Annotated in this window: 101 protein-coding genes, 3 tRNA genes and 5 pseudogenes (1 of these 109 cut by a window edge); 50 read left to right on the forward strand and 59 right to left on the reverse strand. The window is 65.0% G+C overall.

All coding sequences use genetic code 11. From position 1 onward, the window contains the following. The first annotated feature begins 407 nt into the window (after positions 1-407). The 4 genes and pseudogenes from ASG92_RS01070 to ASG92_RS01090 all read left to right on the forward strand — a co-directional run bounded on the left by ASG92_RS01070 (position 408) and on the right by ASG92_RS01090 (position 3287). Positions 408-734 carry a metalloregulator ArsR/SmtB family transcription factor gene (locus ASG92_RS01070; RefSeq protein ID WP_056623160.1) on the forward strand — a complete coding sequence of 109 codons (327 nt, stop codon included), beginning with the start codon at positions 408-410 and terminating at the stop codon, positions 732-734. Continuing rightward, on the forward strand, positions 731-1414 hold the full coding sequence (locus tag ASG92_RS01075; protein ID WP_056623164.1) for a cation transporter: 684 nt from the start codon (positions 731-733) through the stop codon (positions 1412-1414). Before ASG92_RS01070 ends, ASG92_RS01075 begins: the two co-directional genes overlap by 4 nt. Positions 1415-1536: 122 nt before the next feature. Beyond that, positions 1537-2444, forward strand: a pseudogene (locus tag ASG92_RS26995) (zinc ABC transporter substrate-binding protein). A 345-nt stretch (positions 2445-2789) separates the two neighbouring features. Further along, positions 2790-3287, forward strand: coding sequence for a DinB family protein (locus tag ASG92_RS01090; RefSeq protein WP_056623174.1), 498 nt, complete (start codon positions 2790-2792; stop codon positions 3285-3287). A gap of 100 nt (positions 3288-3387) precedes the next feature. On the opposite strand, the gene ASG92_RS01095 is transcribed toward ASG92_RS01090, so the two are convergent. The 3 genes from ASG92_RS01095 to ASG92_RS01105 all read right to left on the reverse strand — a co-directional run bounded on the left by ASG92_RS01095 (position 3388) and on the right by ASG92_RS01105 (position 5854). Beyond that, a complete protein-coding gene (locus ASG92_RS01095) occupies positions 3388-4182 on the reverse strand; it encodes a hypothetical protein (protein ID WP_056623177.1) in 795 nt (264 codons plus the stop codon). A gap of 366 nt (positions 4183-4548) precedes the next feature. Then, entirely contained in the window at positions 4549-5115 is a 567-nt protein-coding gene (locus ASG92_RS01100; RefSeq protein WP_056623179.1) for a dihydrofolate reductase family protein, read from the reverse strand. A gap of 184 nt (positions 5116-5299) precedes the next feature. After that, positions 5300-5854 carry a CGNR zinc finger domain-containing protein gene (locus ASG92_RS01105; protein WP_056623182.1) on the reverse strand — a complete coding sequence of 185 codons (555 nt, stop codon included), beginning with the start codon at positions 5852-5854 and terminating at the stop codon, positions 5300-5302. Between the two features lie 97 nt (positions 5855-5951). On the opposite strand from ASG92_RS01105, the gene ASG92_RS01110 reads away from it, so the two are divergent. The 3 genes from ASG92_RS01110 (at position 5952) to ASG92_RS01120 (ending at position 8049) form a co-directional block, all read left to right on the forward strand. Next, a complete protein-coding gene (locus ASG92_RS01110; protein WP_240986946.1) occupies positions 5952-6623 on the forward strand; it encodes a LysE family translocator in 672 nt (223 codons plus the stop codon). A 257-nt stretch (positions 6624-6880) separates the two neighbouring features. Further along, positions 6881-7495, forward strand: coding sequence for an RNA polymerase sigma factor (locus tag ASG92_RS01115; protein ID WP_056623184.1), 615 nt, complete (start codon positions 6881-6883; stop codon positions 7493-7495). Next, entirely contained in the window at positions 7492-8049 is a 558-nt protein-coding gene (locus ASG92_RS01120) for a hypothetical protein (RefSeq protein ID WP_056623186.1), read from the forward strand. The genes ASG92_RS01115 and ASG92_RS01120 overlap by 4 nt, the downstream gene beginning before the upstream one ends. A gap of 3650 nt (positions 8050-11699) precedes the next feature. On the opposite strand, the gene ASG92_RS01135 is transcribed toward ASG92_RS01120, so the two are convergent. Then, positions 11700-12263 carry a dihydrofolate reductase family protein gene (locus tag ASG92_RS01135; RefSeq protein ID WP_056623193.1) on the reverse strand — a complete coding sequence of 188 codons (564 nt, stop codon included), beginning with the start codon at positions 12261-12263 and terminating at the stop codon, positions 11700-11702. A 501-nt stretch (positions 12264-12764) separates the two neighbouring features. Between ASG92_RS01135 and ASG92_RS01140 the strand changes: the two are divergent. Continuing rightward, positions 12765-13030 (forward strand): annotated as a pseudogene (locus ASG92_RS01140) (S24 family peptidase); the annotation flags it as partial. A 38-nt stretch (positions 13031-13068) separates the two neighbouring features. Here ASG92_RS01140 and ASG92_RS01145 read toward each other — a convergent pair. After that, positions 13069-13554 carry a GNAT family N-acetyltransferase gene (locus tag ASG92_RS01145; protein WP_240986947.1) on the reverse strand — a complete coding sequence of 162 codons (486 nt, stop codon included), beginning with the start codon at positions 13552-13554 and terminating at the stop codon, positions 13069-13071. A gap of 242 nt (positions 13555-13796) precedes the next feature. On the opposite strand from ASG92_RS01145, the pseudogene ASG92_RS29435 reads away from it, so the two are divergent. The 4 genes and pseudogenes from ASG92_RS29435 to ASG92_RS01155 form a co-directional block, all read left to right on the forward strand. After that, positions 13797-13971 (forward strand): annotated as a pseudogene (locus tag ASG92_RS29435) (DNA polymerase V subunit UmuC); the annotation flags it as partial. Positions 13972-14313: 342 nt separating this feature from the next. Beyond that, entirely contained in the window at positions 14314-14451 is a 138-nt protein-coding gene (locus ASG92_RS27990; RefSeq protein WP_157372014.1) for a hypothetical protein, read from the forward strand. Positions 14452-14951: 500 nt separating this feature from the next. Then, positions 14952-15215 (forward strand): hypothetical protein, encoded by a 264-nt coding sequence (locus ASG92_RS01150; RefSeq protein ID WP_056623195.1) that lies wholly within the window; start codon positions 14952-14954, stop codon positions 15213-15215. Positions 15216-15247: 32 nt separating this feature from the next. Further along, positions 15248-16303 carry a DNA polymerase IV gene (locus ASG92_RS01155; RefSeq protein ID WP_056623877.1) on the forward strand — a complete coding sequence of 352 codons (1056 nt, stop codon included), beginning with the start codon at positions 15248-15250 and terminating at the stop codon, positions 16301-16303. Positions 16304-16320: 17 nt separating this feature from the next. On the opposite strand, the pseudogene ASG92_RS01160 reads toward ASG92_RS01155, so the two are convergent. After that, positions 16321-16542: pseudogene (locus tag ASG92_RS01160) on the reverse strand (aldo/keto reductase); the annotation flags it as partial. A 66-nt stretch (positions 16543-16608) separates the two neighbouring features. Then, a complete protein-coding gene (locus tag ASG92_RS01165; protein WP_056623200.1) occupies positions 16609-16809 on the reverse strand; it encodes a hypothetical protein in 201 nt (66 codons plus the stop codon). A 175-nt stretch (positions 16810-16984) separates the two neighbouring features. Between ASG92_RS01165 and ASG92_RS01170 the strand changes: the two genes are divergently transcribed. From ASG92_RS01170 to ASG92_RS01185, 4 genes are all read left to right on the forward strand, one after another. Further along, positions 16985-17491 carry a universal stress protein gene (locus ASG92_RS01170; RefSeq protein WP_056623203.1) on the forward strand — a complete coding sequence of 169 codons (507 nt, stop codon included), beginning with the start codon at positions 16985-16987 and terminating at the stop codon, positions 17489-17491. 251 nt (positions 17492-17742) lie between these two features. Further along, positions 17743-18090: a metal-sensitive transcriptional regulator gene (locus tag ASG92_RS01175; protein ID WP_056623208.1), complete on the forward strand. Its 348-nt coding sequence runs from the start codon at positions 17743-17745 to the stop codon at positions 18088-18090. 62 nt (positions 18091-18152) lie between these two features. Continuing rightward, positions 18153-18383, forward strand: coding sequence for a heavy-metal-associated domain-containing protein (locus ASG92_RS01180; RefSeq protein WP_056623212.1), 231 nt, complete (start codon positions 18153-18155; stop codon positions 18381-18383). 26 nt (positions 18384-18409) lie between these two features. Further along, a complete protein-coding gene (locus ASG92_RS01185; RefSeq protein ID WP_056623215.1) occupies positions 18410-20800 on the forward strand; it encodes a heavy metal translocating P-type ATPase in 2391 nt (796 codons plus the stop codon). A 27-nt stretch (positions 20801-20827) separates the two neighbouring features. On the opposite strand, the gene ASG92_RS01190 is transcribed toward ASG92_RS01185, so the two are convergent. After that, positions 20828-21100: a DUF2277 domain-containing protein gene (locus ASG92_RS01190; protein ID WP_056623218.1), complete on the reverse strand. Its 273-nt coding sequence runs from the start codon at positions 21098-21100 to the stop codon at positions 20828-20830. Positions 21101-21313: 213 nt separating this feature from the next. On the opposite strand from ASG92_RS01190, the gene ASG92_RS01195 reads away from it, so the two are divergent. Continuing rightward, entirely contained in the window at positions 21314-21580 is a 267-nt protein-coding gene (locus ASG92_RS01195; RefSeq protein ID WP_056623221.1) for a hypothetical protein, read from the forward strand. A gap of 78 nt (positions 21581-21658) precedes the next feature. On the opposite strand, the gene ASG92_RS01200 is transcribed toward ASG92_RS01195, so the two are convergent. Beyond that, complete coding sequence (locus ASG92_RS01200; protein WP_056623223.1) at positions 21659-22666, reverse strand: EamA family transporter; 1008 nt, start codon at positions 22664-22666, stop codon at positions 21659-21661. 167 nt (positions 22667-22833) lie between these two features. Between ASG92_RS01200 and ASG92_RS01205 the strand changes: the two genes are divergently transcribed. Further along, a complete protein-coding gene (locus tag ASG92_RS01205; protein ID WP_056623226.1) occupies positions 22834-23382 on the forward strand; it encodes a CGNR zinc finger domain-containing protein in 549 nt (182 codons plus the stop codon). Between the two features lie 38 nt (positions 23383-23420). Here ASG92_RS01205 and ASG92_RS01210 read toward each other — a convergent pair whose 3' ends face one another. The 3 genes from ASG92_RS01210 to ASG92_RS01220 form a co-directional block, all read right to left on the reverse strand. Then, positions 23421-23792, reverse strand: a complete 372-nt coding sequence (locus ASG92_RS01210; protein ID WP_056623229.1) for a hypothetical protein — start codon at positions 23790-23792, stop codon at positions 23421-23423. A gap of 101 nt (positions 23793-23893) precedes the next feature. Continuing rightward, positions 23894-24481 (reverse strand): hypothetical protein, encoded by a 588-nt coding sequence (locus ASG92_RS01215; RefSeq protein ID WP_056623232.1) that lies wholly within the window; start codon positions 24479-24481, stop codon positions 23894-23896. A 101-nt stretch (positions 24482-24582) separates the two neighbouring features. Further along, complete coding sequence (locus tag ASG92_RS01220) at positions 24583-25935, reverse strand: MATE family efflux transporter (protein WP_082579233.1); 1353 nt, start codon at positions 25933-25935, stop codon at positions 24583-24585. A 76-nt stretch (positions 25936-26011) separates the two neighbouring features. On the opposite strand from ASG92_RS01220, the gene ASG92_RS01225 reads away from it, so the two are divergent. Beyond that, positions 26012-26587 carry an antibiotic biosynthesis monooxygenase gene (locus ASG92_RS01225; protein WP_240986948.1) on the forward strand — a complete coding sequence of 192 codons (576 nt, stop codon included), beginning with the start codon at positions 26012-26014 and terminating at the stop codon, positions 26585-26587. 135 nt (positions 26588-26722) lie between these two features. Further along, positions 26723-27157: a DoxX family protein gene (locus ASG92_RS01230; RefSeq protein WP_056623236.1), complete on the forward strand. Its 435-nt coding sequence runs from the start codon at positions 26723-26725 to the stop codon at positions 27155-27157. 93 nt (positions 27158-27250) lie between these two features. Here ASG92_RS01230 and aztD read toward each other — a convergent pair whose 3' ends face one another. Next, entirely contained in the window at positions 27251-28558 is a 1308-nt protein-coding gene (gene aztD / locus ASG92_RS01235; protein ID WP_056623240.1) for a zinc metallochaperone AztD, read from the reverse strand. A 129-nt stretch (positions 28559-28687) separates the two neighbouring features. Here aztD and ASG92_RS01240 point away from each other — a divergent pair, with 129 nt between their 5' ends. Beyond that, complete coding sequence (locus ASG92_RS01240) at positions 28688-29659, forward strand: acyl-CoA thioesterase (protein WP_056623243.1); 972 nt, start codon at positions 28688-28690, stop codon at positions 29657-29659. Between the two features lie 7 nt (positions 29660-29666). Here the strand turns inward: ASG92_RS01240 and dnaB are convergent, their stop codons facing one another. Further along, positions 29667-31049, reverse strand: a complete 1383-nt coding sequence (gene dnaB / locus ASG92_RS01245) for a replicative DNA helicase (protein WP_056623245.1) — start codon at positions 31047-31049, stop codon at positions 29667-29669. Positions 31050-31711: 662 nt separating this feature from the next. On the opposite strand from dnaB, the gene ASG92_RS01250 reads away from it, so the two are divergent. Both ASG92_RS01250 and ASG92_RS01255 read left to right on the forward strand, forming a co-directional pair. After that, positions 31712-32179, forward strand: a complete 468-nt coding sequence (locus tag ASG92_RS01250) for a hypothetical protein (protein ID WP_056623248.1) — start codon at positions 31712-31714, stop codon at positions 32177-32179. A gap of 4 nt (positions 32180-32183) precedes the next feature. Beyond that, positions 32184-32747: a hypothetical protein gene (locus ASG92_RS01255; protein WP_056623250.1), complete on the forward strand. Its 564-nt coding sequence runs from the start codon at positions 32184-32186 to the stop codon at positions 32745-32747. Positions 32748-32773: 26 nt separating this feature from the next. On the opposite strand, the gene ASG92_RS01260 is transcribed toward ASG92_RS01255, so the two are convergent. Beyond that, on the reverse strand, positions 32774-33112 hold the full coding sequence (locus ASG92_RS01260) for a zf-TFIIB domain-containing protein (RefSeq protein WP_056623886.1): 339 nt from the start codon (positions 33110-33112) through the stop codon (positions 32774-32776). A gap of 48 nt (positions 33113-33160) precedes the next feature. Then, positions 33161-33787 carry an FMN reductase gene (locus tag ASG92_RS01265; RefSeq protein ID WP_056623889.1) on the reverse strand — a complete coding sequence of 209 codons (627 nt, stop codon included), beginning with the start codon at positions 33785-33787 and terminating at the stop codon, positions 33161-33163. Positions 33788-33973: 186 nt separating this feature from the next. Here ASG92_RS01265 and ASG92_RS01270 point away from each other — a divergent pair, with 186 nt between their 5' ends. Further along, positions 33974-34396 carry a DUF1801 domain-containing protein gene (locus tag ASG92_RS01270; RefSeq protein WP_056623253.1) on the forward strand — a complete coding sequence of 141 codons (423 nt, stop codon included), beginning with the start codon at positions 33974-33976 and terminating at the stop codon, positions 34394-34396. A 112-nt stretch (positions 34397-34508) separates the two neighbouring features. On the opposite strand, the gene rplI is transcribed toward ASG92_RS01270, so the two are convergent. The 21 genes from rplI to ASG92_RS01370 form a co-directional block, all read right to left on the reverse strand. Next, positions 34509-34961: a 50S ribosomal protein L9 gene (gene rplI, locus ASG92_RS01275; protein ID WP_056623257.1), complete on the reverse strand. Its 453-nt coding sequence runs from the start codon at positions 34959-34961 to the stop codon at positions 34509-34511. Between the two features lie 17 nt (positions 34962-34978). Further along, positions 34979-35218 carry a 30S ribosomal protein S18 gene (rpsR, locus tag ASG92_RS01280; RefSeq protein WP_003800144.1) on the reverse strand — a complete coding sequence of 80 codons (240 nt, stop codon included), beginning with the start codon at positions 35216-35218 and terminating at the stop codon, positions 34979-34981. A gap of 127 nt (positions 35219-35345) precedes the next feature. Beyond that, on the reverse strand, positions 35346-35921 hold the full coding sequence (locus ASG92_RS01285; protein WP_056623260.1) for a single-stranded DNA-binding protein: 576 nt from the start codon (positions 35919-35921) through the stop codon (positions 35346-35348). A gap of 55 nt (positions 35922-35976) precedes the next feature. Next, positions 35977-36282: a 30S ribosomal protein S6 gene (rpsF, locus tag ASG92_RS01290; protein WP_015939036.1), complete on the reverse strand. Its 306-nt coding sequence runs from the start codon at positions 36280-36282 to the stop codon at positions 35977-35979. A gap of 226 nt (positions 36283-36508) precedes the next feature. Further along, the gene (locus ASG92_RS01295; protein WP_157372016.1) at positions 36509-39031 is read right to left on the reverse strand and encodes a hypothetical protein; all 2523 of its coding nucleotides are present in this window, start codon (positions 39029-39031) and stop codon (positions 36509-36511) included. Positions 39032-39342: 311 nt separating this feature from the next. Beyond that, positions 39343-40764 carry an amino acid permease gene (locus ASG92_RS01300; protein WP_056623265.1) on the reverse strand — a complete coding sequence of 474 codons (1422 nt, stop codon included), beginning with the start codon at positions 40762-40764 and terminating at the stop codon, positions 39343-39345. Positions 40765-41003: 239 nt separating this feature from the next. Beyond that, on the reverse strand, positions 41004-42374 hold the full coding sequence (locus ASG92_RS01305) for a M18 family aminopeptidase (protein WP_056623268.1): 1371 nt from the start codon (positions 42372-42374) through the stop codon (positions 41004-41006). A gap of 21 nt (positions 42375-42395) precedes the next feature. Further along, complete coding sequence (locus ASG92_RS01310; RefSeq protein WP_056623271.1) at positions 42396-43334, reverse strand: intradiol ring-cleavage dioxygenase; 939 nt, start codon at positions 43332-43334, stop codon at positions 42396-42398. An 84-nt stretch (positions 43335-43418) separates the two neighbouring features. After that, positions 43419-44126, reverse strand: coding sequence for a response regulator transcription factor (locus ASG92_RS01315; RefSeq protein WP_056623273.1), 708 nt, complete (start codon positions 44124-44126; stop codon positions 43419-43421). After that, positions 44123-45433 (reverse strand): histidine kinase, encoded by a 1311-nt coding sequence (locus ASG92_RS01320; protein WP_056623276.1) that lies wholly within the window; start codon positions 45431-45433, stop codon positions 44123-44125. Before ASG92_RS01320 ends, ASG92_RS01315 begins: the two co-directional genes overlap by 4 nt. 27 nt (positions 45434-45460) lie before the next feature. Continuing rightward, positions 45461-46369 carry an ABC transporter permease gene (locus tag ASG92_RS01325; protein ID WP_240986949.1) on the reverse strand — a complete coding sequence of 303 codons (909 nt, stop codon included), beginning with the start codon at positions 46367-46369 and terminating at the stop codon, positions 45461-45463. Further along, positions 46366-47316: an ABC transporter ATP-binding protein gene (locus ASG92_RS01330; RefSeq protein WP_056623279.1), complete on the reverse strand. Its 951-nt coding sequence runs from the start codon at positions 47314-47316 to the stop codon at positions 46366-46368. Before ASG92_RS01330 ends, ASG92_RS01325 begins: the two co-directional genes overlap by 4 nt. Before the next feature lie 148 nt (positions 47317-47464). Beyond that, complete coding sequence (locus ASG92_RS01335; protein WP_056623283.1) at positions 47465-48967, reverse strand: bifunctional phosphatase PAP2/diacylglycerol kinase family protein; 1503 nt, start codon at positions 48965-48967, stop codon at positions 47465-47467. A gap of 123 nt (positions 48968-49090) precedes the next feature. Further along, positions 49091-50290, reverse strand: coding sequence for an MFS transporter (locus tag ASG92_RS01340; RefSeq protein WP_056623286.1), 1200 nt, complete (start codon positions 50288-50290; stop codon positions 49091-49093). A 224-nt stretch (positions 50291-50514) separates the two neighbouring features. Then, positions 50515-52197, reverse strand: coding sequence for an ATP-binding cassette domain-containing protein (locus tag ASG92_RS01345; RefSeq protein WP_056623895.1), 1683 nt, complete (start codon positions 52195-52197; stop codon positions 50515-50517). Between the two features lie 92 nt (positions 52198-52289). Next, on the reverse strand, positions 52290-54287 hold the full coding sequence (locus ASG92_RS01350) for a penicillin-binding transpeptidase domain-containing protein (protein ID WP_056623288.1): 1998 nt from the start codon (positions 54285-54287) through the stop codon (positions 52290-52292). A 110-nt stretch (positions 54288-54397) separates the two neighbouring features. Next, on the reverse strand, positions 54398-55837 hold the full coding sequence (locus tag ASG92_RS01355) for an NAD(P)/FAD-dependent oxidoreductase (protein WP_056623291.1): 1440 nt from the start codon (positions 55835-55837) through the stop codon (positions 54398-54400). Continuing rightward, positions 55830-57299, reverse strand: a complete 1470-nt coding sequence (locus tag ASG92_RS01360; RefSeq protein WP_056623294.1) for a glycosyltransferase 87 family protein — start codon at positions 57297-57299, stop codon at positions 55830-55832. Before ASG92_RS01360 ends, ASG92_RS01355 begins: the two co-directional genes overlap by 8 nt. Positions 57300-57509: 210 nt before the next feature. Further along, the gene (locus tag ASG92_RS29110) at positions 57510-57650 is read right to left on the reverse strand and encodes a hypothetical protein (protein WP_200951862.1); all 141 of its coding nucleotides are present in this window, start codon (positions 57648-57650) and stop codon (positions 57510-57512) included. 676 nt (positions 57651-58326) lie between these two features. Continuing rightward, positions 58327-58908, reverse strand: coding sequence for a histidine phosphatase family protein (locus tag ASG92_RS01365; protein WP_056623297.1), 582 nt, complete (start codon positions 58906-58908; stop codon positions 58327-58329). Continuing rightward, on the reverse strand, positions 58909-60444 hold the full coding sequence (locus ASG92_RS01370; protein WP_056623300.1) for a CCA tRNA nucleotidyltransferase: 1536 nt from the start codon (positions 60442-60444) through the stop codon (positions 58909-58911). A 196-nt stretch (positions 60445-60640) separates the two neighbouring features. On the opposite strand from ASG92_RS01370, the gene ASG92_RS01375 reads away from it, so the two are divergent. The 5 genes from ASG92_RS01375 (at position 60641) to trxA (ending at position 66817) form a co-directional block, all read left to right on the forward strand. Beyond that, positions 60641-61141, forward strand: a complete 501-nt coding sequence (locus ASG92_RS01375) for an NUDIX hydrolase (RefSeq protein ID WP_056623303.1) — start codon at positions 60641-60643, stop codon at positions 61139-61141. Positions 61142-61212: 71 nt separating this feature from the next. Continuing rightward, the gene (gene murJ, locus ASG92_RS01380) at positions 61213-63384 is read left to right on the forward strand and encodes a murein biosynthesis integral membrane protein MurJ (RefSeq protein WP_056623306.1); all 2172 of its coding nucleotides are present in this window, start codon (positions 61213-61215) and stop codon (positions 63382-63384) included. Positions 63385-63554: 170 nt separating this feature from the next. Further along, complete coding sequence (locus ASG92_RS01385; RefSeq protein ID WP_056623310.1) at positions 63555-65207, forward strand: hypothetical protein; 1653 nt, start codon at positions 63555-63557, stop codon at positions 65205-65207. A 288-nt stretch (positions 65208-65495) separates the two neighbouring features. After that, positions 65496-66452 (forward strand): thioredoxin-disulfide reductase, encoded by a 957-nt coding sequence (gene trxB, locus ASG92_RS01390; protein WP_056623313.1) that lies wholly within the window; start codon positions 65496-65498, stop codon positions 66450-66452. Between the two features lie 38 nt (positions 66453-66490). After that, complete coding sequence (gene trxA, locus ASG92_RS01395) at positions 66491-66817, forward strand: thioredoxin (RefSeq protein WP_003800194.1); 327 nt, start codon at positions 66491-66493, stop codon at positions 66815-66817. A gap of 154 nt (positions 66818-66971) precedes the next feature. On the opposite strand, the pseudogene ASG92_RS01400 reads toward trxA, so the two are convergent. The 9 genes and pseudogenes from ASG92_RS01400 to rpmH form a co-directional block, all read right to left on the reverse strand. Then, a pseudogene (locus ASG92_RS01400) lies at positions 66972-68288 on the reverse strand (IS1634 family transposase). 7674 nt (positions 68289-75962) lie between these two features. Beyond that, positions 75963-77171 carry a ParB/RepB/Spo0J family partition protein gene (locus ASG92_RS01410; protein ID WP_056623319.1) on the reverse strand — a complete coding sequence of 403 codons (1209 nt, stop codon included), beginning with the start codon at positions 77169-77171 and terminating at the stop codon, positions 75963-75965. Between the two features lie 67 nt (positions 77172-77238). Continuing rightward, positions 77239-78294, reverse strand: a complete 1056-nt coding sequence (locus ASG92_RS01415) for a ParA family protein (protein ID WP_240986950.1) — start codon at positions 78292-78294, stop codon at positions 77239-77241. Positions 78295-78380: 86 nt separating this feature from the next. Then, entirely contained in the window at positions 78381-79031 is a 651-nt protein-coding gene (rsmG, locus tag ASG92_RS01420; RefSeq protein WP_056623321.1) for a 16S rRNA (guanine(527)-N(7))-methyltransferase RsmG, read from the reverse strand. Positions 79032-79050: 19 nt separating this feature from the next. Beyond that, a complete protein-coding gene (locus tag ASG92_RS01425; RefSeq protein ID WP_056623325.1) occupies positions 79051-79614 on the reverse strand; it encodes a R3H domain-containing nucleic acid-binding protein in 564 nt (187 codons plus the stop codon). After that, positions 79614-80588, reverse strand: coding sequence for a membrane protein insertase YidC (gene yidC, locus ASG92_RS01430; protein WP_056623329.1), 975 nt, complete (start codon positions 80586-80588; stop codon positions 79614-79616). The genes ASG92_RS01425 and yidC overlap by 1 nt, the downstream gene beginning before the upstream one ends. A 16-nt stretch (positions 80589-80604) precedes the next feature. Continuing rightward, a complete protein-coding gene (gene yidD, locus ASG92_RS01435) occupies positions 80605-81000 on the reverse strand; it encodes a membrane protein insertion efficiency factor YidD (protein WP_200951850.1) in 396 nt (131 codons plus the stop codon). Continuing rightward, entirely contained in the window at positions 80993-81403 is a 411-nt protein-coding gene (gene rnpA / locus ASG92_RS27010; protein WP_082579234.1) for a ribonuclease P protein component, read from the reverse strand. Before rnpA ends, yidD begins: the two co-directional genes overlap by 8 nt. Positions 81404-81443: 40 nt before the next feature. Next, positions 81444-81581, reverse strand: coding sequence for a 50S ribosomal protein L34 (gene rpmH, locus ASG92_RS01440; protein WP_011776797.1), 138 nt, complete (start codon positions 81579-81581; stop codon positions 81444-81446). 469 nt (positions 81582-82050) lie between these two features. Between rpmH and dnaA the strand changes: the two genes are divergently transcribed. The 12 genes from dnaA (at position 82051) to ASG92_RS28895 (ending at position 95407) form a co-directional block, all read left to right on the forward strand. Then, complete coding sequence (dnaA, locus tag ASG92_RS01445; protein ID WP_056623334.1) at positions 82051-83472, forward strand: chromosomal replication initiator protein DnaA; 1422 nt, start codon at positions 82051-82053, stop codon at positions 83470-83472. A 527-nt stretch (positions 83473-83999) separates the two neighbouring features. After that, positions 84000-85124, forward strand: coding sequence for a DNA polymerase III subunit beta (dnaN, locus tag ASG92_RS01450; RefSeq protein WP_056623336.1), 1125 nt, complete (start codon positions 84000-84002; stop codon positions 85122-85124). Positions 85125-85231: 107 nt separating this feature from the next. After that, on the forward strand, positions 85232-86116 hold the full coding sequence (gene gnd, locus ASG92_RS01455) for a phosphogluconate dehydrogenase (NAD(+)-dependent, decarboxylating) (RefSeq protein ID WP_056623339.1): 885 nt from the start codon (positions 85232-85234) through the stop codon (positions 86114-86116). 60 nt (positions 86117-86176) lie between these two features. Further along, complete coding sequence (recF, locus tag ASG92_RS01460; protein WP_056623342.1) at positions 86177-87379, forward strand: DNA replication/repair protein RecF; 1203 nt, start codon at positions 86177-86179, stop codon at positions 87377-87379. Continuing rightward, positions 87366-87923 (forward strand): DciA family protein, encoded by a 558-nt coding sequence (locus ASG92_RS01465; RefSeq protein WP_056623344.1) that lies wholly within the window; start codon positions 87366-87368, stop codon positions 87921-87923. Before recF ends, ASG92_RS01465 begins: the two co-directional genes overlap by 14 nt. Before the next feature lie 406 nt (positions 87924-88329). After that, on the forward strand, positions 88330-90417 hold the full coding sequence (gene gyrB / locus ASG92_RS01470; RefSeq protein WP_056623347.1) for a DNA topoisomerase (ATP-hydrolyzing) subunit B: 2088 nt from the start codon (positions 88330-88332) through the stop codon (positions 90415-90417). Positions 90418-90476: 59 nt separating this feature from the next. Beyond that, the gene (gene gyrA, locus ASG92_RS01475; protein WP_056623349.1) at positions 90477-93158 is read left to right on the forward strand and encodes a DNA gyrase subunit A; all 2682 of its coding nucleotides are present in this window, start codon (positions 90477-90479) and stop codon (positions 93156-93158) included. Next, a complete protein-coding gene (locus tag ASG92_RS01480; RefSeq protein ID WP_056623351.1) occupies positions 93155-93829 on the forward strand; it encodes a DUF3566 domain-containing protein in 675 nt (224 codons plus the stop codon). Before gyrA ends, ASG92_RS01480 begins: the two co-directional genes overlap by 4 nt. Positions 93830-93928: 99 nt before the next feature. After that, a tRNA-Ile gene (locus ASG92_RS01485) sits at positions 93929-94002 on the forward strand. A 67-nt stretch (positions 94003-94069) separates the two neighbouring features. Further along, the gene (locus ASG92_RS29440; protein ID WP_240986951.1) at positions 94070-94186 is read left to right on the forward strand and encodes a DLW-39 family protein; all 117 of its coding nucleotides are present in this window, start codon (positions 94070-94072) and stop codon (positions 94184-94186) included. A gap of 72 nt (positions 94187-94258) precedes the next feature. Continuing rightward, a tRNA-Ala gene (locus ASG92_RS01490) sits at positions 94259-94331 on the forward strand. Between the two features lie 152 nt (positions 94332-94483). Continuing rightward, positions 94484-95407: a DMT family transporter gene (locus tag ASG92_RS28895; RefSeq protein WP_056623354.1), complete on the forward strand. Its 924-nt coding sequence runs from the start codon at positions 94484-94486 to the stop codon at positions 95405-95407. 27 nt (positions 95408-95434) lie between these two features. Here ASG92_RS28895 and ASG92_RS01500 read toward each other — a convergent pair whose 3' ends face one another. After that, complete coding sequence (locus ASG92_RS01500) at positions 95435-96310, reverse strand: glycosyltransferase family 2 protein (RefSeq protein ID WP_056623356.1); 876 nt, start codon at positions 96308-96310, stop codon at positions 95435-95437. Positions 96311-96479: 169 nt separating this feature from the next. Further along, entirely contained in the window at positions 96480-97427 is a 948-nt protein-coding gene (locus tag ASG92_RS01505; protein ID WP_056623359.1) for a hypothetical protein, read from the reverse strand. A gap of 155 nt (positions 97428-97582) precedes the next feature. Here ASG92_RS01505 and ASG92_RS01510 point away from each other — a divergent pair, with 155 nt between their 5' ends. The 3 genes from ASG92_RS01510 (at position 97583) to ASG92_RS01520 (ending at position 100246) form a co-directional block, all read left to right on the forward strand. Next, positions 97583-98128: a peptidylprolyl isomerase gene (locus tag ASG92_RS01510; RefSeq protein ID WP_056623362.1), complete on the forward strand. Its 546-nt coding sequence runs from the start codon at positions 97583-97585 to the stop codon at positions 98126-98128. Positions 98129-98135: 7 nt separating this feature from the next. Then, positions 98136-99017 carry a rhomboid family intramembrane serine protease gene (locus ASG92_RS01515; RefSeq protein WP_056623365.1) on the forward strand — a complete coding sequence of 294 codons (882 nt, stop codon included), beginning with the start codon at positions 98136-98138 and terminating at the stop codon, positions 99015-99017. A 755-nt stretch (positions 99018-99772) separates the two neighbouring features. After that, positions 99773-100246 carry a carboxymuconolactone decarboxylase family protein gene (locus ASG92_RS01520; protein WP_240986952.1) on the forward strand — a complete coding sequence of 158 codons (474 nt, stop codon included), beginning with the start codon at positions 99773-99775 and terminating at the stop codon, positions 100244-100246. A 197-nt stretch (positions 100247-100443) separates the two neighbouring features. On the opposite strand, the gene ASG92_RS01525 is transcribed toward ASG92_RS01520, so the two are convergent. Together ASG92_RS01525 and ASG92_RS01530 are read right to left on the reverse strand one after the other, a co-directional pair. Beyond that, positions 100444-101040, reverse strand: a complete 597-nt coding sequence (locus ASG92_RS01525) for a DNA-3-methyladenine glycosylase I (RefSeq protein WP_056623372.1) — start codon at positions 101038-101040, stop codon at positions 100444-100446. 13 nt (positions 101041-101053) lie between these two features. After that, entirely contained in the window at positions 101054-101305 is a 252-nt protein-coding gene (locus ASG92_RS01530; RefSeq protein WP_056623376.1) for a cell division protein CrgA, read from the reverse strand. Between the two features lie 175 nt (positions 101306-101480). Between ASG92_RS01530 and ASG92_RS01535 the strand changes: the two genes are divergently transcribed. The 3 genes from ASG92_RS01535 to ASG92_RS01540 are packed head-to-tail and all read left to right on the forward strand — an operon-like array spanning position 101481 to position 103085. Further along, on the forward strand, positions 101481-102275 hold the full coding sequence (locus tag ASG92_RS01535) for a class E sortase (protein ID WP_056623379.1): 795 nt from the start codon (positions 101481-101483) through the stop codon (positions 102273-102275). Between the two features lies 1 nt (position 102276). Further along, positions 102277-102447, forward strand: coding sequence for a hypothetical protein (locus ASG92_RS29115; RefSeq protein WP_200951851.1), 171 nt, complete (start codon positions 102277-102279; stop codon positions 102445-102447). Continuing rightward, entirely contained in the window at positions 102444-103085 is a 642-nt protein-coding gene (locus ASG92_RS01540) for an aminodeoxychorismate/anthranilate synthase component II (protein ID WP_056623383.1), read from the forward strand. The genes ASG92_RS29115 and ASG92_RS01540 overlap by 4 nt, the downstream gene beginning before the upstream one ends. A gap of 80 nt (positions 103086-103165) precedes the next feature. Here ASG92_RS01540 and pknB read toward each other — a convergent pair whose 3' ends face one another. From pknB to ASG92_RS01575, 7 genes are read right to left on the reverse strand one after another with little or no spacing between them, the layout of a single operon-like run. Beyond that, on the reverse strand, positions 103166-105055 hold the full coding sequence (gene pknB / locus ASG92_RS01545) for a Stk1 family PASTA domain-containing Ser/Thr kinase (protein WP_240986953.1): 1890 nt from the start codon (positions 105053-105055) through the stop codon (positions 103166-103168). A gap of 51 nt (positions 105056-105106) precedes the next feature. Beyond that, positions 105107-106945, reverse strand: coding sequence for a protein kinase (locus tag ASG92_RS01550; protein WP_056623391.1), 1839 nt, complete (start codon positions 106943-106945; stop codon positions 105107-105109). Then, positions 106942-108399 (reverse strand): penicillin-binding protein 2, encoded by a 1458-nt coding sequence (locus tag ASG92_RS01555; RefSeq protein WP_056623394.1) that lies wholly within the window; start codon positions 108397-108399, stop codon positions 106942-106944. Before ASG92_RS01555 ends, ASG92_RS01550 begins: the two co-directional genes overlap by 4 nt. After that, complete coding sequence (locus ASG92_RS01560; protein ID WP_056623397.1) at positions 108396-109850, reverse strand: FtsW/RodA/SpoVE family cell cycle protein; 1455 nt, start codon at positions 109848-109850, stop codon at positions 108396-108398. Before ASG92_RS01560 ends, ASG92_RS01555 begins: the two co-directional genes overlap by 4 nt. Then, positions 109847-111592, reverse strand: coding sequence for a PP2C family serine/threonine-protein phosphatase (locus tag ASG92_RS01565; RefSeq protein ID WP_056623402.1), 1746 nt, complete (start codon positions 111590-111592; stop codon positions 109847-109849). The genes ASG92_RS01560 and ASG92_RS01565 overlap by 4 nt, the downstream gene beginning before the upstream one ends. A 2-nt stretch (positions 111593-111594) precedes the next feature. Continuing rightward, complete coding sequence (locus tag ASG92_RS01570) at positions 111595-112077, reverse strand: FHA domain-containing protein (protein WP_056623405.1); 483 nt, start codon at positions 112075-112077, stop codon at positions 111595-111597. After that, entirely contained in the window at positions 112074-112814 is a 741-nt protein-coding gene (locus ASG92_RS01575) for a DUF3662 and FHA domain-containing protein (RefSeq protein ID WP_056623408.1), read from the reverse strand. The genes ASG92_RS01570 and ASG92_RS01575 overlap by 4 nt, the downstream gene beginning before the upstream one ends. Before the next feature lie 411 nt (positions 112815-113225). Between ASG92_RS01575 and ASG92_RS01580 the strand changes: the two genes are divergently transcribed. After that, positions 113226-113308: transfer RNA gene (locus ASG92_RS01580), tRNA-Leu, on the forward strand. Between the two features lie 78 nt (positions 113309-113386). On the opposite strand, the gene ASG92_RS01585 is transcribed toward ASG92_RS01580, so the two are convergent. Beyond that, the gene (locus tag ASG92_RS01585; RefSeq protein WP_082579235.1) at positions 113387-113701 is read right to left on the reverse strand and encodes an NAD(P)-dependent oxidoreductase; all 315 of its coding nucleotides are present in this window, start codon (positions 113699-113701) and stop codon (positions 113387-113389) included. Between the two features lie 60 nt (positions 113702-113761). Here ASG92_RS01585 and ASG92_RS01590 point away from each other — a divergent pair, with 60 nt between their 5' ends. After that, the gene (locus tag ASG92_RS01590) at positions 113762-114145 is read left to right on the forward strand and encodes a LysR substrate-binding domain-containing protein (protein WP_056623412.1); all 384 of its coding nucleotides are present in this window, start codon (positions 113762-113764) and stop codon (positions 114143-114145) included. A gap of 52 nt (positions 114146-114197) precedes the next feature. Next, the gene (locus ASG92_RS01595; protein WP_056623415.1) at positions 114198-115133 is read left to right on the forward strand and encodes a hypothetical protein; all 936 of its coding nucleotides are present in this window, start codon (positions 114198-114200) and stop codon (positions 115131-115133) included. A 22-nt stretch (positions 115134-115155) separates the two neighbouring features. Here the strand turns inward: ASG92_RS01595 and ASG92_RS01600 are convergent, their stop codons facing one another. Further along, on the reverse strand, positions 115156-115343 hold the 3' portion of the coding sequence (locus ASG92_RS01600) for a hypothetical protein (protein WP_056623419.1). Its footprint extends 85 nt past the window's final position; the window shows 188 of its 273 coding nt (coding positions 86-273); the start codon falls outside the window, past its right edge; the stop codon is at positions 115156-115158.

Here is a 115343-nt window from a genome sequence, read left to right on the forward strand (position 1 = left end):
GATCCTCAACTTCCTGCACACAACGGAGCGTCCGTCGCTGCCCCGCGCAAACCCCGCAAATCCCGCAAATCCCGCAAGGAGCCTCCCTGATTCTGTAACCATGGTTGCATATTTCATTAATCCGAGGGTGGCTAAGGTCACGAAAGTACCCAGTCCACGATCCGACTGCATTCCTTACCCGCCACGTGGTCCGGAGGACGCTGGACGGTTTCGCGCGTTGCCGGCCGAGAGGGCGGAATACCGCGACGGGGATCCTGCATCCGATGCAATTCCGCAAAGAGTGTCGGTGGACCTCCGTGTAGGTTTCGAACGAATAGCACCTATCGCCGCGCCGCGGCCGCCTGACCACGCAGACCAGAGATAGTACACGATTGCATGAATACATTGGCTGCTGTACTTTCGAGGTCATGGAAACGCTCATGCGCGCCCCCGTCCTTGCACGGTTCGGCTATGCCATCTCAGATCCGACCAGGGCAAGGATCCTGCTGGCCCTCGCCGCGGAACCGAGCTACCCCTCAGACCTCGCGGACTCCCTAGGGGTCTCACGGCAGAGCATCTCCAACCATCTGACCTGCCTTCGCGGTTGCGGCCTGGTCGTGGCTGTTCCGGACGGCCGGAGGAGCCGGTATGAGCTGGCCGACGCCCGGCTGGGCCACGCGATCACGGATCTGCTGGGTGTGGTTTTGGCCGTGGACCCGGCCTGCTGCGCACCGGACGGCGAGTGCCTGGGATGACGACCCTTCCGCTCACACCCACACAGGCGCGCCGCGCCGTGCTGAGCCGCCGTATCCGATTGTTCGCGGCCGCGACCATTACCTACAACGTCATCGAAGCCGTCGTGGCACTGTGGGCCGGTGGTGTCGCGGACTCTTCAGCCTTGATCGGCTTCGGATTGGATTCGGTGATCGAGGTGGCTTCCGCCGTCGCCCTGTCCTGGCAGTTTTCGGCCAGGAATCCTGAGCGGCGTGAACACCTGACCCTGCGGATCATCGCGGCATCCTTTTTCGCTTTGGCCGCGTTCGTCACAGTTGACGCCATCCGATCCCTAACCGGCGGCGGCGAAGCGCAGCACTCCACTCCCGGCATCGTGATTGCGGCCCTGAGCCTGGCCGTCATGCCTATCTTGTCCTGGTTGCAGCGTGGCGCCGGTCGGGAACTCGGTTCTCTCACGGCGGTGGCCGATTCCAAACAGACGTTGTTGTGCACTTACCTCTCAGCCGTCCTGCTCGCCGGCCTGGTTCTCAACAGCACGCTGGGCTGGTGGTGGGCGGACGCAGGAGCTGCGCTGGCCATCGCCGCAATCGCTGCACGTGAAGGCATCCAAACGTGGCGCGGCGATGCCTGCTGCACCGTCCCCCACGCCCCTGAAGCCGCCGACCGCGGGGCCGATGACTGCTGCACGACGATCAATTAATGTTAATGATTCTCATTTCTATATACTGAGGGTGATTCCAACCGATTCGCTCCTTTTCGAAATGAGGCTCTCCCCTGATGCGCCGTTCGCCCCTCCTTCTTCCTGTTGCCGCCATGCTCGGCATGGCATTGTTCCTCTCCGGCTGCGGACAACCGGCCAGTGCCACTCAGGCCGGGTCGGCCGCTGACCCGGCCCAGGCGCGGATCAGCGTCGTGACCACCACCAACGTCTACGGCGACATTGCCAGGACCGTTGGCGGCGACAGGGTGCGGGTTACCTCGATCATCAGCGGAACCAGCCAGGACCCGCATTCCTATGAACCCACGCCGCAGGACAGGCTGACCCTTTCTTCGACACCATCGCCAAGGATCTGGCCCTGAGTGAGCAGCGGGTCCTCCACGCCGTTGACGTCGCGGGTTTGGAAGCCGGCGGTGATTCGCACGCGAAGGAAGCCCCCGCCGCGGAGGGCGGCACGGAAGCTCATGGCACGGTGGGCCACCATGGCGAGGTCAATGAACATGTCTGGTACAACATGTCCTCGGCATCATTGGTCGCGGAGGAAATCGCCTCCAGACTCGGCGCCATCGACCCCGGGAGCGCAGCAGGATTCAAGGCAAATGCGGAAAAATTGAAGGCGGAGGCAACAGCAGTCTCGGACAAGCTGGCTGCCATCAAGGCCCGGCACAGCGGGGAGGGTGTGGCGCTCACGGAGCCGTTGCCCGTGTACATGCTCGAGGCGGCCGGGCTGGTGAACCGGACCCCGGAGGACTTCCTGGAGGCCGCGGAGGAAGGCAACGACGCACCGGTCGGCGCCTTGAAGAGCGCCGTCGAACTCGTTTCATCCACGTCGGTGCGCTTCCTGGCCTACGACGACCAGACCTCAACCCCGCAGACCGAGGCTGTACGCAAGGCCGCCGAGGCGGCGAACCTGCCCATCGTCGGGTTCACCGAGACGCTCCCTGAGGGTAGGACGTTCATCCAGTGGATGAACGACAACGCCGACAACATCAGCGCTGCTCTGCGGCCCTGAGCCCACCCGAAGGAGACGGCCAATGCCCGCCAGCAAAGTGCGCAAGAAGGCAAGAACCAGAATCGCAGCAGACCGGAAACGGCTCCGCGATCAAGACAGACCTTGCCCGGACGCCTGCTGCGCCCCCGACGCTCCGGACGTCGCAGTCAGGATGCCGCTGCTGGCGCCAGTTATCGTGAAGGGCGCACCGGACCGGCCGTAGCCGGAGCATGTCCAAAGGCGATTTGGGGTGCCCTAATCGCCCGATGAACGTTTGCGTGCCGGGCAGCTGCGACCGGTCGAAGGGCACGGACATACCATGTGCGCTAATTGCTACCGGGCGTCGGCCCAGGGGATACTCCACCCATGTCTTCCCTCCCTGCGACGTTCTCCAAGGACATCATGAATCAGCCGCCCCAGGCCCAGTTCGAGGCATTTCTCGACGAGCACCGCGGCGCGCTCAACGGCTGTTTGAACGGTCTGACCGAGGCCCAGGCGCGCCGATCATTGGTGCCCTCACGGACCACGCTCCTGGGCCTGGTCAAGCACGCGACCTTCGTCGAGAAGGTCTGGTCCGACGAGGCTGTCACGTGTCGGCCCCGCGCCGAGATCGGCATCCCTGCGACGCCAGACGAGTCCTTTATCCTCAATGAGGACGACACCATCGCCACAGTCCAGCGAGCACACCGCGAGGCATGCGAGTCATCGCGCCGCGCGACGTCATCCCTGGGGCTCGACGAAATGGTCCACGGCAACCGGCGAGGCCCGCTCCCGCTGAGGTGGGTGTACCTACACATGTTGCGCGAACTCGCTCAACACTGCGGGCACGCAGACATTCTGCGCGAGCAGCTTCTCAATGAGTAGCGTGCCGGCGTCCGACGGTGCCCAGTCCCCCGACGGCGAACCCGGCTCCAAGGCCGATGCGGCGACCCCAATAGGCGGAGCGCTCACGTCACCTTGTAGCTCAGCCGGTACCTGGCGCCGTCTTTCGCGAACTCCATAATCCCGTCTTTGCTGCCGGGTTCGAGGACCGCTGGCCCAGGTAGTCGTCACCTTCGATGTCGTTTTCATAGAGCTTCACCGAAACCTTGCCGGTGAACTGGATAGTATTGTCGATCTCCTTCTTCTCGCCCTCGGCGATCTGCACGGACTTCCCCAATTTTTGATCCTCGACATTGAGCCGGATTTCGTCATCGCCAACGAAGTCCTCCTGCCCGACGCAGTGCAGGGTTCCGAGATGGATCTTGCCACCCAGCAAGGACGTCAGAGCAGAGAGTTTGGCCCTGCGCAGGCCGTCGATCACATTGATGGCACGGTCCCCGCTGGCACCGTTGAACTTGTACGAACCGGATTCGAACAGCAGATACGCCTCGCCATCCGGCGTGGCGGTGATCCCTTCCGCCATGCTCGGCGCGCGGAAGCAACGCACGGATGCCCTGTCGAGATTCGTTTCGTCCTTGTTCGTGACGTAGAGGTTGCTGCGTTTGTTGCGGCCGCTGGACGAACTGAAGAGAAAACGTCCGTCTGCGACTGCAACGCCCTGCGTCCATTGGGGCACCTCCCAGCGCAAGCCGTTTCCGTCTTCCTTCCTGTCCAAGGTCAAGGATCCGTCGCCGGCAATCGTGTAGCTATACATCCAGTCGCGGTGTTCACCGCTCCACTTGCCCGCGTACAGATGGCGGCCGTCGATGGTCATGAAAGACGCGCCGTAGACCTTGCGGTCTTGGCCGTCAGGCCTGACAGAACCGTTCTTCGCCATCGCCCTCCTGAGATCGGACAAGCTGTACTTGCGGATAGTGTGCCAGCCGCCTGATTTGGGGCCGTCGACGAACGCCCACCGATGGTTCAACGCGAGGGCACCGGCGGTGGTTTTGCCTCCTGGGCATCCGCGACACCGTTCGCGGTCAGAAGCAGGAGCGGCGCGGTTAGCACCGCGATCGTCGTTCTCAGCACATGCGTGTTCATCAGACCCCCAGGAATGCGTTTGCTCGTTGATCGTCTTCAGCCAGGAAGACGAGATCCAGTCGAACTACCACACCTACCACATGCCACAGTGAGGGATGAGTTGCCCACATCACACCGCGGTTCCAACAGCCTTTAACCCGGTTGCCAACGGGTGGGCCCCTTAGGCGCCGTCGCTCGAGTAGTGGAGCAAAACCACGCCGTTGCCGAACGTCCGCGTCCCCTCGAGCCGGAGGTCCATCCGGACACCAGGGGCCTCGAACAGCGGCCGGCCCTGCCCCAGGACCACGGGATGGACGAGAATTCGAAATTCGTCGATCAGGCCGTGCCGCATGAAAGTGGAGGCCAAATTGGCGCCGCTAAGGGCGATGTCGCCCCCGGGCTGCGCCTTCAGTTCCGCGATTTGTTCAGGCACGACGTCGTGAATCACCGTGGTATTCCAGCCTGCCTGCGTGAGGGTCCGTGAAAAGACGAACTTGGGCATCTCGCGCCAGATCCCCGCGAACGCAACGAGCTCCGCCGAGATGTCCGGATCCTTGTCGGCAGTCGGCCAGTAATCGGCCATCAGCTCATGGGTGACGCGCCCGAACATGAAGGCTCCCATCGTCCGGAACTGCTCGTTCAAGTGGTGGAGGAGTTCATCATCCACCAGGTGCCAGCTGATGTCCCGGTCGGCCGTCTCGAAGAATCCGTCCAAGGAGACCGACATCATGAGGATGATCTTGCGCATTCGACTACCTCCGGTGGCGGCGAAAGGCGGCGTGGCCGTCGTCGTACCTTTCAGTGAAGCATTCCCGGGGTCCGGTGGAACAGGACCTTATCCAGCCGGCAGCCTCGGCCACTACAGCCACCTTCTGACGCAACTTTTCCAAACGTCGCAGGTCAGATTCCCTTATTCCCCATAAGGGACCCGCTTACGACACGATGCGGTCCTGCTTCGCGCGGGCGCGGTGTTTGCGGACGTTGTCACGGTTTGCGCAGCGCACGGAACAGTAGCGCTGGCGACCGTTGCGGGTGACATCGACCACGACTGCCCTGCAGGGATCGCCTGATGACCTCCCTGCGGCGCATCGGCTGAGCCTATGAGCGCCGCGAGTGCTGAGGTGCAATGCAGTTCCGACACTGATCACGGCGAGCAATACGTGCGGAAGAGCCTGGTCGAGGTCGCGGTAGTGAAGATGCCATCCTTCACCGTCGTGATCGGTGAGGCGCGGATAGGCGGCGGCAGCAGCCATCTGGGCGTTCAACAGAGCGGCCCTGTTCTGTGGATCGCGTTCATCGACGACTGAAAGCCACGCGTCAATGACGTCGCGGGTTTGCTCATGATCGTCTCCGGCGGAGAGCTTGTAGTCCATCGTCATACCGAACTCACGAGTCCGCTGCACGAGACCGTCCCTATCGGCTGGCCAATCGTTCGCCAACGAGGCGGCGAGGAGTACCGCGTACTCACCGTAAGGGTTGAGATGCATAAGGCTATTACATCATTGTTGGAGTCATGACGATTTTTCCTTGGGCTGCCGATCCGCAGACACGATATATGTATCCAGCGAGCAGGACGGTGCGCCCGTGATCGCGGCGACAGACTTCGGAACGGGGGTCTCGACGGTCGCGGCAGGCGGGATGGCTCTAACGGCACTCGGCATGGTGCTCACGCCGGGCCCGAACATGGTCTACCTGGTCTCACGCAGTGTGAGCCAAGGGCCATTGGCAGGAATGATTTCTCTCGCAGGCACCTGTGCTGGCTTCCTCGTCTACATGACGATGGCGAACCTCGGGCTCGCGATGGTGTTCGTCGCGGTGCCGTGGCTCTATGCCGGAATGAAAGCCGCAGGAGTCCTCTACTTGGCCTACCTCGCGTGGCAGGCACTCAAGCCCGGCGGGCGCGGCGTTTTCGAAGTTCGCGCACTCCCTCGCGATTCCGCACGCAAGCTCTTCCGCATGGGCCTCCTCACGAACGTGCTGAACCCAAAAACAGCGGTGATGTATCTTGCGCTCATTCCGCAGTTCATCGACTCGGGCCGGGGAGGAACAATTGTCCAGGGCTTCTCCCTCGGAGCGATCCAGATTGCCCTGAGCATGCTTGTGAACGCACTGATCGTCCTCGGCGCCGGGTCGATCTCTGCATTCCTCTCTGCCCGGCCGAGCTGGACGAAGTGGCAGCGACGCGTCACCGGCTCGGCGCTCGGCCTAGTGGCGGTCCTCCTCGCGCGGGAAGTACCCGAAAAGGCACGCATATAGGATTCTGAGGATGAGAGTTCGCCGAGCCTGCATGCCCACACCGCCGGCACGGCCAGCTATCGGCTAGTCACGAATGGTGCTCACCACTGAACGTGGGTTCGCGCCGGCATTCCTACTGCAGGACCTGAAAGCACTTGATTTCCAAAATCAGAACTGCGCAGTCGAAATGAGTTGCTCGGGGTCTCGGGGCCGTCCCTCGGGCCGAACTTCTGTGATTCGCGATGGAACCACGACGAGGTTGCCGGACACTTATAGGTATGGGGGGCACAGGGAAGGCATCCACGGACGGTGAGCTTTGGCTGCGCGTCATCGATGGTGACGGTGCCGCTTTTGCTTCCCTCTTCCTACGGCACCGGGACAGGGTCTTCGTCCACAGTCTCCGGCTGGTGAGAACTCCCTTTGAGGCTGAAGACGTCACCGCCATGGTGTTCCTCGAGGCTTGGCGCTGCAGATCCAGAATCCGGCTGGTCAACGATTCGATGCTTGGTTGGCTGCTGATAACAGCCACGAACGCGGCAAGAAACAAGATCAGGTCCACACTGCGCTATGAACGCCTCCTCCGGAAACTTCCGCAGTCCCCGTTGGTGCCGGATCACAGCGATTCCGTGGCTGAGAATGTTGACGATGACCGGCGGTCTCTACTCCTGCGCCAGGCCTATCGTTCGCTGGGCCGGCGGGACCAGGAAGTTATTGCGCTCTGCGTTTTGGAGGACATGAGCACAGCTGAGGTGAGCGAGTTGCTGGGCATTCCGTCGGGCACCGTGAAGTCCCGGCTTTCACGCGCCAAACAGAAACTGTCACAGCTGATGAACCCACAAGCGGGGTTTCTGCCGGCGTCGCCCCCGCTCAAGCCTGAAGAGGAAACACCATGAATGAGATTCCGCGTTCACAGCGCTTCAGCGCCGAACGCAGCGCAGCCATCGAGGCGCTCCTGACCAACGTCGCGCAGGACGGAACCCCTGAAAACCGGCACTTCCAGAACACCAAAGGCAAGAGGATTCTGCTTTCCGGTGCCGCCGTCGCCTTGGTGGTGACGGGCGGAGCGGTAGTGATGCAGCTGCCCGTCACGGACAAAAGCTCGATACTTTGCTTCGCCCGAGCCGAACTCCACGGCAACCAGTTCCCCGGCACCACAGTTGTTCTGGGGGAAGGCACACGGGTCGGAGAGCCATCGACGCAAAGCAACCCTATCCCTATCGAGGACGCGTTGGCCGCCTGCCGGGACGTGTGGGCTCAGCACCTGCTCGACCCCGATGCCCCCAACGGCAGCGCACATCCAAGCCGGTATGACCGCAGCTTCTCCCACCCGATTCCTAACCCATTGACCGTATGCGTTCTCAATGACGGCCGTGCCGCCGTCATCCCCGGGGACGAAAAAGTGTGCAGTTCACTGGGGCTCGCGTTGAAAACCGATACCGCCCCCTGAAAGGGGGCCTCGCGGCCTCGACGAGACTTTGATGCCCCGGCCGTCACCCCCGTTCTCCTCAGTGTCAGCGAAGTAGGTCGTTCGGCCCGGTGAGGCTGAGTAGAACGTCGGCGATCTGAGACAGCTTTGTGAGGTCTTGGCCCCTGGCGACGCCCAGACTGACTTACTTCAGCGATCCGGGCTCAGCGACCACAGCATGGCAGCACCGGGACGATGGACGGCTGTCTCCGCCGCGGTCTGGTCCAGGGTCATCACAACGTTTGGTGATGAGTGCGCGCCGGGGCGGCCATGGGGGAAGTGCGGCATTGGGGCTTGCCGGTTTCCAAGGATTCTCAAACCCCTAAAACTGGGACCGGTTCAGGAAATCCTAAGCTTTTTGCAAGTTGTTCAGTAGATCATGTTCCGAGGGGAGTGCACGCAAGTTGCCAGGACCGCAGCAGCTGGCGCTTCGGTTTCTCGTATCACGCCGGGAAGATTGCCTGGGACTGACACAGGCAAACAACTTCAACGAGTGGTGAGGCTAGTGACCATCCCTATGCAGGTCGACGTTCAACCCGGGGGAGCAACGATGCTGGACTTTGTATTTGCTTACATAGGCGGGCGTGGTAGAGGTCGCAGGACTTCCTGGCTTGGCGTAAAGCGGGGAGGTGGTCTTCGTCCACGCGGGTCGCGGAATCTGCGGCTCCATGGACTGCTGACAGCGCTGCTGCTTGCGGTGAGTGCTCTGGTGGTGCCGGCTGCGGCGTCGGCTGCTGAGGGTGATGTCGGGGTTGAGGGTCAGTCGCATACGGGCACGGGGACGCCGACGGGCACGAAGCGGGCGACGAGTGATTTGTGGTTCAACGACGGGGTCTGGTGGGGGAACCTGTGGGACACTGCCAGCTCGGATTTTCACATCTTCCGGTTCAATGCCGCGACGAGCTCGTGGGTCGACACGGGTGTGAGAACCGACACGCGCGCGAACACCCATCATGACGTGTTGTGGGACGGGACGACGTTGTATGTGGCGAGCTACCGGTTCGTCAACGACGGTCTGCCGGCTGAGCCGAACTTCCCGTCAACGATGCGGCGTTTCAGCTACGACTCGAGTACAAAGACGTACTCGCTGGAGAGTTCTACAACCATCAACAACTTCCGCGTTGAGACCCTGACCATCGATAAGGACTCGACTGGCCGGGTGTGGGCCACGTGGCAGCAGGAGAACCAGATCTATTTGAACGTCACTGGCACGGATGGCAAGACGTGGGGGACGCCGTTCGCGCATCCTGCGTCGTTGAGCAACGTGTCTGTGGACGACACGGCGGCCGTGATCGCGTTCGGACCCGGCAAGATCGGGGTGTTGTGGAGCCGGCAGCTCGGTGACTCCACCGACGGCATGTACTGGAGCTACCACGACGACGACGACTCGAACACCGACTGGACCGCTCCTGTGGCGGCGCTGTCGGGGCAGCGCAGCAGTGATGACCACATGAACTTGAAGTGGCTGGACTCCTCGGGCGGTCGGGTTTTCGCCGCTATTAAGACGTCGTTCACGTCGGCGTCTCAGCCGCTGATCCAGCTGTTGGCATTGAGTGGTACGACGTGGTCGGCGCACACGATCGCGACTGTGTCGGAGTGCCCGAACCGGGTGATCGTCCTGATTGANTTAAGACGTCGTTCACGTCGGCGTCTCAGCCGCTGATCCAGCTGTTGGCATTGAGTGGTACGACGTGGTCGGCGCACACGATCGCGACTGTGTCGGAGTGCCCGAACCGGGTGATCGTCCTGATTGAYGAGAGCACGCAGAGGCTGCGTACCTTCGCTASCTATCCGAAGCCGAGTGGCACGACGAACGCYGGTGTCTGCACTAGCTCGGGGGGTGCGATCTACGAGAAGTCCWCGCCGCTGGACAACATCAACTTCACCACGGCGAAGACGGCTCGTATCGTGGACGCCGACCAGTATGTCCACAACGTGACGTCGACGAAGCAGAACCTCAACAGTGCGGCGCGGGGCACGGCCAACAGCGGTCTGCTGNGCTCGTATCGTGGACGCCGACCAGTATGTCCACAACGTGACGTCGACGAAGCAGAACCTCAACAGTGCGGCGCGGGGCACGGCCAACAGCGGTCTGCTGTTGCTCGCCGATGTGAACGCCACAAGCCGGTACTGGCACTCTTACGACGCCAGCGGCGGTGGTAGTGGTGATGATACGACGGCTCCGCCAAGCCCCACTCCGTCCATCCACAGCGGGGCCGACGTCGTCGCTGCCGCATCCGACGGTGTGCTGTGGAACTACCCGGCAAACGGCCACGGCGGGTCCCAGCCCCGGGAAAAGATTGGCTCCGGCTGGTCCACCCTGGCCAAGGGGTTCGTGACGGACTGGAACAGCGACGGCGTCTTCGACCTCATCGCCCAGTGGCAGGACGGCCGCCTGAGCTACTACGCCGGAAACTCCCGTGGCGGATTCGCCGCTGCCCGGGCCATCGGCACCGGCTGGGGCAGCTACCACGTCACCGTCGGCCGCTGGCGGAAAACCGACCAGTATCCGGGAATCCTTGCCTACGACGCCGCCGGGACCCTCTGGAACTACGGCAACAGTGCCGGATCATCGCTGTCACCCCGTGTCAAGACCGGAATCGGCTGGGGAGGCCTCTACCTCACCATGACCGACTTCGACCAGGACGGGGCGCAGGACCTCCTCGCCAAACGCACCGACGGCAGCATGGCGCTGTACCGCTCCACCGGAACCGGCAGCTTCGTCTCCGAAGCCAGGCGCACGGTGGGCACCGGGTGGAACAGCATCAACAGCATCACCAGCGTGGCCGGATTCACCACGGGAAGCTCCGGGCTCATGAGCCGGCTCAGCGACGGCCGACTGGCCCACTACCCCTTCAGCCAGGGCACCTGGGGTGCCCGGACCATCGTCGGCTCGGGCTGGAGCACCTACAACATCTTCCGCTAGGGCCGGCAAGGGCAGGGACACAAACCGAGCAGACCTCTGAAACTGACAAATAAGGGCTCCAGGCCGGCAGGTTCCCACCTTTGAGGAAGACTCCCTCACTAAGTCGTGAAGCTACAGGGCTGAGCAATCTCGATCAGAACGGATACGTCTCGACCTGCACACCCGTTTTCATCGCACACACCCCATCGAGCGTTCCTCAAACGGACACCCGCCATCTATCGCTGATAGAACACCGCCAAATACGGCTGCATTTCACATGTTTTGGCCGGCGCAGCAATGTCGCAGGTCAGCGGGGCGGATTCCCGTAGGGGGACCGGCTTACGGGCAGAGCTGCCTGCTGGTGCTTCAGCGTGGCAGCCACGTCATCGAAAGGGATCACTGTGGTGCTGCTCGCGGCGGCGGAGCTAGTGTGCGGACAGGCAGGTTTCCTCGCGTGGGTCGCACAATCCGGTGTCGTTCGAGGGATCATCATCGGCGCCACGCTACGGTGCGGGATCTGTTGATCTACGAGTCCCGGCTGGAGTTGGCGCGTTTGCTGTTCGCGGACTTCAAGATGTGTCGGTGCGCCATATTGTGGCGCAACCGTTTCTGTAGAAGGTTGAGGTCGCCGGGGCGGTGCACAAGCGCATTCCGGACTATCTGCTGGCCACCGACGTGGGGCCGCTGGTGGTGGATGTACTTCCCCGACCGCGCGGAGGAATCGCGCTCAGCGCCTCGTCTCGTACCTGGTCAGGACCACCCCGCCGGGAAACGTCCGCGTCTCCACCAAGTTCAGGTTCACCCAGCTATCCAGCGCGGTGAAGAACGGCGTGCCGCCGCCCACCAGGACCGGATGGGTCACGATCGTGTACTCGTCGATCAGCCCGGCCCGCATGGCCGCCCCGGCGAGCGTTGCACCACCAACCCTCATCGGCTCGCCGTCCTCAGCCTTGAGCCGGGTGATCTCCGCGACCGCGTCGCCGGTGACCAGGCGGGCGTTCCAGTCGACCTTGTCGATCGTCGAGGAGAACACCACCTTCGGCGTGTCCCGCCAGTTCCGCGCGAACTCGATCTGCGCCGGGGTGGCATTGGGCTGCTGGTCGCCGGTCGGCCAGTGGGAACTCATGGCCTCCCACAGCTTGCGCCCATACAGCAACAGGCCGATCGCCCGCTCCTGATCGAGCCACCACTGAAACAGCTCGTCGCTCGGCCCGCTCCACCCGAGGTCGTCGCCGGGCGCGGCGACGTAGCCATCCAGTGTCAGGTTCATGCCGTAGATCAGTTTCCGCATCACGCCATGCCTTCCGTCAGTCGGTCTCCATAGCATAGACCGGCGCGGCGCGGGAAACTCATCGGTGCGGCCGAGGCTAGGAGTACGCCGAAGATAACGATGATGACGTTTATTGGCAGTGCTTCTTGTAGTAGTTGAGGGCGTCATGGAAGTCTGTCGTCCCGCACATGATCAGCAGCATCCTGTCCCTCATGGCGCCATCGTGTCTGCCAATGATCTGGATGCCATAGCCTTCGGTCCTCGTTTCAACTGAGCTGTCCGGTGAGGGTTCCCTTCCGGGCGCTCAATGACGTGCTGACTTCGCAAATGGCGGGATCTCTCCTCTGCAATCTTGAGCTTGACTCGGTGAACACCTGCCTCAGTACGCCCAAAGTGTACGTATTCCGTCTTCTGAAGCGGTCCATATCAACGTAGTTCCTCCCAAGGGCGCTTGAAATGGCGTAAAGAAACCGTGCGGCAGCTCAACAACAAACCGGGCAGAACAGGCACTTTCTACAGAGAATGATCAACGACATCACGAGCACCTACGTCGTGAGGGTCTCCGGAGACTCCATGGAACAGGCCGGCATCAGCGACGGCGACGAACTGATCGTCAACCGTGCGTGGTGGCGGTCCTGGACGGCGAACTCACCGTCAAACGCCTCAGGATCACGGCCGCCGGAGTGGTGCTCCAGGCCGCCAATCCGCTGTACCCGGACATCCGGGTTCCGGCCCTGGCCGAGCTCACCGTCTGGGGCGTGGCCACGAGGTGCCTGCACCATGTCTAGGGGCGGAATTGCATTGAGGGTCCGCGTGCGAGGCACGTTCAGAGGAGCCGCACCATGCGGATCTCTCGCACGCCGTCCTCTACATTCGCGGTCCCGTCCGCCACGAACCCGTGCTTGCGATAGAACGCCTGCGCCCGAGGATTCGGATCGGCGACCCAGAGCGCTGCCGAATCGTGCGGGCCGATGACGGCATCCAGGAGGGCAGCCCCGGCACCGGTCCCATGCTCAGCTGCAACGACGTACAACACATACAGCTGCGTGCCCCACTGCGACTCGGAGCTCCGCGAGGGCCCCGCCATCGCGATCCCGATAACTTCGCCGTCGCGCTCGGCCACCGCGACGCGGTTCGCGCGGTAGCGCTCACCGCTGAGCATGGCAGTCCAGAACCGTTCCCGGGCGGCGGGCAACCCCGGGTCGTCGAGGACGTGGTCCGCCATCACGCCGCGGTACGTCTCACGCCACGACCGCACATTCACGCGCGCCATCTCGGCAGCGTCCTCGACGCGCGCATGACGAACCCTCACCGCGGCATCCATAGCCGAAACTCTACCGAGAGCGGCGGTCGGTCCGATGGCCGAATGCCGTGCCTCACCGACGATTCGCAGGCAGGTTGGAACGCCGACGGGTGCTGGCGGAAAGGTGTGCCGTGAACGCTGAAACATTTGCTCATACGCCAGATGCCAGCAGCGCCACGCTGAGTCAGCACGGAGGGAACAGCGCAGAAATGAAAAACGCGCCATACACATGAGTCCCGGTCCCAAATAGTGCTCCGGAGGCGAAGGCCCTGGGGATCGGGAGAGGCGAGCCCTGGGTTCAAGCCGGCCCCCGGGCCAAGGAATAGGGTCTCGTGACCCGGTCCAGCAACTACGAGTTGTACGGGGACATCAGCGCCCGGGTAATGAACCGTGCTGGGACGCTACTCGGCCTGGCTGGGGGTCTACATTCTGTACCCACAAAGCTGTTGTTGGAGGTCTCGGGGACCCTCGAGCGCTTCGACTTTCTTCTGGATCAGATGCTAATTAGCACGCCGCACAGGCCGCGGATCCCCCTGTCGTGCTCACCGCCGGCAAGCCGGGCAACGACACTGCCGGACCGATTCCGCGGAACCGTGCCGTGCGAGTCCAAGACAAGCCTGTCCCCACGCCCTGCTTTATCTGCATCTATCTCAAAAACAAGATAATCATCGATAGTTCCGGATAGAGCGACGGTCCCGCCAGACAGAGGCCTACGCCAGAGTCGACCCGATCGCTGAACAGGGCATGCGGGAAGGCGTTCGGCTTTGCATGGCGAAGGCTGGCTACGATTGCAGTCCGCCGAGCTCGGACCTGACGCTGGACCTCAACGGAGCCATCGGATTCAAGCGGCTCACGGTCGATGCTGCCAAAGCAAGCGGCTACGCCTGCACCGGCCCGCAGGCGTAGCGTCGGCGACCGCAGCTCGAGTTTGCGGTGCCGCCGCCCCCTTCGGGGAACCCTCAGCGGGGCGTCGCGCCCGTCTTGGGTTCCGCAACAGAGAGACATGACGACTGTCATTATCGGAACGGTAGATCACCCACCGATAGGGGCAATATCCCCGAAGTCCACTTTGACGGGGCAGCCAACTGCCTCCGAATGCGAGCCAGCAGCTGGCAGATCGCCGGCGTCTGGATCTCCGCCGCTGCCCTGCTGATCGCTGCCGTCAGGGCCGCCGTCGATCTGTGGCTGCTGTTCACGTAAGGGCCCGTTCCATGCAGGTGGCGGGGCGTAGGGTGATTCCAGGAGGCTGTGAACTAATGTACTGGGGGTTGGGGACGCATGCAGCTGTCTTTGAATGTCGATGAAATGCCGACACTGGTCGTCCATGCCAGGAACGGCGAAGAGATTCCGCAGGTCGTGAGTACCGCGGCCGCAGAGCTGCTGGGCCGGAACCAGGAAGATCTGCCATGACTAACTATCGCGACCTGGCCCAGGCTAAAGCCGGAGCCGCCCTCCAGGAGTTTCTCGACGAACGCGGCCCGGCACTGGCGCAACTCCTGGAGCGCTTGCTGGCCGACGGCCAAGACCCGGATGCGCTCCTCGACGGCACCTTCGAGAGCCTCGTTCCCCTGTGGCGGTGTTCGGCGGCGCTGGAATTCAAAGAAGGTCAGGAGGCAGCAGGCTCAGCGGCCAAGCTTGGTGGAGAGCCGATGCTTGCCAGGGATGTTTAGGGCAGACTGGTGGCGTGAGCGGAATCCGGTGGGTGCTGCACGTCGATCTCGACCAGTTCATCGCGGCGGTCGAAGTGCTCCGGCGGCCGGAGCTTGCGGGCAAGCCGATCATTGTCGGCGGTCGGGGCGACCCCACGGAACGAGCTGTGGTGTCGACCGCATCCTACGAAGCCAGGGCGTTCGGCGTGGGTTCCGGAATGCCCTTACGCATTGCGGCCCGGAAAGTGCCCGACGCCGTGATCCTGCCCGTCGATCGGGAGGCTTACCTCGCGGCGTCTGAAACGGTGATGGCTACCCTGCGCGCGCAGCCCGGCGCCACCGTGCAGGTGCTGGGTTGGGATGAAGCCTTTATAGGTACTGAGACAGAGAATCCGGAAGCCTACGCCCGGCAGGTGCAGGCCGCTGTCCTGAAGCGCACGCAGCTGCATTGCAGCGTAGGCATCGGCGACACCTTGGTCCGAGCCAAGGTCGCCACCGGTTTCGGCAAGCCGGCCGGCGTCTTCCGTCTCACTGCCGGGAACTGGCTCGAGGTCATGGGCAGTCGGCCCACCAAGGACCTGTGGGGCGTCGGAACCAAAGTGTCGGGCCGGCTGGCCAAACTCGGCATCAACACAGTCGCCGAGCTCGCCGCGTCCGACCCCCAAGACCTGGTCCCGGAGTTCGGCCCGAAGATGGGTCCTTGGTACGCGGAGCTCGGACGCGGGGACGGCGCCAGCGTTGTGGACGACACCCCGTGGGTTGCCCGCGGGCATAGCCGTGAGACCACCTTCCAGCGGGACCTGACCGAGCCCGCCCAGGTGGACGACGCCGTGAGGGAGCTGACAGCGCGTGTCCTTGAGGATGTTGTGGCCGAAGGACGGCCCGTGGTTGGGCTGACCCTCAAGGTTCGGTACGCGCCGTTCTTCACTAAGACCCACGCGAGGAAGATTCCCGAGACATTCGACCGGAACGAAATCCTCGCGCGGGCTTTGGACCTCGCAGCCGGAATCGAAGCGGGCCGTCCGATCCGACTCCTAGGCCTGCGGGCCGAAATGGCAATGCCCGACGATGCCCGAAAGGGACATACGCCGACGCGCGGCGGTTGGTGACGGCGTCGCTCCCTTCCTTACCAGCGCGGATGAATCGCTTCGCGGAAGTAACGGTCGTAGATGTCCAGTGCGCCGGTGGCAAGCCCGGTGCCGACGTCGTACATCGCTCCCGCCGCAGCGTTTGCCCTAGCCTGCGCCGCGGAACGGGCACCGGGGAAGACCGTGGTGACGCCGTCCTGCGCGATCACCCACGCGAGGGCTGCTTGCGCAGTGGTGACGCCGTCGGGCACCAGGCCGCTGGGATGAACTGCCCGTCGTCCGGGCAGCCTGAACTGGTTGGGCCTAACTCTGCGCGGGAGGCGCCGTCAGTCCACAAACTCGGACTGGGTCTCGATGAAATCCCACTCGGATTCGGTCAGAACCGCCTGCGGCGTGTCCGGATGCGGACCGCCCGCTTCGGCGATTCCTTGCATCACGAACAGCGGAAGCTCTCCGGCCCGAAGGTTTTCCCGCAGCCACTCCTTGCTTTTCAGGTCCAGATCCAGCCACCACATGTATATCTCCATGCCACGCCGCCTCTCTACGTCTCAACGCTAGGCCCGCCGTCCGCCGGATTCAAGGGAAAACGGCACCGGGCCAGGACGACTTACATCTCCGGCCGCCACGTGCGAACGTGGCGGCAAAGTGCCTGACCCCGCTGGAAGTCTGGTTATTCATCAGGTGCCGGGCACACAATAAAGTATGTCTCCAGAGCGCTTCAGCGGCCCCCCTCCCCTGCTCGTGGGCGTAGTGCCCGGCCAGCATCCCGAGGTTCTCCAGACAGCCGCCGAACTGGCCCAAAAGCTTTCCGTCCCTCTGCTCTGCGCCTACGTTGACGAGGCAAGCTACCTCGTGGAGTGGGACCCGGCGCGCTCCGCGCACCGTCTCTCGCTCCATCCGGACAAGAACGACGACGACATCCGGTCCCTGACGAATGATCTCAAGTCCGCGATCGGCTCCGCCGTGCGGAGCGCCTCACTCGAATGGACGCTCCGGACACTCGCCGGCGATCCGGCCCGAGCCCTCGGGCGGCTCGCGGCAGAGGTCAACGCACCAATGATCATTGTGGGAACCCCCGAGCGGGGCTTCGGCCACCGTATTACAGAGCTCCTCAATGGCTCTGTGGCCGCCTGGCTCACCCACCACCAGAGCCGCCCTGTGATGGTGGTGCCGTTCAGGATGGCCGCCCACGAGGACCGGCCGGAATGACTCAGCGGCCATTGAAACCGGCTTAGATCCGGCCCCGCGAAAGTAAAGTGAAAGTAGTTATTCGAGGTGGTGGCAAACACCGTTACCGGCACGTAAGCTGGTGAGCGCAGGCTGACCAAAGGACCTGCCTCAAAGACCGCTCCGGAGTGCGTATCCCCCAATAACGCACTCCGGAGCTTTTTAATACCCGCCTGCCACTTACTGCTCCCCCAGGCGTTGACTGATACCCCCTAGGGGTATAGCTTGAGGTCATGAGCATTCCCGAAAACCAGCCGCCTGAGGCAGTGACCGGAGAGTCGCCGCCGCAGCATGGCTACACCGCGGACAAAGATGCCTACCTGCGAAGGCTCCGGCGGATCGAGGGCCAGGTCCGGGGTATCGCGCGGATGGTGGAGGAAGACAAGTACTGCATCGACATCCTGACGCAGGTTTCGGCCGTCACCAAGGCGTTGCACGCCGTGAGCCTCGGCCTCGTGGAGGAACACATCGGCCACTGCGTCATAGGGGCGGCCTCCGAACCGGACCCCGCCCTGCGCGCCGAGGCGATCGACATCAAAGTGAAGGAGGCGGCAGACGCAATCGGGCGCCTGCTGCGGTAACGGCAAAACCCACTACCCATCCCGCTGACCCACCCCGTCAGCGCGTCAACAAGGAGCCATTCATGAGCACGATTTCCACCACAGTCCACGTCTCCGGAATGACGTGCGGGCACTGCATGTCGGCCGTCAGTGAAGAGCTCGAATCGCTGGCCGGCGTCGAGGACATCGCCGTCGATCTCAATGCCGGCGGAGTCTCCACGGTCACCATCACGTCCACCCAGGAGCTCTCGCCGTCCGAGATCGGCGAGGCAGTGGCCGAAGCGGGCTACCTTGTGGTGGCCAACGAGGCGTGAGCCGGGCTGACAGGGCAGGAGCCACGATGAGCACCGAACACCTTCCAGGGCGCCCCGCCAGCCGGGAGATCGAACTCGACATCGAGGGCATGACCTGCGCGTCCTGCGTGAACCGGGTGGAAAAGAAGCTCGGCAAGCTCGACGGCGTCCAGGCCACGGTCAACCTCCCCCTTGAATCGGCCCACGTGATGGTCCCGGCCGGAATCACCGACCAACAGATCACGGACCAGGTAGCAGCAGCGGGCTACAGGGCGCGAATCAAACCCGCCTTACACCCCACCGCACCGGACGTGCCACCAAACGACGCCGGAGGAACGACCGAGCACGCGGAGCATGGCGGACCGGCGGAGCACCAAGGTGACCACGAAGACCACATGCGACACGGCGGCACGGCCTCGGTGCTGAAGCCGCGCCTGATCGTGGCGGCCGTCCTGACGGTCCCGGTGTTCCTCATCTCGATGTTTCCGGGTTTCCAGTTCCCGAACTGGGGCTGGGTTTCCGGCGCCCTGGCCTTGCCCGTGGTCAGCTGGGCGGCGTGGCCTTTCCACCGGGCGGCGGCCATCCACGCCCGGCACTTCACCTCCACGATGGACACGCTGGTGTCCCTGGGCGTGCTTGCCGCGTACGTCTTTTCCGCCTGGCAGCTTCTCGCCGATCCGCGCCTGACCGAGCATCCCGGCATGGAGCAGATGGGCGGTGCGGGCTCCGGCGGCTTGTACTTCGAGGTCGCCGCCGTGGTCACCACGTTCCTGCTGCTTGGCCGGTTCCTCGAGGCGAACGCCAAGGCCAAGGCCGGGGACGCCCTCAAGGCACTGCTGAACCTCGGCGCCAAGGACGCGACGGTGCTGGTCGACGGCGCCGAGGTGAAGATCCCGGCCGACCAGCTCGCCGTGGGCGACGTCGTGGTCGTGCGCCCCGGCGAGAAGATCGCCACCGACGGCGTCGTCATCAGCGGCTCCTCCGCCGTCGACGCCTCGCTGGTGACGGGCGAATCGGTGCCCGTCGAGGTGGGTCCCGGGAGCCCGGTCACGGGCGCCACCATCAACACCGCCGGCCGGCTGCTGGTCCGCGCCACGCGCGTCGGCGCGGAAACAACGCTGGCCCAGATGGGCCGGCTCGTGGCCCAGGCCCAGACCGGAAAGGCACCGATTGCCCGCCTGGCGGACCGGATCAGTGCGGTCTTTGTCCCGATCGTGCTGGCGATTGCCGTCCTGACCTTTGCCGCCTGGCTGCTGACGGCCGGCCCGGACACCAGCGGGTCCGAGCTGCGCTCGGCATTCACGGCCGCGGTGGCGGTGCTGGTGATTGCATGCCCGTGCGCCCTCGGCCTGGCCACTCCGGTGGGGCTCCTGACCGGGACCGGGCGCGGCGCCCAGCTGGGCATCCTCATCAGGGGCCCGCAGGTCCTCGAGGACACCCGCACCGTGGACACCATCCTGCTGGACAAGACCGGCACGGTCACCAGCGGGCACCTTTCCGTCGACTCCACGGTTGCCTTCACGCTGTTCAGCGAGGCGGAGGTCCTGCGGCTGGCCGGCGCGGTCGAGGCAGCTTCAGAGCACCCGATCGCCCACGCGATCGCCGCTGCCGCACGGGCCACCGTGCCCGTCACCGGCCGGATGGACGACGGCGGCGGCCTCCCCGCCGTCGTCGGCTTCCGTTCCGCACCGGGCGGCGGCGTGGTGGGAACCGTGGAGGGGCGGCTGGTGGTTGCCGGCCGGACCGGGTGGCTGCAGGACAATGGCGTCAGCCCGTTGCCCGGGCAGCTCGACGCACTCCGTTCGGCGGAGGACTCGGGCGCCACGGCCATCTGGGTGGCCGTGGACGGCGAGGCTGCGGGCATCATCACCCTGCGGGACACGCTCAAACCGGGTTCGGCGGCGGCTGTCGCCAGACTGAAATCCCTGGGGCTGCGGCCCGTGCTGCTGACCGGGGACAACGCCGCAGTCGCCGCCCAGGTGGCCGCCGCCGTCGGAATTCCCGCCGAAGACGTGTTCGCGGGCGTCCTCCCCGAAGGCAAGGTGGACGCCGTCCGCCGCCTGCAGGCAGCGGGCGCCACGGTGGCCATGGCCGGCGACGGCGTGAACGACGCCGCGGCCCTGGCGCAGGCGGATCTGGGGATCGCGATGGGCTCCGGAACGGACGTCGCCATCGAGGCGGCCGACCTGACTGTCATGGGCAACGACCTCGGGCAGGTGGCAACGGCGATCGAGCTGTCACGCCGCACGCTGGTCACCATCAAGACCAACCTGTTCTGGGCGTTCTTCTACAACGCGGTGGGGATCCCGGTGGCCGCGCTGGGGCTGCTCAATCCGATGATCGCCGGCGTCGCCATGGCCGCAAGCTCCGTGCTGGTGGTGGCTAATTCGCTCCGGCTGCGCAGCTTCGGCACGGCAAGCACGCAGCCGCCCAGATAGGGCGCGGCCGGGCGGGCAGCGCCGGTGTCAGGCAGCGCCGAAGCGCACGGCCGCCCTGGCCCTGGCCTTCGCCGCTTCCTCTGCCCGGTCCTTCGCCGGCGCGTGCGTCACGAGGGCCTCGAGCAGGTGCTGCGTTGCGTGCGCCACCTCATGCACGGCACGTTCAAAGGCCTCCTCGTTGGCCTTGGATGGCCTGGTGCTGCCGCTGATCTTGCGCACATACTGCAGGGCCGCGGCATGGACCTCCTCGGACGTGGCATGCGGTTCGTAGTTGTGGAGGGTTCGGATGTTCCGGCACATACCCCCATGCTAGGCTCTGGATCGCCTGGGATCGACCCTCCGGACACCCTTCGGGAGGGGCGCCGGCACCATGGGGAGGACTGCATGGGGAGCGGTGCCCATCGACACTGTTTCGTGTCGGAGGATAGTTTGTAGGCAATGGACCTTCCGGACGAGCCGGAGGCCGCTGGGGATGCCGACTGGATCGGGTCCGTTGAATAAAGGAGATATCGAATGGCATTTTGGGGTGCAGACACCGACCAGCTCAAGACACTGAGCACGAAGCTTCAGCAGGGTTCGGCTGAAATCGAAAAGCAAAAGTCCGCGCTGACCAGCGCTCTCCAGAGCACCGACTGGAAGGGCCCGGACGCTGACAAGTTCCGGAGCGACTGGGAAAGCCAGCACGCCGCGCAGCTTACCAAGATTGCCCAGGCCCTGGACGAGGCCGGCAGGCAGGCCTCCCGCAACGCACAGCAGCAGGAGGAAGCTTCCCACCGCTAGGGCAAGCAACCGCAGGAGGGCCGGACGCACGCGTCCGGCCCTCCTGGCGTTTAACCCGGCCCCATTGGGGGCAACCGCTTACGGGACGGGTTCGACGTCGTTCGCGTGGTTGAGCGGCGCGGTAGCCGGAGTGCCGGCGCCGGTCCGCGGATCGGGTCCCCTCAGCTCGTCCAGCCGGACCAGCACGACACCGCCGACGATCAGCACCCCGCCCAGGAGCTGGATGGCGCCGGGCAGTTCGCCGAGCAGCAGCCACGCCCAGAGCACGGCAAACAGCACCTCGGTCAGCGACACGAAGGACGCCACCTTCGATCCCAGGGCGCGCGCCGCCGTGATTCCGGAGACGTACGCCAGCACGGTGGCCAGCACCACCAGTCCGCCGAGGGAAACCCACCACGGCGTGATCCACGGCCCCAATTTCGTGTCAGCCGTGCTGAAGGCCATGGGCAGCAGGCCCGTGGCGGCGGCCAGCCACATGATGGCGGCGCCCACCATGAGCCCGCCGGAGGCAAGGACGATGGGCGGGAGGGTGTCGTTTTCCTTGGCGGTGATGAAGAAATAGATGGCCAGGCAGACTGCGGCGGCAATGCCCCAGAGCACGCCGACGAAGTCGATCTTCACGGCGCCCGTCAGGTCCAGCACCAGGACCAGGCCGCCCAGCGAGAGGAGTGTTCCGGCGATGGTGAGCGGGCGTGGCCGCTTCCGGCTCGCCGCCCACATCCACAGCACGATCAGCACCGGGGCGAGGTACTCCAGCAGCAGCGCCACGCCCACCGACAGCCGGGCCACCGCGTTGAAGTAGAACAGCTGGCAGGCCGCCACGCCGATCAGGCCAAACAGCATGATGGTCACCCAGTTGTCCCGCAGCTGGTGCCATCGTCCGCGCAGCGCCGGGATGGCAGGGATCGCCAGGATGAGCGCGGCGCCCGTCAGCCGTGCGGTGACGGCGGCACCGGGGGTCCAGCCGGTTTCCAGAAGTGCCTTGGCGAAGGAGCCGGAGATGCCGAAGACGGCGGAGGAAAAGAGGGCAATGCCCAGGCCCGACGCCATGAAACCCGGCGCCGCGGGACGGGGCGAAACGGCCATCGAAGCGGACGGCGCCGTCGGGGACGTCGCTAAGGCAGCCCGCCCTGCCGGCGACGCAGGCTGCGGCATTTTGGCGCGGTTGCTGGATGCAGGCACGGCTGCCTCCTGTCAGGAGTAAAATGGGGTGTTGGTCATGACATTACGCCCCGGGACTGTAAGGAGTCAAGATGGTTTTTGCCCCTGACACGGAGGTGGCGCTGCGGACCGTGGTGCACCTCATCAACAGCGCAGCCAACGGCGAGGAGAAACTGGCCACCGTGCAGGACCTGGATGAGTTCCTCCGGGCGGAGGGCTTCACCGGATCCCGCACGCGCGACGCCGCGGAACTGGCCAGCGTGCACGCGCTGCGGTCAGATCTTGCTGCCCTGTGGACCGCGGACGAGGATACGGCCGTGGCAGGCGTGAACCGGCTGCTGCGCGAAGCCCGCGCCCTACCCCAGCTCCTGAAGCACGACCAGTGGGACTGGCACCTCCACGCCACCACCCGCGAAGCGCCGCTGGCGGACAGAATGGGAACGGAGGCAGCCATGGCCCTGGTGGACGTGATCCGCAGCAAGGAAATGGACCGCATGCTGGTGTGTGCGGCCGATGACTGCAATGCAGTGGTGCTGGACCTCAGCCGGAACCGGTCCAAGAGGTACTGCGACACCGGAAACTGCGCTAACCGCGCTCATGTGGCGGCCTACCGGGCGCGCCGCGCGGCGGGCGGGGAGTAGCAGGCCAAGCGGGGATTAGCGGGCCGGGTGCCTGGCAGCTAGGAGGTGCCGCCGTCGGGCTTTGAGTCGTCCGAGGGATGCGGCGCAACAGGACCCGGCTTCTGGCCGTGTCCGCCAAAGCCGTGCGACGGCTTCTTGGCCGAGCTAAGGTTCACGCCGGAGCCCTTCCCGAGGTGCTCGGCGTTGTCCTTGTAGCTCATGGACAACATCGCCGCGATGACGAGCGTGACGATGAAGGCGATGCCCGCGCCGGTGAAGGCGAGGTCGAAACGCGGAGCGCGGGAACTGCCGCCGGAGGCGAAGATCAGCACCGCGACGAAGGCCACCACACCCCAAAACGCGGAGAACATCAGGGGTCCCTTAACCGAGGTCCGCAGGTTCCGCGGTTCTCCTGGTTTCTGGTGTGCCACGGTGCTTCCTCCAATGCGGGCGGCGAGGATGCGGCCTGCCCGTTGTGATGTGATTGGTCTACTGCCTTGTTCTACAGGGAGTAGAACCCTTACGTTCTAGTTTACGGCCTTGCGGCGGGCGTCCGCGCATCATGCCTGAGTGAAAGACCGGCCAGGATCCAGAGCACGCCCGAGATGATGGCTCCGCCGCCGGCAACGCCCAGCAGCGCGTGCGGGCCGAGGGATATGAAGAACGGCAGGGCGGCGGCCGTCCCCAGGCCAACGACGCCCGAGGCGAGCCAGTCCCGCGCCAGGACATGGCGCCCCCTGAACCTGATGCCTAGATACAGTTCGGCTGCGGCCACGGCGGCGAGGCCCAAAGCGGCAATAACGGCGAACAGCAGGCTGCCCTGCAGGATCAGGACGCTGACCCCGGCGCCGGTGAGGACCGAGGCCGCGGCGGACATGGACCTGCCGGGCGCCGCCTCGCGGCGGAAACCGGAAAGGGGGATGCCCCAGAGCAGAATTGCGCCGGTTGCCAGGAGGTATGCCCCTCCCGCCCAGCTCATCCCCGTCTCGGAGGGCGCCGCCCAGAACACGGTCACGGCGCCGAACGCCAGCGCGGCGGCGGCGCGCAGCAGCACCGGCTTCCACAGTTCCGCCTGGTGGGCGGGCGCGGAGGCTTCAACGGGGTTCACGGGGGAAGTCACCGCTCCAGTTTAGTTCGCCTGCCTGTTTCCCCGAACCCGGCATCGGCGGCCGGTCCTTCAGACCTGTCCGCCCGGTCTGCCCTCACCCGCGGGGGCCCGTGTCAGGAGCCGAGCACCATCCAGCGGTCCGTTCGCGCCCTGAGCCCCAGCGTCATGGCCCGGGCCAGCATGTAGCCCAGCGAGAACGCCACCCAGACCCAGACCAGCGCCGCAGCGCCGCCGGGCCCCCAGAGCGGGACTGCCAGGAGCATCGGCAGGTAAACGGCAAGATTTACGACGCCGGCAATCGCCAAATATTTGGCGTCACCGGCCCCGATCAGCACGCCGTCCAGGACGAACACGTACCCCGCAATGGGCTGCCCTGCCGCCAGCACGAGCAGGGCAGTCGCGAGAACTGACTGGACACCGGCGTCGGAAGTGAACAAGGCGCCTGCGAAGGGGGCGGCCACGGCGAGCAGGACGCCCGTCACCACGCCAAAGCCGGTGCCCCAGCGGACCATGGTCCGGGTCAGCAGCCGGGCCTTCACCGGATTGGAGGCTCCGAGTTCCCTCCCGATGAGTGCCTGCGCGGCGATGGCAAGGGCATCCAGCGCAAAGGCGAGGAAGGTAAAGACGGTCATGGCCAGCTGATGCGCGGCGAGGTTCACGGCGCCCTGGGCCGTGACCACCAGGACGGTGGCAAGGATGGCAATCCGCAGGCTCAGGGTCCGGAGCATCAGCCATGAACCCACCTGGGTCATGGCGCGGATCCCGCGCCAGTCAGGCAGGAGCGAAACGCCGTGGCTGCGCGCGTTTCGCTGCACTATCAGGAGATAGACGGCCGCCATGGCCCACTGCGCGATGCTGGTTCCGACGGCGGACCCCGTGACGGACCAGCCCAGGCCATAGACCAGCATGAGGTTCAGTGCGATATTCAGGGCGAACCCTGCCGTGGCCACCACCAGCGGGGTCCTCGTGTCCTGAAGTCCCCGGAGCACACCCGTGCCGGCGAAGATCAGCAGCATAGCCACCAGTCCGGGCATGGACCAGCGGAGATAGTCCACGGCGAACGAACGGACCTCGCGGCCGGCGCCCATAAGTCCGACCAGCGGCTCCGCGGCGACGAAGCCCGCCACCGCCAGGATGGTCCCCAGCAGGAAGGCAAGCCAGACGCCGTCGCGGCCGGCGGCCAGGGCCTTGGCGAACTGCCCGTCGCCGATCGCGCGGGCCACGGCCGGAGTGGTGGAGTAGGCCAGGAACACCATCAGGCCGACAGCGGTGTGAAGCACGGCCGAGGCCAGTCCGACGCCGGCCAGCTGGGCAACCCCCAGGTGACCTACGATCGCCGAATCGGCGAGCAGGAAAAGCGGCTCCGCGATCAGGGCCCCGAACGCGGGGACCGCAAGGCGCAGGATTTCGCGGGCGTGGCTAGTGGGCCTCACGGCCGGAACCGTGGCGGAAGGTGAGTCGGGCACGGTTTCAGCCTAGCTGCCGGTGCGGTAGGGGCGGTCCGCCGCCGGCCCGGTTACCGGACCCGGTAATATTCCTGCAGTGCCACACACAGATTCGCTGCTACAGCCCGTGACCGTGTCCATTGCCCGCACCGTCCTCCCCGGCCGCACGCGCCAGGCCAGCGCCTGGGCCCACGCCGGCCAGGAACTGGCCCGCGAATGGCCCGGCTACCTCGGCTCCGGGTGGGTCCGCACCGCAGCGGATTCCGACGAATGGCACATGCTGTACCGTTTCGCGGACGCTGATCTCCTCAACGACTGGGAGCAGTCCGAGGAGCGCCGCTGGTGGATCGACAGCGCTGCCGGCCTCGTCGAGATCACGAGGGTGGAGCGCCGCACCGGGATCGAGGGCTGGTTCGCCCAGCCTGGCGATGTCCACCTCGCCGTTCCGGAGACCGTGGTGCCTCCGCGGTGGAAGCAGATGATCAGCATTTTCCTGCCGTTCTTTCCCCTCAGCCTGCTGGCCAACTTCCTGCTGCACCCTTTGACACAGGATTGGCCGCTGGTGCTCCAGGTACTTCTGGCCACCTGCATCCTGACCCCGCTCATGACATACATCTTCCTTCCGGCCACCACCAGGCTGCTCGGCCCCTGGCTCCGGACAAGACGCTCGTAGGGCCCCGAAGAGTGCGAACCGTCACAATTAGTTGACACTTCAACTAATTGTGCGGGACAGTGGACTTGAAGCTACAAGCGATCCGATCGCCCGCTCACAAGACCGAACGCAACCGATACGAACGGCGAATTTCCCATGAACCAGCCCACCCTGACCACCACAGCCCTGACCGTCCTGCGCGTCATCGTCGGATTCCTGTTCGCAGCCCACGGCTGGCAGAAGTTCAGCGAGTTCACCATCGCCGGCACCCAGGCGTCCTTCGCAAAGATGGGCGTTCCTGCCGCCGAGGCCGCGGCCCCGGTCGTCGCCACGCTCGAACTGGCAGGCGGCATCGCCTTGATCCTCGGCGTGCTCGCCCGGGTCTTCGCCGCCCTGCTGGCACTGGACATGCTCGGCGCCTTCTTCCTGGTGCACGCCCCGGCCGGCGTCTTCGCAGCCAACGGCGGGTACGAACTGGTCCTCCTGCTGGCCGCAGCCGCCCTCGCCATCGCCCTCACCGGAGCCGGCCGCCTCTCGGTTGACCGCGCCGTGTTCGGCCGCGCCCGCTCGAAGCTGAACGCCCTCGCCTAGGACGTCACCTCACGGAATGCCCGACGGCGGCTGCGCACCCACGTGCGCAGCTGCCGTCTTTCGTCTGTTCCGCTTGGGGACGGGTCGCCGCTATTAGCCGGTTACACCCGTCAGCTCATCCGGGACGTGCTCCAACTCGCCGGACCTGACCACCCTTCCGGTTTTCAGGTCAACGGCATGGATTTTCCTGGCCGCGGGATCCGACACGTAGGCCATGGCGCCCTGTACGAACAGTGTGGGCCGGGGATCCTGCCATACCTCGGGCTCCTGCCAGGCGGGAACAACCGGGATGTGTGCCGTCACTGCGCCGGTCAGCGGATTGACCACATGAAGGGCGCCGTCGGTTCCCAGGACCAAGGCTTCCCCGGCCGGCCCGCGGCCCAGAGAGCGGAATGAATAGCTCGTTCCGAGGTCAACCAGCTTCAGCTTTCCGGAGTCGGTGTTCACGAGCGAAATCCTGGTGGGACGTTCCAGGACGGCGTCTTTGTCCACCTTGTAGTCCGCCAGGAGCACCGGTGATGCCGGCGATCCCGCCTGGTTGCCCATCCGGCCGTAGGGGTCGGGGCTGGAGACCTTCGAAAATTTCCCGTCTTTGTAGATCAGCATGCCGTCCTCGCATCCGAACGCAACCGTCTCCTCCCCCGCGACGGCCTCGCCATGCACGCCAGGGCACTCCTCGCTGCGGATGATCTCGGCACGGGCCTGTCCGTCCGGGGCTGCGCCCAGCATGGCGACGCCGCTGCGGGCTTCCTCGTCGCCCACGGTCACCAGCAAACTGCCGTCCGCCAGCTCCACAGCCACGCCGTGATGGGCATCGGGGGCGGTGTAGGTGGACGTCGCGGGCAGCCCGGATTCCAGCGCCGCGCCCAGTCCGTCGGACTTGAAGGCCTCCACTGTGCCTGATCCGTCATTGAACAGGACCGTTTTGCCGGCGTGCCGGACCACATGGCCGGGCTTGCTCGCCTCGAACGCGCGGCCTGTCAGCTGAGGCTCGGCTGCGTACGAGTGTCCATGGTCGCCGTGGCGCTCGGTCCACACTCCCGAATCGAAGACACGGAATGCATCGCCGGTGGCCACGAGGATGTGGCGCCCGTCCCCCGCCGGGCTGAGGCGGTTGTACCCCTCCAGTTCCGCCCCGCCGATCGGCTCCAACGTGGCCGCGTCCAGGACCCCGACGCCGCCCGAATGCGTGAACACGAGCCTTGGTTCGGGCGCCCGCACCTCCCGGGGACCCGCGCCCTGGGGGCCTCCGCCCTGATGTGGCGACGCGCCGGACGGCACTCCGGCAGTCCCGCCCGCTTCCTGGCCGCAGCCGGACAGCAGGGCCGCAAGGCCGAGCGTGCCGGCGAGGAGGCCAAGGCGGGCGGGAGCGGGGAACGGGGTTCTGAGTGAAGATGTCATGACACTAATGATAATCATTATCTTTAGTGTTTGATGTCATCCTTGCTGCCTCGTCCGCTTGTGGCGGGCCGGGGATCGATTGTGTCCCCCCGAACGCCGGGTAGCCCGGCGGATCAGTAAACTCACAGCATGAGCGAGACTGCCGCCAATTCCGTGACCCTCCGCTTCCTTGCGGCCCCCACCGACGTCGGCCACAGCGGCTCTGTGGACGCCGGAACAGTGCTGGAATGGGTGGACAAGGCTGCCTACGCCGCCGCGGTCGGCTGGGCAAAGTCGTACTGCGTCACGGCCTACGTGGGGAACATCCACTTCGCGGACCCCGTCAACAGCGGCGACATGGTGGAAGTCACCGCCACCATCGTTTACACCGGCCGGTCCTCGATGCATATCCGGACCGTCGTCTCCTCCGGCGATCCGAAGGGCGGACCCGCCACCATGCGCAGCCAGTGCATGGTGATCTTCGTGGCCGTGGGCGAGGACGGCAAGCCCATCCCCGTCAAACAGTTTGAACCCGCCACCCCGCAGGAACTGGAAGAGCGGGACCACGCCCTGGCACGGATCGGGATCCGCGAGCAGATCGTGGAAGCCATGAACGCCCAGGAATATACCGAGGCCGGAACTGCCGAACGCGTGGTGCTGCGGTTCATGGCGGCACCAACGGACGTCAACTGGGGCGGGAAGGTCCACGGCGGGATCGTCATGAAGTGGATCGACGAGGCTGCCTACGTCTGCGCATCGCGCCACTGCGGCAAGGACACTGTGGCAGTGTTTTCCGGCGGCGTCCGCTTCTACCGCCCGCTGCTGATCGGCCACGTGGTGGAGGTCGAGGCCAGGCTCGTCTACACAGGCACCAAAGGTATGCACGTGGCGGTACATGTCCGTTCGGGCGACCCCAAGGGCGGCGAACTGAACCTGACCACCTACTGCCTCACCGTCATGGTGGCCCGGGACGCCGAGGGCACCTCCGTGCCGATTCCCCAATGGGTGCCCGTTTCGGATGAGGACAAGCGCCTCCATGCCCACGCCCGCCACCTACTGGAAATCCGTGCCGCCGCGCCGGGAAACCGGCTGCCGAACCACCTGCTGCAGCAGGGCGTATAGGCCCCGGCTAGAACCCGCCGCCCCCGGCATCCGCCGCCATGTTGGCAAAGCGCGAGTAGTGACCCTGGAACGCGACCACGATGTCCTTCGTGGGCCCGTTACGGTGCTTGGCGATGAGGATGTCCGCCTCACCGGCCCGCGGGGACTCCTTGTCGTAGACGTCCTCGCGGTGCAGCAGGATCACCATGTCGGCGTCCTGCTCGATGGACCCCGACTCGCGAAGGTCCGACACCATGGGCCGCTTGTCCTGGCGCTGCTCGGAACCACGGTTCAGCTGTGACAGCGCGATGACCGGGACCTGCAGCTCCTTGGCGAGCAGCTTCAGTGCACGCGAGAACTCCGAGACCTCCTGCTGGCGGGACTCCACCTTCTTGCCGGAGCTCATCAGCTGCAGGTAGTCGAGGATCACGAGCTTGAGGTCATGCTGCTGCTTGAGGCGCCGGCACTTGGCCCTGATCTCCATGAGGGACATGTTGGGGCTGTCGTCAATGAACAGCGGCGCATCGTTCATGCGGCCCATGGTGGTCGCGATCTTGGACCACTGCTCATCCTTGATGGTGCCCTTGCGGAGGTCCTGCAGCCCGATGGTGGCCTCGGCGGACAGGAGGCGCATGGCAATCTCGTTCCGGCCCATTTCGAGGGAGAACATCACCGTGGCCAGGTTGTTCTTGATGGCAGCCGAGCGGGCAAAGTCCAGCGCGAAGGTGGACTTACCCACGGCGGGACGGGCGGCGATGACGATCATCTGGCCCGGATGCAGTCCGTGGGTGAGCTCGTCCAGCTCGTAGAAGCCGGTCGGGACGCCCACCATGCCTTCGCCGCGGTGGCCGGAGGCCTCGATCTCGTCCACCGTGGACTCCATGACGTCCTTCAGGACGACGTAGTCCTCCGCGGTCCGGCGCTCGGCGACGGCATAGACCTCAGCCTGCGCCTGGTTGACGAGGTCTTCGACTTCGCCGTCCTGGCCGTAGCCCAGCTGGACGATCTTGGTACCGGCGTTGACCAGGCGCCGGAGGACGGCCCGTTCGGCCACGATCTCGGCGTAGTAGCCGGCGTTGGCCGCGGTGGGAACGGTCTGGATGAGCTCGTGGAGGTAGGCGGGGCCGCCAATCCTGTTGATCTCGCCGCGCTTGGTCAGCTCGTCCGAGACCGTGACGGCATCGGCGGGTTCGCCGCGGCCATAGAGGTCGATGACGGCTTCGTAGATGGTTTCGTGGGCAGGGCGGTAAAAGTCCTGGCCGCGGAGGATCTCCACGACGTCCGCGATGGCGTCCTTGGAGAGCATCATGCCGCCCAGGACGGACTGTTCGGCCGGAATGTCCTGCGGAGGTTTGCGGCTGCCTTCGGAGCTGCGGTTGCCCTCGATTGAGTCCAGGTGCGTAACTGACAAAGCTGCCGTCCTCCATTGTGCCCGCAGTTCCCGGAGGGGAATCTGCGGCGGGTGTGCCGTATGCCGGGTGGGTGGGCCGTTCAGCGGAACCTGCTGCGCGGCTGGTGCTACTACACCAGCCGGCCCTGACATTTTCCGCCTGACGCCGTGCCCCCGCGGCGACTCCTCATCAACAGGTTTTCCACAGGCAGCACGGAGTAGCCGGAGCCTGGGAAATCGTCAGCTCCAGTGTGCCGGGCCGAAAGGGAACCGCGTCCTGATGGGGTGTCTCCGCTACGTTAGCGCCCGCCGGTCAACGCACAAAGCCCGCAGTTCTGCACCTCTGTGGATAACCTGTGCACAACGCTCCCCTGCTTGTGCACAGCCTGTGGGTGAAGCTGTGGAAATCAATTTTCTTTTGGGCATATATAGCCCCTGACCTGCGGAAACGCGGCTTTGAGCCTGTGGACGGAATAAAACATTTCCGAACCTTCATCCACAGCCTGAAGCCGGTTGCTGGGGATACCGGCCGGTAATTTTGCGCTTTGGAGGCGCAAATCCGGGGTTCTTGCGGGCGAACTCACCGCCTGGCCCCCGGGGTCCCGCGCAGTTCCGGCAGCGGCCGCTATATGCGCGTTCCGGCACATGCTGTGGATAATGCGCATCTGGCCTAAGCTCTAACTATGGGCGACGTTCTGATAGTCATATTGCCTGTCCTTATCCTCATGGCTGTCCTCTGGGCCCTGTCCACGGCACTGAAGCCGCGGGATACTGGCATGTCGGAGGCGGAACGCTACCAGTTGGATCTGGCCAGGCGCTCGCAGGCCCACTACGCCGCCCAGGTGCAGGCCGCGACGGCCGCCCGTGCCCGCGTTGATGCGGCAACGCGGCCCAGCCAGAACGAACAGCAGCACACCCAGCAGCAGGACCACGCCCGGGCGGCGCTCCTGGGCCAGCCGGGGTTAACCGCAGGCCAGGGGCAGCACGCTTTGCAGGGCGCTGTTCTGCCCGGGGGCCAACTCAATCCGCAGTTGGCCCTCCAGCTGCAGTCCATGGCGCGCAACGGGCAGAAAATCCAGGCAATCAGGCTTCTCCGCCAGGCAACCCACTCCGACCTTTTGACCGCCAAGCAATATGTAGATCGGCTTTAGAACAATGGAATCGCTCGTGATCCCCCTCCTGATCCTCGTGGCCGTCGCCGTCGCCGTGACCCTCACGGCCCGGGGCTGGGGGCGCCGGCGGCAGTCCGCCGAGCCCGCCAAGGCCCCGCCGGAATCCGCGGAACTGGCGAAAATGGCTGCCGCCAAGCTGTCGGAGGAAGAACACCGGAGGCTGTACGCCCTGATTGCGCAGGGCCAGGCCATGGCTGCCATCAAGCTCTACTACGAGGTTTCAGGCCAGGGCCTCAGGGCCTCGCGGGACGCAGTTGCCGCGCTGGCGGCCCACCCGCAGCCCTTCCGCTCGCCGCCCCAGGCAACCAGCGAGCCCGATGCGGACGACGACACGCCGCAGCGCTTCCCTTACCGGTACCGGGCGATCGCCAGCAAGGGCGACGTCACCCGGGAGGTCAGCAGCAACATGCTGAACGACGAGATCTACGGCCGCATCCGCACCCTCGCCAAGAGCGGCAACACGGAGGCCGCAGCCACCGCGCTGACCCGGCACTCGGATATCACCATGAAGCAGGCCCGCGAATTCATCGCGCTGCTTGACGACTGAACCGCCCTCTACGAACCCGGCGGCGACTAGAAGTCGAAGAGGTCACCCAGCCAGCCTTCCTTCTTCTTGGGCCGGCGGCGGTCGTAGTCGCGGTCATAGCCCTTGCCGTGGCCGCGGTCATCGTAGCGGGCCTGGTCACGCCGCGGCTCGTTGTTCCGGTACAGGGGAGGCGGGGCCATGCCGACGGGCGGGGCAGGCGCCGGGGGTGCTGCGGGAGCTGCCGGTCCCGCGGCGGCCACACGGTCGATGATCTTGTCCAGCTCCCCGCGGTCCAGCCACACACCCCGGCACTGGGGGCAGTAGTCGATTTCGACGCCGCTGCGTTCGCTCATGATCAGGTCTACAGAATCAACAGGACATTTCATGTCCGGCACAACGAGCGGATGCGGGGAATAGTTCGCCGGCGCCGTGGCCTACCGTGCGCCCGAGATGCCCGCGAGCAGCTGTTCAAAGGGCAGGGACTCCAGCGGGGCGGCCTTCCGCCCCGGTTGCGCGCCCTCGAGCAGGTGGCTGAATTCGGCCGCAGCACGGTCGATCCGCGCGGAAAGGGGCGTGCCGCCGTCGTCCGTGTTGCCCCAGTCCTGGGGGCCGGCGAAGACGGCCGTCGCCGCCGTACGCGTGCGCAGGTAGCTGAACAGCGGGCGCATGGCGTACTCGAGGACCATCTGGTGGCGGTCAGTGCCGCCCGTGGCGCCCAGCAGCACGGCCTTTCCGTCCAGGGACTTGGGATCCAGGACATCGATGAAGGACTTGAAGAGCCCGCTGTACGAGGCACTGAAGACAGGCGTGACGGCGACGATGCCGTCCGAGGCCTCCACTCCGGCGATCGCATCCGCCAGGCGGGGTCCCGCGTAGCCCGTGACGAAATTGTTGGCAATGTCCACGGCCAGGTCGCGGAGTTCCATGACGTCCACGGCCACCTCGTATCCTGCCGCCTCCAACCGCTGCTGGGCGGCTGCGGCGAGCTGGTCGGCGAGCAGGCGGCTCGACGACGGTACGCCCAGGCCGGCGGACAGAACGGTGATACGGCGGGTCTCCACGGTGGTCTCCTCAGGTTCGACTGCTAGTGACAGTGCATGCGTTTGCATCTACTCGCTCAACCCGCGGGCCTTCGAGTTTATTCCGCCGCATGCGAGGGGCAGGCGACGCAGGCGAACATCCCGCGGGAGAGTGCTGGTGACGGCCGGCTCTGCCGGGGCTGGATTCGAGCGAAGTAGACTGCGTCCATGACGGAGAACAAGACGCAGGTGACCGGCGCCTCGGCGGACGAATTCGTCGCCGGGGTGGAGCATCCCGCCCGGCGCCAGGACGCACTCCGGCTGCGGGACCTCATGGCGGAGCTCACGGGCGAGGAGCCCGAGGTCTGGGGGCCCACCATCGTGGGCTTCGGCAGGGTGCACTACAAGTACGCCACCGGCCGCGAGGGGGACATGCCCGCCGTGGGGTTTTCGCCCCGGAAAGCCAGCCTCTCGCTGTACGGCCTGACCAATGCGCCGGAGTCCGCGGAATTGCTGGCCCGGCTCGGCAAGCACACGACCGGCGCAGGCTGCCTGTACGTGAACAAACTCGCTGACGTGGACGAGGCGGTCCTGGCCGAGCTCATCAGGCTCGGCTACCGCTACTGCACCACCGTCATTCACCAGGCCTGAACGGCCCGGTGTTAACGCGAAAACCCCCGCCGTCGGCTTCCCGGAGGAATCCGACGGCGGGGGCCGTCAGCAGTTCAGGACTGCGTAGCGGTCTGGCGTGAAGCCGGAACGACTACTTGCCTGCGACTACGTCGAGTTCGATCACAGCGGCAACGTCGTCGTGAAGACGGACGTTGGCCTGGTAGGAACCGACCGACTTGATGTGTGCCGGCAGTTCAACCTTGCGCTTGTCGATGCGGCCAAGGCCAGCGGCCTCAACAGCGTCGGCCACGTCGCCCTGCTTGACGGTGCCGAACAGGCGGCCGCTTTCGCCGGCCTTGACGACCAGCTTGACCGGCTTGGCGGAGAGTGCAGCGGCCTGCTTCTGAGCATCTTCCAGGGAAGCGTGCTCGCGGGCAACGCGGGCAGCCTTGATGGACTCAACCTGCTTCTCGCCACCCTTGGTCCAGGTCAGAGCGAAGTTGCGGGGCAGCAGGTAGTTACGTGCGTAACCGTCCTTGACCTCGACAACGTCGCCAGCAGCACCGAGACCGGTTACTTCGTGGGTCAGAATGAGCTTTGCCATGTTAGTTAATCCCTTCCTTAGCCGCGGCCAGCGCCGGAGTAAGGCAGCAGAGCAACTTCGCGGGCGTTCTTGATTGCCTGGGCGATCTTGCGCTGTTCCTGCACCGTGACGCCAGTGACGCGACGGGCGCGGATCTTTCCGCGGTCGGAGATGAACTTGCGCAGCAATGCTACGTCCTTGTAGTCGATGACAGTGATGTCAGCGGCCTTCAAGGGGTTGGACTTTGGTTTGGGCTTACGGAGTTCAGCCTTAGCCATCGTGGAGCTCCTATTCTATGGAGCCCGTGGATATTGATCCACGGGATGGTGGTGGTCCGACGGCGGCAGTCACCATGGTGCCTTCGGCACCCGGGCGGTTCCGGCGTCGAACCTTTAATTTGTTGTTTTAGAAGGGAGGTTCGGAATCCGGGCCGTTGCCCCAGCCGCCGCCTGCATTGCTGACCCCGGGCGTGGCCCAAGGGTCTTCCTGCGCTGCGGGCTGGTTGCCGCCCCAGGTTCCTCCGGTGTTGCCGCCCTGGTTTCCACCCTGGCCGCCACCGAATCCACCGCCGCTGTTGCCTCCGCCGAAGCCACCCTGGCCACCCTGAGCGCCGGAGCGCTGGGTGCGGTTGACCTTGGCATTGGCGTAGCGCAGGCTCGGGCCGATTTCATCGACTTCGAGCTCGATAACGGTGCGCTTTTCGCCTTCTTTTGTTTCGTAGGAACGGCTCTTCAGGCGGCCGTTGACGATCACGCGCATGCCCTTTGTCAGGGACTCGGCGACGTTTTCGGCTGCTTCGCGCCACACCGATGCGCGGAGGAACAGGGTTTCCCCGTCCTTCCACTCATTGGACTGGCGGTCGAAGGTGCGAGGCGTGGAAGCGATGGTGAAGTTCGCTACTGCCGAACCTGACGGTGTGAACCTCAGTTCGGGGTCATTGGTGAGATTACCGATGACCGTAATAGTGGTTTCGCCTGCCATCTACTGCCTCCTTGTTCGTTCCTGCGGGGTAAAGAATAAAAGCCGGGAGCTGAAATTACTCAGCAACGACCTTCTGCTCTTCGGGGCGGGTGATCTTGGTGCGCATGATGGTCTCGTTGAGACTCAGCTGGCGGTCAAGTTCCTTGGCGGTTTCCGGCTTGGCGGTGAAGTTCACCACGGCGTAGATTCCTTCGGACTTCTTCTTGATGTCATAGGCGAGGCGACGACGGCCCCAGATGTCAACCTTTTCGATGGTTCCACCATCGTTGGTGATGACATTCAGGAACTTCTGAAGCGACGGCTCTACGGTACGCTCTTCGACCTCGGGGTCGATGATTACCATCAATTCGTAAGGACGCATATGTGAACCCACCTCCTTTGGGCTAAGCGGTTACGGCATTTCCGTAACAGGAGGTTCATTTGCGGTGCCGTGCACACCCGGCATCCAAAACGGAGGCAGGGCGCAGCACAGACTTCAATATCCTAGTGCATCGGAGCGGGTTTCCGCGATTCGTTCGCTGACTCGAGGCTAGCGTGATGCGGGCCCCCTCAGCAGCAGCGGAGGCCCGTATGTGGAAAACCGGACTCTAGAACCGCGAAAGTTTCACCACGACCTTGTCCGCAACGACGGAGACACTGCCCCTGACAGAGAAGTCCACCTTTTTTGTCTCCTTTTCCCACTCGGGCCTGGTCTTGCTGAAGGCATTCCGCTCGTAGCTCACGGAAGCCTCACCGGGCGTGCCTCCGCTCAGCCGCCATGCACCGTCAAAGGACCGTTGCATCGCGTAGTCCGGTTCAGCGTCGACTGACCACTTCACGTTCCGGACGTCACCGAAGGCAAACACGTAGAAGGGGCAGCCCTCGGGCTCCAGCTCCGTGGACTTCTCGCACGCTGCCAGGGCGGCGGCCACTTGGCGGGACGTCTCAGTCCGGAGCGACTCCGACGCCTGCACGGTGAGCCTTGCGGTCTCCGGTGCCTGGCCTGCCGCACCGATGGGAACCAGCACTTGCTGTTCCGCGGCCGCAAGGTGCTTCTCACTTTCCGGAAGGCCTACAGTGTACGAGCCGGGGAAGGCCGGGAGGCTGAAGTTCGTGCCGAACGCGCTCGTGTCCCCCTGCCCTGTCGCCACGGCGATGCCGTTGACCGAGAGCGCGGGTACCGGGGCGTCGGCGGAAATGGAGATGCGTTGCAGCGGACTGCCACCGAGTTTCCAATGGTCATCGAGGAATTCCGGCCGGCTCTTGAACAGGCTGAACGCCTGCTCATACTTGCGGCCGCCCTGCCTGAGCTCGACGCGCACTACTGCGGATTCACCGGACACCTTGCCTGAAATCACCGAGAAGCCCTCAATCCGGTTCTCCGCAGCTCCGAACACCTTGTTGGTCAGCAGCTCCCTGTCCTCATTGGGGATGTCGGGATCCAGGATCGCAAGGGCTTTCTCGGCGTCGCCGTCCACGAGGGCCTGGACGTACTCCCCGACGAGCTTGTCAGGGCCGGCCTTGACCGCGTTGACCACCACCAGCGAGCCGACAGTGAGGACCACGACGGCGCCGAGTGCGGACAGGGCCACCAGCAGGCGCTTCTTACCCTTGGCCGAAAGCTCCCGGGCCGGCATTCCCTCCGGCGCGGCGCCGTCCCCGGCAAGACCGGACGAATTGCCGCTCGGTCCGTGAGTCTGCGAATCCGATCCCGGGGTGCCATCGGGTACCGTGGCGCCGGCATGCGATGTGGCCGGCTGTGCGATGGGCGCGAAAGGGAGCACCTGCGCCAGCCGCTGTAGTTTGGCCGGCACGAACGGCAGCACGGAAGGGGCAATAAAGCGGGCGCAAACTTCAACCAGGAGCCCCCAGGCCAGGAACACTACAGGTGACCACCAGGCCGGCGCCACAAGGTACTCGCCCGCAGCCAGTCCCGAAACGTCAAAACCGGCCTGCGCCGTCAGGAGCGGCAGGAGCAGCAGTCCCAGAACCAGGAAGGCGGCGGGCACGGGAATCCAGGAGAGAACGTCCGCGCTGGCCACCCTGCCCCGGCGGAGCAGGACGGCAATGGCTGTTGCGACCGTGCAGACCAGGGCCAGCGCCAGCGCGCCCCAGGCCGCGCCTGCCGCAGACGCACCGGCCACATCGGCGCCAAATCCGTAGACGGTGTAATCCTCGCTCCGGCTCTCCTGCCCGCCCAGGATCTGGGAGGTTTCCATGAAGACACGCACGCCACCGAGGTGACCCGCCACAAAGCTGTAGCCCACCCCGTTGCCGATCCACAGGGGACCGGACAGCAGGGCTGTCCAGCCCCCGGCCACGGCGGCTGTGATCCACGCGGCGGGAACGGCGATCGCGGAAAACAAGACAGTGTGGACCGTCACTGCGGCAACGGGCAGGTTCAGTTTGCCTAGAGGCGGCACCGGACCAGCGGACGGGGCGCGGCGGACATAGACGCCGTTCCGCGACACCGCGGCCAGCCCGGCGCCGAAGACGAAGGCAACGAAAAGCGACCACGGATTTTCGGCGGAAATCGGCTTGACACTGAAGCCGTTGGACCCGGGAAAGCGGACGGCAGCAGCTGCCGCGAGCCCATTGACCAGCAGTGAATACACCACACCGGTGACCGCCGACTGGAGGAGGAGCTGGGGCCTCGCACCAGACGGAATCCTGTGTTCAGCCACGCGGCTGCCGAAGTAGACACCCAGCGCGCTGACCAACAGCACTGTCAGGGGCACTGCGTAGCCCATGGCGTCCCCGCGAAGTGTTCCGAAGAACACCGTGCCCTGGACAGCCGTGTCGAGCGCACCCAAATGCGCCATGGCAACGAGTTGCGCGGCGAGCTGGACCAACTGTGACCACGCATCCGGCGTTTCCTGCGCGGGCAGCGCTCCATCCAGCGCCGGGGCGAGGGTGCCCTGACCGGCGGCGATGCCGGCCAGCGAAAGCACCACCAGGGCGATGCTGAAGACAAACGCCGCAAGGTACGACGCCACTGAAACGGCCGCCCCGGCCCACAACCGGCGAGGATCAAGCAAGGCGGAGCCATGATGCGGGTCAGGAGGCGTTGCGGGCCGCTGCTGCGGCGGTTCAGGTATGGCGGGCGTGGAAACAGAAGGTTGCTGCGACATTTTCCCCAATTTTCTGTCGGACTCTGAGTGACGCTGCGAATCTAGAGGGAAAACAGCCGCAGATCCAGTCATGTGACGCACGGGTGTGGATAACTCCAGCCGGACGAAATACTGGGGCCATGACGATTCTGATTGGCGTGGCCGTGATCATGTTCGCCCCGCGCCAGGGCTGAGCCGCGCCGCGCTCAATTGGACCGGGCTCAACTGCCCCGGACTGACTGGCGCGGGATGACAAGACCGCCTGTCCGACGGGCCTGGGTGGCCGGCCGGACAGGCGGTCTCATGTTGGAGCAGAAGCGGTTGCGAAGAACTTACGACGCCGGTCCGGTCCCCGCGCCGACGCCTTCAGCTTCGGGAACGGCAGTTCCGGTCGGGACGGGCTCCGTAGCGCCCTTGCGGTAGCGCCACACGCCAATACCCACCACGACGGCGGCCAGGGCGACCGACAGCAGGAGCGATTCGCGGGTGGAGTCCAGGATCATCATGCCGATGATGAGGGCAACGATGCTGCCGATCGACAGCCAGGTCAGGTAGGGGAACAGCCACATCTTCAGCGCAAGATCCTTGGCGGCCGCTCCCATGCGGCGGCGCAGGATCAGCTGTGAAGCGGCGATCACCAGCCAGACGAACAGGGCGATGGCGCCGGACGTGTTCACCAGGAACAGGAAGACCGTGTCCGGGGCGATGTAGTTCAGTCCCACGGTGATGAAGCCGACCACCGTGGAGGCCAGCACGGCCGCAGCCGGCACGCCGCGCCTGGAAATCTTCATCCAGGACTTGGGCGCATCGCCGCGGCGGGAGAGTGAGAAGAGCATGCGGCTGGCCGTGTAGAGGCCGGAGTTCAGGCAGGACAGCACCGAGGTGAGCACCACGATGTCCATGATGGTGCCGGCCCCCGGAATGCCGAACAGTTCGATGACGGCAACATACGGGCTCTTGGCGACGTTGGCGGAGTTCCACGGCAGCAGAGTGACCACGATGGCGATGGAACCGATGTAGAAGACCAGGATGCGCCAGACGGTGGACTTCACGGCCTTCTTCACGGCGTCCACGGGGTTTTCGGATTCGCCTGCGGCGATGGTGGCGATTTCCGCCCCGAAGAAGGAAAAAACCACCACGAGGATTCCCGCCAGCACGGCTCCCGGGCCGTTCGGCAGGAAGCCGCCGTTCTCGATCAGGTTGCTAACGCCGGGGGCCGGAACGCCCGGGATCAGGCCAAGGATCGCCGCCACGCCGAAAATGAGGAACAGGACGATCGCGGTGACCTTGATGGAGGCGAACCAGAACTCGAACTCACCGTAGGACTTCACCGAGGCGAGGTTGGTCAGCGTCAGCAGCACCATGAGCACCAGGGCCCAGACCCACTGGTCGATGCCCGGCACCCAGCGGTGCATGATGGCCGCGCCGGCGGTCGCCTCGATGCCCAGCACGATGATCCAGAACCACGCGTAGAGCCAGCCGATGCTGAAGCCCGCCCAGCGTCCCAGCGCCTTGTCCGCATAGGTGGAGAAGGACCCGGTCTCGGGATTGGCGGCGGCCATTTCGCCCAGCATCCGCATCACCAGGATGACCACGATCCCCGCCGCCATGTATGCCAGCAGGATGCCCGGACCTGCCTGCTGGATTGCGGCACCGGAACCCACAAACAGCCCTGCGCCGATGACGCCGGCGATGGCGATCATGGACAGGTGCCTGGGTTTCAGGGATTTTGAGAGTTGCTGGTCAGCGTGCATGGATGCGCCGTCCTCTTGTTGATTTCAGGTCTTGGGATGGGGTCGGGCCGGTATGGGGCGTGTGCCGCGGACCACATGTGCGTTTCACACTAAGGGAGCCATCGGTCGGACCAGGCTGTGCAATGACACAGTTTACCGGCCCCGAAAACAGGCATCCTGCCAGCCGCAGACACACCTGAGCAACAAATGTTGTTCGGGGAACAATTCTGTAACGGGGCTGAAATGTTCGTTCGCGCCGGCTACAGCCCTGCCGGCGTCCCGAAGAACAGCTCCGTGACCCGGGCAAGGCGGTGCGGATCCTCCACGCCGCAAAGCTCCCTGGCGGAGTGCATGGACAGGAGGGGCACCCCCACGTCCACGGTCCGGATGCCCAACCGGGTCGCGGTCAGCGGCCCGATGGTGGAGCCGCAGGGCATCACATTGTTGGAGACGAACTCCTGGTAGGGGACTCCGGCCTCGCCGCACAGCCGGGCCCAGAGCGCCGCGCCCGCGGCATCGGTGGCGTAGCGCTGGTTGGCATTGATCTTCAGCAGCGGGCCGCCGTTAAGAACGGGGCGGTTGACGGGGTCATGCCGCTCCGGATAGTTGGGATGGACGGCGTGGCCGGCATCGGCAGAGACACAGAACGACGCCGCAAATGCCTGCCGCCGCTGGCTCGCCGACGCACCCAGTCCGTCCGAAATCCGGACCAGGACGTCTTCGAGCACGGGCCCGCACGCCCCCGAGCGCGAGGCCGAACCGATTTCCTCGTGGTCGAACGCCGCCAGCACGGCGATCGGCGCCGGCCCGGTCCCGCTGGTTGGGCTTGCCGAAACCCCGTGGGCGATCAGCGCCGCCAATCCGGCGTGCGTGGCCGAAAGGTTGTCCAGCCGCCCGGAGGCGAAGAACTCGCTCTTCGCGCCGAAAACCGCAGGCGGCTGCGTGTCCGCAATGACGACGTCGTACCCGCCGATCTGCGCCGGATCAACCGGCGCCCCGCCCCCGGCGGCGCGTCCCGGACCGTCGCCGTCGCCGTCGCCGTTGCCGGACACCCGCTCGGCCAGCAGCCCCAGGAGGTCCTCGCCGGCAGGATCACCGAGCCCGAAGACGGGGTTCATGTGCTGCTGTTTGTCCAGGGTGAGGCCGTCGTTCACCGCCCGGTCCAGGTGGATGGCCAGCTGCGGAAAGCGCAGGAGCGGGCCGGTGGCGGTGAGGTGCTGGGTCCCGTCGAGCATGACGAGGCGCCCCGCGAGCTGCAGCTCGCGGTCCAGCCAGGAGTTCAGCAGGGGCCCGCCGTAGACTTCCACGCCGGCCTGCAGCCATCCGAACCTGCCCGTGGTCGGTTTGGGCTTGAGTTTGAAGGACGGCGAATCGGTGTGGGCGCCCAGGATGTTGAAGCCCGTGGTGGGGCCGGCGCCTTCCGGTGTCACCCACGCGATCAGCGCGCCGTCGCGGATCACGTAATACTTGCCCGCTGCGGCATCCCAGGGCTGCAGCTCATCCAGGCCGGTGAAACCGGCCTCCTCCAGTCGCCGGGCGCCTTCGTGGGCGGCGTGAAAGCTCGACGGCGAGGCGCTGACGTAGTCGCCCAGGTCCCGGATGTGGTCGGCGGCAGAGGTGTGGATAGGCATGGCTCCGAGTCTAGCGGTGCCCTAGACGGTGACGTTGAGGCCTGCCGTGTAGCCGGCCGACACGGAACCGGACATGGTGGCCAGCTGGTAGATGCCGCCGTCGTCGCCGAAGACGTTGTCCGACTTCAGGGTGGTGTTGGGGAAATTCCGGGCGCTGGTCTCATAGCCGGAGGAGGCGTAGACCTCCTTGCAGGCGGCGTCGGTCAGCGCGATCTGCGAGACCGCCAGCACCTGCCCGGCCGCGGTGGCGTTGTTCATGGATTCGAAGACTTCGAAGTGGATGTGCGGCCAGCGGCCGTTGTAGGCACCGGGGTAGATGGTCTTGAAGGTGACCTGGCCGTTGGCGTCCGCCGGCTGCACGCCGCGGAGGTAGTTCTCGTTTTCCAGCCCGGAATCGTACAGGGAGTACTTCCCGTCCCGGTCACAGTGCCAGGCGTAGACGGCGGCGCCGGCCAGCGGAACACAGCCGTTGGCGTTGTCGAGCAGGGTCAGCGTGACGGTCAGCGGCACGCCGTCGACCTTCGTGGTCGACGCGCCGAAGCTGGACGTGATGTCCTGCCGCACCACGCCGGACGCCTCGAGGACGTTCGGACCGTTTGATCCGTCGCCCGGGTAGGGCCCGGCCGTTTCCTGCGGGATCTCCACGCCGCACTCGGCGATCGCCCGGGTCACCGTGGGGGACGCGGTGGCGGAGGACGACGCGGAGGCCGCAGGCGCCGTCGTCGTGGCCGTCGATCCGGCAGACGCGGACGACGGCGTTCCGGTGGTGGCCGCAGAACCGGAGGAACCGCCCGGTGTGCATGCCGCCAGGGCGGCAGCCGCCGTGCCGGCGCCAAAGAACATGCCCAGGGAGCGGCGGGTCATCAGCGTCGAGAGGTCGAACTCGAGGCCGCGGTCGTGGTTGGGGTGGGGCTCCTGCGGAGCCTGCTTCCGGCCGGGGGTGCGGGGTGAAGGAGTCATGCCTCCATGAAACTCCAGGCAGCTATGGCCCGCATAGGGCAATCCTGTGCGGAAGCTGTGCCCGTGCCGGGTCAGTAGCCCGGGTCAGTAGTCCGGGTTGCTGGGCGTCACCAGACCGGTCTCGTAGGCGTAAACCACGGCCTGGACCCGGTCCCGGAGGTGCAGCTTGGTGAGGATCCGCCGGACGTGGGTCTTCACCGTGGCCTCGGACAGGAAGTACCTGTGCGCGATCTCCGCGTTGGACAGGCCCTCGGACATCGCCTCCAGCATTTCGGTCTCCCGCGGAGTGAGGTCCTCCAGCAGCGGATCACGGTGGGCCGGCGAAGCGGAGGGCGCACCAGGCGCGGGCGAACCGGTGCCGCGGACATACGTTTCCAGCAGGCGCCGGGTGATGCGGGGAGCCACGACGGCGTCGCCGCTCGCCACGACCCTGACGGCCCGGACAAGGTCGGCGGGGGCCACATCCTTGAGCAGGAAGGCCGACGCCCCTGCCTGCAGCGCGGCGAAGGCGTATTCATCGAGGTCGAAGGTGGTCAGGATGATGATCCGCGAGCGGGAGCCCGAGCCCGCGATGGCGCGGGTCGCCTCGATGCCGTCGAGGACCGGCATCCGTACGTCCATGAGCACCACGTCCGGGGTGAGCTCGCGCACCCGGCCAATCGCCTCGGCCCCGTCGGACGCCTCGCCGACCACTTCGAGGTCGTCTTCGCCCTCAAGGATCAGCCGGAAGCCCATTCGAAGCAGTGGCTGGTCATCCACCAGCAGGACCCGTATTCGTCCGGCGTCGTTCATTCGTCCCCCTTGTTTCCGTTCAGTTGCAGCACAGCCCGCACGCGCCACCCGCCGTTGACGGTACGGCCTGCCTCCACGGTACCGCCGTAGATTCCGGCGCGTTCCTTCATCCCCGGCAGGCCCTGTCCGGAACCGAGTGAGCCGGTGCCGAGTGTTCCGGCGCCGCCGGCGCCCTCGGCGGTGCCCCTGCCGTCGTCGATCACTTCAATGGTGACGGTGGATTCATCCCGGACCACCAGGACGTCCACCCGGCTCAGCGCCCGGCCATAGCGGAGGACATTGGTGAGCGACTCCTGCACAATCCGGTACACGGTGAGCTGGAAAGCGGCGTCCTCCGGCAGCGCCGGACCCGTGTGCGAGTAGTGGACCGGCAGGCCCGCGGTGCGGAAGCCGTCGAGGAGCTTGGCGAGGTTGTCCCCGGCCGCCAGCGGCTCGCGGGGCGCCTGTCCGGCGGCCGTGTCATCGCGAAGGACGCCCAGCACGCGGCGCATGTCCGCCAGGGCGGTCCGCCCGGTCCGGGACAGCTCGGCCAGCACGTCCGCGGCGCGTTCCGGATCCTTCCGGACCACGACGGCGGCCCCGTCGGACAACGTGATCATCACGGTCAGGGAGTGCGCCACGACGTCGTGCATCTCCCGCGCTATCCGGTTCCGTTCGTTGACGGAGCCGAGCCGCGCGGCCCGGGCCGCCCAGGCCGCGATCTCCTGTTCGTGCTCCCTGCGCTGGCGCACCGAGATCCCGATTCCGGTGGCAATGACGTTGGAGAGCGCGATGCTGGTGCCCGCCGCAATGCTCGAGATGAGCTGGAATTCCTCCGGCGACGCCGCGGAGCGCGGCAGTTCCCGCTCCAGGGGGCCAACGGCCGCGAAGAAGTACAGCAGCGCCAGCGGCGCCGTCACGAGGGCCAGCGTGACCAGGGCAAAGCGCCGGGTGTGCACCACGGCAACCGCGTACAGCGAGAACCACAGCCCCGCCGAAACGTTGGAACCCCACGGATGCAACAGGGTCACCACCACCTCCACCGCCGCGATGACGGCCACCACGGGGACGGGATACTGCCGCCGGAAGAGCAAGGCAAGCGCGACGCCGGCGAGCAGCGCGGGCGGCGCCCAGCCCCCGGCCGTCACGGCGTCCACTACCGTGGGCGTCACCAGCAGGACGTAGCAGGCCACCACCACCGCATCCATCACCCGGGGATGCCGGTGCAGGTACCGGCGGACGCGGCCGCGCCGCCGGGCGGCGAACTCGGCGAAGGACGCGTCAGCCGGGCCGGCTGGCGCGTCCTTCACGGAAACAGCTTCACTCATGGGTTGAGCCTGAATGCACGATCCGGACTACACGTCGCGCTTCTTGAGCAGGACCATGGCCAGGACCACCGGCACCAGCACCCAGGCGCCCAGCACGAGGGCGGCCTGCCAGACTTCGAGTGTCTCCGGGACGTGTTCCACGGCCGTCAGGGGGTTGATGGTGTTTCCGGGCAGGTACTTGCGGGCTTCCACGAAGAAATCGCCCGGGATCAGCTGGAACGCAATGGGCGCTACGAAGAACAGACCCACCAGGCTCATGATGCCCCCGGCCGAATTGCGGATGAGGGTCCCGAGCGCCATGCCGATCGCTGCCACGGCGGCCACGTAGGCGCTGTTGACGAGCAGCAGCTTGACCGACTGCGAACTGCCCAGGTCCAGTTTGAGGCCGTAGTTGTCCAGGATCGGCACTGACACCAGGCCGGCAACATAGGTGGACACGGCCGTCAGGAGAAAGGCGCTGACCATGACCACTACGAGCTTGGCGATGAAAGCCGGGATCCGCTTCGGGACCGCAGCAAACGTGGAGCGGGCCATGCCGGTGGTGAACTCCGAACTCATCAGCAGCACACCGAGTGACCCCAGGATCAGCTGCGCGAAAGCGATGCCGGACGTGGGAACCGTCACGGCAAGATCACCGCCCTGGGCCGCGATGGCTTCAGCTGCCTGCGGGTCGGAGCCAGCCGCGTCAGCGAACTGGCCTGTTCCCCAGGCTGACAGCGCGCCGAACCCCACCATGACCACGGCCGTGGAGGCCAGGAGGATCAGGGTGGACAGCAGCGTGCGGAACTTGATGAATTCGGAGTTCAGGACCCGGAGGAAAGTGGGTCCGGGACCGATGCCCGCGCCGGCCGGGCGGCCGGGGCCGCCGGAGGGCGCACCGTTTGCGGCGTGCGCACCGCGGCGGGAAGGGGTGGAATCCAATGTTGTTGAGCTCATGACTGGTGGCCTCCGGACTGGGCGGGAACAGGGGCTCCCGTGGTGATCAGCGAGTGGTATTCGACCTCATCCTTGGTCAGCTCCATGTACGCCTCTTCAAGGCTTGCCTGGAGCGGCGTGAGCTCGTAGACCATGACATGGTTGTCGAGGGCGGCCCGCGCAATCTGGCGCGGATCGAGGCCCTTGACCTCGAGCAGTTCGTAGTCCTGCACCTCAACGGAGACGCCGGCTCCGGCGAGGGCGTGCATGAGCTGGTTGGGCTGGTCCGTGCGGACGCGCGTGCGGCTCTGCCCCTTGCCGGTGATGATGTCCCTGATGGGGGCATCGGCGATGATCCTGCCGCGGCCGATCACGATCAGGTGGTCCGCGGTCAGGGCCATCTCGCTCATGAGGTGGCTGGACAGGAACACGGTGCGGCCCTCCGAGGCCAGGAATTTGACCAGGTTGCGCACCCAGACGACGCCTTCCGGGTCCAGTCCGTTGACGGGCTCGTCCAGGATGATGGTCTGGGGATCGCCCAGGAGTGCGGCGGCAATGCCAAGCCGCTGCCCCATGCCCAGGGAGAAGCCCTTGACCTTTTTCCGCGCGACATCCGCCAGGCCCGTCATCTCAATGACCTCGTGGACGCGCTTCTTGGGAATGCTGTGGGTGGCTGCCATGGCCAGCAGGTGGTTGTACGCGGAGCGGCTGGTGTGGACGGCCTTCGCGTCCAGCAGCGCCCCGATTTCACGCAGCGGCGCGACGTGGCGCGCGAACGGCACGCCGTTCACGGTGACCGTTCCCGCCGTCGGCGTATCCAGCCCCATAATCATGCGCATGGTGGTTGATTTACCGGCTCCGTTGGGGCCCAGAAAGCCAGTGACCTGGCCGGCTTGGACAGTGAAGTTGACGCCGCCGACGGCGGTTTTGTCGCCGTAGACCTTCGTCAGGCCTTGTGCCTCGATCATGGAAGCGTTCCTTTGCGTAGCTGCGGGATGCTGTCTCGTGTGCACGTTCCACGCTACCGATGCGGACGGCCGAATTCGCCGGTCTCAGGGATGATTCAGGGGCGAGTCAGGGTAGCCCCCGTCATCCGATCGGATGAGACGCCGGGGGTCAGCCGCCGCTGTGCGGAGAGTAGTACCGGAGCGCGCCGCGCTTCAGCGTGAATTCCGCGGCCCGCACGCCCGGCATGGCTTCACCGTCCACGGCGAGCACCAGCGGCCCCGTATCGGACTCAACCCGTACGCGCGTGGCCTCGGTCAGGTGGGTGATTTTGGATGTTGCCACGGTACCCGTCAGCACTGACCAGAGCATGCGGAGTCGGGCGAAGGATTCGTCCGCGGTGATCATCCGGAGGTCCAGCACGCCGTCGTCCAGCACCGGACGGAGCAGCGGGGCGTGGTCACGGGGGTAGTAACGGCCCCGGCCGAGGTACATGATCCACAGCTTGTGGCGTACGCCGTCCACTGTGAGTGTGATGGGCTTCTCCACCGCGAACGTCCGGAACATCGCCACCACTCCGGCCAGCGGTTTGCCGAGGGCCGGCTGCAGGTGCTCGCGGCGCCGCACGAGGTTGGGGTACAACCCGATGCTGGCCGTGTTGAGCATGATGAGCTCCACCTTTTCCGGGTCATCGGCGAGCCCGCGCTCCACCGCGACGACGCCCACGTCCGCCAGTGCCGCCTCGCCCTTGCCTGCGGCCGCCACCGCCTCGGCGAGTGAGGGCGTCCCGGCATCCCGGGCGAAATGGTTCAGTGTTCCGCCCGCGAGCACCAGCAGGGGAAGGTCATGCGCGACGGCGGCGGCAGCGGCAGTGCCCACCGTTCCGTCGCCTCCCCACACGCCCAGCGCACGCGTGCCCGGCCTCGTGGCCGCGGCCTCCACCAGCGCGGCAACGTCCTGGTCCGGCGTAATCGTGGTTATATGCGCGAGCGGGAATACCTCCAGCAGGCCTGCCGAGGTTTCCTCGGTAAAGGACCCGCCCAGGGTGTTGACGGCAATGCTGAGGCCTTCGCCGCGGGGAACTTCCGCCGCGCCGACCTGGCAGCGCGTGGTGGGTGGAAAGGGCGGCCGGACGGGCCACCATTTCCTCGTCACGAGGGCTGACGCTGCCCCAATCGCCGAGCCGAAGAGCACGTCGGAGGGCCAGTGCGCCCCTGTATGCACCCTGGAGTATGCAACGCCGGCTGCAACCGGCGCCACCGCCGCGCCCAGCACCGGCTGGACGAAGCCCGCACCGAGGGCAAAGGCGACGGCCGACGCGGAATGGCCGGACGGCATCGACGAACTGGTCGGCTGCGGGTTCACGAAACGGAACACGGGCAGGTGTTCCGGCAGCGGCCTGGTGCGGGGCAGCAGGGTTTTGAACACAAGGTTGGTCACGGCGGAGGCGACGCCCTGGGCTAGCAGGCCGTGAACCGCAGCACGCCGGGTGCGGCCGGGAACAGCCGCCGCCAGGGCGGCTACGCCGAACCAGAGCTTGCCCTTGTTGGCTGCGGCAGAGAGCCGTCGGAAGAACGTGTCATGGTGCCCGCCCGGAAAGGCCGACACGGCGCGCATCAGCGTTCGGTCAAGCCCGGCCACCCAGCCGGGTCCCCTGCGCAGCATTCTTCGCATTCCCTCACCCTACCGCCGGGTAGTCCGCAGGACATGGACGTTCTGTGCTTGCCGGGATTGGCAGCGTGCAGGTCGGAAACCGCTACCGGCGGGTCATCGCCCGGCGGGTCATCGTGTGGCGGGTCATCGCCTTCCGGACAGCGGTTTGGCGGCGCCGGCGAGCAGCAGGGCAACCAGGATCGGCACGCCGATCGCGAGGAGGGCCAGACGGATCCCCGTCAGGTCGCCGAGGTAGCCGAGCAGCGGAGGCCCGGCCAGGAATGCCACGTAGCCGATGGTGGAGACCACCGAAACCCTTGCAGCCGCGTGCCTGGGATCGTCCGCCGCGGCGGACATTCCCATGGGGAACGCGAGGGCAGCCCCCACTCCCCAGAGTGCGGCTCCGACGGCCGCAAGCCAGATGTTGCCCGCGAACACGAACAGTCCCAGGCCGGCCGCTGCTGCGGCCATGCTGGCGCGCAGCACGGCCACCCGGCCGTATCTGTCAATGGAGGTGCCGCCAAAGAAGCGCATCGCGGTCATGGCCAGGACAAACAGCGCGAAGAGCAGGGCCCCGGTGGATTCAGAGGTTCCGAGGCCGTCCACGGCCGCCTTGGCGATCCAGTCATTGCCGGCGCCTTCGGTCAGCGTGGCGCCAAGCACCACCACGCCGATCAGGAGCGTGCGTCCGTCGCGCCAGGCGGACGGGCCGCGGGCGGGCTTGGGCTCACCGTCGGCAGCCTGCTCGGGGATGGCATGCGGCAGGAAGTAGCGCGGCGTGACGAAGGTCAGTACCGCCACGGCGGCGGCGATGACCAGCAGGTGCTGGGGCAGGCCTACGCCAATGCCGGACAGCCCGGCCCCGATGAGCGCACCCACAAAGGCGCCGCCGCTGAACGCCGCGTGGAACTTGGGCATGACGGTCCGGCGGAGCCGGTGCTCGACGTCGGCCCCTTCAACGTTCTGGGACACATCCCACAGCCCGATGCCCATGCCGAAGAAGAAGAGCGCCACCGCCGTGCCGGGAACGGACTCCGCAAGCAGCGATATTGCGATGCCCACGCCGGCCAGCGCGGCCAGGAATCCACCTGCGCGGACGCTGTTGGCGGTGCCGATCCGGTTGATCACCAGCCCCGCGGCGGGCAGGGCGATCAGCGACCCCACTGCCGTGCACAGCAGGAGCGTCCCCATCTGGCCGGACGATATGTGCAGGATCTCCGTGACTGCCGGAATCCGGGCGGCCCAGCTGGCAAACACCAGGCCGTTGGCGCCGAAAATGATGAAGGTCGCCACCGCTGCGGCGGAAACCTGGCGGTCGGCGAGCTGCTGGGTGGTGGACGTCATCCGACAACTCTATCGATGCCCCGCCGGTGGGCCTGCCGAACCCCCATCCGCTGGTGGCGCCTCGATCTCGACAAGCTCGATCAGCGGGACCGGCCGACGCTCTCTCACTCCCTGCAACTAAACCCCCGACGCTCTCTCACTTTTCGCAGAAAAGACGCCAACGCTCTCTCACCGGGTGAGCGAGCGTTGGCGCAGAACGTGCAGGAAGTGAGAGAGCGTCCGGTTTACCGGGCGCGTTCCACGCGCTTCTCGTCCCACACCGGCTCGGCGGCCTCGTACACCCTGCCGTCGGAGCCGAACACCAGGAAGCGGTCGAAGGTCCGGGCAAACCAGCGGTCGTGCGTGACAGCCAGGACGGTTCCCTCGAAGTGGTCGATCGCCCGCTCCAGTGCCTCGGCCGAGTGCAGGTCCAGGTTGTCGGTTGGCTCGTCGAGGAGCAACAGCGTGGCCCCGGACAGCTGCAGCAGCAAAATCTGGAAGCGGGCCTGCTGGCCGCCGGAGAGGGACTCGTACTTCTGCTCGGACTGTCCCGCCAGGCCGTAGCCGTCCAGTGCGCCGGCCGCGGCTTCGCGGCCCAGCCCGGAGCGGTGTTCGTCGCCGCGGTGCAGGATCTCCAGCAGCGTCTTGCCGAGCAAGTCGGGGCGGACGTGCGTCTGCGCGAAGAAGCCGGGCCGGATACGGGCGCCGAGTTTCACGGTGCCCTCGTGCGGCACTTCGGCGATTTCGACGTCGGACACGGGCAGGTGCTCGCGCTCCGGATCGGTGCCCCCGGTGGCGAGCAGGCGCAGGAAGTGCGATTTTCCGGAGCCGTTGGAGCCGAGCACGCCGACGCGGTCCCCGAACCACACCTCGGTGGAGAACGGCTTCATGAGCCCGGTGAGTTCCAGCTTCTCAGCCACGATGGCGCGTTTGGCGGTCCGCCCGCCCTTGAGACGCATCTGAACATTCTGCTCGATGGGCAGGGCCTCCGGGGGACCGATTTCCAGGAACTTGGCCAGCCGGGTTTGGGCGGCGTGGTACCGGTTGGCCATGTCGGAACGGAACGCCGCCTTGTTCTTGTACATGTTGACGAGTTCCTTGAGCTTCACGTGCTCCTCGTCCCAGCGTTTGCGCAGTTCCTCGAAGCGGGCGTTGCGGTCCGCCCGGGCCTCCACGTACGAGCCGAAGCCGCCGCCGTGGACCCAGGCGCCGGCCCCGTTGATGCCCGGCTCGAGGGTGACGATGCGGCCCGCGGCGTTGTTCAGGAGCTCGCGGTCGTGGCTGATGAAGAAGACCGTCTTCTTTGACTCGTTGAGCTTGCCTTCCAGCCAGCGCTTGCCGGGGACGTCCAGGTAGTTGTCCGGTTCGTCCAGCAGCAGCAGCTCGTCGGGGCCGGCGAACAGCGCCTCCAGCACCAGGCGCTTCTGCTCGCCGCCGGAGAGGCTCGACGCCGGGCGGTGCTGCGCGCGGTCAAACGGCAGTCCCAGCGCGGCCATGCAGACTTCGTCCCAGACGGTCTCGACGTCGTAGCCGCCGGCGTCTCCCCAGTCCACGATCGCCTGGGCGTACCGCATCTGGGTGGGTTCGTCGTCGTGCTCCATCATGGCGAGTTCGGCGTCGTCGACGGCGCGGGCAGCGGCCGCCAGGGCGGGAGGCGCGGCGGACACCAGGAGGTCCTTGACGGTGGAATCGTCCCGCACCTGGCCGACGAACTGGCGCATGATGCCCATGTTGCCGGAGCGGCCGATGACACCTTCGTCAGGCGTGAGGTCGCCGGCGATGATGCGGAACAGGGTGGTCTTGCCGGTGCCGTTGGGCCCGATGAGCGCCGTCTTGGTGCCGTCCGGGACCTTGAATGTCACCCCGTTCAGCAGTTGGGTGCCGTCGGAGAGGAAGTAATCAATGCCGGAAACGTCAATATGGGCCACGCCGTCCATCTTCCCACGGGCCTGCCCGCATCCTGCCCCGCCCGGGCTCAAGCTATGGCAAGCTGCCGGCGGCCGGCACCGGAGCGCCGGCGTCAGCCGGCGGCTGTCAGGAACTTCTTCAGGAGCGGCCCTGACGTTGTGGCGCCGAGCCCGCCGTCTTCCACAAAGACAGCCACGGCCAGATCGCCGTGCACCGCAATGATCCAGGCGTGGGTCTTGGGCGGGTTGGCATTGCCGAACTCCGCGGTGCCGGTCTTGGCCCCCACAGGTTCGCCGGGCACGTCGGCCAGGAAGCCGGCGTGGCCGGACGTCACCACTGCGCGCATCATTTCGGCGAGGGAGGCGGCCTCCGCCTTGGTGATCGGTGTTTCAGCGGCTTTGGCCGGGGCCTCGGCAGTGACGGTCGACGACGGCGACGCACCTTCCGCGTGCTGCGTGCCTGCCGCCCCACTTGCCGAGGGTGATGCGCCCGGGGCGGCCTCCTGGACCAGCACCGGCGAGACCGGCGAGCCCTTCGCGACGGAACCGGCCATGATGGCTGCGGCCAGGGGGGACATCAGGACCCTGCCCTGCCCGATCATGGCCGCGGCGTGGTCTGTGCCTTCGGCCTCGCCCGGGACGGAGCCAAGGAAAGCGTCCGCACCCAGCTTCGGTGCCTCAACGGCAACACCGAGAGACGTCGCCGCTGACTCCAGCTGTGCCTGCGACACCTTGTCCCGCGCCGAGATGAAGGCCGTATTGCAGGAGTGAGCAAACGCGTCACGGAGGGTGACGGAACCGAGCGAATCGGCGGGATAGCCCTCTGCGTTCTTGAACTTCCGTCCGTCCACGGTGAGGGTGGGCGTGCATTCCACCTTTGAATCGGGGGTGAGCCCGTTGCGCAGCATGGCCAGCGAATCCACCACCTTAAACGTGGAGCCCGGCGCGTACTGGCCCAGCATGGCGGTGTTGTAGCCGTTGCTTCCGGGTCCCGAAGCTGCGGCCAGCACGGCTCCCGTGGACGGCCGGAGCGCCACGATCGCGGACGCAGGCTTGATGTCGGCGAGAGTGTCCTCGGCGAGCTGCTGAAGTTTGAGGTCGAGGGTGGTCTTCAAGGGCGTGCCGGCGGTGGCCTGGATCTCGAATACCGTTCGCCGCGGATCGGTCGGTGCGGCCTGAATTTCGTCTTTGGTGAGATCAGCGCGCTGCACCCGGATCACGATGCCGTCCGTGCCCCTCAGCTGGGCGTCGTACTGCTGCTGCAAGCCGCCGGTGCCGGTGACATCGCCGGCGGTCAGGCCGCCGTCGGACTTTTCGATCTGCTCAGCGCTGGCCTCGGCTACGGTGCCGAGCACGGCACGGGCAAAGTTCCGGGTGGGAGCGAGGGGCAACTTGTCCTTGATGGCCCGGCCACCCGGAATGGCCTCGATCTGCGCATCAGTGACGGTGCGGCTGCTGGTATCCCGGAGGGTGATGGCCGGTACGAAGGCCTCTGCTCCGGACGCCTCCACCTGCTGAACGTAGGCGGCCGGATCAACGCCCACCAGCTTGGCAAGCTTGGTGGCGGCATCGGCAGCGTCAGCAGTGCCAAGCAGCGGCTTATCGATGCCGACGTTGACCACGGGACGGTAGGTGACCAGCTGGGTGTCCTGCGCGCCAAGAATATCGGCGCGCGGCGGGGACTGCGTGGACTTGCTGAGGATCTCGCCTTCGGCAAGATCGGGCACCAGCATCCCGGGCGACCAGACCGTCAGCCACTTGTCTCCCGATTTCCTCAGGTCCGCGGAAACGGTGTACTTCCACTCGCCGGAGGAGATCTTCCAGCTGTAGTTGAGCGGGATCCGGGCCGTGTCGCCGTCGAGCTGCAACGCGCCCGCTTCTACGGACGGCTTCTCAGGTGCGAGGGCTTTGAAGACCTGCTGCAGCTGGTCGTTCGCGACAGCGGAATCACGGCCGTCGAACCCCACGGGACGGAGGTCCATCCCGGCTACGGCCGAGGCGAGCTGCTTCGCCGCGGCTTCGGAGCCGCTGCGACCGTCGTCGCACGCCACCAGCGAGGCGCCGAAAATGAGACCAATAAGGGCAAGTGAAAGTTTTTTAGAGTTCCCCACCGCGCTATTATGCCCCTTTCCCCGGGCCCGTGCCGGTTACATGACCCCACCCCGAGCGCCAACGAACACTTAAGCCCCGTTCCCATGCGCAAAAGGGGGCCGGCAGAATCTCAGAGACCCAGGGCGGGCATGCCCAGACCGAATATGTCCTTTAGTGCATATTTCGCCGCGTGGAAGCCAGGCATGCCTGTCACCCCGGGTCCGGGCGGTGTGGAGGACGAACACAGATAAACCCCGCGGGCCGGCGTGCGCCAGGGAACCGGGGAGACCACCGGCCGCTGCAGCAGCCCCAGGATGTCCAGCAGCCCTGCACTGAAGTCCCCGCCGATGTAGTTCTGGTTGTAGGCGGCAAGTTCCGACGCCGTGGTCACCTTGTACCGGACCACGACGTCCCGGAATCCGGGCGCGAAGCGTTCCAGCTGGTCCATGACCGCTGGCCCCATGTCCACTGTGGACCCGGCGGGAACGTGGCAGTAGCTCCACAGGATATGCCGGTCGCCCGGCGCCCGGGTGGAATCGACCAGGGACGGCTGCGACACGAGGACATACGGCCGCTCCGGGTGCTTCCCCGCGGCAACGTCTGCTTCGGCCTGGGTCATCTCCGCGCGTGTGCCGCCGACATGGACCGTGCCGGCATCTTCCAGTCCAGGGCCGGTCCACGGCACCGGCCCGGACAGGATGAAGTCCACCTTGCACGCGCCGTTGCCGAAGCGGAAAGCCTCCAACGCGCGAAGGTATCCGGCCGGCAGCCGGGTTCCGGCGATGCGTGCCAGGGCTGGCGGGGCCACGTCCAGCAGCACGGCCCGGGCGGGCTCCAGTTCCGAGAGCGATGAAACCAAGAAATCCGTTTCAATCACGCCCCCGTGAGCCTCGATGTCCGCGGCCATGGCAGCGGCAATCGCCGATGACCCGCCCACGGGTATGGGCCAGCCCTGGGCATGGGCCAGCGCATTGAGCAGCAGGCCCGCGCCGGCCGCCGCGGGGGAAGGCAGCCGGGACACGGCGTGGGCTGCCACGCCCGTGAGCAGTGCCGGTACGCGGTCCTGCCTGAAACGGAGGTTCCACAGCGGCGACCCCTGCTCCAGCGTTCGGAGGCCCATGACCGCAGCGGCCGCCGGCTGGCGCGGAATCCGCAGGAGCTGATCCGACGTGGTCTCCACGATGCCGTCGATGTGCCGCACGAGCGGAGCCATGAGCCTGCGGTAGGCACGGCCGTCACGCCCCAGTTCGTCAGCCGTCCGGTCCAGGGACCGGTATGCGAGGGCCGACCGGCCGCGGTCCAGCGGCGAACCGAACTGGACGGCGGGAATCTTCAGTTCGATCCGGCGCGGCAGCCCGAAGGCCCGGAAAAACGGCGATGCAAGCGCCATGGGATGTACGGCGGAGCAGACGTCATGCCAGTGGCCGTCCTCAATGACTTCGGAGGTCCGGGTTCCGCCGCCAATGTCCGGTGCGGCCTCGTAGACATGCACCTTCAGTCCCGCCCGGGCCATCACGACGGCTGCGGCGAGCCCGTTGGGGCCGGAGCCGACGACGGCGACGTCAGCCATCGCGGGGGCCCGCCCTCCAGGGCACCACGGACGCCGCCGGGCGCAGCGGGTCCAGCCGGATCCAGTCAGGGGCATTGTTGAACGGCCCGCCGTGCGGATCGTCCATGAAGTGGCGGCGGATTGGATCGTACCGCGGGTCCCAGATGTCCCAGGCAACGCGCAGCATCAAATATGCAGTAGCGAGCATATGTGCCGCAACAGCCAGGACGTAGTAGGGCATGTCGATGTTGTGCTGTGAAACGCCACCGCTGGTCACTTGGCCAAGATACATCCAGATCGCGGCCCAGTGCAGCCCCTCGATTCCCTGCCAGATGAGGAAGTCTCGCCACTTCGGCCGTGCCAGCGCCAGCAGGGGGACCAGCCAGATCACGAACTGCGGGGAGTACACCTTGTTGGTCAGGATGAAGGCCGCAACGATCAGGAAGGCCAGCTGCGCCAGCCGTGGCCGCTGGGGGGCGGTCAGGGCCAGGACAGCAATGAGGACGCAAGCCACAAGGAATACGTTCAGGGCCAGCGTGTTGATGGCCTCAGGTGTCAGGGGGGTCCACCGGACGCGCTCAGCCACCAGGTTGTAGGCGAACCAGGGCGAGCTGAACCCGGCCGGGCGGTCCTGGGTGAACTCGAAGAAATACTTCCAGCCGGTGGGGTCCCGCACCGCAACTGGCAGATTGACGGCCAGCCAGGCAAGGGCGGCAGCCGCCGCCGTCACCAGGAAGGCGCGGATTTTCCCGGTGCGCAGGGCCAGCAGGAAGATCGCGCCGAAGACGAGGACGGGATAGAGCTTCGTGGCAGTCCCCAGGCCGATCAGGATCCCGGCGAGGACCAGCCGCTCCCGTGAAAAGAAGTACATGCCCAGTGCCAGCAGGGCCACGGCCCACATGTCCCAGTTGATCACGCCGGCGAGAACGATTCCGGGCGCCAGGGCCACCATGGCCGCATCCCAGGGGCGCCTCCGGGTCATCCGCGCCGTTGCCAGGACAGTGACGATCCAGACAGCGGTGATGAGGGTGGCGTTGACGTCGAAGTAGCCGAGGATCCGGGCATCCGTGACGCCCCGGCCCGGGACCAGCAGGGCCGTGATTCCGGCGATGATCCCCATGAGCACGGGGTACTCAAACAGAGTGCCGGGAGTGACAAACGGGAAGGCCCCATCACCGATGCCGCGGTTGCGGAACAGTTCCGGAAAGTCGGAATAGCACGTGGAGTAGAACTGGGAGGGTGTCTCCCAGCCGTTGACCCGGCAGTAATCCTTGACGGCGATTCCCAGCAGGGCGGCCAGGACGGTGAGGATGATGAGCACGCGTTCCACCGTGAAGAAGCCGGGGGAGACGATCCCGGGAGCGGAACGGTAGCCCATGGGCCCGCCGATCAGTTCGGTGAAGTTCCTGAGGAACCGGTCGCTGCGGCTCGGCACGACGAGGCGCGCCCGCTTTCGATGGGGCGGCGTCTGTGTCTCCTGCATATGTTTGAGCTTACCGGTGCACGTGCAGGGCACGGCGAAGCACCAATTCACCGGAACGCCGTCCTTCCGAGCGCCTGCTTCTCGTGTCGTACCGATGCGCGGAAACGCGGCGAGAGCCCGCGCGTAGCCGCGCGGGCTCCCTGCGGAGTGCGCTGGGCAAAGCAATCCATCAGTTCCTCCGTGGTGGACAGGACATTGGTGGACGCGGTGTCAGCGCATGCTGCTCATTTGCTGGTGCATCAATACGTAGACGTCCTCCCGTCTCTGGTCAAGCAGACGGCCGTTGAACTGCGGCTGCTGGTTCATTCCTGAGTTCCGGCCTGAAAGGGCTTCCTGGAGCTTGCGGAGCATAGCGTTCACCTCCTTTCGCTGGGGGCTGGTAGTGCGGCTGGCGGCGCCGACGGCGGTACTGCTGCTGGGTGTCAAGACGGATCCTCGGTCTTCGGGATGGAAAGGGACGGGTTTCCGGATGGAAAAAGGACGGCAATTCGGGCATGGGAATTAAGGCCATTTGAATTCTGAGAATGGCCGAAAATAGGCATAGAAATGCCCGGTACACAGAAAGAGAAATCCGCAAAAGCGGTAAATGGCCCCCGAAGCGGTAGCACCGCAGACCCCAACAAGAAGCAGGGTTCCGAATTATGAGGGTGCTGCGCAACCGCGTGGTTCCGCTACATCAGACCGCCGTGGCCCAGAAAATCCCCCAAAGAGGGGGACCAGTTCCTGCTAACGCTTCCTTGGTGCAGGCACCAGGAGCGTGAGGATCAGGAGCGGGCGAGTCCGTGAAGAGGGCGCGGGCCAGCAACGAAGGCCGGGAACGCGGTGATGGTCAACTTCCATCCGCTAGTCAAAGTAATCATTTTCCCAACCTCCTTTTCTGCTCTGCCGTTGCACCAGCTGACTGGCCGGACAACGCGCGCCGTGACCCTGGCAAGCCGCACTGGGATCAGAAATAAAATTACACCAAGAATGGCGTTCTTGACTACTTAATTCTCAAACAAATTCGAGAATCACCCGGAATCTATTCTTAGAGGCCCCAGCGGACAATAGCAGGAGTCCGTTTGTCCCAGCCGAGCGTGCACACTTTCGCGGTGCCGAGAATGAAGTGCCGGCCCTCTTCCGGGGCGAGTTCGAGCCATCGTGCCGTGAGGATCCTCGAGAAGTGGCCGTGGGCCACGATCAGGACATTGTCCAGCCCTGACTCCAGGACCCGTGCCACGATTTTGTCGGCCCGGGCCGCCACGTCACTCAGCTTCTCACCGTTCGGAACGCCGTGCGTCCAGATCAGGTACTCCGGGTTGTCTTTCCGGATCAGGTCCGAGCTGATGCCCTCGTAGTCGCCGTAGTCCCATTCGACGGCCAGCGGTTCGTGGACGGCATCCGGGAAGCCGGCGAGTTCGGCGGTCCGGCGTGCACGGCGCAGCGGCGAAGTCAGCACCAGGTCAAAGTCCACGCTGTCCAGGATCTTGCGTGCCTCCACCGCCTGCTGTTCGCCCTCCACCGTCAGAGGAAGGTCGGTCAGCCCCGTGTACTGGCCGCTCTTGGACCACTCGGTTTCACCGTGCCGCAGGATCCAGAGCTGGGTACGGGCAATGTTGGCGGCGTTCACTTAGGACTCCTGGGTTGGGGAAGGTTCGACGTCGGCGGGAGACTTGGCGGGGTCCGGTGCCGTAGCGCTCGGCGCGGCGGGCTCCGGAGCTTCGGGGGCTGATTCGGGCTGCTCGGCCCACCAGGCGCGCAGCCGGGACTCGGCGTCGGCCGGGTCCAGCGGGCCGTGCTCCATCCGTTCCTCCAGCAGGAACTTGTACGCCTTCCCTACCACCGGCCCGGGCCTGAGCCCCAGCAGGGCCATGATCTCGGCACCGTTCAGGTCCGGCCGCACAGCTTCCAGGGACTCCTGCTCGCGGAGGGCCTCGATCCGTGATTCGAGATCGTCGTAGGCGAAGGACAGCCGCTCGGCCTTGCGCTGGTTGCGCGTGGTGACGTCCGACCGGGTCAGGCGGTGCAGGCGCTCCAGCAGGGGGCCGGCGTCGGTGATGTAGCGGCGGACCGCAGAGTCGGTCCAGCCGGCGTCGCCGTAGCCGTAGAAGCGCATGTGGAGTTCCACGAGGCGGGCGACGGCCTTGATGGTGTCGTTGTCGAAGCGGAGGGTCTTCATCCGCTTTGCGGTGAGTTTGGCCCCCACCATGTCGTGGTGCCGGAAGCTCACCGCGCCGCCCGGTTCGAAGCGGCGCGTAGCCGGCTTGCCGACGTCGTGCATCAGTGCGGCGAACCGCAGGACGAAGTCCGGGCCGGGCACCGGACCGTCGCCGTCCGTCTCAAGGGATGCCGCCTGCTCGAGTACCTGGAGGGAGTGCTGGTATACGTCCTTGTGACGGTGGTGTTCGTCGGATTCGAGGCGCAGCGCGGACACTTCGGGCAGCACGAACTCGGCCAGGCCGGTGTCCACCAGCAGATCCACGCCCACGCGCGGGTTCCTGCCGCAGATGAGCTTGACGAGTTCATCGCGCACCCGCTCGGAGGAGATGATGCTGATGCGCTCGGCCATCTGGGTCATGGCAACCCGAACGTCGTCATGGACGGCCACGCCGAGCTGGGACGCGAACCGCGCCGCGCGCATCATGCGCAGGGGATCGTCGGAAAAGGACGCCTCGGGGGCCCCGGGCGTCGCCAGCACCGAGGCGTGGAGGTCGCGGACGCCGCCGAACGGGTCGATGAGCTCCATCGACGGCAGCCGCAGTGCCATGGCGTTGATCGTAAAATCGCGGCGCAGCAGGTCATCGGTGAGCGAGGACCCGAAGGCCACCACTGGCTTACGGGATTCCGGATCGTAGGCCTCGGCGCGGTACGTGGTGATCTCGATCTGGAAGCCGGCCTTGCGCATGCCGATCGTTCCGAAGGCGCGCCCGATCTCCCAGAAATTGTCGGCCCACTTCTTGATCAGCGCGACGGTCTGGTCCGGGGTGGCGTCGGTGGTGAAATCAAGGTCCGGGGACGTGCGGCCCAGGAAGAGGTCGCGGACCGGTCCGCCGACGAGCGACAGCTCGTGGCCGGCGTCCACGAACCGCTGCCCGAGCTCCAGGACCACCGGGTCCACCTGGAAGTCGACGGTGTGGAGATCAGTCTTTTGATGTGCGTGCGCCATAGTTACTTAAGCTTGTCAGAAAACCATCCCCAACCACACCAAATCGCGGTCATTGCGGGACGGCGGCCGGAAAGTCCGTCACATGCAGTCCATCTGGAAGTCATGTTCCGGTCATCACCAACGGGCAAGAGTCGTTAGAGTGGACTTCATGGCCCATCCCGTACCGAGCGCTCCCGGCAGGAGGACGAATCCACCGTTGCCATCGGCAATAGGTGCCCACGTCGCGCCCGCCCCGCACTCGGCACCGGCCTCCCTTCCCACCGTTGAGGAAATCTCCGCCGGTGGCGTCGTGGTGGACACGTCCGACGGCGAATTGAGGGTGGCGATCATCGCCCGCCTTAATAGGGGCGGGCGTCTTGAATGGTGCCTGCCGAAGGGGCATCCGGAAGGCCGGGAAAACAACGAGGAAGCCGCTGTCCGCGAGATCGCCGAGGAGACCGGCATCGACGGCAAGATCCTGGCCCCGCTGGGCAGCATCGATTACTGGTTCACGGTCAGCGGGCACCGGGTGCACAAGACCGTGCACCATTACCTTCTGCAGGCGACGGGCGGCGAACTCACCATCGAAAACGATCCTGACAAGGAAGCGGTCGATGTTGCTTGGATTCCCATTCAGGAGCTTGCCCGCAAGCTGTCCTTTCCCAACGAACGCCGCATCGCGGACCTGGCCCGCGAAGTCCTGCCCGAGCACCTCTGAAGGGCCAGGGCCGCGTGCCGGGACCCCGAAGATTACGGCGTTCCGCGCGCGCGGGTGAGACGATGAAGACGATGTCAGCAGCCAATCCATCTTCCGAGCAGCCCGCGCAGCCAGGCGATACGCCTTCCGGTGTCGTGCCTTCCGGCGCGGCTGCTTCCGGCGCTGCCCAGTCCGGAGGGGAACAGTCCGGCGAGGCCCGCTCCAGCGCCGTCATGGCCGCCGGTACCCTGGTCTCCCGGATCCTGGGCTTCGGCAAAACCTGGATGCTCGGCGCCGCCCTCGGCCTGGGCTCCACGGTCAATGACACGTTCATCAACGCCAACAACCTGCCAAACCTGATCTTCCTGCTCGTTGCCGGCGGCGTGTTCAACGCGGTGCTGGTCCCGCAGATCATCAAAGCCAGCAAGGCTCCGGACAGGGGAGCGGACTACATCAGCAGGCTGCTCACGCTGGCCGTCCTGGTCCTGTTGTCCCTGACGCTGCTGGTTACCCTGCTGGCCCCCTCGGTCATCGAACTGACCACCCAGGGTTACTCGCCGCAACAGAAGTCCCTGGCCGTTGCCTTCGCGTTCTGGTGCCTGCCGCAGATCTTCTTCTACGGCCTGTACGCCCTGCTGACCCAGGTCCTCAATGCCAATGGCGCCTTTGGACCCGCCATGTGGGCGCCCATTATGAACAACATCGTGGCCATCGCAGGCCTCGGCATGTTCATCTGGATTTTCGGCGCCAACGTGACCAATACGCATTCACTGGACAACTGGGGCGACTCCCAGACGTTCTTTGTCGCCGGCTTCTCCACGATCGGCGTGATTGCCCAGACAGCCATTCTGCTGGTCCCCGTGTTCCGGCTGAAGCTGGGACTCCGCCCGCGGTTCGGCTGGCGCGGCGTGGGGCTCGGCCACGCCGCAAGACTGAGCGTCTGGACGCTCCTGACTGCCGCCGTCGGGCAGCTTGCGTTCCTCTATGTCATGCGCATCGCCACCATTCCCGGCAGCGAGCGGCTTCGCCTGGAGAAGGCGAATGACTTCGGCGCCGCCGCGATGCTGCCCGGCAACGCTGTGCTCGAGGTGGCCAGCCAGCTGTACCTGCTGCCGCACTCGATCATCGCGCTCTCCCTGGCCACCGTGCTGTTCAACCGGATGACCCGCGCCTCCCAGGACGGGAACCGCGACGAGTTGCGCGATGCCCTGTCCCAGGGACTGCGGACCATGGCGGTGGCGACCGTTTTCGGCGCCCTGGCGCTTTTCGCGCTGGCGGGACCGCTGGGCATGTTTTTCTCCGGCGGGCGCTCCACGGACGGTGTGCTGCTGGCGCAGACCCTCACCATCCTGGCTCTCAGCACGCCGTTCATGAGCGCCAACTTCATGATGTCCCGGGTCTTCTATGCGAACGAGGATGCCCGGACCCCGTTCTACATCCAGCTGGTCCTCGCACTGGTCAATGTTGTGGCAGCATTTTTCATCCAGTTCCTGCCGTACAACCAGATAATTTTCGCCATCGCCATCCTTTACACGGCGGGCAACATCCTGTCCGTGATCGTGAGTGCGTTCTTCCTGCGCCGGCTCCTGGGGCATCTGGACGGACCGCGGATCGCCAACTCCTACATCCGCATGGGCTACGCCGCCCTCGGTTCGGCCGTGGCCGGCGCGGGCGCGCTGTGGCTGCTGGGCAGCTACAGTCCCGTTGGCTTCGCATGGAGCAGCCGCCTTGCCGCGCTGGTGACCATCGTCGTCGTCGGGCCCATCATGCTGACCGCTTATCTGCTCCTGCTGAAGCTGTTCCGCGTCACCGAACTGCGCGACCTTTTGCGGCCGCTGCTGGGACGCCTGGGCCGTGGCGCTGGCGCCCCTGCGGCAGCCGCGCCAGCTGGCGGGGCGCCTGCTGGTCCGGTGCCTGCTGGTACGGCTTCCGGCAGCGGCGCAACCGCGCCCGCAGTACGGCGTCCGACGCCGGAGCGCGCCACGGTCTCCGTGGACACCGGTCTGATTCCCAGAATTTCCGGCGAATTCGATGCGGCTTCCTTCCGTGCCGGGCCGGCGCCCCAGCCGGAACCAGAGCCGCAGCCGGCAAACCATGGCGGGTCCGAGGACCAGGCCGCCACCTACTTGCCGGAAGAGGACGTGCCCAGCACCGCCCGCGGCAACGCCCTGCGCGAACAGATCCCGCTCCCCGGACGCCGGACCTTCCAGGGAACACCCGGCCAGAACCCGTATTTCAGGCACGGGCGGAAGAGGAAAAAGTAACCGCCGGGGGATTTGGCCAGCCCTGTCTCCCTCGGCCGTTGCACAGCATCGGCTAGGATCGACAAAGAACAAGGGTAGTTGCAGGTCAGTGTCAGCCGGCTTGCTGGAGGTCTCCCCATGGCGAGAAATCGCCAGGCCCGCGCAATTCCCGGACAGCCTAGGAGGAACACGTGTCCCACCCGATCGATGTCGGATCAGTACTTGGCGGCCGCTACAAGGTCACGGCCACAGTACTGACCTCGCATGACCAGGATCTGGTGCTGGACGGTGTCGACCAGGTGCTGAACCGCCCGGTCAGCATTCTGGTGGCCGGCCCGCACAATGCGGATCAGGTAGCCCAGAGCGCCCGTGAAGTGGCCACCGGCGAGCGTCCGGGGAGTGTGCAGATCCTGGACCTTGGCGTGAGCGACGCCACCACCTATCTCATCACCAACCACACGTCCGCCGCCGACCTGCTGGACCTGGTGGTCGCTTCCAGCCCGCCCTACGTCGAGCCGTTTTTCACGGACACCCTCGGCAGCGAGATCTTCGGCCAGGCCCGCTCGCATGAGCCGGAAACGTACGACGACGACGAAGAGGTCGACGCCGGCTACATCAACTACGGGGACAACCAGCCCAGGCAGGCTGATCAGTATCACGCGGCTGCACCCGCCGCCGGACGTGCCTCCGCGGGCACCGCAGAGCACGGCGCGGGCGCCCAGGCCCCCACTGCGCCCGTGCGCAAGGCCCCCGTCGTGCCGCCTCTACCGCCGGCCCGTCCTTCCGCCGCGCCTTCTGCCGGAGCCGCAGGGGCTGGTGTCGCTGCCGGCGTAGCCGCCGCGGCCGCCGCAGGGCAGGGCCGGCAGCAGTCCGGTGTCCCCGAGACCACTGCTCCCCAGCCCGTTCAGCGTGAGAACGTGGAACAGGCACTGCTGCAACGCGAGACCAACCGCTCCGCTGAAGCGGCGTCCGGCTCACTAGACAGCGCCGGCTCCGGAGCAGGCCAGGACGCCCCCAAGGTGTCACTGTGGTCCGAAGACGACTATGACTACGCCCCCGAAGACCAGTACGCCGACGACGACGAATCGGCGGAAACCGACAGGCGAGCGGGCAACTTCCCCGCTGTGGCCAGGACCAGCAGTGTTCCCGCTGCAGGCGGCTACGACTACGACGATGACGACGACGAACCGCAGCGCGAACCCCGTTCCATGCGATGGCTCGTCGGAGGCCTGCTGGCAGCGGTGCTGATCGTTGGACTCATTTTTGCCGTCACCAACCTGGGCAGCCTCTTCAAGACCACGCCGCAACCGGAAGCAACGGCAGGGTCAACAGTGCCGCCGTCGTCCGCACCTCAGTCCGGCTCCGGGTCGCCGACCCAGAGCACGGCTCCGGCAGGACCGCCGGCCATTGAAGGCGTCACCCGCCAGGGCAGCTTCGACTTTGCCTCGACGTACGACGCCGACCTCAAGAAGACCTTCGACGGCAACGCGGCGAGCTACTGGTCGGATATGGAGTTCGCCACGGAGGACTGGGGCGGCCTGGCCCCGGACGGTGTTCCCCTCGTGGTCAAGTTGAAGAGTCCCTCCAAGGTCTCCTCCATTACGTTGAACCAGCTGGGTGCATCCGGCGGAAGCATCAGCGTGTTCACCAACGACCGCCCGTCCCTCGACGGCGCGAAGCAGGTGGGCTCCAACAGCTTCACCTCGCCGGACCTCACCATGCCGCTGGCTGAACCCGTCACTGCGCAGTACGTGATCGTGTCCATCAAGACCCTGCCCAAGCTCGCCGCACCTAAGACCCGTTACGGGTACGGCCTGCGGCTTGCCGAGATCAAGGTTCAGTAGGCGCGCCGTTCCGGCGCGCAGCATCCCCGGGCTCAACCGCCCGGCTCTGGCCGCGCAGCAGCCTTGCGCGGCTGGCACCCGGCCTCCGCGGTTCGGTGTAATAGGGCGCCCTTGACACTCCCCAAGACGGTAACCTTGGGGAACGTCTTGTGATGGTGTGTGCGTGCGGGCTCAATGCGCCTTCACCAGGCCTCCACCACGTCTGGAATATTCGGCACCGCCAAGCAGTTGTGCCATGTGGCCGGCCGGAAGGCTGGTGCATCGACTAAGGAAGAGGTTCACCGTTCAGTGAGCAACGCAGAAAACAGCGCGTCAGAAGTACGTGATGTCATCATCGTCGGCTCGGGTCCGGCAGGCTACACCGCCGCCGTGTACACGGCACGCGCCAATCTGAAGCCACTGCTTCTGGCCGGTTCCGTCACAGCCGGTGGCGAGCTGATGAACACCACGGACGTCGAGAACTATCCTGGTTTCCCTGACGGCATCATGGGTCCGGACCTGATGGAGAACTTCGAAAAGCAAGCTGCCCGCTTCGGCACTGAAATTCAGTTTGAGGACGTCACGGCCCTGGAGCTCGACGGCGACATCAAGACCGTCACCATCGCCACGGGGGAGACCTTCCGCGCACGCGCCATCATCCTGTCCACTGGTTCGGCGTATCGCGAGCTTGGTCTCGCGAACGAGAAGCGCCTGTCGGGCCACGGCGTGAGCTGGTGTGCAACCTGCGACGGTTTCTTTTTCAAGGACCAGGACATCGCCGTCATCGGCGGTGGCGACTCCGCCATGGAGGAGGCGCTGTTCCTCACCAAGTTCGCCAAGTCCGTTACCGTCGTTCACCGGCGCGACGCGTTGAAGGCCTCCAAGATCATGGGCGACCGCGCCCAGGCTCACGAGAAGATCAACTTCGTCTGGAACACGGCCGTTGAGGACGTTCTGGGCGGAGACAAGGTCACCGGCCTGAAGCTGAAGAACCTGATCGACGGCTCCGAATCTGAACTTGGCGTCACCGGCGTTTTCGTCGCCATCGGTAACGATCCCCGTACCGAACTGGTCAAGGACACCCTCGAGATGACCGCCGCCGGAACCATCGCGGTGGAGGGCCGCAGCTCCCGGACCAGCGTCAAGGGTGTCTTCGCCGCCGGCGACGTCGTGGACCCGACCTACCGCCAGGCCATCACGGCTTCCGGCTCAGGTTGTGTCGCTGCGATCGACGTCGAGCACTACCTCGCTGACCTTCACGCCTGACCGGCGCTGACCACCGTTCGAAGAGAGAGACAAGGGTTATGAGCAACGCAAAAGACGTAACAGACGCAAGCTTCAGCACGGACGTGCTGGCCGCCGACAAGCCGGTAATCGTGGATTTCTGGGCCGAATGGTGCGGACCGTGCCGGAAGCTTGGCCCCATCCTGGATGAGATCTCCGTGGAGTATGGCGAGAAGGTGAACGTCGTCAAGGTCAACGTCGACGACAACCCCGCCATCGCTGCAGAGTACGGCATCACCTCGATTCCGGCCGTGTACCTGTTCCAGGGCGGCGAAGTGAAGAGCACAGTCATCGGCGCCAAGCCGAAGCAGTTCTTCGAAAAGGAATTCGCGGACGTCCTGTCCTAGTAGCGTCGTCCCGTACTTCGCGAGCGGCAGTCGCCCAACGGCGCTGCGCAGCTGACGCGGAGACAGAGAGCTGACGCGTAGACAGACCAGTGGCCATCACTCCAGGGGAGTGGTGGCCACTTTCGTTTGCACTGACCTGACTTGGCTCATTTGGTTAGTGCGTGATTTTTGGGCTGTGGATTGCCTCGAGGATGGCTTGCTGCTCGGTGTTGATGTCGGGGGCGAATCTCTGTGTGGTGCCATTGATGGCGATGGTCGCTGAGCGCAGGGGCCGGAGCTGTTTGATGACGTTGGCCACCGCGAGCCCTGTCCTGTTCTGGACAGTCCTGGAGATGGCAAGCGCGCTGAACACAATCGTCAGGTGTGCCTCGATCGCGTCACGGGTTCGGTGGAACATGGGCCTGGCCCGCAGGTCCGACTTGCTCATCCGGAAGGACTGCTCGACGTGCCACAGCTCGTGGCATGAGCCGATGACTTCCCCTGCGGCCATGACCGCCGGCGGAATGTTAGTTACGTAGCCCTTGAGGCCAGCCAGTTGCCGGGCACGTGTCAGTGACGCCTCATCGAGGCTGCGTTTCCCGCCGGAGGTCTTCACGAACCGTGGGATCCGGGCCGTCTTCTGTCCCTCGATGACCTCGCGAGCCCGGTTCTCTTGGGCCGTGAGGGTGTTGGCATCGCGAACTGCCCTCTTGCGGGAGTAGGCCCACACGGCCCGCCACGAGCCGGGGTGCGTAGCGGATCCAGACGGGCTCGGCGCGCAGGTCCCGGTTGTTCTCATTCCGGTGGCCGGTCCCGGGGGTGATGGTGTCGATCAGCTGCCTGTCAGTGAACGCGTCGCCGTGCCAACGGAAGTGCGAGGCCAGATCGTGGTGACATCGTAGAGCACCAGGGAAACGTCCCCGTCGGTGCTGGCGTGCTGGAAGCACCAGGTCGCGATCCGGTCCCGGTACTTGCCCGCGGCGGCCCGGCCGAGGGTGCGCTTCATGGTCGCGTAACTGGCCGGGACCCGGCCCAGGTCCCGCAGGACCCTGCCGGCATCAAGCAGCGAGGTCGGTTCCACGACCCGGGCGATCACCAGGTCCCGGAACACCTCGTCGCCGAGCCCGTCGAATCCCAATGCCGTGAACACCCCGGCCAACGCATCGAACAGGACCCGTGAGTCCGTTCCCACCACGCGTCCTGAACCGTCACGACTGGCTGGCCCGGCCGGCTCGGCCGCATCAAACAAACCCGGCCCGCCAGCAGGCACAACTAGGCCCTTGACCTGGGGCGTCGGCTCGACGCCGAGGTCAAGGACACCCTGAGCGGGATCCTCAAGCAACCCACGGGCGCGCTCCAGCAGCACACCGAGCTCGGCCTCCGTACGCGCCGAGCCGACATGCTCCACGATCCGCTGACCTCCGCGCACATACTCAGCGATCTGCACCGCCGTCGCTCCCGAGGCCGTCCGCACCCTCCTGATGAATGCCACACCGGTGACACTAGAACAAATCCCATTAGTGCGTGAAAAAGCACCAACCAGCCCACATCACCGCAGGTCAGAGCGCCGGCCCACCGTGAGACCGCGAACCGTGAGCCAAGTCAGGCGTCGTCCCGTACTTCGCGAGCGGCAGTCCCCCAACGGCGCTGCGCAGCTGACGCGGAGACAGAGAGCTGACGCATAGACAGACCAGTGGCCATCACTCCAGGGGAGTGGTGGCCACTTTCGTTTGCACTGAGATTCGGACCACGGCTCTTTGTGAGAGGCTTGCTTGGACGGGGCTTGGGGTGGAAGCTCTGCTCGCGGGCGTTTTACTCTTTGGGAAGCCGCCGCGCCGCTCAGCACTGGAGCACTAACGGCGGAGCGCCTATTCGCTTCTGCGTTCTCGACCTTCACAATCGATATCTATTTCAGAAGACGCTTGTGTTGGTCAGACGGACTTCAGAATGGTGGCGGTCTCATTCGTGGGTCTGGGGCAAGGGTAAAACGGAGGGTTATGTCCGCCGCTGGCTGCATTCGGCAAATGGTCGACTCCGCCCCGGGCCTGACTCGGGTGCATGCGGTTCGTTTCACGTGAAACATCAAATGTCGATCCCACGCCTTCCCCCGAGTGGGGGACCAGACAGCGAGAGACCGGCCTTGGAAAACCAGGAAGATGATCGAAAGACATCATGTCGGTCGCCGGCGCCACGTGAAACTGGCCGCATCCTTCAGCGCCACTTCTCCTCTTTGCCGTGCCATACGCAAACAAGGATCCCCGCGGCATCTTCTGACAATTCCTGCACGTCGTCCGGTCCGACGGGTCCAGCTCGTCGTCCGCGCTGGCCAACTCGAAGCATTACGATCACACGTGCATCTTGGACTTACCACGCTCCTACCCTCCCCATACCCTCCCGCAGTCTTTGCACAGGGAACAGACCTGATCCAGTGAAGGGTTTCACGTGAAACATGCTGACCGCGCCGGCCTACTTTCTTGGGAAACGGCACGTCTTTCCACTGAATGAGACTCCAGGCAATCCGATCCATCACCACAATCCGAATCCGGTACCACCGAACACAGGCCATGCTCGGCTTCACTGCATTCCTTCGGCCCTGCCATCCGCCCTTAGTCGCGAAGTTCCGAGGCCCCGTGCACCGGCATCCACCCTGGTTAGCGCTGGACGGCAGATCGTGCGGTAGGCAGATCAAGCAGCTAATCCTGGCAAGGTGACGGAGCGACCAAGAGGCAGAAACCAACCAACCCCGGACAAGCGCGGGGACGATATGTGTGCGTTGGACTCGGGCGCGCGATGCGGCCCTATTCGGCGATCCCGCGTTACACGGTCCTCGCGTCATGCGGCTGCTTGTCCGGTCAATCGATGCCTTCTGATTCCACTACCCTCCCTCTGCCGACCGAGTTAGGGTCGCGCCCGAAGCCGCCAAGCCATCAACCACAGGGGCGCGCCGTGGACGTACTCCCTCTCCCAGATTTCGCAGATTCCAGCCAAACAACGAAAGCAGGACACGGTGGACAAACTATCTCTGGCATGTAGAGAACGAACGGGGTTGAAGTTGCTCTATAGGACCGAAACGGGCATTGACTCCAAAGGCCGGAGAATCAGGGAGCTACAAAGAGGAGCTCTTCTCTCCGCTCGTGTTTGGACGTGGACGTCCGTGACTAGTCCTGACCGGTCAATATTCGACCGCGTTTCGCACAGTTCACGCACAATCAGGGCCTGCGCCAACCCAGGCCCCGCGGCGTCCCGCGTCCTGCGCCCGCCGATCACGCCCGCGAAGCCGATGCTGCTCCCGAACAAGACATCCCAGATCTGTGGGGCAAACATCAAAGGGCGTGGAAACTGGGCTCATCCGAATCGGCCCAGGGGTTTCACTAAGCCGTGCCGAGCTGTGCTGTGTTGTGCTGTGCCGAGGGAAACTCAACCACGGTGTCGCATCTTCCTAACCACTGTCTTCCGGAGAGGGGAGTGTCGACGGGCTCGGGGTGACGCTCACGACGGGCTCGGGGTGACGCTCACGACGGGCTCGGGGTGGCCCTCACGTCCCGTCGGTCCAGAATGTCCGCGCCGTGTAGGGTCCACGCCGTTTCACGTGAAACACGACTCATTGTGCGTGGGCTCATTGTGCGTGAGCGGCAGCGCAGACCTTTCGCTGTTCCTCCGGGTCACTGATTTTCACGTGCATTGACCTTGCTTTATCCCCGCAGAGAGACGGGAGGATGACCACATTTTGGAGTCAGCGCAACGAGCGGAAACGTGACTAGTCGACTGTGCCGGCAATACTCCCCGTGCAAGCGGTCTGTCGACCCATACTGCCCTTGTTCAGTCCCTCGCTGACGGCATAAAGCTCCCGGGTCTCGGGAACTGAATAATATTGAGCACCCGAGCACCCGAGCACCCGAGCACCCGAGCACCCGAGCACCCGAGCACCCGAGCACCGAAGCACCGAAGCACCGAAGCACCGAAGCACCGAAGCACCGAAGCATCGGAGCATCGGACAAGGGTGCACAGAACTCCGGAGCGTCAGCCTTCAGCGCCGGGCAACAGGAACCGCCATACCCCGCCTCGAGTCCGCCCTCTGTTTCACGTGAAACAGCCTTCTTCCCCTGTCCACCCTGTGTTTCACGTGAAACGATCTTCGCCCTACCAGCCGCCCACTGTTTCACGTGCAACGGCCATAGTGCAGCTAATCTTGTGGACCGCACCAGCGAATCCGGAGGCCGTCCGAACTGCCCTCGCGGACAAAGGCCAATGCGGTCCATGCCTGGCCACATCACCTTCGCGCCGGGTACGCACCATCAGAGGGAACCCCAAAGGGCCACGCGGAGTCTGAACCATGGCCACATTGATCGTGGCTCTACACTCACATGCTTCCCTACGTTGAACCACCAACGAACAAGGATACAGCCCGACACCGACATGAGCCGGGAACGGGAACCTCGACCGCCGGGGACAAGTCGTCGTCTCTCCATGACGGGCGATCGCGTGGCAGCCGCGCTGTGATTCGATACGAACGCAGTCTCATTGGTGGCGCAGTCTCATGGGTGGAAGCCGGCTCCGTCCTAGCGTCTTCGGCTTTGAACCACGGTCACCTGGAGCAAGGGGCATCAAGTCTTGACCAGCCGATTGTGTACCCTGGCCGGCAGTACTCGAGGTCTCCGATACAGCACACGATCCGCTGCAGCCATGGGCCCTGCATCAGTGACTGTCCGCCGTAACCAGAACACTAGCCGGCTGTTCGAATGGCATCATCGCCACATTCCGACCAGCCGTGCGCCGGGCGTCAGCGCGCCTCACCGCCGCCCCCAACAACAGTTGAAGCTATTTCGACAGACAGTTATCTCCACGCCAGGACCCGTCGTGCCGCGGGCCCAGCCACCAAGAGCACGGGAAGGGGAGCACAGGAAGGTCTGCCCACCGTTTCAGCTGGCCCTGAGCCGGGCCGAGACCCAAGAGGCGTCAGCGCCAGACCCCGCGCGGTCATGTCAAAGTCCAAAGTGGACGCCCTGCGCTCTACGGTCCCAGCCGACCACGTTGAATCTCGTGAGCCCGCTGAACTTTCTGAGTACGACACTGCCGAGATGCTGCGGGATTGAAGACCCCACACGAGGCAAGTTTCCCACCAGCGGCGACATCCTCCGCCCACGCAAGCCACACTGCCACCTTGCCTCCTTGCCACCCACCGCGTTTAGCCACCAGCCCGCGACATCTTCTTCACACCGCCCACCGGGCACCGCAGCCATTGCTCCATGGGTTCCACATGGACGGCGTTCCTCATGGACACGCGGCCCATCGGCATCCGCGTCGGCGTCGGCGATAGGTCAGTTGCTCAGGTGTCAGTTGCTCAGGCGCCCTCATTGGGACCGGCGCTCCGACTCCGAAGTAGGACCCCATGGACACGACAGGGCCCACGACATCCACGATGCTTCCTCAAGCAAACGAGCGGCTGCCCGCATGCTATAGCGGTCCGGCAAGCTGCCTATTGCGGCCAGCCTGCGTTCGTGACTGCAGCATAGCGACCAGGTTCGTGACTGCGGCATAGCAACCAGGTCCACTTGTGGCCTTCCGCCGTCAATACGGCCCGACCTTTGATCACCGCCGGCAACTCCACATGGTGCATGCATCTGGCCCCCACGTTCGTCTCGACGACCTCGGCGTCTACCGCACCGGACGTTCACCTCTCCTCTCTTGTTCGGCATCGCTATGGATTGCATCCGTCTCGCGGCATTTCGATAGCCCGACGTTCGGGCGGGAAATGTCGACTAACAAGATCAGCCCGGCACTGATCGACGCGAACCCTCCCGCCGAGCCACTCCTGTCGTGAACTTCCCACAGCCGGAGCATGACATTATTCACAGTCTTATCCACAGCTGAATCCACAGGGTTTTCCACAGGCACCCGCTGTGCGCATTTCGACACCTCTAGCGCGACACTGGAAACCGGACCCGCGTTGTGGTGGGATGCCGAGACTCCTGATCCTGCAACGACGGGGCGGCCGTTTGGGAGCTCGGGTCGCAAGCAGCAGACCATGTGCCGAAAATAAACTGATTCAGCTTAATCTTGGACCGACATTATCGAGATTTTCCCCGCTGTCCACATCGAACAGCCCGCGGTCTGTTTGTTTCACGTGAAACAGGATGTCGCGCCTGAGGAGGACTTGCTTCACCCACATTCCGCGGGGCGCCCGCCTGGCTGGTAAATCCACCGCCCCTGGGCCCGTGTGAGATTAGTTACCAACAGAGTTATCCACAGCGTTATCCACTGTGATATCCACCGCAATATCCACTGGCCTGAGCGTCGCTTCATGACCCGTTGCCGCGCAGGACGACGCCTGCCTAGGTCCACCCCTGGACTGTCCTCTGCAAATGGGAAGTGCGTGAGCTGACTGGATCCGACTCGTCCTGGTCGACAAGCATCGTCACACATGGGTGACGAACGAGAAGTTCTGGACGGACTGTCAGACGCTGATCACCGGAGGCGCACCGCCTCCGCGTGCATCTGATGAAGTCTGTCCCCGGACACATGATGGTCTGAGCACGGCGCATCCGCGTATCGCTCAGATCGTCAGGGGTTCTAGTTGCCACCAAACGCGATGTCGCTCAGTTAGGGGAGCGTCCACGGCCTCAACGAAATGACGGGGAACGCTAGGCGCCGCGATCGGACCATGTACAGGGCTGGCCCCTTCCACCAGGACGTTGTCGGTCCGCCTGGCTTAGGCGTTTCACGTGAAACACCGGGGACAGAGTCCGCCATGGTGACAGGCCACGAAGAATGAGTCCCGCTCGGATAGATGAAGTCCTAGGAGCGTAGTGCGTGCGTACTGTGCGACGCTGCCGGGCAGACGAATACAACAGGCCACACGTGACATCCTCAGTCAGGCGTGCGTAGATGTTTCACGTGAAACACCTGGGACAGAGTCCGCCATGGTGACAGGCCGCGATGAAAGAGACCGGCTCGTATAGTTGAAGGCCTACGAGCGGTAGCGACTACTGTGCGACGCTGCCGGACAGACGGATACAACGGGCCACGAATGACATCCTCGATCAGGCGTGCCTAGATGTTTCACGTGAAACGCTGGGGGCAGGGTCGCATATCGCAGAGTCACACTGGAGCACGCCTGCCGGGAAGCCCGATGAAGATTCGTAAGCGGTGGTGAGTGGACACCGCGCCACGCGTACAGCAAGGGACTGATACACCGGACTGGTCGCGCCGGTTCCTAGGCCCGAGGAGTCGATGTAGGGCCTGAAGACAGGGGGCTGAGCTCTTTGAGTTCGGGATACAAGCACCTTGAGGATGACAGCTCGGGTGCCAGGGTGAACCGCTCAGGTGCCCGGGGGACCGTTCAGCGTTCGGTGTGCAGACTGACGCGCTGGCCTCGCGACTGCCGAACTTCCCCCTTGGATCGTGGGGCAACTTTGAAGCTGTCCGACGACAAGGACTTCCACGAGATGCATCTTCGGGATCATCCAGCGTCCCCGGGGCTACTGCCGACAGGTCAGGAATTGTCACGTTCATCCATGAAACTCACGGCCTTCTCATCGACGCACGTCCGGTGGAGAGCTTCACGAACTAACCTCCTCCAACGGCCGGCCCACGGACTGCTCGGCCAGCAACCCCGGAGTCGCAGCATCGCCTGCCGGCGACTCCAGGGATCGGCATAGCCGAGCAGCCAAAGCGTTCGAAGGCGTAAATGAGGCACGACAACGTCCTAGGTCCAAGAAGTCCGATGCCTAGAAAATCGCAGGTCCCAAGAGGGGACCGTAAGGGGCACTCTTGCTGCATCCCGGGACCGGCCGTAGCAGCAGCGCGACTGCACGAAGCACACGGCCCGTGAACTGAAATTCCCAGTCATTTCTTGACCATCGTTCGTGGCGTGGAGCGCAAATCCACCGCAACCCTTCACCCTCGAATCAGGATGGAGATTTCACGTGACGCGGCCGGCACAAAGATGTATTTCCCTCCCGAGCTATCAAGTTCCACTTGTTCGGGCAGCCGCCGGCGCAATCGGTCTTTGAACGGAAGGCTGGTGCCAACCCAGGAATGCAGTCCCAACCGACAGCTCACATGCCCACGTGCGCTCGTGCCAGGAATGGAGGTCGCCGCTCAGAGTCGAGTGGTTTCACGTGAAACCAAACGGGGGAGCCATGTGGGTTCACCGACTGCCAGGCAACAATGTTGGACTGTTCCGTCGCTAACGACCCCGCCGAGAGTTTACGACCGCATCCACTTACGTCCGGTGCCCGTCCAGCCGGGATCACCTGCATGACCGGACCCACGGGCTCAGAAGAGTATGCACGGGCGTGGCAGACGCTCTCAGCCGCCATGAGAGCCCGCTAGACCCCGGAACTCGTTTATGGAAGAGCGATGCGCAGTGGGCATGCCATTGCGGCATCCTCCCGCCGCAGACTGAGAGCGGCTTCGAGCGCAGATAATCACCGAATTTGCCCCGATCAGCCCTCCCAAAGCCCTCTGGGAACCGTGGAAGGTCTGAGTGGAGTAGAAAGAAAGGCCAGCCCCGGCGTTTCCGTAGGCCACTCGGCGGTTGAGGACAGGTCGACAGGACGGTTGGGGCAGGTTCATACGGCGCTAGGTCACAGGCCACAGAGCGCTTAGATCGCGATCTAGAGGGCGCCGGGCGGCCGCAGCGGGGCACAATGGCAAATACCGCGCATCCACGTACTTGTACGCCCCGAACGGACGCGTTCGGCGCTCTGCCAGCAGTAGCCTTGAGCGACGCCGCAACGCTCAACACGGCCATTCAATCCCTGGGAAAAGGCGTCATGGGGAAGCAATTCCCGCATCTTGCAGTGGAATTCATCAAAAGTGTCCAGTGCCTCCGGCGGACGGTATGGCTGCAAGCGGTGTAGATGGGCTGCACGGTCCATTGCCTGCGTCCGTGCCCGCGTCCAGGTCCAGGTCCAGCTCCACGTCGACTCGGCGTCCGTGCCTACGTCCACGCACATGTCCGCTGTTAGAGGCCAGCACGCCGTACCAGCTAGCCCACTGGGATCCGGTCAGGACTGCTGCAACGTCGATCCAGCCATTCAACAACCATAATGAGCAGCGATTCCGTGGTGCGGAGGGCAGTTCGAGTACTCAGACCAAACACTCAGACCAAAGAAGAAGGGCCCGTTTCACGTGAAACGGGCCCTCGAAAATGCTGAAGTTCCTAGTTTTCGGCCCCGGGAGCCAACACGTCCATGATTCGGTTCAGATCTTCCACGCTGGCGAACTCGATGCTGACGCGTCCTTTTCGTGCGCCCAACGAGATCTTCACGTTTGTATCGAGGCGATCCGAAAGTGAGGAGGCCAGATAATCCAGGCGTTCATGGCGCGCACCGGGACGGGGGATGTTGTTCTTCGCCGGTGCGGCAGGCTCGCGGTGAAGAGTAACCGCTTCCTCCGTGGCACGTACAGACATACCCTCGGCCACAATCTTTTGCGCAAGGCGTTCCATGGCGGCTGCGTCCGGCAAGGCCAGCAGTGCCCGAGCGTGTCCCGCGGAGAGGACGTTTGCAGCCACACGGCGCTGCACCAGCGGGGGCAGCTTGAGCAGCCGGAGAGTGTTCGACACCTGGGGGCGCGAGCGGCCGATGCGGTCAGCGAGCTGCTCGTGAGTTGTGCCGAAGTCTTCGAGGAGCTGCTGGTAGGCGGCAGCCTCTTCCAGCGGATTCAGCTGGCTGCGGTGCAGGTTCTCCAGCAGTGCGTCGCGAAGCAGGTCGTCGTCGGTGGTGTCACGGACGATTGCGGGGATTGTGTCCAGTCCTGCGGCCTGAACCGCCCGCCAGCGGCGTTCACCCATGACCAACTCATAGGGTTCACCACCCTCTTCGGTTGAGGTACGCACCACAATTGGCTGGAGAACGCCTATTTCCCGAACTGAGTGAACCAGCTCGGCCATATCGTCCTCATCGAAGACGGTGCGGGGCTGTTTCCGGTTGGGATGAATATCAGCCACGGGGATTTCGGCAAACCGAACGCCCGGAACCTCAACAAGCTCGACGTCGTTGCCCGCTGCCCGGTAATCCGCAGCTGAAGCATCGTCCGTTCCGGCAGCAGCATCGGCGGGCACCTCATCGCCGGCCCTACCGGCGGCTGGCGCGCCAGCCGCGGTTTTCACCGGAGCGGCCGTGACCGGCGCCTCCTTGGTACCGGGATCGGTAGCAACAGAACCCTTGGATCCGGAGGACCGGCTGGGCGTCGTCGAAGAGGGTTCAACAGCGGGAGCAGTTTCAGCGGTCGCAGACTTGCGCGCTTCCGGAAAGAAAAGGTCCACAGGGCGTGACGGCGCTGCTCCGCTACCCGAAGCGTTTGTGGAGGCAGAACTTGGAATGAGTGCGCCAAGACCGCGACCGAGCCCGCGTCGCTTATCGCTCATTGATGAATCCCTCCATTGGAAGAGCCCGGCTATGCCTGGCTCCGGCTGTTGCAGTGTTTGGAAAATTCTAGCGCTCAGCGATTTCCGCTGCGGCTTCCAGATAGGAAAGGGCGCCGCTGGAGGATGGATCGTACGTCATGACCGTCTGCTGATAGCTCGGTGCCTCGGAGATGCGCACGGAGCGTGGAACAACAGCACCCAGCACCTGGTCCGGGAAGTGCTGGCGCACCTCGGCGGCAACCTGCGCCGCCAGGTTCGTCCGGCCGTCGTACATAGTCAGCAGAATGGTGGAAACCTCCAGATCAGCATTCAAATGCTTCTGGATCATCTCGATGTTCTTCAGCAGCTGGCTAAGGCCCTCCAGCGCATAGTACTCACACTGAATAGGGATCAAGACCTCGCCTGCAGCGCAGAATGCATTCACCGTCAGCAGGCCAAGACTCGGCGGGCAGTCGATGAATATGTAGTCCAGCCGTTCTTCGCCCTTTTTCTGGCGTGACTTGGCGTAAACGTCGATGGCGCGGCGGAGCCGCTGCTCCCTGGCCACGAGCGACACCAGTTCGATTTCGGCGCCGGCCAGGTGAATGGTGGCAGGCGCACAAATGAGGTTGTTGATGTCGGGGCATGGAGCCACAACGTCCTCCAGCGCCATGTCATTGATCAAAACGTCGTAGATGCTGTCGACGTCGGCATGATGTTCGATGCCCAATGCGGTGGAGGCGTTTCCCTGCGGGTCAATGTCGATAACCAGGACATTCAGCCCGGCCGCCGCCAGCGCGGCCGCGATGTTGACGGTGGTGGTGGTCTTACCCACGCCACCTTTTTGGTTTGAAACGGTAAAGACTCGGGTCTTCTCGGGTTTAGGAAGGTTGCGGTCCAAGAGCCTCTCCCGGCGCCTGTTCTCGTGCGCTAGTTCGCGGGCAATGGGGCTATCGTCATCCAAGGCATCCAAAACGTTCCCGATGGCCGGTGTTTCACGTGAAACCTTCGCACCGTTCATGATGCCCGCAACCGAATTCAGGTGATTCGATGCCGTAGCGACCGAGGGTACACCAAAGGCGCGTGCCGACCCCAAGGACACGAACGGGGGGATCCGCTGCGTGGAGGTTTCGCTACTGGTCACTGGGACACACTCACTCTCGTTCGGCTCTTACTGCCGTTCTCTAGCCTAACCGCTACGCCCTCAAGACCCGTGGCACCGGGCCTGGGCTAGGCGATCTTTTGGGTCTTCTTCACTACAATCCGCACCACGGTGGTGGGTTCCTCCAGCAGATCCTGCCCCACTGTTACCACGGAAGTCTGCACCCCGCCCAGCTTGCGGATCACCTTGGCGGCCTTTTCAATTTCCTCGGCGGCGCTTCGGCCCTTGATGGCTACAACTTCACCATCGCCATCCAACAGCGGAATGGTCAGGCCAGCCAAATTCTTCAGCGCCGACACGGCCCGAGCCGTGACAACGTCCGCCTTCACCATCCCTACAGCCAGTTCAGCCCGGGTGCGCATAACCGTAACATTGCTCAGTCCGAGATCGTCCACGACCTCCTGCAGCCAGATGACCCGCCGTTCCAGCGGTTCAATAAGGGTCAGCTCAAGATCCGGGCGGGCGATGGCCAGGCACAGGCCCGGCAGGCCCGCTCCGCTGCCGACGTCGACCACGTGGCTTCCATGCGCAATTTCGCTTTCAATAACCGCGCAGTTCAGGACGTGGCGTCCCCACAGCCGGGGAACTTCCCGCGGACCGATGAGTCCACGTTCGGTTCCCGACGTGGCGAGATGCTCCACATACCGCTCGGCCAAGCCAAGGCGGTCGCCGAAGATCTTCTCCGCTGCCTGGCGTTCGGCCGCCGTTATTTCCACCATCAGTAGATCAGCCGGCGGTTCAGTCGGCGGAGACGACGATGTGCCGGCCGGCGCCTTCGCCCTCGGACTCGCTTACAAGCCCGAGATCGGCAACGGCGTCGTGCACGATCTTGCGCTCGTAGGCGCTCATCGGCTCAAGGGCGACTGCCTCACCGGTTTTCTTGACGGACGCCACGGCATCCTCGGCGATCTTCTGCAGGTGGCCCGCGCGCTCCTTGCGGTACCCGTTAATGTCGAGCACCAAGCGTGACCGGTTATCCGTTGCGGAAAGGACCGAGAGACGGGTCAGCTCCTGGAGTGCTTCCAGTACTTCGCCGTCCCGGCCCACAAGGCTCTCCAAGCCGGCAGACTCTTCATCGGTGACGATCGAGATGTAGGTGCGTCCGTTGCGGACCTCGATGTCGATGTCGCCGTCAATGTCGGCAATATCGAGCAGTTCCTCGAGGTAGTCAGCTGCGACGTCGCCTTCTTCTTCCAGGCGGCTCGCAGACGTACCCTTACCGCCGTTCACTGCCTCGGTGGCGTCGTCCTGGTCTTCGCTGACATCAGCGGAAAGTGCGTGCTCAGAGCTCTCAACAGACATTACTTCTTCTTCCTGTTCTTACGTTGTGGCTGAATGCGCTGGCTGCGGGCCTGCGCAACCGCAGCGGCGGCAGCGGCCTCAGCCTCGGCGTCGACTTTCTTGCCACCCAAGATGGGCAGGGACGGCAGGCCCTTGGCGGCACGGCGCTCGGCGAGGGCCTTTGCGGCGGGGGATCCCGGCGTCGGCATGCGGCGGATGACGAAGAACTGCTGACCCATGGTCCACAGGTTGGTGGTGGTCCAGTAGATGAGGACACCGATGGGGAAGTTGATGCCGCCAACACCGAAGACGATGGGCAGGATGTAGAGCATCATCTTCTGCTGGCGCATGAAGGGGCTCGCCATGGCCTCTTCGGACATGTTCTTGGCCATGATCTGCTTCTGCGTGATGAACTGCGAAGCCGTCATGGCCAGGATCATCACGATGGAGAGGATCCAGACCGCGGTCTGGTTACCGGCGCCGCCGTGCAGCAGGGAAGCCGAAAGCGTAGCTCCAAAGATGCTGGAATCGTCGAACTGCACCACCTGCTCGTGGCTCATAGCGCCGATGCCGGCACCCTTAGTCCGGGCGGCCGTGATGCCGGAGAGCACCTGGAACAGGGCGAAGAAGAACGGCATCTGGATCAGCATGGGCAGGCAGGCCGAGAACGGGTTGGTCCCATGCTTCTTGTACATGGCCATCTGTTCCTGTGCCATGGCCTGGCGGGACAGCTGGTCGGTCTTGCCCTTGTACTTGTCCTGCAGCTTCTTGAGGTCCGGCTGCAGGAGCTGCATTCCGCGCTGGGCCTTGATCTGCTTGACGAACACAGGGATCAGGGCGGCACGGATCACCAGCACCAGCCCGATGATGGACAGCGTCCACGTCCAGCCGTTGGCGGCCGGCAGGCCAATGGTGCTCAGGCCCTCATGGAAGCCCACCATGATGACTGACACCAGCCACTTGAACGGAAACATAATTGTTTCAAAGAAGTCCATACGATATCCCTATTCGTTAGGCCGCAACGCGGCCTTCTCCATCAGTCCGAGCAGCCAGGTATTTATCCGGGTTGTTCAGCACAACAATTGTGGGGGTCTGGTTGTCTGGCCATTCGCGGTGGCCTGCGGGGACGTGGTCCACGCCGCCGGCGTTCCAGGGATGGCAGCGCACCAGGCGCCTGGCCGCGAGCCAGCTTCCCTTGACGGCTCCGTGAACCGTGATTGCCTCCAGCGCGTACGCCGAGCACGAAGGAAAGAAGCGGCAGACCTGGCCGTACAAGGGTGAAATCACCTTGCGGTAGGCCATCAGCAGAAGAATGAGGATATTGCGCGGCAGGTTCCAGACGAATCTGCCGGCAGCCGCTGCTGCGGACTTGAGGGAAGGGACGACGGCGGCAGTCAGGTCAAGCACGCTGTGTCCCTTCCTGTGTTGTTCCGTTCGATCGCAATGCAGCCGACTTTGGATGGCGGCCACCCAGCCGCTTCATGGTTACTTCCAAGGCAGCGTTGTAATCCGCCAGCAGTTCCTGCCAGCTGGCGGTTGCCGATGCGGGCAGGGCACGCACCACAATAGCGAACCCGGTACCGTACTCGCGCAGCGAGACAGCACCGGCTTCCCTAAGTCTCCTCTTAACGAGGTTCCTGGCAACAGCGTTCCCGACACCCTTGGAAACGATGAACCCGATCCTGCTGGGTTCATCGGCCCCGATAGTTGCCGTATATAACACTACGTTCCGGCGTCCATTGCGGACGCCGGAACGTACAGTTGTTGAAAAATCGGTTGAAGTCCTCAGACGGTTCCTGGTGGCCAGCACCGTTAAACTCGCAAAGGGAAGATAACCGACGAGTCAGTATTTAGGCCGACAGTTCGACGCGGCCCTTGCCGCGGCGGGCAGCCAGGATGGCGCGGCCGGCACGGGTGCGCATACGAAGGCGGAAGCCGTGCTTCTTGGCCCGACGGCGGTTATTCGGCTGAAAAGTCCGCTTGCTCACGTTAGTTACTCCAGTGGATCAAAGGTGCGCCCACCCGATCAAAAAGGGGAAGAACTGGCCGACGCTAAGTTTTGTATGTGTCTGCCTCCCCCGATTCCCGGAACGCTGGGGCGTCTGGAAGGTCCAAATGGGGTCAGAAAGCAGGCACAAAGGACTCCACAACGTTAGGCCAAAACGCGACCCCGAGTCAAACCGGCAGGTGGCCCGCCGCATTTCCCCAACTGTGGCTAACCGACGTCCCCAGCCTGTGGATGAAGTGGGTCACAAGCCGCTTTTTCGAACCACAACGGTGTAATTATCCACAAGCTACTTCCCAGCTATCTTCTGGCCTTTTCATCCCCTAGAGTGGCCCAGTAGCCGATTATCCACGGACTGTGCATAACCCTGTGGATGAAGCCGGGACAGTACCCTGAATCCAGGCTTGCGGCTGCACGTAATGCAGGTAAGCAAGCTTTGAGGAACCCGATTGATGACAGTAGACGAAGCCAACCACGCCAATACTGTCGGAAGTTCCTGGCGGCGCGTGGTGAACCTTCTTGAGCAGGACGACCGCGTTTCCCCAAGACAGCGCGGCTTTGTCATCCTCGCCCAGGCACAGGGCCTGATCGGTTCCACCCTTCTCGTGGCCGTGCCCAACGAACTCACCCGGGAAGTGCTCCAGACCCAGGTCAAGGACGCGCTCGATGACGCGCTCCGCAATGTTTTCTCAGACGACATCCGCTGCGCCATCGATGTTGACACCGATCTGGTGCCCGTCCACGAAGAGCCGGAACCCGCCGTCGAGCTTTCCCTCGCTGCCGATCCGTCGGTGGAACTGAAGCCGCAGCCCATGCTGCCGAGCACCTCCCACGAGTTCGGCCGGCTGAATCCCAAGTACGTCTTTGACACGTTCGTGATCGGCTCATCGAACCGGTTCGCCCATGCCGCTGCCGTGGCGGTGGCCGAAGCGCCTGCGAAGGCCTACAACCCGCTGTTCATCTACGGCGACTCCGGACTGGGGAAGACCCACCTGCTGCACGCGATCGGCCACTACGCCCGGCGCCTCTACAGCGGCATCCGTGTCCGGTACGTGAACTCCGAGGAATTCACCAACGACTTCATCAACTCGATCCGCGACGACGAGGGCGCCAGCTTCAAGACCACGTACCGCAACGTGGATGTGCTGCTGATCGATGACATCCAGTTCCTCGCCGGCAAGGACCGGACCCTGGAGGAGTTCTTCCACACGTTCAACTCCCTGCACAACAACAACAAGCAGGTTGTGATCACGTCCGACCAGCCGCCCAAGCTGCTGGCCGGTTTCGAAGACCGCATGAAGTCACGCTTCGAATGGGGCCTGCTGACCGATATCCAGCCGCCGGAACTCGAAACCCGCATCGCCATCCTCCGGAAGAAGGCCCTCAGCGAAGGCCTCTCCGCTCCGGACGACGCCCTGGAATACATCGCTTCCAAGATCTCCAGCAACATCCGCGAACTCGAGGGCGCCCTCATCCGGGTCACGGCCTTCGCGAGCCTCAACCGCCAGCCGGTGGATGTTGCCCTGGCCGAGATGGTCCTGAAGGACCTCATCACCGACGACGGCGCGCAGGAGATCACCTCGAGCCAGATCCTCACGCAGACGGCCGAGTACTTCAAGCTCAGCATGGAAGAGCTCTGCAGCAAGTCCCGGACCCGGACACTGGTCACGGCCCGGCAGATCGCCATGTACCTGTGCCGCGAGCTGACGGACATGTCGCTACCCAAGATCGGGCAGGAGCTCGGCGGCCGCGACCACACCACGGTCATTCACGCTGACCGCAAGATCCGCGAGCTCATGGCTGAGCGCCGTGTGATCTACAACCAGGTCACCGAGCTGACCAACCGGATCAAGCAGCAGCAGCGCGACTCCTGACCCGCGGTTCTTAACCTTATTAACAGGCACGTGTGGATAACCCTGTGGACAGTTAAGGGGACAACCGCGGTTAATGGGCTTAAAACCCTTAAGGTGTCTGTGGATCGCCGAATCGGCCAAAAATGTTATCCCCATCCACAGGCTGTTTAAAACCTGCTCCGCCCACAGTCCATGAACAGGGCTTAACCGCGGATTCCAGCCGCGGGACGGGGTTATCCACAGTTTCCACAGCAGTTATTAACACTACTAATCCCAAAAAATTGAAATTCCCTCAAACAACAATCTCGTTCCCCGCCCCACACGACTCCGGGACCCCGGCCCCGAAGGGCCGCCGTCCCTGACGGGGATGGGGAAATCCCCAATGTTCCGGCTAAGCTGTCAGCAGCGCTCCCATCCTCGGGTCTGCCAGTGGTTCAGCAAGTGCGGACCATGCAGGTTCAGGTGTCCCGGGAGCAGTGGTTTTGTGGACTCCCCGCAGGAGTTCCCGTTCAGAAAATGGCAGCAGCAATGAAAGGCGGCACCCTTCCGTGAAGTTCAGAGTCGAACGGGACGTCCTGGCAGAAGCCGTAACGTGGACAGCCCGATCGTTGTCTCCGCGGCCGCCGGTACCGGTCCTGTCCGGCCTGCTCCTCAAGGCCGAGGCCGGAACAGTGAGCCTGTCGAGCTTTGACTACGAGACGTCGGCCAGGCTTGAAATCCCCGCCGACATCGCGGAGGAAGGCACCATCCTGGTCTCAGGCCGGCTCCTCGCCGATATCTGCCGCAGCCTCCCGTCCGCCCCCGTTGAGGTGGCGACCGACGGCAACAAGGTGACACTCACCTGCCGCCGAAGCAGCTTCCACCTGGCAACCATGCCGGAGGCCGAATACCCGCCGCTGCCTGCCCTGCCCACCATCAGCGGCACGGTTGCCGGCGACTCCTTCGCCCAGGCTGTTTCCCAGGTGATCATCGCCGCCAGCAAGGACGACACCCTGCCCATCCTCACCGGCGTGCGCATGGAGATCGAGGACGACCTCATCACCCTCCTGGCCACAGACCGTTACCGGCTCGCCATGCGGGAAGTTCCCTGGAAGCCTGTCACCCCCGGCATGTCCACCAGTGCCCTGGTCAAGGCCAAGACCCTCAACGAGGTTGCGAAGACACTCGGAAGCAGCGGGGACATCAACCTCGCCATTGCCGACGACGACAGCCGCCTCATCGGGTTTGAAAGCGGCGGCCGCACCACCACCTCGCTTCTGGTCGACGGCGACTACCCCAAGATCCGTTCCCTGTTCCCGGACACCACGCCGATTCATGCCACCGTGCAGACCCAGGAACTCGTGGAGGCAGTCCGACGTGTGTCATTGGTTGCCGAGCGCAACACACCCGTCCGCCTCGCCTTCACCCAGGGCCAGCTCCACCTTGATGCCGGCACCGGCGAGGATGCGCAGGCCTCTGAGGAACTCGAAGCGCAGCTGTCCGGCGAAGACATCACCGTGGCGTTCAACCCGCACTACCTCGTTGAGGGCCTGAGCGTCATCGAAACGAAGTACGTCCGCTTCTCCTTCACCACCGCACCAAAGCCGGCCATGATCACCGCCCAGGTTGACGCCGACGGCGACGACCAGGACGACTACCGCTACCTCGTGATGCCGGTCCGCCTGCCCAACTAGGTAGCAGCAGATGTCGTTATGGGCGCCCAAAACGACACCTAATGCGACCCAGTTGGGTGCACCGCCGCAGCCCCACCACCACACCAGCGCAGAAAAGAGCTCACACCGTGCACATCGGACTGATCGGCCTTGGCAAAATGGGTTTCAACATGCGCGAACGTCTGCGCAAAGGCGGCGTTGAGGTCACGGGTTTCGACCGCAACCCCGACGTGACCGATGTTTCCTCCGTCGACGAGCTCATAGCGGCCGTGCCGGTTCCGCGCCTGGTCTGGGTCATGGTCCCTTCCGGGGCTATCACCGACGCGGTCATCACCGAACTCAGCGAGAAGCTGCAGCCCGGCGATTTAGTGATCGACGGCGGCAACTCGCGCTTCACCGAGGACCAGAAGCACGGTGCCGTGCTGGCTGAAAAGGGAATCCGCTTCGCCGACTGCGGCGTCTCCGGCGGCGTCTGGGGGCTCCAAAACGGCTACGGCCTGATGGCCGGCGGCGATGCCGAGGACATTGAACGTGCGCTGCCTGTCTTTGACGCCCTTCGCCCGGAAGGTGAGCGGGCCGACAGCTTCGTCCACGTCGGCGGCGTCGGCGCAGGCCACTACGCCAAGATGGTGCACAACGGCATCGAGTACGGCCTGATGCAGGCTTATGCCGAGGGCTACGAACTCCTCGCGGCCAAGGACATCATCACCGATCTGCCCGGCACCTTCCGCGCCTGGCAGAAGGGCACGGTTGTCCGCTCCTGGCTGCTGGACCTCATGGTGAAAGCCCTGGACGAGGATCCGGGCCTGGCCTCCATCGACGACTACGTCGAGGACTCCGGTGAAGGACGCTGGACTGTGGAAGAAGCCATCGCGAATGCGGTTCCGGCGCCCGCCATCACGGCCGCGCTGTTCGCCCGCTTCTCATCTCGCGAAGACAATTCACCTGCCATGAAGATGGTGTCCGCGCTGCGCCAGCAGTTCGGCGGCCATGCCACCCGGCCAGCCAAGTAACACCGAGCCCGGGATCCGCAGGGTCCCGGGATTTGGGGCTCCCGAGAATTTGAAGATCGCGTGTACCTAGAACACCTGTCCCTGACCGATTTCCGCAGTTACGCCCAGGTTGACCTCCGGCTGGAACCCGGCGTCACCGTCCTGGTGGGCTCCAACGGAATCGGCAAGACCAACCTCATGGAAGCAATCGGCTACCTGGCGACGTTGAGTTCGCACCGAGTCAGTGCTGACGCCCCGCTGCTCCGCTTCGGAACCGAACGGGCCATGATCCGGGCCAAGCTGGTACGCGGCGAACAGTCCACGGTCCTGGAGCTGGAGATCAACGGCGGCCGGGCCAACCGCGGACGCATCAACCGCAGCAACCCGGTCCGTGCGCGGGACCTCCTGGGCATCTGCCACACCGTTCTCTTCGCGCCCGAGGATCTGGCACTGGTCAAGGGCGACCCCTCCAGCCGCAGGCGTTTCCTCGACGAGTTGCTGGTCAGCCTTGTGCCCCGGCACGCCGCCACGCGAAGCGACTACGACCGCGTGCTCAAGCAGCGCAACGCCCTGCTGAAATCCGCGCGCGCCGGAAAGTTCACGTCCGGCCATGAGGCCACCCTGGATGTCTGGGACCAGCACATGGCACGCGCCGGCGCGGAGCTGCTGCATGCCAGGCTGGAACTCGTGGAGCGCCTTCGCCCGCATCTGAACAGCGCGTACGCCCAGCTGACCGACGGGTCCAAGGCCGCGGACGCCATTTACCGGTCCACGCTCCAGAACATGATCGACGACGACGGCGCACCGGCCGGCGCGGGAGCCGAACCCTCTGCAGGCGGAGACCCGGTTGAAGACCTGCGGCTGCTGTCCGTTAATGAGCTCACCGAACGCTATGTGCGCGCCTTCGCGGCGTCCCGCCGCAAGGAACTCGAGCGGGGCATCTCGCTTGTGGGCCCGCACCGCGATGAACTGGAACTGGTCCTCGGCCAGGCACCGGCCAAGGGCTATGCCTCGCACGGTGAGACCTGGTCCATGTGCCTCTCCCTGCGGCTTGCCTCCTATTACGTCATGCTGGACGATGCCCGCACCGGAGGTTCGGCGCCCATCCTCATCCTGGACGATGTTTTTGCCGAGCTCGATGTGCAGCGGCGGCGTAAACTGGCCGCAATCGTTGCCGGTGCCGAGCAGGTGCTGGTGACCGCCGCCGTCGATGCCGACATTCCCGAAGAGCTGACCGGGCGGCGGGTGAAGGTTATCCCGGGAGGAATCGATGAACAGGGATAAGGACGGCGGCCTGCAGCCCGGCCGCGATCCCGATGAAATCGATGCCGCGCAGGCGGCCCTGAACAGAATGCGTGAAGCGGCAGCTGCCCGCGGCGAGGTCCGCCGGGCGGCGCCGCGCGCCGGAAGCAGCCAGAAACCGCGCACCACCGGGCGGAGCACCCGCGGCTTCAGCCAGTTCCATTCCACGGGCCGGGACCCCCTCGGGCTGGGCAAGGTGGTGGGCCGGCTGGTGGCCGAGCGCGGCTGGACCTCGCCCGTTGCCGTCGGCTCGGTCATGGCGGAATGGCCTGCCCTCGTGGGTCCCGAAATCGCCGCGCACTGCACGCCCGAAAGCTTCACTGACACCACACTGCACGTGAGGTGTGACTCCACGGCCTGGGCCACGCAGCTCCGGCTGCTGAGCATCAGCCTGCTCGACAAGTTCCGGACTGAACTGGGCGACGGCGTGGTCACCAGCATCCAGGTCCTCGGTCCGGCGGCGCCGAACTGGCGCAAAGGCGGGCGCACGGTCAACGGCCGCGGCCCCCGGGACACGTACGGATAGCCTGCTATCGCAAGGGATCGCCGACCGGCCCGGTGCCGGTTCCCTTGAAAAATGCACAAACGGCGTGTAGGGCGTTCAAACCGCCGTGAGTCGTATAGGAACCCAAAGACGGGACCGCTGGCCCCTTGCAGGCGGGGCCAATGGCCAGCGAGCGGCATATTGCCTGCCGTTCGAGGCCCCGGAATGCGGGAATCGTGCCTGTTTCACGATAGAATCTCCGTAGATAACTGGGCGCCGGTGAAACGTTGACTGAGTCCGTTTTCCCGCGCGATTCCAGCAGCGGAAGACGGGTCCGCAGGTCAATCGAGTAGCCGGCGCTATCAGTGACGTGCCTGTTGGCGGAAGCCTTTCCCTTGGGAGACGGCATCAGCCGGCCATCATCGAAACAGAGGAGTCGAAAGCGCCTGTGGCTAACGACAATGCAGATATCCAGGCAGTGGAACCCGCAACGGAAGATGCCCGGATGCCTGACACGCCGGCGGAAGCGGTGACACCGCGGGAATACGGTGCGAGCGACATTACCGTTCTCGAAGGCCTTGAAGCCGTGCGCAAACGGCCCGGCATGTATATCGGCTCCACCGGCCTCCGCGGCTTGCACCACCTGGTTTACGAAGTGGTGGACAACTCGGTGGACGAGGCCCTCGCGGGATACTGCACGCACATTGAGGTTGTCCTCCAGGCCGACGGCGGCGTCAAGGTGTCCGACGACGGCCGCGGCATTCCCGTGGACATCCACCCGACCGAGGGCAAACCCACTGTTGAAGTGGTCATGACCATCCTGCACGCCGGCGGCAAGTTCGGCGGCGGCGGTTATGCCGTGTCCGGCGGCCTCCACGGCGTGGGCATCTCGGTGGTCAACGCGCTCTCCCGCAGGGTGGACACCGAGGTCCGCAGGCAGGGTCACGTCTGGCGGATGTCCTTTGCCGACGGCGGCAAGCCCCAGGGCGATCTGGTCATGGGCGAGGAGACGGACGAGACGGGCACCACCCAGACGTTCTACGCGGACCCAACCATTTTCGAATCGGTCGAGTTCGAATTCGAGACGCTGCGTGCACGCTTCCAGCAGATGGCCTTCCTCAACAAGGGCCTCCGCATCACGCTCACGGATGAGCGGGTCACCACGACCCCCGGCGAGAACGACGATCTCGACCTCGACGCCGTGGCCACCGAGGGTGAAGTCAACGCTGAGCACCGCACAGTGGTGTACCAGTACAACGACGGCCTGCTGGACTACGTCAAGCACCTGAACTCCGGCAAGAAGGTGGACGTCGTCCACGAGGACGTCATTGCGTTCGAAACCGAGGACACGGAACGCAAAATCGCCGTGGAAATGGCCATGCAGTGGACCAACGCGTATTCGGAGAGCGTCCACACCTACGCCAACACCATCAACACCCACGAGGGCGGCACCCACGAAGAGGGCTTCCGGGCCGCGATGACCTCGCTCATCAACCGCTACGCGCGGGACAAGAGCATCATCAAGGAAAAGGAAGAGAACCTCACCGGCGACGACATCCGTGAGGGCCTGACGGCGGTCATCTCCGTGAAGCTTGCCGAGCCGCAGTTCGAGGGCCAGACCAAGACCAAGCTCGGCAACTCCGAGGTCAAGGGCTTCGTGCAGCGCGTGGTCACCGATCAGCTGGGCGACTGGCTGGAACGCAATCCCGGCCCCGCCCGCGATGTCATCCGCAAGGCCATTTCCGCTGCCCAGGCACGCATGGCGGCCCGCAAGGCACGCGACAACGCCCGGCGCAAGAGCCCGCTGGAATCCTTCGGCATGCCGGGCAAGCTCTCGGACTGCTCCTCGAAGGACCCGTCGAAGTGCGAGGTCTACCTGGTGGAGGGTGACTCCGCCGGCGGTTCCGCCAAGCGCGGGCGAAACCCGGAGACCCAGGCGATACTGCCGCTGCGCGGCAAGATCCTTAACGTCGAGCGTGCGCGCCTGGACAAGGCTCTGGGCAACAACGAAGTGCAGTCCATGATCACGGCCTTCGGCACCGGCATCGGCGAGGATTTCGACCTCAGCAAGCTGAGGTACCACAAGATCGTTCTCATGGCCGATGCCGACGTGGACGGGCAGCACATCACCACCCTGCTGATGACCCTGCTCTTCCGCTACATGCGCCCGCTCATCGAAAACGGCTACGTCTACCTCGCCCAGCCTCCGCTGTACCGGATCAAGTGGTCCAACGCGCCGCACGACTACGTCTTCAGCGACCGGGAACGCGACGCCGTGCTTGTCTCCGGCCAGGCCGCCGGACGCCGCATCCCGAAGGACAACGGCATCCAGCGCTACAAGGGCCTCGGCGAGATGGACTACACCGAGCTCTGGGACACCACGATGGACCCCGACCGGCGCACCCTCCTGCAGGTCACCATGGACGACGCCGCGGCTGCGGACCAGATATTTGCAGTCCTGATGGGCGAGGACGTCGAATCGCGCCGCAACTTCATTCAGCAGAACGCCAAGGACGTCAGGTTCCTGGACATCTAGCCGTTTTTCGCGCTTGATATTCCAGATCCGACATATACCTGAAACGGAAAATACAGATTATGAGTGACGAAACCCCCGAGGTTCCCGCGGAGTCCGCAGATGCCACGGAGCCGGTGCTGGAAGGCGACGTGCTGATCGACCGCGTGGAGCAGGTGGACCTCCAGACGGAGATGCAGCGGTCCTACCTGGACTACGCCATGGCCGTCATTGTGGGCCGCGCCCTCCCCGACGTCCGGGACGGACTCAAGCCCGTGCACCGCCGCGTGCTCTACGCCATGTTCGACGGCGGCTACCGCCCCGACCGCTCCTTCAACAAGTGTGCCCGTGTGGTGGGCGAGGTCATGGGCCAGTACCACCCCCACGGCGACACCGCCATCTACGATGCCCTGGTCCGCCTGATCCAGGACTGGACCATGCGCTATCCGCTGGCGCTGGGCCAGGGCAACTTCGGATCGCCCGGCAATGACGGCGCAGCAGCGCCGCGGTACACGGAAACCAAAATGGCGCCCCTGGCCATGGAGATGGTCCGTGACATCGACGAGGAAACCGTCGACTTCCAGGACAACTACGACGGCAAGAACCAGGAACCCACCATCCTCCCGGCACGGTTCCCCAACCTGCTGGTCAACGGATCCTCGGGCATCGCCGTCGGCATGGCCACGAACATCCCGCCGCACAACCTCCGCGAGGTGGCGGACGGCGTCCAGTGGTACCTGGCCAATCCCACGGCGAGCCGGGAGCAGTTGCTCGAAGAACTGCTGCTGCGCATCAAGGGACCAGATTTCCCCACCGGCGCCACCATCCTGGGGCACAAGGGCATCGAAGACGCGTACCGCACCGGCCGCGGGTCCATCACCATGCGCGCCGTGGTCAATGTGGAGGAACTGCAGGGGCGCACCTGCCTCGTGGTCACGGAACTGCCGTACCAGGCCAACCCGGACAACCTCGCCATCAAGATCGCCGAGCTCGTCAAGGACGGCAAAGTCCAGGGCATTGCCGACCTCCGTGACGAGACCTCGGGACGCACCGGCCAGCGCCTGGTGATTGTGCTGAAGCGCGACGCCGTGGCCAAGGTGGTGCTGAACAACCTCTACAAGCACACGCAGCTGCAGGAAAACTTCGGCGCGAACATGCTGGCGATCGTGGACGGCGTGCCGCGCACCCTCAGCCTTGACGCCTTCATCCGGCACTGGGTCACCCACCAGCTCGATGTCATTGCCCGCCGCACGCGGTACCGCCTGCGCAAGGCCGAGGAAGAGGCGCACATCCTGCGCGCCCTCCTGAAGGCCCTGGACATGCTGGACGAGGTCATCGCCCTGATCCGGGCCTCCAACACCACGGAGGCCGCACGCGATGGCCTGATGGAACTGCTGGATATCGATGAGCTGCAGGCCAGGGCAATCCTGGACATGCAGCTCCGCCGGCTCGCCGCCCTGGAACGCCAGAAAATCCAGGACCGCCATGCCGAACTCGAGGCCATGATCGCCGAATTCAACGCGATCCTTGCCTCCGAGGAACGCCAGCGCGAAATCATCAGCACCGAGCTCGCGGAAATCGTGGCCAAGCACGGCGATGACCGCCGCACCAAGATCCTCATGGGATACGACGGCGACATGTCCATGGAGGACCTGATCCCCGAAGAGGAAATGGTGGTCACCATTACCCGCGGCGGCTACGTCAAACGGACCCGGAGCGACAACTACCGCTCGCAGCAGCGCGGCGGCAAGGGCATCAAGGGCGCCCAGCTGCGCGGCGACGACGTCGTAGAGCACTTCTTCGTCACCACCACCCACCACTGGCTGCTCTTCTTCACCAACCTGGGCCGCGTTTACCGGGCCAAGGCCTATGAACTGGCCGAGGCCGGACGCGACGCCAAGGGCCAGCACGTGGCCAACCTGCTGGCCTTCCAGCCGGACGAGCACATCGCCCAGGTGCTGGACCTGAAGGACTACCAGCACGCGCCCTACCTGGTGCTGGCCACCAAGCGCGGGCTGGTCAAGAAGACGCGGCTGGAGGACTACGACACCAACCGGTCCGCCGGCGTCATTGCGATCAACCTGCGGGACGGGGATGAACTCGTGTCCGCCCAGCTGGTTTCCGAGACGGACGACCTCATGCTGGTGTCCCGCAAGGGTCAGTCCATCCGCTTCACCGCCACCGATGATGCACTCCGCCCCATGGGCCGGGCCACGTCGGGCGTCACGGGCATGAAATTCCGTGAGGATGACGAGCTCCTCGCGGCGAACGTCATCACCGACGGCTCCTACGTCTTCATCGTGACCGAAGGCGGCTACGCCAAGCGCACCGCCGTCGAGGAGTACCGTCTCCAGGGACGCGGCGGCCTGGGCATCAAGGTGGCCAAGCTCGCCGAGGAACGCGGCGACCTGGTCGGCGCCCTCATCGTCCAGGAGGAAGATGAAGTCCTCGTGGTGATGGGCGGCGGCAAGGTGGTCCGGTCATCCGTGGCAGGCGTGCCCGCCAAGGGCCGCGACACCATGGGAGTCATCTTCGCGAAACCGGACAAGCACGACCGCATCATCGAAGTGGCGCGCAATAGCGAACGCGGCATCGAGGGAGAGGAATCTCCGGAGGATGACGTAACGTTGGCTGAAGATGCCGGACCAGTAGACGGGTCCGCAGAGGCAGAAACAGCAGAGGCAGAGTCGGCAACCGCCACAGCATCCGAGGATGCGGGCAGCGACGCCGAGCTGAACGAAGACAACACCGGAGGTAACGAGTGAGTAATTCCGACTCATTTCCCAAGCCGAGCAGCAATGGTCCCGGCGGGATACGGCAGCCGGCATCCGCTCCCCGAGTGAATGCCCCGGTGCGTCCGCAGCAGAGCCCGGGCACGCCGTCGGGCCTTCCGGGACAGCGCACTGCTGCCCCCGGGCAGCGTCCGGCCGACGCGGGCCAGCGGCCCGCGCAGGGGCAGCGCCCCGCGGCTCCCGGACAGCGGCCTGCGACGCCGGGACAACGCCCGGCCGCCCCGGGCCAGCGGCCCGGCCAGAGCGCTCCCGGCCTGGTCAAGCCTGCGCCGAAGGCCAAGGTCCGGCGCGCGCGGCTGCTGGTCAGCAAGGTGGACCCCTGGTCGGTGCTGAAGATGGCGTTCCTGCTGTCCGTGGCCCTCGGCATCGTCACGGTGGTCGCCGCCATTGTGCTGTGGACGGTCCTGGACCTCACGGGAATCTTCGACCAGGTGGACAGCCTCCTGGGAACGCTGGCCGGCTCCGAGGGCGGCGGCTTTGAACTGAAGAAGGTCGCGTCCCTGGGCCAGGTGGCTTCCTTCGCCACCATCATCGCCGTGGTCAACGTTGTTCTGCTGACGGCCCTGTCCATGCTGTCCGCGGTGCTGTACAACATTTCGGCGACCCTCGTGGGTGGCATCGGCGTCACGCTGACGGACGACTAAAAAGCCCGCAATTCCGCGGAAAAACTCCGGTGGAATGCCTCGATTTGAGATCGGGCCGGGATGTGCTGTAAAGTCATGTCTCGGCCCGATGAGGCATCGGGGCGTATAGCTCAGGCGGTTAGAGCGCTTCGCTGATAACGAAGAGGTCCCAGGTTCAAGTCCTGGTACGCCCACGGAACCTGCACAGGTTTCAGGTAGTTTAGGTGAGATTCGAATGGATCTGGCCGGAACGGGGTGCATGTGAAGAAGTTGCTGGCTATTGCAGCTGCGATCGCAGGCGTCCTGCTCTACAAGAAGGTGCAGGAATCCGAAGCCCGGAAAACGGTCTGGAGTAAGTCAACCGATACGGTTGAATAGTCCGGATCCCCGGTACGGCAGCTGGTCAGACGGCCTCCGGAACTAGGGTATGATTGACGGGTTGCTTCTTATGGGGGCATGGCGCAATTGGTAGCGCACCTGCTTTGCAAGCAGGGGGTTCGGGGTTCGAGTCCCCGTGCCTCCACCCATAAGAAAGTCCCGGCCAGGAATGGCCGGGACTTTTGCTTTAACCGGGTTGCGGCAGGCCCAGCCAACGGCATCCGCTGCGCCCGGCCAGCGGGCTCCGGCGGTATAAGGCGGGCTCGATCAGTGGCCGCAGCACATTACGGTGGAACCGTGAACTTTTTCCTTGCAGCCTTGGGTGTCCTCGGCGTCGCTTCGTCGGGGCCGCTCATCGCTGCAACACTCGGTGCAACCACGGTGAGCGCCCTCGCCATCGCCTTTTGGCGCAACGCGATCGGCGCCGCCGTCATGGCCTCTCCCACGCTGATCAGGGAGCCCAGTCAGTTCGGCCGCATCACCGGCAAGGAGTTCCGCTGGTCGCTCATTGCGGCGGTGGCACTGGCCCTCCACTTCGCGTGCTTCATCACGTCCCTGCAGCTGACCTCGGTGGCTGCTGCCACTGCGCTGGTCTGCCTGCAGTCAGCCTGGATTGCCGTCATCCAGCTCCTGCGCGGTGTGAAGCACCGCTGGCAGGTCCTGGTGGGGCTCGGGATAGCCTTCGGCGGGGTGGTGGCCATCACCGGCTTCGATATGGGGGCCTCCCCCGAGGCGCTGCTGGGCGACCTGCTGGCGATGGCAGGCGGCCTTCTGGCCGGGATCTACACGCTGGCAGGCGGGAAGGCCCGCCAGAGCATGACCACGGGAACTTACACCGCGCTCTGCTACGGCATGTGCGCCGCGCTGGTGGCGGTGCTAGCACTCTTCACCGGCCAACCGCTGGTAGGGTTCGACGCCGGCGGCTGGCTGGGGATCATAGCGATCACCGTCTGTGCCCAGCTGGTGGGGCACACGGCCTTCAACCACCTGCTGGCCACCATGAGCCCCCTGCGCGTCTCGATGATCATCCTCCTCGAGATCCCCGGTGCCGCCCTGCTCGCGGCCTTCTTCCTGAATGAGACGCTGCCGGCCGGAACGTATGGCGGACTCGCGCTGATCCTGGTGGGGCTCGCCGTCGTCGTCATGGGTCAGAGGAACGGCAAGGCGGGACGCGGCGGGCCCGCGGCAGAGCGCCCGCTGGCGGAGCTGGGAACTGACTGAGCGGGCTGGCTTGAATCCCGCCTGAGGCTACTGCCCGCCGCGGCGGGCGGGCTGGCTGGTGTTCACGGTGTGGATGGCGCGCAGCAACTTGGCCGGGAAGTACACCGAGAAGAACACCACCATGGGTGCCTTCAGGGCCATCTTCTTCACGTTATGGGCCTTGTACGTGCGGTCGAAGCGGCTCACGTAGTAGCGGTAGTCGCGCGGCGAGTCTTCCAGCCGGCGGGCCGACATTCCCGAAACCATCTGCGGCCAGTACTGGACCTTGAGGTCGTGGTCGGCCAGATGCAGGGAGAGATCGATGTCCTCGTGCATCTCGTCCTTCTCATCACGGCAGGTCTCGTCCCGGATTGTCTCCCAGGCAGAGCGCCGAAGGGCCATGTTCGATCCGAACAGGAAGTGGTACTGGTGCTTGGCCAGTTTCAGCATCAGCTGGCGCATCTTGTCGTCGGCCTTGAGGCCGAAACGGCGCATGGGCATGTCGTAATAGACCACGGGCCCCGTGGCGGCCTGCGTGGACGGCTCCGCAAACGCCTTCTGCACCTGCTCCACCCAGTCGGGTTCCACTACGGAGTCCGCGTCGATGCGTCCCAGGATTTCACCGGTGGCGTGGTCGAGGCCAAAGTTGCGTGTGGGGATGAGGCCCTGGCTCGCGTCCTGGCTGAGCAGGATGATGGGGCTCTCCGGGTACTCCTGCTGCATCTGCAGCACGATCGCGGCCGTGCGGTCCTTGGACATGTTGTCCACCACGATGATCTCGTGTGTGGGAACAGACTGGTACACCGCGGCGATGAGGCACTGCCGGATGACGCTTTCCTCGTTGTATGCCGGTATGACGATTGATACGCCCGGCGGTTGCGGAGCGTCAGGCGGGGCGTCCTCGGAAGATCTATCGGGTGACATCACCTTAAATCTAGCACCGATAGTTTTCGTCACAGTTGGTTCGGGCGGGTCCCAACCCGTCCCGGCGGTTGCGGCCTGGCTCCGGGCCGATACGACAGGAGGGGCCCCGCACCAGGCGGGACCCCTCCGGCTGCACGCCGTTGCCGGCGTGACGCTGTCACTTACGTCGTTACTTGTCGGCGGGCTTGTTCGCGCCGTTCTCCATGTTGGCGGCAATGTTCTTGACCGCGGTCTTGGCGTCCGTGGGAACTGTGCCGGCGCTGCCTTCAGCATCCTCGGCGACGTGCTTTGCCTTGTCGGCGTCCTCCTCGGCATCGCTGGACGCTGCCGCTGCCGCCGCCGAACCAGCCGCGGTCTCGCTGACCGTGGCTGCGGGAACCGGAGCGGGCGTTTCAGCCGCCGGCGCAGACGCTTCCGGCGTTGACGGGGCCGGGGTGACGGGTGCCGGGGTTTTCCAGGGATCCTCCACAGGCTTGGAAGCCTTCCAGGCAGCGACGCCTGCGGCCACGGCTGCAGCGATCACTCCGACAATCAGGAGCCCCCGCTTCTTGGGCTTCTCCGGCTGCACCAGCGCCTTGCCGGTCACTGCCTTGCTGGCGTCGGAGGCCGCTGACTTCAAGTGGCCGCCGGCCACCTGAGCCTGCTCCTGGATGGTGTGGATGATGCCGGCGTCGCCGAGCCTCTGGGCCACAGCGTCAACGCGGGCAGGAGCGCTCTCCAGCGTGCGGTGGACTGCCTCCGAGGCGGTCCCGATCTGCTCCGAGAGGCGGGGAAGGTATTCCACCACCACGCGGTCGCGGGCCTGGGCAATGACGGGAGTTGCCTTGTCCAGGGCCTCGTGCAGCCGCGGCGGTGCGCCCTCGACGGCGTCGTGGATCTTGGGTGCCAGCTGGGCCAGCCCGTCCTGCAGGCGGGGTGTCACGGTGGCAACGCCGTCGGCCAGGTTGTGGGCTGCCGATTTGAGCCCCTCCTGGATCTTGGGGGAAGCGGTGTCAAGGCCATGCTGAAGGCGGGGCACAGCCCAATCGACTGCTGCCTCTACCTTGTCTTTCGCGGTCTCTACCGCTGAACTGACCGACAACTCCAGTTCGCGGGCAATACGATCCGATTTCTTCACAACTACCTCCCGATTAATGTGACGGCTCTTTCGCTAGCCTACGTTGATGGTGACCCGGGCTGCTATCGTTCCGGCGGATTCAGGGCGGATTTCACCCAACGCGGAACTGCCTTGCCAGCCCCATTCGCGTTGACCCGCCGTGAAAGAATGGCCCTATGACTGCCACAGCAACTGCAAAAGCAACCATCCACACAAGCCTCGGCGACATCGTCGTGAACCTCTTCGGCAACCACGCGCCCAAGACCGTTAAGAACTTCATTGGACTGGCCACGGGCGAGCAGCCTTGGACGCACCCGGAATCCGGCGAGGACAAGACGGGTACGCCGTTGTACGACGGCACCATTTTCCACCGGATCATCAAGGACTTCATGATCCAGGCGGGCGATCCCTTGGGCCGCGGCGTCGGCGGACCGGGCTACAAGTTCGACGACGAGATCCACCCGGAACTGACCTTCAACGCCCCGTACAAGCTGGCCATGGCGAACGCCGGCATCCAGATGGGCAAGGGAACCAACGGTTCGCAGTTCTTCATCACCACCATCCCCACCGACTGGCTGCAGGGCAAGCACAGCATCTTCGGCGAGGTGGCTGACGAGGAGTCCAAGAAGGTTGTCGACGCCATTGAGGGCGTCCGCACCGGAATGGGCGACCGCCCGGTTGAGGACGTCAAGATCAACAGCATCGACGTCGAGCAGCTCTAACCACACCATGAGCTATGGGATACCGGCGGCGGAGCCGCCCGCACAGATACCCGTGTGCCCCCGGCACCCGGACCGGCCCTCCTATGTGAGCTGCCAGCGCTGCGGGCGCCCGGCATGCCCCGAGTGCCAGCGGGCGGCCGCCGTCGGATTCCAGTGCGTTGACTGCGTCAACGAATCAAAACGTACGACGCCGGCAGCCAGGACCGTCTACGGCGGCGCCGTTGCGTCCGATAAGCCTTTAGTGACGTACGCGATCATTGCCTTGTGTGCGGTGCTGTATGTGCTGCAGTGGCTGATTCCGGGTGATGAGGTCTACCAGAACCTTGCCTTCGCCACCGTCTATGCCACTCCGGAATACGGGGTGTTCGAACCCTGGCGCATGCTGACGTCGGCCTTCCTCCATTCGCAAGGCTTTATCCTGCACATCGTCCTCAACATGTACATGCTGTGGATGTTCGGCCAGGCGCTGGAGCCGCTCCTCGGACGCATCCGCTTCCTTGCCGTGTACCTCCTGTCCGCGATCGGCGGCTCCGTCGGCTATCTCCTGCTGACACCCGGCTACGTTCCGGGCCAGCCCCTCACAGGCGTCGTAGGCGCCTCGGGAGCCATCTTCGGACTTTTCGGCGCCATGCTGGTGGTGCAGCGGCACCGCGGCGGAGACACCAGGCAACTGTGGGTGCTCATCGCGATCAACGGCGTCATCGGCTTCTTGGTGCCGCAGATTGCCTGGCAGGCCCACCTGGGCGGCCTGATCACAGGTGGGCTCTGCGCTGCCGCGATCGCCTACGCCCCGCGCGGATCCCGCCGGAGCCTCATGCAGGCGGGCGGCCTCGCTCTCGTCGCGGTACTGCTGGTGGCGGCCACCTGGTACCGCGTCATCGCCGGCTGACCCTCCTACCGGCCAGCTCCGCAGCCTCTCCGAGCGACCGCTCAGGCTCTCTGACGGACCCCTCGGGCTCTCTGACGGACCCCCACAGTTGCTCTGCCCTGCCCAGCGCACCGCGTCTTTCCCCGCCCGAGTCCCTTCCAACGCTTAGTACCATTCCCCGCTTCGTCCGAGGCGGGGTCTTTGGTTTAACGGGTTTTCCACAGGGGTTATCCACATTGTTGGTAACTTACACGGATGTAGTTCAGCTTCCTGAGGCTCAAATTCCGCGCGGACTGGCGGTTCAGGCCGCCGGCGCCTTCGCGAAGTCCACACATGTGGATAAGTGGCGGCGGCGGAGCTGTGGTTAAGTGGACAACTTTCGCCGGATTACCGCGGTCCCCGGCGCCGGAAGGTGAACCACCCCTCAAACGAGGGGCCTGACTGCTGGAGCCGACACCGCCGGGTCATGAAGGCCGGGTTATGCCGGGCAGAACAACAGGTGAAACCATGACTAACCGGGTCGGCCGTCCACATTTTCAACAGGGTTATTCACATTGTTAATAAGTTACAGCCGTGTAGTTCATGACCATCCCAAGCTGTGAAGGCCTACATCGCAGCGATCGCCCACAGATATCCCACAGGTTATCCCCATCTGTGGATAACTTGTGGGTAGCTGCCTGTTGCTAAGTGGATAACTTTCCCCGCGTGTAGTCTCGGATTAGTTGTCAGCCACGTGGACCTCCGGCGGCCGTGGCCCGATGTTGCGAGGAGTAACCGTGAGTAACTACGTCACAGAACACGTCTTCCTGGACAAGCAACACCCTGCAGCCTGGCGGGCGTTGAACGGCCTGGGGCTCAAGGCCAAGGAAGCCGCCCTTGAGGCCGGTTTGGACCCCAAGGTCATCGAACTGCTGCACGTTCGCATCTCGCAGATCAACGGCTGCGCCTACTGCCTGGACATGCATGTGGCTGACGCCCTGAACGGCGGCGAAACGGTGCAGCGGATCGCTGTCCTGTCGGCCTGGCGCGACACCGCCCTGTTTGACGGGACGGAGCGTGCCGCCTTGGCCCTGGCAGAGAGCATCACTAGCCTTCCTGATGCCCGGGAGCGGGCCCTGGAGGACGGCTATGCAAGGGAACACCTGTCTGCCGAGCAGTACTCGGCAGTCAGCTGGTTGGCCATTGCCATGAATGCGTTCAACCGGGTGTCGATCACCAGCCAGCACCCGGTGCGCCGCAAGCAGGAGTAGTCACGCAACGTTTTCCACAGACTTTCCACAATTGTTAATAACCCGGTGTCGGATCAATGGTGGCAGGGAAGGCCTTGGCGCGGCTTTCAGGGCGGCCCGCGGTCCGGGACTTATCCACACTGTGGATATCTTTACCAACATGTGTGGACGGCGCTGGTGGTCGTGAACAGGTTGGCGGCGGCGAACAGGGGGTACGGCTAGCGCCAGACTCCGGACGTGCCCCTGCGGTGGCTGTCCACGAGGTGCGTGTCCACCATGCCGATGGCCTCCATGAGGGCAAACATGGTGGTGGGGCCGACGAAGGCGAAGCCCTTTTTCCTCAGCGCCTTTGACAGCGCGATGGACTCCGGCGAGGTCGTCGGCACGTCGGCGTGAGTAACAGGCTCAGGAGTGGAGGCAGGCTGAAACTGCCAGACGAAGTCCACCAGCCCGCCTTCGGCACGCAGGGCAATGGTCGCCTGGGCGTTGGTGATGGCGGCGCGGATTTTGAGCCTGTTGCGGACGATGCCCGGATCCTGAAGCAGCCGTTCGACGTCGGCTTCGGTAAAGGCGGCAACCGTCTCGGGATGGAAATCGTGGAAGGCCGCACGGAAGGCGGGACGCTTGCGCAGGATGGTGGCCCAGGACAGGCCGGCTTGGAACGCCTCCAGGCTGATGCGCTCGTAGAGGCCCTGTTCGTCCCGGACGGGCAGGCCCCACTCGGTGTCGTAGTACTCGCGCATGAGGGGGTCCGACGAGGCCCACAGCGGACGTGCCAGGCCATCGTCGCCGATGATGATGCCTTCCACAGTCATGAAGTGGCGCGGGTCAGGAACGCCAGCGGGTGGTCATCAGGAAGCCGGCGATGGCGATGCCGAAACCGGCCAGGATGTTCCAGGATTGCCATGCCTGGACGGGAAGCTGCCCTTCGCTGATGTAGAACGTGATGATCCACAGCAGGCCGATGATCATCAGCCCGAACATTACCGGCTTAAACCAGACGGGGTTCGGCTTGTAGGCCTGGGCGGAGACCGGCTCGGCCGCGCGGGAAGTCTTCTTACGTGGCTTTGACTCGGGCACATGTCCTCCTTGGCGGGCTGAATCAAGAGTGTGGACCGCGGCTTGATATCCTGCAGGAAGGAAATCGCCGGCGGTCGGGGCGCTCTTGGTCAAGTCTGAAGTCTTACTAGCAGCCAATTCTAGCTGTAGTTCAGGCCACACCGGCGCCCGCCGCAACCGCCTTGGAGGAGAACGCGTGGTACTGCAGGAGAAGGTGGCGCCCGCCGCCGCGCCGGCCACCGGCGTCGTGATCCTGCGTAAAGCAGTCCAGATCTTCGGCGAGCTGCTCATCACGGTCGGCATTGTGCTCCTCCTCTTTGTCGCGTGGCAGCTGTGGTGGACCAATGTGGCTTCGGACGCCAAGCAAAGCGAAGTGATCAAAGACTTCGCCCGGGAACTGGGCGGGCCCGTCACTCCTGCACCGGTCCCGAGCCCGTCGGCGTCCATGCCCGGCACCACGGATTACGGCACGCCTGCCGTGGCCAAGGCTCCGGGGCACGGCGGCACAATCGGCATCATGTACATCCCCCGTTTCGGTGAAAACTACACCCGGCCCATTGTCGAGGGAACCACGGCGGACGTGCTGGACACCCTTGGCCTGGGCCATTACGGCAACACGTCCATGCCCGGTGCGGTGGGGAATTTCGCCGTCGCCGGCCACCGGCAGACGCACGGTGCCGTCCTGGACAACATCCACACGCTGGTGCCGGGCGACAAAATCTATGTCCAGACACGCGACGGCTACTACGTCTACGTATTCCGGAACAACCGGATCGTGATGCCCACCGACGCCGACGTCCTCCTGCCCGTGCCGTCGCAGCCGGGCGTCAGGCCCACGGAAAGCTTCCTCACGATGACCAGCTGCAACCCCCGGTTCGGATCCCAGGAACGGATCATCGCGTACTCCCTGCTGGACCACTGGCAGCCGGCGTCCGCCGGACCGCCAGCGGAAATCGCAGCCCAGGTGGCTCGCGCCCGGGGGGAAGGCTGACATGTACGGCTGGATATTCCGTCACCTGCCGGGCCCCCTCTGGCTCCGCATCATCACCTCAGTGGCGCTGATCGCCGGTGCCCTGTTCCTGATGGTCGAGTTCCTGTTTCCCTGGATGTCCCAGTTCACACAATTCACCGACTCAACGATTGGTGCGGCAAGCAACCCATGAGAACAACCAAGATCCTCGTCGTGGACAACTACGACAGCTTCGTCTACACCCTGGTGGGCTATCTCCAGGAGCTCGGCGCCGAAACCACGGTAGTCCGCAACGACGACGTGACGCTTGCCGAGGCGATCGAAATGGCCGAAACGCGCGACGGCGTCCTCATCTCGCCGGGTCCGGGCTCGCCGGCCGAGGCAGGCGTCTGCATCGAGCTGATCAAGTGGTGCGGGGACCACAGCAAGCCGATGTTCGGCGTTTGCCTGGGGCATCAGGCCCTCGCCGAGGCCTACGGCGGGATCGTGACGCACGCGCCGGAGCTCATGCACGGCAAGACATCGCTGGTGCAGCACGACGGCTCCAGCGTCTTCGCCGGACTCCCCTCCCCCGTCACCGCCACGCGCTACCACTCGCTGGCCGCCGTGCGGGAGTCCATCCCCGACGTCCTCGAAATCACCGCCGAGACCGCCAGCGGCGTCGTCATGGGGCTGCAGCACCGCACCGCCCCGCTGTGCGGCGTCCAGTTCCACCCGGAATCGGTCCTCACCGAAGGCGGCTACCAGATGCTGGGCAACTGGCTCGAGTCGCTCGGCATGAAGGGTGCGGCCGAACGGGCGGCCAAGCTCAGCCCGCTCATCCAGCACTAGCACTCCGGGCGGCCTGCTGGCGGGGCGGCCTACGCCTGCGCGACGTGGCCGGTCAGCCCGAGTCGGTCAGCCCAGGTCGGTCAGCTCTTGGTCGGCGACGGGCTGGCTGACGGGCTGGGCGTGGGCTTCGGTTCCGGAGCCTTTGAAACTGTCACGGTGATGGACTTTCCCTGTTCCACGAGGGCGTTGAGGGGATCACTCTGACCGGTCACTTTGCCCGGGACAACCTGGGAGTTCTCCACCTCCATGATCACCGCGGTCAGGCCGATCGCCTTGAGCGCGGCCTCGGCTTCGGCCCGCGTCATGCCGCGCAGCTCGGGCATAGACACTTTGCCGGTGGAAACCACAATCTCCACGGTGCTGCCGACGGCCACCTGCTGGCCCGGAGCCGGCTTGGTGGTGATCACGAGGCCTCCGGGCACCGTTGCGCTGTTGGCCATGGTGGTGGAGGGCGCCCCCACCAGCCCGGCCTGGCGCAGGATGTCCCGGGCGGCGGCTTCCGTCCGTCCCGGCAGCGTCTCCGGGATTTTGACGGCACTTGGACCCGCCGAAATATTCAGGGTCACTTCAGAATCCGGTGCCAGCGACGATCCCGCCGGCGGCTCGGTGCCGATGGCAGTGCCCTTCGCGATGGTGTCGTGCTGCACGCGCTTGATCTGGGGACGCAATCTGGCGTCGTACAGCAATTGCAGGGCTTCAGTTTCCGTGCGGGCCTCCACCGAGGGGATGGCGATCCTGACCGGCTCCGCTGGCGGCTGGTTCATCATGTTGTACAGCCACAGGCCGCTTCCTGCCAGAACCAGGAGCGTGAAGATCACAAATGTGGCGATCCAGGCGCGACGGCGGGACTTCTGCACCCCGGTGCGCTCCCGTTCACGGGGAAGGCCAAGGGGCAGGTCGTCCTGCTCCGCCGTCTCATAGACTGACGTAGCCTCCGCCGGCAGCACGGCATCGTCTCCGGTGCCGTGCACCGGGCGGAACCGGCCGCCGGGAGCGTCATCCAGGAAGCTGGCGCCGGTTACGGAAAAAGCGGCGGTTGCCGGTGTCCGGTCGGGTTCCGGAATGTGGTCATTGGGGTCGGTTGGCGCGTCACTTGCTGACAGGGCGGGCACGGCGATGCCGTTCTTCGCGGCACGGAGCGCGCGCCGGAACGCGGCCGCATCCTGGAAACGGTCCGCCCGGTCTTTCTGCAGCGCCTTCGCCAGGACGCTGTCCAGAGCTTCGGAAACATCGGGGTTGAAGCTGCTGGCCGGCTCCGGGATCTCGCGAACATGCTGGTACGCCACCGAAACGGGGCTGTCACCAATGAACGGCGGCCGGCCGGTCAGCGTTTCATAGAGAAGGCAGGCTGCCGAGTACAGGTCACTGCGGGCGTCCACGGTTTCGCCGCGGGCCTGCTCCGGGGAGAGGTATTGGGCCGTGCCCACCACTGCCTGCGTCTGGGTCATGGTGGCCGAGGAGTCAGCCATGGCCCGGGCGATGCCAAAGTCCATGACCTTGACCGTGTCCGAGTTCTCGCAGAACATCACGTTGGCCGGCTTGATGTCCCGGTGCACGATTCCGGCCTTGTGGCTGTACTCCAGGGCTGACAGCACACCCAGGGTGTACTCGACGGCCTGGTCAATGGTGATGTCCTTGGACCTGATCAGCTCCCGGAGGGTCTTGCCGGATACGAATTCCATCACGATGTAGGGAACGCGGACCTGATCCTGGGCGTCGCCGGGCACCGCGTGGTCGCCGGTGTCGTAGATGGCCACGATGGAGGGATGGTTCAGGGCCGCGACGGCCTGGGCCTCACGCTTGAACCGGGCCTGGAACTGCGGATCCCGGGCCAGGTCCTGACGCAGCAGCTTGATGGCCACGGTCCGGCCGAGGCGCGTATCCACGCCACGGTGGACGTCGGCCATGCCTCCGCGGCCTATGAGCTCCCCGAGCTCATAGCGCCCGTTGAGGACGCGCTGTGTCGTCACAGGGATGCTGTCCTCCCGGTGCGACGGAGTTCTTGGCGGCGTGGTCACTGCTTACCTTTGGGTTGGAACGGTGCTGGGCGTGGCGCCTGGCGGGGAAACGAGGGGGGCCGCGAGGTGGTAGGTCACCACAGATCCGGACTCGACCTTGCGCCCTCCATCGGGATCGGACCTGACAAAGGTGCCGGCTTGCTGCCCCGGTTCTCCGGCCTCTTCAGCGCCTTTGACCCAGCGGAGCCCGGCCTTTTCGATTGCGGCCTGCACCTCGGCTTCGCTGCTGCCCACGCTGATGTCGGGAACGGAGACCGTTTCGGGACCCTTGGAGTACGTCACCTTGATGGTTTCCCCGACCTGCACCGGCCCGGCGGGATTGATGTCAGTGACGGTGCCGGGGGCCGCCGGATTGGCGACCTCAACGCCGTCCACCTTAAGGCCGAGAGCGATCAGGTCGTTGCGGACCTCGCTGTACTGCCTGCCGAGATAGGCATCGGGAATCAGGTTGATGGCCTCCGGCGTGGTCTCCGTAGGCGACGGCGTGGTTTCCGTTGGGGTTGCCGACGTTGCCGACGGCGTCGGGCTGGCACTCGTTGAAATGGTGCGGCTCGGGGTGCCCGACGCGGTGCCGGCAGGGGTCTTCGGGAACAGGATGCCGGCCTGGGTCAGCAGGACGCCCACGAGCGCGAACAGGACCAGCAGGATCAGCGCGATCAGCGGCCAGGTCCAGGGACTGCGCCCGCGCCGCTGCGGCTCATCCGCCGGTTCGTCGTCGTACTGTTCCTCTTCCTGGATCCAGCTGCGCTCGGCGGCCAGGGCGTCGGCACGCGAGAGCGTGCTGCCGGCCCGCGTAGCCGTTTCCTCGCCGGCTTCGGCTCCTGCTGCCGCGGCAGCACTTCCCGCGGCAGCGCCAGCGGCCGCGGCGCCCAGCACCGGGAGTGCGGACGTCGCCGTCGTCGAGCTTTTCTCCGTGCCAATGACGCCGGTGGGAGCCGTGTGCGTCTTGACCGGCGCTGTGATGGGGCCGGTGGCGCCTTCGAACAGCAGCATTCCGGGAACGGCGGCCTGGGCCGCGGGGATGTCGCCGTTGCGGATTGCCTCGGCGGCCTCGGACAGTTTGATGGCATTGGCCGGGCGGTTCTTCGGGTCCTTGGCCAGCATGGACATCAGCAGGGCCCGGACCGGCTTCGGAAGGGTCTCCGGCAGCGGCGGCGGGGCGTCATTCACCTGCGCCAGTGCAATGGCGATCTGGGATTCACCGGAGAACGGCCGGTGGCCCGAGAGGCATTCGTAGCCGATCACGCCGAGTGAATAGATGTCCGAAGCGCCGGTGGCCGTCTGGCCCGTTGCCTGTTCGGGAGCCAGGTACTGTGCGGTTCCCATCACCTGGCCCGTCTGCGTCAGCGGCACCTGGTCGGCCAGTCGGGCGATGCCGAAGTCGGTGACTTTAACCCGACCGTCGGGGGTGATCAGCAGGTTTCCCGGCTTGATGTCGCGGTGCACCAGCCCCTGGGCATGGGCTACCGACAGCGCGCGGGCCGTCTGGGCGATCATGGACAGCGTGCGGTCCGGCGAGAGGACCTGTTCGTGTTCGATGATGCTGCTCAGCGGCTGGCCGGGGACCAGCTCCATGACGAGGTAGGCCGACCCCTCCTCCTCGCCGTAGTCGAACACATTGGCGATGCCGACGTGGTTGAGCAGGGCGGTGTGGCGGGCCTCGGCACGGAAGCGCTGGAGGAATCCGGGATCGCCCGTGTACTCCTCTTTGAGCACCTTGATCGCCACGATCCGGCCGAGGATGAGGTCCTTGGCCTTCCAGACTTCGCCCATGCCGCCGATCGCAATACGCGTGGTCAACTGGAATCTGCCGCCGAGGGTGATTCCTGATGTAGGCCTCACTTATTCAACACCGCCTCAAAAATCTTCTTTGCGTTCGGACTGGTTAGCTGTGCGCCGGTGGAGATGTCCACGCCTTGCATGACGATCGTGACAGACACCTGCGGGTCGTTGGCCGGGGCGAACCCGGTAAACCAAGAATTGTTCAATCCGCCGGTCCCGAGTTCGGCGGTGCCGGTCTTGCCGGCGACCTGCACACCCGGGACTGCGGCGCCGGCGCCGATGCCCTCGCTCACAACGCTGGTCATCCACTGGGTGATCTGGCCGGCGATTTCCGGCGTGGTGGAGGTCCTCAGGGCTGTGGGTTTCGGTTCGTCGATGACGCGAAGGTCCGGCGAGCGTACGGCCTTGATCAGGTTGGGAGCCATCTGGACTCCGCCGTTGGCGATGGCCGAAGTCATCAGCGCGATCTGCAGCGGTGTGGCGCGGACGTCCCGCTGTCCGATGGCGGACTGGGCCAGTCCGGCGTCGTCCAGGTTCTTTGGGAAAATGCTCTTTTGATAGTCGAGCTTGAGCTGGTCGCCGAGTTCCTGGCCCCAGCCGAACTTGGCTGCCTGCTCGGCGATCGCGTTCTCCCCGAGGTCGAGGGCGATCCTGGCAAACGGTGTGTTGCAGGACTGCTGGAGCGCGAAGGCGAAGCTGGCGGTGTTCCGGGTGTAGCAGTTGCCGCCGGCGTAGTTGGGCAGCTTGTACTGGATGCCGGGGAAGGACATCTCTGCCGGATTGGGCAGCTGGCTGTCCGCGTTGTACTTCCCTGAGCCCAGGGCTGCCGCAGTGTCCACGAGCTTGAAGACCGAGCCCGGGGCCAGGACGGCGCCCGTGGGGCCGCTGACAGACTGGTTCAGGTTGACCCCGGGGACCTTGATGATCTCGTTGTAGGCAGCCTGCTCTTTGGCCGCGTCCTGGGTGGCGATCTGGTTGGGGTTGTAGGACGGTTTGCTGACCATGGCAAGGATGTTGCCGGTCTTGGGATTCGTGACCACGATCGAACCGCGCTGGCCGTCCGGAATGAGGTCGTAGGCCAGCTTCTGGATCTTGGGGTCGATGGTCAGCTCCACGGAGGCACCCTTGGGCTGGTTGCCCAGGAAGAGCTGCCCGATGCGGTCCAGGAATTGCTGGTCCGAACTGCCCGCGAGCTGGGCGTCCATGGCGCGTTCGAGCCCGGTCACTCCGTAGTTCTTGGAGAAGTAGCCGGTGATGCCGGCGTAGAGCTCGGGCTGGGTGTAGGTGCGCTGGAATTTGCACGTCTCGCTGCCCGGCACCGACTCCGCAATAGGAGCGCCTGCCACGAGGATGGCCCCGCGGTCATTGCAGTAGTTCTGCAGGATGGCGCGCTTGTTCCAGGCGTTGGCCTTGAGTTCGTCGGCGCCAACCACCTGGACGTAGCTCAGGGCGCCGAAGATCAGGGCGAACATGGCGATCGCGGCAATCCACGAATGTCGTATGGCCTGGTTCACAGGTGTTTCACCGCCTCGGTGGGAGCGTCTGGAAGGACTTGCGTGGCGTTCCTGCCCGGCCGTCCGCCGGCAGCGAGGGCCGGCTTGGTTTTCTTCGCCTCGGGAGCCCCGCCCGGCTGCAGGGGCGTCGTGTCCACCGGTCCGCGGGCCGTGTGCGAGATCATCAGCAGGAGGCCCACGATGATCCAGTTCGCCAGCAGGGAGGAGCCTCCGGCCGCGAGGAACGGTGTGGTGAGGCCCGTCAGGGGGATGAGCCGGGTCACGCCGCCGATGACCACAAAGCATTGCAGTGCCACGGCGAAGGAGAGGCCGCAGGCCAGAAGTTTGCCGAAGGCGTCGCGCGTGCCGAGCGCTGCCCGGAAGCCGCGGGTGAACAGCAGCAGGTACATCAGGACAATGGCGAAGAGCCCGATCAGGCCCAGTTCCTCACCGAAGGACGCGATGATCATGTCGCTGTTGGCAAACGGCACGAGGTTGGGGCGGCCCTGGCCGAGGCCGGTGCCCACCAGCCCGCCGCTGGCCATGCCGAACAGACCTTCCACGATCTGGCCGCTGCCGCCGGGAGACCGGCCGAAGACTTCCTCCGTAAACGCGTTGAGCCAGGCGTCGATGCGGAGTGCGACGTGCGAAAAGACCTTGGAGGCCACAAAGCCGCCGCCGAGGATCAGGGCCAGGCCGATGACCACCCAGCTGATCCGGCTTGTGGCCACGTAGATCATCACGATGAAGAGGCCGAAGAAGAGCACGGAGGATCCGAGGTCGCGCTGGAAAATGAGCACGCCGATGCTGACGAGCCACGCGGTGATCATGGGGCCCATGTCCTTGAACCGCGGGAACTGGAGCGGGCCGATCTTGCGTCCGGCCAGCATGATGAGATCGCGGTTGGACGACAGATAGCCGGCGAAGAATATTGCCAGCGTGATCTTGGCGACCTCGCCGGGCTGGAAGGTCATGGGACCGAGCCTGATCCAGACGCGGGCACCGAGGATTTCGCCGGCGGAGATGCCCGGAACCAGCGGCAGGATCAACAGCAGCGCACTGACGGCCAGGGAAATGTAAGTGAAGCGCCGCAGTATGCGGTGATCCTTGAGGAACCAGATCACCGCGATGGCGACGGCCATGGCGATCAGCGTCCAGCGGAGCTGGTTGTTGCCGGTGTCTTCTCCGGGAGCGTCCAGACGGTGGATCATGGCCAGGCCAAGCCCGTTGAGGGCCACCACGAGGGGAAGTATTACCGGATCCGCATATTTTGCCCGAAAGCGGAGGACTACGTGGAAGACGAGGGCCGCCACCGCCAAAAGGCTCGATTGGAACCAGAAGTCGGTATCAAGTGCGGTTTGCCCGTCGACGCTGATCAGCGCGTTGGCGCCGATGCTGACCGACAGGGCCAGCAACAGCAGCAGCAGCTCCACGTTGCGCCGGGGTTTGGGCATGGTCTCGGCGATGGTCATTGGCCCGCCTCACAGGTCGCGGTAGGGGTCGGCGCGGCAGACGCCCCGGCCGTCGCGGTCGGCCTCGGGGTGCTGGTCGCCGTGGGTCTTGGGGTGGCCGCAGGCGTCGTGCGTGTGGCACGCGGCGACGCGGAAGGGGTCGGCGACGGAGTGATGCATTCGTCCGAGGGGGCAGTGGTGCCCGTGCGTTCAAGGTTCTTGACGATGCGCTGGGCGTCGTAGAGATCGCGCGCGGGAACCGTCTGGCGGACCCGCTGCTGGGAGAACTGCGGCAGGGAATCCATCCGGATATCCGTGACTGCCTCCAGGGTGGACAGCTGGATGGGGCCGAGGCGCTGTGAAACGCCGTTGAAGATGGCCACCCGCTGATCGAACTCGCCGATGTAGTAGCGGGTCTGCGTCCAGGCGTACCCGAGCCACAGGCCCACGGCGAGGACCACAAGCGCCGCCGCCGCGATTCCCATGGTGATCCAGCGCCGCGGACGGCGCTCGGGCCCCGGTTCTTCGGCGGCCTCGCGGTCCTGCTCGGCTTTGTGGGTGAGGACGGTTGCTGCCCGGCGGGCCACAGTGCGGCCCGCGATGGTGGGAATGGAACCCGATTCGGCTGCCGTTACGGCTGCGCCGACGAGGAGGTGGGGCCTGGACGACAGCTCCTCGCGCAGCACTTCTGCCGACAGGTGTTCGCCCAGATGAGGATCGGTGCTGGTGCCGGGTTCCTTGGCCGTGGCTGATTCGGAACCCTCCGTGGCTGCCGCACCCGTTTCTTCACCCGTTACTTCAGCGGGTTCGGCATCTGTTTTGGGCGCACGTGTGGACCCGGGTGCCGGTGCCGGAACCGGCGTCGCGGGCCCGGCGGCCGGTATCGCGGAGCCGGCCGCGGCTGCCGCGCCAGCTTCGGCGGCGGCAGCGGGCGTTGCCCCGGGTTCCCCGGCGGGAGGAACGACGTCGACGGCGGCCGTTCTGACGTCGTCGGCCGTTTCCTCGACAATTTCCGCCATGACGACGGTGACGTTGTCCGGGGCGCCCGCTTCGAGGGTGAGGTCAACGAGGGTTTCCACGCATTCGCGGAGGTCCTTCGTTTCCCGGACGGTCCGCTCCACGACATGGCCGGCCACGTAGTTCAGGCCGTCGGAGCACAGCAGCCAGCGTTCGCCGGGCTGCACTTCCAGCGTGGCGAGGTCCAGTTCGGGACTCGCGTCAACATCGCCGAGGACGCGCATGAGGACGTTCTTGTGCGGGTGGGTTTCGGCTTCTTCGGGGCGCAGCCGGCCTTCGTCGATCAGCCGCTGGACGAACGTGTGGTCCACGCTGATCTGCTCAAATTCGCCGCCGCGCAGGCGGTAGGCGCGGGAGTCGCCGATGTGGGCGAAGTGAAGCTTGCCTTCGGCCAGCAGCAGGGCTGTCACCGTCGTGCCCATTCCGGCAAGCTTGGGATTGATGTGGACGAGTTCGGAAAGCAGGGAATTGGCCGTCTGGATTTCATCGGCCAGGACGGTGCCGGCATCGCCGTGGTATTCGTCCGTGTCCAGGTGGATCATGTCCAGAACCGTGGCGGCCGAGGCAACATCGCCGCCGGCGTGCCCGCCCATGCCATCCGCCACGACGGCAAGATGCTTGCCCACATAGGCCGAGTCATCATTTTTGGCACGGATGCGGCCGACGTCGGAACGGGCGGCGTAACGCAAAATGAGCGGCCGTTCCGAGGCTGGCGCCTTCTCCGCGGGAATGTCCGGAGCGGCCATGGCTATGGCCTCAATTCGATGACCGTCTTGCCGATTCTCACGGGTACACCAAGGTCCACGGGAAGGGCCCGGGTGAGCTGCTGTTCGGCCAGGTATGTGCCGTTGGTGGAGCCGAGATCCTCAATGAACCACCGGCTTCCCTGCGGGAAGAGCCGTGCATGCCTGCCGGAGGCGTAGTCGTCTTCAAGCACCAAAGTGGCCTCCTGGGCCCGGCCCAGCAGGATGGGGCTCGCAGCCAGGGGCACGGTGGTTCCCTTGAGCGGTCCTTCGGTGACCACCAGTTGGCGCGCCTGCTGCTTGACGGGGGCGGGAGGCGGCTCGGCGAGCTCGGGGTTCTTGCGGACCTGCCGTGCCGTGGGCGCACCGGTGGCGGCCTTGCGGCCGATCATGAGGTCGCGGCGCATGGCGGAGACGATGCTGAAGATGAGTACCCAGAGAAGCAGAAGGAAGCCGAAGCGCAGGGCGGTAATGGTCAGTTCGCTCATGGGCGGCCGCCAGTGTTGGCGGGCAGGAGGCGGAAGATGATTTTGGTCCGTCCCATCGTAATGGTGGAGCCGTCAGTAAGCTCCATGCTGCCGGCCACTTTATGTCCGTTGACGTAGCTGCCGTTGGTGGAACCCAGATCCACGGCCGTGGTGGTGCCGCCGGCAGTCTGGATTTCCAGGTGGCGGCGCGAAACTCCGGTGTCGTCCACCAAAATGTCAGCTTCTGATGAACGGCCCAGGACGATTGAGGGTGCGTTGAGTGAATACCGCTGGCCGTCGATGTCCAGGACCGGCTGCATGCGGACCGGCTGGCGCCTGGGCGCTGCCGGTACGTTGGCGCGGGGCGCAGCCGGTGCGGGAGCGGAGGACTTTTCTGTCTTCGAGGTGATCTCGAAGTCTCCGGCGCGGTGTGCTTCGTCCCGCCGGAAGGAAATCCGGACCGGGCCCTGCAACGTGTACCCCTGGCTGCGGACATGGTTGATCACCACATCGCAGAGTTCCTCGGCCAGCGGGGTACCCCACTCCTGGGCCCGTTGGAAGTCGTCGTCGCTGAGCATCACGTCAAAGACGTTGGGGGCGAGGGTGCGTCCGGCGGCAACGGTGATGGCCTTATGGTCCACTTCGCGGCGCAGGCGGCTGGCGATTTCCACAGGCTCAACCTGGGCCTTGGAACCGGTGGAGAAGACACCGCGGACGGCCTTTTCGATGCCACGCTCGACTTTGTCCAGCAAACCCATGGTCCCTCTCCTTTCCTTGCAGCTGCAGGGCAGCACATCTCGTGGAACTCAACTGGCAACGCAGGTCACAACACAACAGCGGGCCCGCCGGAAGCGGACGCCTATACATCCGATACTACTGGCCACGTCCGTGAATGACCTTAATCCACAACGCGCCGGACGCTCGATTCGTTCATTTCGGCGGCCCTGGTGTTTGCGGGATCACACGCCCTGCGGCGCGGTATCGCCGGGGTTCGGAGGGCGTGGAGGCCTGCTGCGATGCCTGCTCCGATGCCTGTGGACGGGGCCGGTGCGGCACCCCGGATAGGCTCGATTGGCATTTTGCCGGGATTGTCCGTTATGCTTGATCTCGCTGCTTTTACGCGGTTGAAACTCCGGATTCGGGAGCTGAAACCATGTGAAAGAAGTTGCGCGCGAGTGGCGGAACGGCAGACGCGCTGGCTTCAGGTGCCAGTGTCCGAAAGGGCGTGGGGGTTCAAATCCCCCCTCGCGCACGCATCAGAAACACCCCGGTCTTCAGACCGGGGTGTTTCTTTTTGCCCTCGCTCAGCCGCGTATTGCTCAACCGCGGATCAGAAGACGGGCGTGACCAGGGTTCCGTCCGCTGCGTACTGCGCGAGATTCGCAAGCGTGAGTTCGGCCATGGCGGCCCGTGTCTCGATAGTGCCGCTTCCCAGGTGCGGCAGCAGGACCACATTCTCCATCGCCAGCAGATCCTGCGGAACCTTCGGCTCGTCGGCGTAGACGTCGAGGCCCGCGCCGGCCAGCTCACCGGCCAGCAGAGCCGCCACCAGAGCCTGTTCGTCCACAACGGAGCCCCTGGCGATATTAATGAGGTAGCCGTCAGGGCCGAGTGCCCCGATGACCTCACTGTCCACCACGTGCACAGACTCCGGACCGCCGGCGGCTGATTCCCACGCGCTTTCCGCTGGCTTTGGTAGCCGATCATGGTGGCAGTCCCGTCAGGTCACCGCTTGACGCAACTGAACCGGCAGCTGACGGCGGAAGACCTGCACGGCGAGGACCTCATCATGCACTCACCCACGCAGGCGCGCTACTTCTACGACCTGGTGGTCAGCCTGGTGTCCTCGCACCGGACGTTCGTGCACACCGTCAGCCAGATCCTGACCATGATTTTCCTCGTTGCCGCGGGCCGCGGCGTTGCGCTTGTGCCCCAGTCGGCAACCGTCCTGGGCATTGACGGGGTGGAGTACGTCGAGCTGGACGGCTTCGAGGTGGATCCGGTGGAGCTCCACGCCATCTGGATGCGCAACTCCCACAACCCGGCACTGCATCGCGTCCTCGAGGTCATCAACGAACAGGGCGACTAGAACTTCCCGGTGAATGGCGCTACGGAATTGCCTGCGCGTGTATTTTGAGGGGATGGAGGTCCTGGACTGGCTGCTCGACTCTGACCCTTCGATCCGCTGGCAGGTCCTGCGCGACCTCACAGATGCGCCTGCAGAGGACGTGCGCGCCGAGCGGGCCCGCGTCGCTACTGAGGGCTGGGGCGCCCGGCTGCTCGCGCTGCAAGGCGACGACGGACAATGGGACGGGGGCACTTACTTCCCGTCGCCGTTCGATGACTCCGAGACCGGCCAGCCGTGGACCGCGACGACCTACAGCCTGCTGCTCCTGCGCGACTTCGGGCTCGACCCCGGCAGTGACGAGGCCCGCAGCGCGGTCCAACTCGTCCGGGAGAACAGCCGGTGGGAGGAGGGCGGTCAGCCGTTCTTCGACGGGGAAGTGGAGCCGTGCATCAACGGCATGGCGGTGACCCTCGGAACCTACTTCGGCGAGAACGTCGACGGCGTGGTCGCGCGGTTGCTCGGGGAGCAGCTCGAAGACGGCGGCTGGAACTGCGAGGCGGAACGGGGCTCAACACGGTCATCCTTCGGGACGACGATCAACGTGCTGGAAGGGCTTCTGGAACACGAACGCCCCACCGGCGGCTCGCCGGCGTCAGTCGCCACCCGCCGGCGCGGCGAGGAGTACCTGCTCGAGCGCGGACTCCTGCGCCGCAAGAGCACCGGCGAGCTGATCAACGCGGACTGGCTGCACTTCTCGTATCCGACGCGCTGGTTCTACGACGTGCTCCGCGGCCTCGACTACTTCCGGGACGCCGGCGGCGCCCCGGACCAACGCCTCGCCGAGGCAGTCGGTGTGCTGCGCCCGAAACGGCAACCCGACGGCACCTGGCTGTTGGAAAACACCCATCCCGGACGGATCCATTTCGCCATGGAGGACGGCGACGGATACCCGAGCAGGTGGAACACCCTCAGGGCGCTGCGGGTGCTCAAGTGGTACGAGCAGCCGTAGGCCGCTACGTAACCCGTCAGACCTAATCTTCGGTGGCTTCCTCAGCGAGCTCGGCGAGAACGTCGGCGGCGTCACTGTTGCCGGCGGCGGCGAGGCGCCCAAGCTCTTTCAAGTCGCCCTTTTCCGCGGCGAGCTCAACCAGCTGGTCCGCAGCATCGCTGCTGCCGGCGTCGGCAAGTCGCCGCAGCTCCCCGAAATCCTCCCGCTCGG

Origin of the sequence: Arthrobacter sp. Soil736, from assembly GCF_001428005.1 — a bacterium.
Taxonomy (GTDB): Bacteria; Actinomycetota; Actinomycetes; order Actinomycetales; family Micrococcaceae; genus Arthrobacter.

Excerpts from the sequence above, each read along its gene's own strand:
- ASG92_RS01240 (WP_056623243.1), top strand. The coding sequence starts at position 28,688 with ATGAGCGAGACTGCCGCCAATTCCGTGACCCTCCGCTTCCTTGCGGCC.
- ASG92_RS01075 (WP_056623164.1), top strand. The coding sequence starts at position 731 with ATGACGACCCTTCCGCTCACACCCACACAGGCGCGCCGCGCCGTGCTG.
- ASG92_RS01195 (WP_056623221.1), top strand. The coding sequence starts at position 21,314 with ATGGCATTTTGGGGTGCAGACACCGACCAGCTCAAGACACTGAGCACG.
- ASG92_RS01120 (WP_056623186.1), top strand. The coding sequence starts at position 7,492 with ATGAATGAGATTCCGCGTTCACAGCGCTTCAGCGCCGAACGCAGCGCA.
- ASG92_RS01095 (WP_056623177.1), bottom strand. The coding sequence starts at position 4,182 with ATGGCGAAGAACGGTTCTGTCAGGCCTGACGGCCAAGACCGCAAGGTC.
- ASG92_RS01340 (WP_056623286.1), bottom strand. The coding sequence starts at position 50,290 with ATGACGTCCACCACCCAGCAGCTCGCCGACCGCCAGGTTTCCGCCGCA.
- ASG92_RS01575 (WP_056623408.1), bottom strand. The coding sequence starts at position 112,814 with ATGGGTTTGCTGGACAAAGTCGAGCGTGGCATCGAAAAGGCCGTCCGC.
- ASG92_RS01105 (WP_056623182.1), bottom strand. The coding sequence starts at position 5,854 with ATGCATCTCAACCCTTACGGTGAGTACGCGGTACTCCTCGCCGCCTCG.
- ASG92_RS01090 (WP_056623174.1), top strand. The coding sequence starts at position 2,790 with ATGTCTTCCCTCCCTGCGACGTTCTCCAAGGACATCATGAATCAGCCG.
- ASG92_RS01525 (WP_056623372.1), bottom strand. The coding sequence starts at position 101,040 with ATGACTGTGGAAGGCATCATCATCGGCGACGATGGCCTGGCACGTCCG.
- ASG92_RS01230 (WP_056623236.1), top strand. The coding sequence starts at position 26,723 with ATGAACCAGCCCACCCTGACCACCACAGCCCTGACCGTCCTGCGCGTC.
- ASG92_RS01360 (WP_056623294.1), bottom strand. The coding sequence starts at position 57,299 with ATGCAGGAGACACAGACGCCGCCCCATCGAAAGCGGGCGCGCCTCGTC.
- ASG92_RS29110 (WP_200951862.1), bottom strand. The coding sequence starts at position 57,650 with ATGCTCCGCAAGCTCCAGGAAGCCCTTTCAGGCCGGAACTCAGGAATG.
- rpsF (WP_015939036.1), bottom strand. The coding sequence starts at position 36,282 with ATGCGTCCTTACGAATTGATGGTAATCATCGACCCCGAGGTCGAAGAG.
- ASG92_RS01295 (WP_157372016.1), bottom strand. The coding sequence starts at position 39,031 with ATGTCGCAGCAACCTTCTGTTTCCACGCCCGCCATACCTGAACCGCCG.
- ASG92_RS01100 (WP_056623179.1), bottom strand. The coding sequence starts at position 5,115 with ATGCGCAAGATCATCCTCATGATGTCGGTCTCCTTGGACGGATTCTTC.
- ASG92_RS01370 (WP_056623300.1), bottom strand. The coding sequence starts at position 60,444 with ATGGCGCACGCACATCAAAAGACTGATCTCCACACCGTCGACTTCCAG.
- rpsR (WP_003800144.1), bottom strand. The coding sequence starts at position 35,218 with ATGGCTAAGGCTGAACTCCGTAAGCCCAAACCAAAGTCCAACCCCTTG.
- ASG92_RS01285 (WP_056623260.1), bottom strand. The coding sequence starts at position 35,921 with ATGGCAGGCGAAACCACTATTACGGTCATCGGTAATCTCACCAATGAC.
- ASG92_RS01150 (WP_056623195.1), top strand. The coding sequence starts at position 14,952 with ATGACTAACTATCGCGACCTGGCCCAGGCTAAAGCCGGAGCCGCCCTC.
- ASG92_RS01570 (WP_056623405.1), bottom strand. The coding sequence starts at position 112,077 with ATGAGCGAACTGACCATTACCGCCCTGCGCTTCGGCTTCCTTCTGCTT.
- ASG92_RS01540 (WP_056623383.1), top strand. The coding sequence starts at position 102,444 with ATGAGAACAACCAAGATCCTCGTCGTGGACAACTACGACAGCTTCGTC.
- ASG92_RS01310 (WP_056623271.1), bottom strand. The coding sequence starts at position 43,334 with ATGACTCCTTCACCCCGCACCCCCGGCCGGAAGCAGGCTCCGCAGGAG.
- ASG92_RS01315 (WP_056623273.1), bottom strand. The coding sequence starts at position 44,126 with ATGAACGACGCCGGACGAATACGGGTCCTGCTGGTGGATGACCAGCCA.
- ASG92_RS29115 (WP_200951851.1), top strand. The coding sequence starts at position 102,277 with ATGTACGGCTGGATATTCCGTCACCTGCCGGGCCCCCTCTGGCTCCGC.
- gyrA (WP_056623349.1), top strand. The coding sequence starts at position 90,477 with ATGAGTGACGAAACCCCCGAGGTTCCCGCGGAGTCCGCAGATGCCACG.
- rplI (WP_056623257.1), bottom strand. The coding sequence starts at position 34,961 with ATGGCAAAGCTCATTCTGACCCACGAAGTAACCGGTCTCGGTGCTGCT.
- ASG92_RS01590 (WP_056623412.1), top strand. The coding sequence starts at position 113,762 with ATGGTGGCAGTCCCGTCAGGTCACCGCTTGACGCAACTGAACCGGCAG.
- ASG92_RS01200 (WP_056623223.1), bottom strand. The coding sequence starts at position 22,666 with ATGGCCGTTTCGCCCCGTCCCGCGGCGCCGGGTTTCATGGCGTCGGGC.
- trxA (WP_003800194.1), top strand. The coding sequence starts at position 66,491 with ATGAGCAACGCAAAAGACGTAACAGACGCAAGCTTCAGCACGGACGTG.
- ASG92_RS01165 (WP_056623200.1), bottom strand. The coding sequence starts at position 16,809 with ATGGAGATATACATGTGGTGGCTGGATCTGGACCTGAAAAGCAAGGAG.
- ASG92_RS01595 (WP_056623415.1), top strand. The coding sequence starts at position 114,198 with ATGGAGGTCCTGGACTGGCTGCTCGACTCTGACCCTTCGATCCGCTGG.
- ASG92_RS01070 (WP_056623160.1), top strand. The coding sequence starts at position 408 with ATGGAAACGCTCATGCGCGCCCCCGTCCTTGCACGGTTCGGCTATGCC.
- ASG92_RS01300 (WP_056623265.1), bottom strand. The coding sequence starts at position 40,764 with ATGCACGCTGACCAGCAACTCTCAAAATCCCTGAAACCCAGGCACCTG.
- ASG92_RS01255 (WP_056623250.1), top strand. The coding sequence starts at position 32,184 with ATGGAATCGCTCGTGATCCCCCTCCTGATCCTCGTGGCCGTCGCCGTC.
- ASG92_RS01250 (WP_056623248.1), top strand. The coding sequence starts at position 31,712 with ATGGGCGACGTTCTGATAGTCATATTGCCTGTCCTTATCCTCATGGCT.
- yidC (WP_056623329.1), bottom strand. The coding sequence starts at position 80,588 with ATGGACTTCTTTGAAACAATTATGTTTCCGTTCAAGTGGCTGGTGTCA.
- ASG92_RS01325 (WP_240986949.1), bottom strand. The coding sequence starts at position 46,369 with ATGAGCTCAACAACATTGGATTCCACCCCTTCCCGCCGCGGTGCGCAC.
- ASG92_RS01305 (WP_056623268.1), bottom strand. The coding sequence starts at position 42,374 with ATGCCTATCCACACCTCTGCCGCCGACCACATCCGGGACCTGGGCGAC.
- ASG92_RS01410 (WP_056623319.1), bottom strand. The coding sequence starts at position 77,171 with ATGAGCGATAAGCGACGCGGGCTCGGTCGCGGTCTTGGCGCACTCATT.
- ASG92_RS01260 (WP_056623886.1), bottom strand. The coding sequence starts at position 33,112 with ATGAAATGTCCTGTTGATTCTGTAGACCTGATCATGAGCGAACGCAGC.
- ASG92_RS01510 (WP_056623362.1), top strand. The coding sequence starts at position 97,583 with ATGACTGCCACAGCAACTGCAAAAGCAACCATCCACACAAGCCTCGGC.
- ASG92_RS01330 (WP_056623279.1), bottom strand. The coding sequence starts at position 47,316 with ATGATCGAGGCACAAGGCCTGACGAAGGTCTACGGCGACAAAACCGCC.
- ASG92_RS01425 (WP_056623325.1), bottom strand. The coding sequence starts at position 79,614 with ATGTCTGTTGAGAGCTCTGAGCACGCACTTTCCGCTGATGTCAGCGAA.
- ASG92_RS01270 (WP_056623253.1), top strand. The coding sequence starts at position 33,974 with ATGACGGAGAACAAGACGCAGGTGACCGGCGCCTCGGCGGACGAATTC.
- ASG92_RS01180 (WP_056623212.1), top strand. The coding sequence starts at position 18,153 with ATGAGCACGATTTCCACCACAGTCCACGTCTCCGGAATGACGTGCGGG.
- ASG92_RS01515 (WP_056623365.1), top strand. The coding sequence starts at position 98,136 with ATGAGCTATGGGATACCGGCGGCGGAGCCGCCCGCACAGATACCCGTG.
- ASG92_RS01190 (WP_056623218.1), bottom strand. The coding sequence starts at position 21,100 with ATGTGCCGGAACATCCGAACCCTCCACAACTACGAACCGCATGCCACG.
- ASG92_RS01560 (WP_056623397.1), bottom strand. The coding sequence starts at position 109,850 with ATGACCATCGCCGAGACCATGCCCAAACCCCGGCGCAACGTGGAGCTG.
- dnaA (WP_056623334.1), top strand. The coding sequence starts at position 82,051 with ATGACAGTAGACGAAGCCAACCACGCCAATACTGTCGGAAGTTCCTGG.
- ASG92_RS01565 (WP_056623402.1), bottom strand. The coding sequence starts at position 111,592 with ATGGCCGCTCCGGACATTCCCGCGGAGAAGGCGCCAGCCTCGGAACGG.
- murJ (WP_056623306.1), top strand. The coding sequence starts at position 61,213 with ATGTCAGCAGCCAATCCATCTTCCGAGCAGCCCGCGCAGCCAGGCGAT.
- ASG92_RS01135 (WP_056623193.1), bottom strand. The coding sequence starts at position 12,263 with ATGCGGAAACTGATCTACGGCATGAACCTGACACTGGATGGCTACGTC.
- ASG92_RS01355 (WP_056623291.1), bottom strand. The coding sequence starts at position 55,837 with ATGGCTGACGTCGCCGTCGTCGGCTCCGGCCCCAACGGGCTCGCCGCA.
- aztD (WP_056623240.1), bottom strand. The coding sequence starts at position 28,558 with ATGACATCTTCACTCAGAACCCCGTTCCCCGCTCCCGCCCGCCTTGGC.
- ASG92_RS01320 (WP_056623276.1), bottom strand. The coding sequence starts at position 45,433 with ATGAGTGAAGCTGTTTCCGTGAAGGACGCGCCAGCCGGCCCGGCTGAC.
- ASG92_RS01115 (WP_056623184.1), top strand. The coding sequence starts at position 6,881 with ATGGGGGGCACAGGGAAGGCATCCACGGACGGTGAGCTTTGGCTGCGC.
- ASG92_RS01205 (WP_056623226.1), top strand. The coding sequence starts at position 22,834 with ATGGTTTTTGCCCCTGACACGGAGGTGGCGCTGCGGACCGTGGTGCAC.
- ASG92_RS01170 (WP_056623203.1), top strand. The coding sequence starts at position 16,985 with ATGTCTCCAGAGCGCTTCAGCGGCCCCCCTCCCCTGCTCGTGGGCGTA.
- ASG92_RS01500 (WP_056623356.1), bottom strand. The coding sequence starts at position 96,310 with ATGTCACCCGATAGATCTTCCGAGGACGCCCCGCCTGACGCTCCGCAA.
- ASG92_RS01335 (WP_056623283.1), bottom strand. The coding sequence starts at position 48,967 with ATGCGAAGAATGCTGCGCAGGGGACCCGGCTGGGTGGCCGGGCTTGAC.
- rsmG (WP_056623321.1), bottom strand. The coding sequence starts at position 79,031 with ATGGTGGAAATAACGGCGGCCGAACGCCAGGCAGCGGAGAAGATCTTC.
- ASG92_RS27990 (WP_157372014.1), top strand. The coding sequence starts at position 14,314 with ATGGCGAAGGCTGGCTACGATTGCAGTCCGCCGAGCTCGGACCTGACG.
- ASG92_RS01465 (WP_056623344.1), top strand. The coding sequence starts at position 87,366 with ATGAACAGGGATAAGGACGGCGGCCTGCAGCCCGGCCGCGATCCCGAT.
- ASG92_RS01175 (WP_056623208.1), top strand. The coding sequence starts at position 17,743 with ATGAGCATTCCCGAAAACCAGCCGCCTGAGGCAGTGACCGGAGAGTCG.
- ASG92_RS01185 (WP_056623215.1), top strand. The coding sequence starts at position 18,410 with ATGAGCACCGAACACCTTCCAGGGCGCCCCGCCAGCCGGGAGATCGAA.